Annotated in this window: 95 protein-coding genes (1 of these 95 running past the window's edge); 47 read left to right on the top strand and 48 right to left on the bottom strand. The window is 56.1% G+C overall.

The features are described 5' to 3' along the window. The 8 genes from iolB to GOX45_RS16160 form a co-directional block, all read left to right on the top strand. Positions 1–324, top strand: partial view of a 5-deoxy-glucuronate isomerase gene (gene iolB / locus GOX45_RS16195; protein WP_171102202.1) — the 3' portion only. The gene continues 483 nt to the left of window position 1, outside the view; the window shows 324 of its 807 coding nt (coding positions 484–807); its start codon lies off the left edge, out of view; the stop codon is at positions 322–324. A gap of 126 nt (positions 325–450) precedes the next feature. After that, entirely contained in the window at positions 451–696 is a 246-nt protein-coding gene (locus GOX45_RS16190) for a CcdB family protein (protein ID WP_254446046.1), read from the top strand. Between the two features lie 1,027 nt (positions 697–1,723). Beyond that, positions 1,724–3,013: an MFS transporter gene (locus tag GOX45_RS16185; RefSeq protein ID WP_171102201.1), complete on the top strand. Its 1,290-nt coding sequence runs from the start codon at positions 1,724–1,726 to the stop codon at positions 3,011–3,013. 413 nt (positions 3,014–3,426) lie between these two features. Beyond that, the gene (locus GOX45_RS16180) at positions 3,427–4,365 is read left to right on the top strand and encodes a sugar ABC transporter substrate-binding protein (protein WP_171102200.1); all 939 of its coding nucleotides are present in this window, start codon (positions 3,427–3,429) and stop codon (positions 4,363–4,365) included. Positions 4,366–4,458: 93 nt separating this feature from the next. Next, entirely contained in the window at positions 4,459–5,541 is a 1,083-nt protein-coding gene (locus tag GOX45_RS16175; RefSeq protein WP_171102199.1) for an ABC transporter permease, read from the top strand. A 10-nt stretch (positions 5,542–5,551) separates the two neighbouring features. Further along, positions 5,552–6,325, top strand: a complete 774-nt coding sequence (locus GOX45_RS16170) for an ATP-binding cassette domain-containing protein (protein WP_171102198.1) — start codon at positions 5,552–5,554, stop codon at positions 6,323–6,325. Continuing rightward, positions 6,315–6,551, top strand: coding sequence for a hypothetical protein (locus GOX45_RS16165; RefSeq protein ID WP_171102197.1), 237 nt, complete (start codon positions 6,315–6,317; stop codon positions 6,549–6,551). The genes GOX45_RS16170 and GOX45_RS16165 overlap by 11 nt, the downstream gene beginning before the upstream one ends. Positions 6,552–6,568: 17 nt before the next feature. Continuing rightward, the gene (locus tag GOX45_RS16160) at positions 6,569–7,567 is read left to right on the top strand and encodes a LacI family DNA-binding transcriptional regulator (protein WP_171102196.1); all 999 of its coding nucleotides are present in this window, start codon (positions 6,569–6,571) and stop codon (positions 7,565–7,567) included. 6 nt (positions 7,568–7,573) lie between these two features. On the opposite strand, the gene GOX45_RS16155 is transcribed toward GOX45_RS16160, so the two are convergent. The 3 genes from GOX45_RS16155 to GOX45_RS16145 are packed head-to-tail and all read right to left on the bottom strand — an operon-like array spanning position 7,574 to position 10,737. After that, positions 7,574–8,707: a Gfo/Idh/MocA family protein gene (locus GOX45_RS16155; RefSeq protein ID WP_171102195.1), complete on the bottom strand. Its 1,134-nt coding sequence runs from the start codon at positions 8,705–8,707 to the stop codon at positions 7,574–7,576. Between the two features lie 25 nt (positions 8,708–8,732). Then, complete coding sequence (locus GOX45_RS16150; RefSeq protein WP_171102194.1) at positions 8,733–9,620, bottom strand: sugar phosphate isomerase/epimerase; 888 nt, start codon at positions 9,618–9,620, stop codon at positions 8,733–8,735. Between the two features lie 13 nt (positions 9,621–9,633). Further along, the gene (locus tag GOX45_RS16145) at positions 9,634–10,737 is read right to left on the bottom strand and encodes a Gfo/Idh/MocA family protein (RefSeq protein ID WP_171102193.1); all 1,104 of its coding nucleotides are present in this window, start codon (positions 10,735–10,737) and stop codon (positions 9,634–9,636) included. Positions 10,738–10,860: 123 nt separating this feature from the next. Between GOX45_RS16145 and iolD the strand changes: the two genes are divergently transcribed. Genes iolD through iolG form a run of 5 tightly spaced genes read left to right on the top strand, consistent with a single transcriptional unit; the run spans position 10,861 to position 16,383 of the window. Further along, on the top strand, positions 10,861–12,732 hold the full coding sequence (gene iolD / locus GOX45_RS16140) for a 3D-(3,5/4)-trihydroxycyclohexane-1,2-dione acylhydrolase (decyclizing) (RefSeq protein WP_171102192.1): 1,872 nt from the start codon (positions 10,861–10,863) through the stop codon (positions 12,730–12,732). Continuing rightward, the gene (locus GOX45_RS16135; RefSeq protein WP_171102191.1) at positions 12,732–13,712 is read left to right on the top strand and encodes a PfkB family carbohydrate kinase; all 981 of its coding nucleotides are present in this window, start codon (positions 12,732–12,734) and stop codon (positions 13,710–13,712) included. Before iolD ends, GOX45_RS16135 begins: the two co-directional genes overlap by 1 nt. A gap of 11 nt (positions 13,713–13,723) precedes the next feature. Then, a complete protein-coding gene (locus GOX45_RS16130) occupies positions 13,724–14,566 on the top strand; it encodes a 5-deoxy-glucuronate isomerase (RefSeq protein WP_171102190.1) in 843 nt (280 codons plus the stop codon). Beyond that, positions 14,563–15,390, top strand: coding sequence for a class II fructose-bisphosphate aldolase (locus GOX45_RS16125; RefSeq protein ID WP_171102189.1), 828 nt, complete (start codon positions 14,563–14,565; stop codon positions 15,388–15,390). Before GOX45_RS16130 ends, GOX45_RS16125 begins: the two co-directional genes overlap by 4 nt. A 3-nt stretch (positions 15,391–15,393) precedes the next feature. After that, positions 15,394–16,383, top strand: coding sequence for an inositol 2-dehydrogenase (gene iolG / locus GOX45_RS16120; RefSeq protein WP_171102188.1), 990 nt, complete (start codon positions 15,394–15,396; stop codon positions 16,381–16,383). Here the strand turns inward: iolG and GOX45_RS16115 are convergent. Genes GOX45_RS16115 through GOX45_RS16105 form a run of 3 tightly spaced genes read right to left on the bottom strand, consistent with a single transcriptional unit; the run spans position 16,380 to position 18,238 of the window. Next, positions 16,380–16,718, bottom strand: coding sequence for a carboxymuconolactone decarboxylase family protein (locus tag GOX45_RS16115; RefSeq protein WP_171102187.1), 339 nt, complete (start codon positions 16,716–16,718; stop codon positions 16,380–16,382). The two genes, iolG and GOX45_RS16115, sit on opposite strands and share 4 nt — an antisense overlap. 11 nt (positions 16,719–16,729) lie before the next feature. Beyond that, entirely contained in the window at positions 16,730–17,488 is a 759-nt protein-coding gene (locus tag GOX45_RS16110) for an amino acid ABC transporter permease (protein ID WP_171102186.1), read from the bottom strand. Positions 17,489–17,497: 9 nt separating this feature from the next. Then, positions 17,498–18,238 carry an amino acid ABC transporter ATP-binding protein gene (locus GOX45_RS16105; RefSeq protein ID WP_171102185.1) on the bottom strand — a complete coding sequence of 247 codons (741 nt, stop codon included), beginning with the start codon at positions 18,236–18,238 and terminating at the stop codon, positions 17,498–17,500. Between the two features lie 119 nt (positions 18,239–18,357). On the opposite strand from GOX45_RS16105, the gene GOX45_RS16100 reads away from it, so the two are divergent. Further along, a complete protein-coding gene (locus GOX45_RS16100) occupies positions 18,358–19,128 on the top strand; it encodes a transporter substrate-binding domain-containing protein (RefSeq protein ID WP_171102184.1) in 771 nt (256 codons plus the stop codon). A 721-nt stretch (positions 19,129–19,849) separates the two neighbouring features. On the opposite strand, the gene GOX45_RS16095 is transcribed toward GOX45_RS16100, so the two are convergent. The 4 genes from GOX45_RS16095 to GOX45_RS16080 all read right to left on the bottom strand — a co-directional run bounded on the left by GOX45_RS16095 (position 19,850) and on the right by GOX45_RS16080 (position 24,338). Continuing rightward, on the bottom strand, positions 19,850–20,644 hold the full coding sequence (locus GOX45_RS16095; protein WP_171102183.1) for a sulfotransferase family 2 domain-containing protein: 795 nt from the start codon (positions 20,642–20,644) through the stop codon (positions 19,850–19,852). Positions 20,645–20,786: 142 nt separating this feature from the next. Continuing rightward, positions 20,787–21,857: a hypothetical protein gene (locus GOX45_RS16090; RefSeq protein WP_171102182.1), complete on the bottom strand. Its 1,071-nt coding sequence runs from the start codon at positions 21,855–21,857 to the stop codon at positions 20,787–20,789. Continuing rightward, complete coding sequence (locus tag GOX45_RS16085; RefSeq protein ID WP_171102181.1) at positions 21,829–23,193, bottom strand: MBOAT family protein; 1,365 nt, start codon at positions 23,191–23,193, stop codon at positions 21,829–21,831. The genes GOX45_RS16090 and GOX45_RS16085 overlap by 29 nt, the downstream gene beginning before the upstream one ends. A gap of 182 nt (positions 23,194–23,375) precedes the next feature. Then, positions 23,376–24,338, bottom strand: coding sequence for a UDP-glucuronic acid decarboxylase family protein (locus GOX45_RS16080; protein ID WP_371808503.1), 963 nt, complete (start codon positions 24,336–24,338; stop codon positions 23,376–23,378). A gap of 299 nt (positions 24,339–24,637) precedes the next feature. Between GOX45_RS16080 and GOX45_RS16075 the strand changes: the two genes are divergently transcribed. The 11 genes from GOX45_RS16075 to GOX45_RS16025 are packed head-to-tail and all read left to right on the top strand — an operon-like array spanning position 24,638 to position 36,738. After that, entirely contained in the window at positions 24,638–26,110 is a 1,473-nt protein-coding gene (locus GOX45_RS16075; RefSeq protein WP_171102180.1) for an NAD(P)/FAD-dependent oxidoreductase, read from the top strand. Positions 26,111–26,157: 47 nt separating this feature from the next. Then, positions 26,158–27,645, top strand: coding sequence for a hypothetical protein (locus GOX45_RS16070; protein WP_171102179.1), 1,488 nt, complete (start codon positions 26,158–26,160; stop codon positions 27,643–27,645). Continuing rightward, a complete protein-coding gene (locus tag GOX45_RS16065) occupies positions 27,642–28,649 on the top strand; it encodes a glycosyltransferase family 2 protein (RefSeq protein ID WP_171102178.1) in 1,008 nt (335 codons plus the stop codon). The genes GOX45_RS16070 and GOX45_RS16065 overlap by 4 nt, the downstream gene beginning before the upstream one ends. A 36-nt stretch (positions 28,650–28,685) precedes the next feature. Next, positions 28,686–29,627, top strand: a complete 942-nt coding sequence (locus tag GOX45_RS16060) for an NAD-dependent epimerase/dehydratase family protein (RefSeq protein ID WP_171102177.1) — start codon at positions 28,686–28,688, stop codon at positions 29,625–29,627. A 27-nt stretch (positions 29,628–29,654) separates the two neighbouring features. Then, entirely contained in the window at positions 29,655–30,557 is a 903-nt protein-coding gene (locus tag GOX45_RS16055) for a glycosyltransferase family 2 protein (RefSeq protein ID WP_171102176.1), read from the top strand. A gap of 1 nt (position 30,558) precedes the next feature. Then, positions 30,559–31,533, top strand: a complete 975-nt coding sequence (locus GOX45_RS16050) for a lysylphosphatidylglycerol synthase transmembrane domain-containing protein (RefSeq protein WP_171102175.1) — start codon at positions 30,559–30,561, stop codon at positions 31,531–31,533. Positions 31,534–31,537: 4 nt separating this feature from the next. Then, on the top strand, positions 31,538–32,965 hold the full coding sequence (locus GOX45_RS16045; RefSeq protein ID WP_217350500.1) for an FAD-dependent oxidoreductase: 1,428 nt from the start codon (positions 31,538–31,540) through the stop codon (positions 32,963–32,965). A 16-nt stretch (positions 32,966–32,981) separates the two neighbouring features. Further along, positions 32,982–33,728 carry a polysaccharide deacetylase family protein gene (locus GOX45_RS16040; protein ID WP_171102173.1) on the top strand — a complete coding sequence of 249 codons (747 nt, stop codon included), beginning with the start codon at positions 32,982–32,984 and terminating at the stop codon, positions 33,726–33,728. After that, on the top strand, positions 33,725–34,480 hold the full coding sequence (locus tag GOX45_RS16035; protein ID WP_171102172.1) for a methyltransferase domain-containing protein: 756 nt from the start codon (positions 33,725–33,727) through the stop codon (positions 34,478–34,480). The genes GOX45_RS16040 and GOX45_RS16035 overlap by 4 nt, the downstream gene beginning before the upstream one ends. Then, positions 34,477–36,015, top strand: a complete 1,539-nt coding sequence (locus tag GOX45_RS16030; RefSeq protein ID WP_171102171.1) for a polysaccharide pyruvyl transferase family protein — start codon at positions 34,477–34,479, stop codon at positions 36,013–36,015. The genes GOX45_RS16035 and GOX45_RS16030 overlap by 4 nt, the downstream gene beginning before the upstream one ends. Before the next feature lie 12 nt (positions 36,016–36,027). Next, positions 36,028–36,738 (top strand): methyltransferase domain-containing protein, encoded by a 711-nt coding sequence (locus GOX45_RS16025; protein WP_171102170.1) that lies wholly within the window; start codon positions 36,028–36,030, stop codon positions 36,736–36,738. Between the two features lie 10 nt (positions 36,739–36,748). Here the strand turns inward: GOX45_RS16025 and GOX45_RS16020 are convergent, their stop codons facing one another. From GOX45_RS16020 to GOX45_RS16010, 3 genes are all read right to left on the bottom strand, one after another. Next, positions 36,749–38,260 (bottom strand): PepSY domain-containing protein, encoded by a 1,512-nt coding sequence (locus GOX45_RS16020; protein ID WP_217350499.1) that lies wholly within the window; start codon positions 38,258–38,260, stop codon positions 36,749–36,751. 96 nt (positions 38,261–38,356) lie between these two features. Next, the gene (locus tag GOX45_RS16015; RefSeq protein ID WP_171102168.1) at positions 38,357–39,829 is read right to left on the bottom strand and encodes an oligosaccharide flippase family protein; all 1,473 of its coding nucleotides are present in this window, start codon (positions 39,827–39,829) and stop codon (positions 38,357–38,359) included. Then, positions 39,816–41,309, bottom strand: a complete 1,494-nt coding sequence (locus GOX45_RS16010; protein ID WP_171102167.1) for a glycosyltransferase family 39 protein — start codon at positions 41,307–41,309, stop codon at positions 39,816–39,818. Before GOX45_RS16010 ends, GOX45_RS16015 begins: the two co-directional genes overlap by 14 nt. Before the next feature lie 191 nt (positions 41,310–41,500). On the opposite strand from GOX45_RS16010, the gene GOX45_RS16005 reads away from it, so the two are divergent. Beyond that, positions 41,501–42,925, top strand: coding sequence for a hypothetical protein (locus GOX45_RS16005; protein WP_171102166.1), 1,425 nt, complete (start codon positions 41,501–41,503; stop codon positions 42,923–42,925). A 3-nt stretch (positions 42,926–42,928) separates the two neighbouring features. On the opposite strand, the gene GOX45_RS16000 is transcribed toward GOX45_RS16005, so the two are convergent. Beyond that, positions 42,929–44,773: a DUF6798 domain-containing protein gene (locus tag GOX45_RS16000; protein WP_171102165.1), complete on the bottom strand. Its 1,845-nt coding sequence runs from the start codon at positions 44,771–44,773 to the stop codon at positions 42,929–42,931. A 237-nt stretch (positions 44,774–45,010) separates the two neighbouring features. Here GOX45_RS16000 and GOX45_RS15995 point away from each other — a divergent pair, with 237 nt between their 5' ends. Next, on the top strand, positions 45,011–45,961 hold the full coding sequence (locus GOX45_RS15995) for a glycosyltransferase family 2 protein (protein WP_171102164.1): 951 nt from the start codon (positions 45,011–45,013) through the stop codon (positions 45,959–45,961). Here the strand turns inward: GOX45_RS15995 and GOX45_RS15990 are convergent. The 7 genes from GOX45_RS15990 to GOX45_RS15960 all read right to left on the bottom strand — a co-directional run bounded on the left by GOX45_RS15990 (position 45,958) and on the right by GOX45_RS15960 (position 54,102). Continuing rightward, positions 45,958–46,350 (bottom strand): GtrA family protein, encoded by a 393-nt coding sequence (locus GOX45_RS15990; protein WP_171102163.1) that lies wholly within the window; start codon positions 46,348–46,350, stop codon positions 45,958–45,960. The genes GOX45_RS15995 and GOX45_RS15990 overlap by 4 nt on opposite strands. After that, entirely contained in the window at positions 46,340–47,257 is a 918-nt protein-coding gene (locus GOX45_RS15985) for an NAD(P)-dependent oxidoreductase (RefSeq protein WP_171102162.1), read from the bottom strand. Before GOX45_RS15985 ends, GOX45_RS15990 begins: the two co-directional genes overlap by 11 nt. Next, entirely contained in the window at positions 47,254–48,495 is a 1,242-nt protein-coding gene (locus GOX45_RS15980; protein WP_171102161.1) for a class I SAM-dependent methyltransferase, read from the bottom strand. Before GOX45_RS15980 ends, GOX45_RS15985 begins: the two co-directional genes overlap by 4 nt. Beyond that, the gene (rfbG, locus tag GOX45_RS15975) at positions 48,495–49,586 is read right to left on the bottom strand and encodes a CDP-glucose 4,6-dehydratase (protein ID WP_171102250.1); all 1,092 of its coding nucleotides are present in this window, start codon (positions 49,584–49,586) and stop codon (positions 48,495–48,497) included. Before rfbG ends, GOX45_RS15980 begins: the two co-directional genes overlap by 1 nt. A gap of 2 nt (positions 49,587–49,588) precedes the next feature. Next, complete coding sequence (rfbF, locus tag GOX45_RS15970; protein ID WP_171102160.1) at positions 49,589–50,362, bottom strand: glucose-1-phosphate cytidylyltransferase; 774 nt, start codon at positions 50,360–50,362, stop codon at positions 49,589–49,591. Positions 50,363–50,656: 294 nt separating this feature from the next. Then, positions 50,657–52,708 carry a radical SAM protein gene (locus tag GOX45_RS15965; protein ID WP_171102159.1) on the bottom strand — a complete coding sequence of 684 codons (2,052 nt, stop codon included), beginning with the start codon at positions 52,706–52,708 and terminating at the stop codon, positions 50,657–50,659. Positions 52,709–52,779: 71 nt separating this feature from the next. After that, positions 52,780–54,102, bottom strand: coding sequence for a Rieske 2Fe-2S domain-containing protein (locus tag GOX45_RS15960; RefSeq protein ID WP_171102158.1), 1,323 nt, complete (start codon positions 54,100–54,102; stop codon positions 52,780–52,782). Between the two features lie 324 nt (positions 54,103–54,426). Between GOX45_RS15960 and GOX45_RS15955 the strand changes: the two genes are divergently transcribed. From GOX45_RS15955 to GOX45_RS15910, 10 genes are all read left to right on the top strand, one after another. Continuing rightward, complete coding sequence (locus tag GOX45_RS15955) at positions 54,427–55,470, top strand: hypothetical protein (RefSeq protein ID WP_171102157.1); 1,044 nt, start codon at positions 54,427–54,429, stop codon at positions 55,468–55,470. Then, positions 55,467–56,240: an NAD(P)-dependent oxidoreductase gene (locus GOX45_RS15950; protein WP_171102156.1), complete on the top strand. Its 774-nt coding sequence runs from the start codon at positions 55,467–55,469 to the stop codon at positions 56,238–56,240. Before GOX45_RS15955 ends, GOX45_RS15950 begins: the two co-directional genes overlap by 4 nt. Further along, positions 56,237–57,049 carry a sugar phosphate isomerase/epimerase gene (locus tag GOX45_RS15945; RefSeq protein WP_171102155.1) on the top strand — a complete coding sequence of 271 codons (813 nt, stop codon included), beginning with the start codon at positions 56,237–56,239 and terminating at the stop codon, positions 57,047–57,049. The genes GOX45_RS15950 and GOX45_RS15945 overlap by 4 nt, the downstream gene beginning before the upstream one ends. Then, positions 57,046–58,179 (top strand): FAD-binding oxidoreductase, encoded by a 1,134-nt coding sequence (locus GOX45_RS15940; protein ID WP_171102154.1) that lies wholly within the window; start codon positions 57,046–57,048, stop codon positions 58,177–58,179. Before GOX45_RS15945 ends, GOX45_RS15940 begins: the two co-directional genes overlap by 4 nt. After that, positions 58,176–58,610, top strand: coding sequence for a GtrA family protein (locus GOX45_RS15935; protein WP_171102153.1), 435 nt, complete (start codon positions 58,176–58,178; stop codon positions 58,608–58,610). The genes GOX45_RS15940 and GOX45_RS15935 overlap by 4 nt, the downstream gene beginning before the upstream one ends. After that, complete coding sequence (locus GOX45_RS15930; RefSeq protein ID WP_171102152.1) at positions 58,610–60,469, top strand: hypothetical protein; 1,860 nt, start codon at positions 58,610–58,612, stop codon at positions 60,467–60,469. Before GOX45_RS15935 ends, GOX45_RS15930 begins: the two co-directional genes overlap by 1 nt. Continuing rightward, on the top strand, positions 60,462–61,196 hold the full coding sequence (locus tag GOX45_RS15925; protein WP_171102151.1) for a glycosyltransferase family 2 protein: 735 nt from the start codon (positions 60,462–60,464) through the stop codon (positions 61,194–61,196). The genes GOX45_RS15930 and GOX45_RS15925 overlap by 8 nt, the downstream gene beginning before the upstream one ends. A 5-nt stretch (positions 61,197–61,201) precedes the next feature. Further along, the gene (locus tag GOX45_RS15920; RefSeq protein WP_171102150.1) at positions 61,202–62,407 is read left to right on the top strand and encodes a glycosyltransferase family 4 protein; all 1,206 of its coding nucleotides are present in this window, start codon (positions 61,202–61,204) and stop codon (positions 62,405–62,407) included. Between the two features lie 231 nt (positions 62,408–62,638). Continuing rightward, entirely contained in the window at positions 62,639–67,111 is a 4,473-nt protein-coding gene (locus tag GOX45_RS15915) for a MupA/Atu3671 family FMN-dependent luciferase-like monooxygenase (RefSeq protein WP_171102149.1), read from the top strand. 35 nt (positions 67,112–67,146) lie between these two features. Beyond that, positions 67,147–73,272, top strand: coding sequence for a type I polyketide synthase (locus GOX45_RS15910; RefSeq protein WP_171102148.1), 6,126 nt, complete (start codon positions 67,147–67,149; stop codon positions 73,270–73,272). Between the two features lie 3 nt (positions 73,273–73,275). Here the strand turns inward: GOX45_RS15910 and GOX45_RS15905 are convergent, their stop codons facing one another. From GOX45_RS15905 to GOX45_RS15855, 11 genes are all read right to left on the bottom strand, one after another. Continuing rightward, the gene (locus GOX45_RS15905; RefSeq protein WP_171102147.1) at positions 73,276–74,097 is read right to left on the bottom strand and encodes an alpha/beta hydrolase; all 822 of its coding nucleotides are present in this window, start codon (positions 74,095–74,097) and stop codon (positions 73,276–73,278) included. A gap of 22 nt (positions 74,098–74,119) precedes the next feature. After that, positions 74,120–74,926, bottom strand: coding sequence for a class I SAM-dependent methyltransferase (locus GOX45_RS15900; protein ID WP_171102146.1), 807 nt, complete (start codon positions 74,924–74,926; stop codon positions 74,120–74,122). A 17-nt stretch (positions 74,927–74,943) separates the two neighbouring features. Further along, entirely contained in the window at positions 74,944–75,600 is a 657-nt protein-coding gene (locus tag GOX45_RS15895) for a 4'-phosphopantetheinyl transferase superfamily protein (RefSeq protein ID WP_171102145.1), read from the bottom strand. 2 nt (positions 75,601–75,602) lie between these two features. After that, positions 75,603–78,260 (bottom strand): amino acid adenylation domain-containing protein, encoded by a 2,658-nt coding sequence (locus GOX45_RS15890; RefSeq protein WP_171102144.1) that lies wholly within the window; start codon positions 78,258–78,260, stop codon positions 75,603–75,605. 449 nt (positions 78,261–78,709) lie between these two features. After that, positions 78,710–80,047, bottom strand: a complete 1,338-nt coding sequence (locus GOX45_RS15885) for a nucleotide sugar dehydrogenase (RefSeq protein WP_254446044.1) — start codon at positions 80,045–80,047, stop codon at positions 78,710–78,712. Then, positions 80,037–80,594, bottom strand: a complete 558-nt coding sequence (locus GOX45_RS15880; RefSeq protein ID WP_171102142.1) for a glycosyltransferase — start codon at positions 80,592–80,594, stop codon at positions 80,037–80,039. Before GOX45_RS15880 ends, GOX45_RS15885 begins: the two co-directional genes overlap by 11 nt. Then, complete coding sequence (locus GOX45_RS15875; RefSeq protein WP_217350495.1) at positions 80,591–81,073, bottom strand: UDP-N-acetylglucosamine--LPS N-acetylglucosamine transferase; 483 nt, start codon at positions 81,071–81,073, stop codon at positions 80,591–80,593. The genes GOX45_RS15880 and GOX45_RS15875 overlap by 4 nt, the downstream gene beginning before the upstream one ends. Before the next feature lie 22 nt (positions 81,074–81,095). Next, positions 81,096–81,983, bottom strand: coding sequence for a glycosyltransferase family 2 protein (locus GOX45_RS15870; RefSeq protein ID WP_171102141.1), 888 nt, complete (start codon positions 81,981–81,983; stop codon positions 81,096–81,098). Continuing rightward, positions 81,973–82,800 carry a CpsD/CapB family tyrosine-protein kinase gene (locus GOX45_RS15865; RefSeq protein ID WP_171102140.1) on the bottom strand — a complete coding sequence of 276 codons (828 nt, stop codon included), beginning with the start codon at positions 82,798–82,800 and terminating at the stop codon, positions 81,973–81,975. The genes GOX45_RS15870 and GOX45_RS15865 overlap by 11 nt, the downstream gene beginning before the upstream one ends. Before the next feature lie 38 nt (positions 82,801–82,838). Beyond that, on the bottom strand, positions 82,839–84,332 hold the full coding sequence (locus GOX45_RS15860; RefSeq protein WP_171102139.1) for a hypothetical protein: 1,494 nt from the start codon (positions 84,330–84,332) through the stop codon (positions 82,839–82,841). Between the two features lie 82 nt (positions 84,333–84,414). Next, the gene (locus GOX45_RS15855; RefSeq protein ID WP_171102138.1) at positions 84,415–85,374 is read right to left on the bottom strand and encodes an ExeA family protein; all 960 of its coding nucleotides are present in this window, start codon (positions 85,372–85,374) and stop codon (positions 84,415–84,417) included. A gap of 790 nt (positions 85,375–86,164) precedes the next feature. Between GOX45_RS15855 and GOX45_RS15850 the strand changes: the two genes are divergently transcribed. From GOX45_RS15850 to GOX45_RS15835, 4 genes are all read left to right on the top strand, one after another. Continuing rightward, positions 86,165–86,851, top strand: a complete 687-nt coding sequence (locus tag GOX45_RS15850; RefSeq protein WP_171102137.1) for a sugar transferase — start codon at positions 86,165–86,167, stop codon at positions 86,849–86,851. Between the two features lie 239 nt (positions 86,852–87,090). Further along, a complete protein-coding gene (locus GOX45_RS15845; protein ID WP_171102136.1) occupies positions 87,091–87,633 on the top strand; it encodes a polysaccharide biosynthesis/export family protein in 543 nt (180 codons plus the stop codon). A 239-nt stretch (positions 87,634–87,872) separates the two neighbouring features. Continuing rightward, positions 87,873–89,063, top strand: coding sequence for a hypothetical protein (locus GOX45_RS15840; protein ID WP_171102135.1), 1,191 nt, complete (start codon positions 87,873–87,875; stop codon positions 89,061–89,063). 164 nt (positions 89,064–89,227) lie between these two features. Further along, positions 89,228–90,631: an oligosaccharide flippase family protein gene (locus GOX45_RS15835; protein ID WP_256415711.1), complete on the top strand. Its 1,404-nt coding sequence runs from the start codon at positions 89,228–89,230 to the stop codon at positions 90,629–90,631. Positions 90,632–90,660: 29 nt separating this feature from the next. On the opposite strand, the gene GOX45_RS15830 is transcribed toward GOX45_RS15835, so the two are convergent. The 8 genes from GOX45_RS15830 to rfbC all read right to left on the bottom strand — a co-directional run bounded on the left by GOX45_RS15830 (position 90,661) and on the right by rfbC (position 100,764). Continuing rightward, entirely contained in the window at positions 90,661–92,010 is a 1,350-nt protein-coding gene (locus GOX45_RS15830; protein WP_171102133.1) for an O-antigen ligase, read from the bottom strand. A gap of 25 nt (positions 92,011–92,035) precedes the next feature. Beyond that, a complete protein-coding gene (locus GOX45_RS15825) occupies positions 92,036–92,983 on the bottom strand; it encodes a glycosyltransferase family 2 protein (RefSeq protein ID WP_171102132.1) in 948 nt (315 codons plus the stop codon). 212 nt (positions 92,984–93,195) lie between these two features. Then, positions 93,196–95,169, bottom strand: coding sequence for a right-handed parallel beta-helix repeat-containing protein (locus GOX45_RS15820; RefSeq protein ID WP_171102131.1), 1,974 nt, complete (start codon positions 95,167–95,169; stop codon positions 93,196–93,198). 292 nt (positions 95,170–95,461) lie between these two features. After that, entirely contained in the window at positions 95,462–97,267 is a 1,806-nt protein-coding gene (locus GOX45_RS15815; protein WP_171102130.1) for a type I secretion system permease/ATPase, read from the bottom strand. A gap of 185 nt (positions 97,268–97,452) precedes the next feature. Continuing rightward, the gene (gene rfbA, locus GOX45_RS15810) at positions 97,453–98,325 is read right to left on the bottom strand and encodes a glucose-1-phosphate thymidylyltransferase RfbA (RefSeq protein ID WP_171102129.1); all 873 of its coding nucleotides are present in this window, start codon (positions 98,323–98,325) and stop codon (positions 97,453–97,455) included. Further along, a complete protein-coding gene (rfbD, locus tag GOX45_RS15805) occupies positions 98,322–99,170 on the bottom strand; it encodes a dTDP-4-dehydrorhamnose reductase (RefSeq protein WP_171102128.1) in 849 nt (282 codons plus the stop codon). Before rfbD ends, rfbA begins: the two co-directional genes overlap by 4 nt. After that, the gene (gene rfbB, locus GOX45_RS15800) at positions 99,167–100,207 is read right to left on the bottom strand and encodes a dTDP-glucose 4,6-dehydratase (RefSeq protein WP_171102127.1); all 1,041 of its coding nucleotides are present in this window, start codon (positions 100,205–100,207) and stop codon (positions 99,167–99,169) included. The genes rfbD and rfbB overlap by 4 nt, the downstream gene beginning before the upstream one ends. Beyond that, positions 100,204–100,764, bottom strand: a complete 561-nt coding sequence (gene rfbC, locus GOX45_RS15795) for a dTDP-4-dehydrorhamnose 3,5-epimerase (protein WP_171102126.1) — start codon at positions 100,762–100,764, stop codon at positions 100,204–100,206. Before rfbC ends, rfbB begins: the two co-directional genes overlap by 4 nt. Before the next feature lie 353 nt (positions 100,765–101,117). Between rfbC and GOX45_RS15790 the strand changes: the two genes are divergently transcribed. Then, positions 101,118–101,534, top strand: a complete 417-nt coding sequence (locus GOX45_RS15790; RefSeq protein ID WP_171102125.1) for a VOC family protein — start codon at positions 101,118–101,120, stop codon at positions 101,532–101,534. Between the two features lie 86 nt (positions 101,535–101,620). After that, complete coding sequence (locus GOX45_RS15785) at positions 101,621–103,126, top strand: malonyl-CoA synthase (RefSeq protein ID WP_171102124.1); 1,506 nt, start codon at positions 101,621–101,623, stop codon at positions 103,124–103,126. 36 nt (positions 103,127–103,162) lie between these two features. Here the strand turns inward: GOX45_RS15785 and GOX45_RS15780 are convergent, their stop codons facing one another. After that, positions 103,163–104,242, bottom strand: coding sequence for an SMP-30/gluconolactonase/LRE family protein (locus tag GOX45_RS15780; RefSeq protein WP_171102123.1), 1,080 nt, complete (start codon positions 104,240–104,242; stop codon positions 103,163–103,165). Between the two features lie 107 nt (positions 104,243–104,349). Between GOX45_RS15780 and GOX45_RS15775 the strand changes: the two genes are divergently transcribed. Beyond that, a complete protein-coding gene (locus tag GOX45_RS15775; protein WP_171102122.1) occupies positions 104,350–105,243 on the top strand; it encodes a LysR family transcriptional regulator in 894 nt (297 codons plus the stop codon). Between the two features lie 24 nt (positions 105,244–105,267). Here GOX45_RS15775 and GOX45_RS15770 read toward each other — a convergent pair whose 3' ends face one another. The 3 genes from GOX45_RS15770 to hisD are packed head-to-tail and all read right to left on the bottom strand — an operon-like array spanning position 105,268 to position 108,306. Beyond that, a complete protein-coding gene (locus tag GOX45_RS15770) occupies positions 105,268–106,248 on the bottom strand; it encodes an alcohol dehydrogenase catalytic domain-containing protein (protein WP_171102121.1) in 981 nt (326 codons plus the stop codon). Further along, positions 106,245–107,006: an SDR family NAD(P)-dependent oxidoreductase gene (locus GOX45_RS15765; RefSeq protein ID WP_171102120.1), complete on the bottom strand. Its 762-nt coding sequence runs from the start codon at positions 107,004–107,006 to the stop codon at positions 106,245–106,247. The genes GOX45_RS15770 and GOX45_RS15765 overlap by 4 nt, the downstream gene beginning before the upstream one ends. Next, positions 106,999–108,306, bottom strand: coding sequence for a histidinol dehydrogenase (gene hisD / locus GOX45_RS15760; protein ID WP_171102119.1), 1,308 nt, complete (start codon positions 108,304–108,306; stop codon positions 106,999–107,001). The genes GOX45_RS15765 and hisD overlap by 8 nt, the downstream gene beginning before the upstream one ends. A 157-nt stretch (positions 108,307–108,463) precedes the next feature. Between hisD and GOX45_RS15755 the strand changes: the two genes are divergently transcribed. Next, on the top strand, positions 108,464–109,489 hold the full coding sequence (locus GOX45_RS15755) for a LacI family DNA-binding transcriptional regulator (protein ID WP_171102118.1): 1,026 nt from the start codon (positions 108,464–108,466) through the stop codon (positions 109,487–109,489). A gap of 16 nt (positions 109,490–109,505) precedes the next feature. Here the strand turns inward: GOX45_RS15755 and GOX45_RS15750 are convergent, their stop codons facing one another. The 4 genes from GOX45_RS15750 to GOX45_RS15735 form a co-directional block, all read right to left on the bottom strand. Then, entirely contained in the window at positions 109,506–110,237 is a 732-nt protein-coding gene (locus GOX45_RS15750) for an amino acid ABC transporter ATP-binding protein (RefSeq protein WP_171102117.1), read from the bottom strand. After that, entirely contained in the window at positions 110,237–111,070 is an 834-nt protein-coding gene (locus GOX45_RS15745; protein WP_171102116.1) for an amino acid ABC transporter permease, read from the bottom strand. Before GOX45_RS15745 ends, GOX45_RS15750 begins: the two co-directional genes overlap by 1 nt. A gap of 1 nt (position 111,071) precedes the next feature. Further along, entirely contained in the window at positions 111,072–111,887 is an 816-nt protein-coding gene (locus tag GOX45_RS15740) for an ABC transporter substrate-binding protein (RefSeq protein ID WP_171102115.1), read from the bottom strand. Positions 111,888–112,006: 119 nt separating this feature from the next. Continuing rightward, positions 112,007–113,536 carry a caspase domain-containing protein gene (locus tag GOX45_RS15735; protein ID WP_171102114.1) on the bottom strand — a complete coding sequence of 510 codons (1,530 nt, stop codon included), beginning with the start codon at positions 113,534–113,536 and terminating at the stop codon, positions 112,007–112,009. Positions 113,537–113,645: 109 nt separating this feature from the next. Here GOX45_RS15735 and GOX45_RS15730 point away from each other — a divergent pair, with 109 nt between their 5' ends. Both GOX45_RS15730 and GOX45_RS15725 read left to right on the top strand, forming a co-directional pair. Continuing rightward, on the top strand, positions 113,646–114,701 hold the full coding sequence (locus GOX45_RS15730; protein ID WP_171102113.1) for an OmpA family protein: 1,056 nt from the start codon (positions 113,646–113,648) through the stop codon (positions 114,699–114,701). A 119-nt stretch (positions 114,702–114,820) separates the two neighbouring features. Beyond that, entirely contained in the window at positions 114,821–115,030 is a 210-nt protein-coding gene (locus GOX45_RS15725) for a hypothetical protein (protein WP_171102112.1), read from the top strand. Positions 115,031–115,343: the final 313 nt, after the last annotated feature.

Genomic DNA, 115,343 nt, shown 5'->3' with positions numbered 1-115,343 from the left:
GCGGGCCATTGGTCATCCTATCCCAGCCATCGCCATGATGAGGATGATTTCCCCCGGATCACCTATCTTGAGGAAACCTATTACCATCGTTTGAACCCGGCAGATGGGTTTGGCATTCAGCGCGTCTATACCGATGATCGGCAGCTGGATGAGACCATGGCGGTTTCGGACGGAGATGTTGTGCTGGTTCCGCGCGGGCACCACCCCTGCGGCGCGCCTTACGGGTTTGAGATGTATTACCTGAATGTCATGGCCGGGCCCCTGCGCAAATGGCGCTTTGTTCCGGCCCCCGAGGTCGAGTGGATCATGGAGCGCGACGCCTGACAGCGCACTGTTTTGGGTGGTGACCTTCATAGGTCATGCGCATGTTTGCTAGGTATTGAATTCGGGTAAGGGGCGTGCGCTATAACTTCTCAGTTACGTACATCAACCATTCTTTCGGGTGAAGGGATGCTTTTGGACATCCAGACCGACTTGCTGACTGACCCGAACACACGTGTCGTGGTTCCCTTGCTTTCACCCAAAGTTGCACCCCAACTGGCCATTCGATTGAAACCGGATTTTCTGGTCGACAGGCAAGAGATGGGGGTGGTGACACGGTTCCTTGCGGCTGTTCCGACAGCTATTTTGAAAGAGAAGATTGGTAATTTGCGGGTCAGTACGACCAGATTACAGTCGCCTTCGACATACAGATGAAGGATTTTTGAGCATTTACCATAATCCTCATTACGCGCGACTTCATTTGTACCCGCAAAACAAACATGTCGCCGCCGCTTTCTCGCGCACATGTGCTTGTCAGTTGACCGTCCCTGTCGCAAATGCGGGGCGCATGACACGCCCCGCTGCTGTTTTTAACGCCCCCTTGCCTTGCCAGGGATATCCATTCGTTTGGCCGCGCGCGGTTGGGGCTTTATTCGCAGGTCGCGCGGTGGTTTAGATTTGGCTTTGAATCTTTTGGCGGATTTTGGGGGCTCCTCCCCAGCAGGAAGGGTCCGCCCGAAGGTGGTTTTTGGTGGATTGAATGGCATGTTGCACCTCATGACAAAAAGAAGCTGAAATCGTGCGTATGCACGACCGAAAACACCCACGAGGGGTTAGCGTCGTATGTCCATTGTCAGAGTCCTCCGCAGGAGCGTTACATTGCGCATTCTGACATTCCGGGTCAGTGCGCGGCTGTATCAGAGAGTTTGCTGGTCCATTGTTAGAATCTCCTCTGCGAATGGCAGAAATGTTTCAAAACACGCAGCATATGTCAAACCTGCTAAATCAGCGGGTTCTACGGTTGTCGTGAGATCGGGCACCAATCCAATCTAACGTCTTGAAATGAAGCGCGTTTTCTGGACCCGTGATGGGTTCTTCAAAAGGTATGAGGATGAGCTCGGGCCTGTGATTGATATCCAGACAAGAATATATCGGCCCATACAGTACAAACCCATCAAGCGTCCGAAGCTTTGGAACATGGTCGTCGCATTGCCACATCTAACGGCTGAGATCTGGGCGCTGATTTGTTCTGCGGCCCCGCATCGCCCCCCGCAAATGATTAGCGTCGAATAAATCGTCAAGCTCGAAGAAGTGCACCGCAGAACCTTGAGGTTGCAGCGATTGCGGATCATGATCTGAAGACGTTCGGTCGCGACATTAACGAGACACGCGGGAATTTCGCCTTCTGGCAAACACTTTCTGAGGTCTTGCACAAGTTGCCAGCAAAGCCGAAGGTGCGACCATGGCAACCGAACTTGAGTTTTCCATCGCAGCGCTGAGCGGTCCAGCGAGACGGCATATCCGGGTGTTTCAGGTTCACCAATTTCTCGATCGTTTCGCGATGGGCTTGACGGTAGCGGTTGTTGCACTGGCCTTGACCGATCGCGGCATGGATATCTTCCAGATTTCGCTGCTTTTTGGGGTCTATTCACTCACGACCATGGCGATGGAACTGCCATTTGGCGGATTGGCGGACAATATCGGACGCAAGCCGGTTTTTCTGGCAGCGGTCGTCGCGAGCGTGATCTCGCTCGCACTCTTTCTTTCGACAAGCGATTTCTATGTTCTCGCGCTGTCATTTGCGTTTATCGGGTTTGGGCGGGCGCTAAGGTCGGGCACGCTCGACGCATGGTTCGTTGAAACCTTCAAAGCCGCTGCGCCAAATGTTGATGTTCAGCCCGCCCTCGCAAAAGCACATTGGGCCAATGCGATGGGTCTGGCGATTGGCGCAGTGTTAGGGGGCGTGTTGCCCGATCTTTTGGGTCCAGTGGCGGTTGGGCTGGGCGTCAGTATCTACGATGCGTCTTACGCAGCAAGTTTGGCGGTGATGCTTGGGGTGTTCGTTTATACTCTGTATTTCATCGAGGAAAAACCGCGCCAGTTGAATCCCCAAGCCCTGAAACAAGGGTTCACCACTGTTCCATTGGTGATCAAAGACGCAGGTCTTCTTGCCCTGAAGCATCCGGCATTGTCGCTACTTCTGGCTGCACTGGCGTTCTTCCTGATGGCGACCAACCCCGTCGAGGTGATCTGGCCGATCCATGCAAAGCCCATGCTGCAGGAAGGCTATGCAAACACAATCATTGGTGTCCTGACTGCAACCTACTTCTTTTCAATCGCCTTTGGCGCGTGGTTGTCGCCGCACATCAGTCGGTTTTTCAAACGACAACACGCAATGACTCTTGCTGCAGCTTTTGCTTACATGGCGGTTGTTCAGATCGCATTGGCTCTGCAGGCAAATATCGTCGGGTTTGCTTTGGTCTTCATTGTATATTCTGTTGCCCTTGGTGTTTCTGAAACGCCTGCCAGTAGTGTTTTGCATAAATGTGTGGAAGATCACCAAAGATCCACGATGTTGTCCTTACGGTCGCTGATACAACAGCTTGGTGCAGCTTTGGGCCTGATTTTGGCGGGAGCGATTGCCGAGCTCTACTCTACTCCTACGGCTTGGATCGTCGGTGCGGTGTTTCTTGTTCTTTCCGTGGTCCTGATTGCAATCCTGGCCAAACGGCTTGGCGCAGGGATCAAATAACGGCCATTCAGGCATCATGCAGTATTCGTCCTTGAGGTTTTTTCCCAACGTTTGCGGTGTTTTGCGCCAAAAGTTTGTTTGGCCAATCTAGAACAAGGCTTACGGCCCTTCGAAAAGTGAAGCGCTAGCGAATAAGAGCCATTCGCAAGCTTTTAGACCCTACAACCAAGGCGTTCCTTTTCATGGTCCCCTAAAACGGCCAAGGCAAAAGATATGCAATGTCGCCACAAATAAATATTGCAACCGGTTGCAAAATAGACAACACTGATGCTCGGCGAAGGATGGCCCAGATTCTAAGAATGATCTTGGATCGGGCAGTGCCGGGTGTTCGATACTGGTAGAGTCGAATGTCCGGTGTGGTCTTGGCCAGACGTGACAAAGACGTGCGCTTGCACGAAAACCGGGAGAGAACCATGAAAAAGATCTTTTTGGCCGCTGGCCTGTCCGCGCTTATGATGGGCGGCTCTGCGATGGCGCAGAATATCGGCGCATCCATCGCGCGTTTTGACGACAACGGCCTGACCATCATGCGCAACGGCATGACCGCGCATATCGAAACACTGGATGGTGTGAACCTTCAGATGGAAGATGCGCAAGACGACGTTGCCCGCCAGTTGGACCAGATCAACAACTTCATCGCATCCGGCGTTGACGCAATCATCGTGAATGCTGTGGATACCAATGCAACCGAAGCGATGTCGAATGCGGCCGCTGCTGCGGGTGTCCCTCTGGTTTATGTCAACCGCCAGCCGGTCAACATGGACACATTGCCTGATGGCCAGGCCTTTGTGGCCTCGAACGAGATCGAATCGGGTACACTGGAAGCGTTCCAGATCTGCCGCAACTTGCGCGCAGCAGGCAAATCGGGCGGTGCGCGCGGTTATCTGATGAACGGTCAGCTTTCGAACCAGGCTGCGGTGCAGCGCTCGAAAGACGTGCATGACGTGATCGGCATGGATATGTGCAACTTTATGGAGTTGATCGACGAGCAGACCGCAAACTGGTCGCGTGATGAAGCTCAAGACCTTATGACCAACTGGATGTCTTCGGGCGAGCCGTTTGACTTTGTAATCGCCAACAATGACGAGATGGCGATTGGCGCGATTCAGGCGATGAAGGCCGGTGGCATCGACATGGCAGACGTGCAGGTTGGCGGCGTAGACGCCACCCCGGATGCTCTGGTGGCGATGGCAGCTGGTGACCTTGACGTCACTGTGTTCCAGGATCTGGCCGGTCAGGGCGCGGGTTCGATCGATACGGCGCTGAAACTGGCAGCTGGGGAAGATGTCGACAAGACCGTGTTCATCCCCTTCATTCTGGTGACACCCGAAAACGCCGCTGAATTCCAGTAATCACAGTACGCAAGAACTGAGGGCAGCGCTGCGGTGCTGCACCCTCTCCCGATCCGGGCGAGACACGAGTAGTATAGAGGGAGGGACTGACCGATGGCCGATACGTCGCACGGAATTGGCGGGTTAACCTACGACAAAAAGAAACGATCACTGCCGGGAGAGCTGAACATCTTCCTCGCGATGATCATAATTGTGGTTATCTTCGAGATTCTGGGTCAGGTCCTGCCCTATATGAATGGACAAAGCTTCCTGTTTGATACGCAGGATCGCTTTGACACCATTTTCAATGAGGCGCGGTTGCGCATCATCATCCTACAGGTTTCGATCATCGGGATCATCGCGCTTGGGGTGACGCAGGTGATTATCTCGGGCGGAATCGATCTGTCCTCGGGGCCCTTGGTGGGCGCGACAGCAATGATCGTAATGTCCTTTGCCCAGACCGAGCTGGTCAACGGCAACCCCAACCCCAAAGCGGTATTTGGACCATGGGCCTTTGACCTGCCGGTGATCATACCGGTGTTGGTCGGGCTGACTTTCGGGGCCATCATAGGCTCAATCAATGGGGCGCTGATTGCCTATACCCGCATTCCACCTTTCATCGCTACGCTGGGCATGTTTCTGATCTGCCGTGGCATCGCCCAGGCCTGGACACGCGGTCAGCCGGTTTCGTTCCCGACCGAAAGCTTTGCTGCCTTGGGCAAGGGCATGATGCCGGTCTTCTGGTTCGTTGGGCTTGCCATCCTGATGCATATCGTCATGCGATATACTCTGCACGGCAAACACACCTATGCGATTGGCTCGAACGAGGATGCTGCGCGGATGTCAGGGATCAACGTCAAACGGCACAAGGTGCGCGTTTACATGATCGCCTCGATGCTGGCGGCTTTTGCGGCCATCGTGCTGAGCTCGAAGAACCTGACGGCGCAATCGGGTATGGGTATTTTCTATGAACTGTACGCCATTGCCATGGCTGTTATCGGCGGCGTCAGTCTGACCGGCGGGAGAGGATCGATCCCAGGAACAGTGTTGGGTGCGATGGTCTTTGGCGTGATCCAGTCCGGGTTCACCTATGTGAAACTTGATGCCTTCTATCAGCTGATGGCCATGGGTGGGATCATTATCGCCGCTGTGGTGCTGGATAAGATGCGACAAGAACGTGCGGCAGCGCGCAGTTAAGGAGGCAGACATGAGTGAAATCATTCTTGAAACCAAGGGCCTCACAAAACACTACGGTGGTGTGCATGCCTTGAACGATGCCAATTTTGTTCTGCACAAGGGCGAACACGTGGCAATCATGGGTGATAACGGGGCCGGAAAATCGACCTTCGTGCGTCAGATCACCGGCGTGGAACAACGCACCAGCGGCACAGTGATCTTTGATGGTCAAGAGGTTCATTTCTCGGGTCCTCTTGATGCCCGCGAAGCCGGGATCGAAACCGTGTTCCAAACCCTGGCCCTCGCCGATGCGCTGGACGTGCCCGACAACCTGTTTCTGGGGCGCGAAAAGACCAAATTCGATTGGTTGGGTCCGTTCCGGTTCCTGGATTACAAGGCTATGCGCAACGATACGCTGGCCGCTTTGGAAAAGACCGGCGTTAAGATCCCCAATATTCGCAACACGATCCAGAACATGTCAGGGGGTCAGCGCCAATGTGTTGCCATCGCGCGCACGGCCTCGTTCCATTCGAAGCTGACGATCATGGATGAGCCTACTGCGGCCCTGGGCGTGCAGGAAACAGCTCAGGTCGAAAACATCATCCGCACGCTGAAGGAACAGGGCGAGCCTTTGATCCTGATCAGCCACAACATGCGTCAGGTGATGGATTTGGTCGACCGGATCATCGTTTTCCGTCGCGGGCGCATCGTTGCAAACCTCAAAAAAGAAGAGACCGACGGTCAGGACATCGTGGCCTATATTACAGGTGCCAAAACAGGAGCCGAGTACGAAGGTGCCGCCTAAGAAGCAAGCAAGGTTACTCGATTTCGACATACCTTTCTTTCTACCCGTATGGCGGCGCGTTCTGGTCGTGGTTGTGCCTGTTCTTTGGGCGATATTCGAGTTTTCAACCGGCGCGCTTGCTTGGGGCTTGATCTTCCTGGGGCTCGGTGGCATCGCCGGTTGGAAGCTGTATATCGCGGATTGGGATGCGGTCCGGGCCGCAGCTGAAGCCGAAGATAAGGAATAGGCAAAGGAGCGTTCTTGGTGCCGGTGACATTGAAAGAGGTTGCAGAACGTGCGGGCGTGTCCCGATCTGCAGTCTCGCGCACCTATACCGAAGGCGCCTCTGTCAGCCCAAAGACCCGCGCAAAGGTGGAAAAGGCCGCTGCTGCTTTGGGTTACAGCCCCAACGCTTTGGCCTCATCTCTGACAACCGGGCGCACAAAGCTGATCGGGTTGGTGTCAAACAACTTTCACAACCCCATTTTCCTGCGGGTATTCGACCAATTCACCAAAGGACTACAGCAGCGCGGATTGCGCCCCTTGCTGGTAAACCTGACGGATGAGACCGAGCCCACTGCGTCCTTGCGCATGCTGCAGGCCTATTCCGTGGATGGGGTCATCGTGGCCTCATCAACATTGCCTGCAACCTTTGCCGAGGCGTTCAAGGATGTTGGCATCCCGGTTGTGCATTCCTTTGGCCGCCACTCGCCCAGCCCCAAGGTCAACGTTTTGGGGATCGACAATATCGAGGCTGGTCGGCTGGCCGCCGGTACCCTGATTGCTCGGGGATATACCCGCGTGGCGTTTCTGGGTGGCCCCGAAAGCGCCACCTCGACACAAGACCGATTGAAAGGTTTTGCCGAGGTTTTAGATGCGCATCCATCGATGCAGTGGTCGGTCAGCTTTGCCAGCAATTACTCTTTCGATGCAGGCCGTGCGGAAATGCTGAACCTGCTGCAAAGCGAACCCGCCGAAGCCTATTTCTGCGGGGACGACGTGCTGTCCATCGGGGCTTTGTCCGCCATTCAAACGGCCGGACTGAGCGTACCAGAGGACATCGGGATCATTGGCCTGAACGACATGGAAATGGCCGGCTGGCAGAACATCAACCTTACCACCATCGGCAACCCGATCGGGCAGATAATCAATTCGTCTATCGAGCTGATCGAGGCCTGTTTGAAAGACGAAAACCGGCTGCCTGAGGCGCGGCTTTTTGCTTGTACGATTGTGGAAAGGGGCACATTGCGCCCCCTGCCCTAGCCTGGTTCAGCGAAACATTGGTGGACGCGCATCCAGCCACGCGCCGTCTGCCTTGGCCGAAGCGACAGCCTGATGCACCGCCGCAATCGAGCGCAGCCCATCCGTGGCAGACGGGAACGCACCATGAGCTTCGCCTCGGATCGCTGCGGCCAGATCCACATAGATATTGGCCACTGCCATCGGAAACCCTTCGGGGTGGGCGATGGCAACCCGGCTGAGGCGTGCAGCTTCGTCGGACAGACCCCCCTCACCCTTCTCGATGATCTGGGTGCGACCGCCTAAAGGCGTATACATGATCTGGTTGGGCTGTTCGGCAAACCATTTCATACCACCGGTTTCGCCAAAGACCTGAATCTCGAACCCATGCTGACGGCCAACCGCCACCGATGAGGTCCAAAGCCGCCCGACCGTGCCGTTTTCCATACGGAAATTGACCATCGCGTCGTCTTCCAGCTCTCGACTGCCAATGGTCGAGGCAAAATCTGCCGATAATGAACGCACCTCGTCGCCTGCGATAAAGCTGGCCATATGCATTGCGTGGATGCCGCAATCGGCAAACTGGCCCGAGACCCCGGCCATCTCCGGATCATAACGCCAACGGACGCGCGGATTATCGGCATCCGCTGCGTCGCCGTGGTGTCCGTGGCTGAAATTGGTCACGATCAGGCGTACTTGGCCGATCTCGCCCTTTGCGACCATGTTGCGCATCTCGCGCACCATCGGATAGGCCGAATAGCAGTAGTTGACCGCGCAGATCTGCCCGGTCTTTTCGACGATTTTCACGACCTCTTCGGCTTCTTCCACACTCATGGTCATCGGCTTTTCGCACAGCACGTTAAACCCCGCCTCAAGGAAGGCTTTTGTGATCTCGAAATGGGTCGAGTTCGGCGTGGCCACAGTAACCAGATCGACCCGATCTTCGCGGGATTTCTCGCCTTCCAGCATCTCTTGCCAGTTGCCATAGGCGCGATCTGCCGCGACGCCCAGCCGTTGGGCATAGTCCTTGCCGCGTTCCGCGTCATGATCCAGCGCGCCAGCCGCCAGAACAAAGTTGCCATCCGCCTGCGCACCCATCCGGTGCGCCGGTCCGATCTGGCTGCCTTCACCGCCGCCGATCATGCCCCATTGCAGTCTTTTCATAAGGAGGTCTTTCCCTTTTCTGGCCTTAGAAGCCAATGGATTCCAGATATTTGCGGTTGCTTTCCGCGTCTTCCAGCGGGGTGCCGGGCAGTGACGGATCACAGTCTTGTTCAACGGTGCACCAGCCCTCGAACCCGGCATCCAGCAGAACCTGACGGACGGCGGGGAAGTCCACATCGCCCTGTCCCAGATTGCAGAAAATACCCTGCCCACAGGCCTTGTAGAAATCGGTGCGGTTGGCAACGACATCGGTTTTCACCGCAGGATCGATATCCTTGAAATGCATATAGCTGATGCGGTCGACATTCCGCTTCATGAACGCGACCGGGTCGAATCCCGCATACGAATGATGGCCGGTGTCAAAGCAGATTTTGAGGATGCTTTCGTCTACTTCGGATAGCAGTCGCTCCAACTCGGGCTCGAAATCCATGAAGCCACCCGCATGGGCGTGAATACCAACGGTCAGGCCGTATTCTTCGCTCCCCATTTTTGCGATGGTTTCGATCTTGTCCCGGAACGCGGTCCATTCGGCCTTGTCCATTTGTTCGGCCTCATCCGCCCGTCCGGCTGTGGGCGCGCGGCGGGGTGAGATGCTGTCGATCAACACCAGGTGCTGGGCGCCGTGGGCCACAAGCGCCTTGCAGGTCCGCACCGAGGCATCCATGACCTCATCCCATTTGTCAGGATCATGGAAGGGGCGAAAGACAACGCCGCCGATGATGGACAGGTCATTCTTGTCCAGTTCATCCCGCAGGACGGCCGGATCTTCGGGCATATACCCGATAGGGCCAAGTTCGATCCCCTTATAGCCCGCTTGCGCACATTGGCTGAGCACCGATTGCCAGGTCGGATAGGCCGGGTCGGATGCAAATTCGATACCCCAGGAACAGGGTGCGTTGCCGATCTTGATCATGTCTTTGTACTTTCTAATAGTCGGCCACGTTGACCCAAGCGTTCTTGTCGCTTGAATCAAGCGCTGCCTTGACGACGCGATTGACTTCCAGGCCTTCCGCAAAGGTCGGCCAGATGTTTTTTCCTGTTGCGATGGCTGTCAGGAAATCCTTGGCTTCGATGATGATCTGGTCCTGATAGCCGGTCCCATGCCCGGGCCCAAGGCAGAAGGGCTCGTAGTCGGGATGGGCAGGCCCTGCCAGGATCTTGCGAAAACCGCGCTCGGCCTCGGGGCCTTCCATCGTATAGAGATGCAGGGCGTTCTGATCTTCTTGATCGAACCGGATCTGCCCTTTTGTGCCGTGGATTTCATAGGCATAGCCCATCTTGCGGCCCGTCGCGACGCGGCTGAAGAACAGATGACCCAGCGCGCCGTTTTCGAACCGGCACATGAACTGCGCCTGATCATCATTGGTTACCGCAACACCACCGCGTGTGGCATGGACCGTCTCGACCTGCGCGCAAAGAGATGTGATCGGGCCGATCAGTGCCCGGGCACCGTTGATCATGTGGGGTGAAAGATCCCCCATACATCCGTTGGCCATGCCTTCGGTCCGCCAATTGCCGGGCAGGTCCGCATCGGCCAGAAAATCTTCGGTATGTTCGCCGCGGAAATAGGTGACTTCCCCGATCCGGCCTTCGGCAACCAATTGCCGCGCGTATTGCGATGCGGGCGTTCGGATATAGTTGAACCCGACCATATTGATCTGTCCGCTGGCCGCGGCTGCATCGTTCATCGCAATCGAATCGGCCAGGTTCTCGCCCAGTGGCTTCTCGCAGAACACCGGTTTGCCCTTGGCAAAGGCTGCCAATGCGATCTCGCGATGTGTGCTTTGCGGTGAGGCTATGACGACAGCCTCGACCTTGGGGTCATCAACCAGATCACGCCAGTTGTCGGTGCCCCGTGCAAAGCCATAGGCGTGCCGATAGCGTTCCGCCGAGGCTTTGGAGGTCGCGCACACAACTTCGAGCCGTGGCCGAAGTTCGGTGTCAAACAATGTGGCGACCGCGCTATAGGCGGCAGCATGTGCCTTGCCCATATAGCCGCCACCGATGATGCCTATCCCGATTTCTGACATCCCAGCGCCCTCCCTAAAATTTTCTTGCAACCGGTTGCAAAACGGATATCCTTACTCTACCACCAAGGTCAACATACAATCGTGACCAGCGCAGAATTTGCACTATCAAAAGGGAGGAAATCCATGGGGCACGCGGCGCAGACCGTGACGCTGACCACAGCGCAGGCCATTGTTCGGTATTTGGCCAACCAATGGATCGAAATCGATGGCGTCGAGACACGAATCTGCGGTGGTGGGTTCGGTATTTTCGGGCATGGCAACGTGACCTGTCTGGGTGAGGCGCTGTATGGGCATCAAGACGAACTTCCTTTGTACCGGGGTCAGAATGAACAAGGTATGGGATTTGCCGCAGCGGCCTATGCCAAGGCTTGGCTGCGCCGTCGGTTCATGTTCTGCACCGCATCGGCGGGGCCCGGTACAGCAAACCTGTTGACCTCTGCCGCGCTGGCCCATGCCAACCGGCTGCCGATGCTGATGCTGTGTGGTGATGCCTTCCTGACACGTTTGCCCGACCCGGTCTTGCAACAGCTGGAGCATTTCGGAAACCCCACCTTTGGAACCAATGATGCGTTCAAGGCGGTGAGCCGGTATTGGGACCGCATCACCCATCCCGCACAGGTGATCCAGTCCCTGCCCGCAGCGTTGGCGACAATGCTCGATCCCGCAGATTGTGGCCCGGCCTTTATCGGCTTGCCTCAGGATGTGCAGGGCTGGACCTATGACTATCCCGTCAGTTTCTTTGATAAACGCGTGCACCGGATCCGCCGGCAGGCCCCGGATACGCTTGAAGTGGCCGACGCGGCTGCGCTGTTGAAATCGGCCAAACGCCCGATGATCATCGCGGGCGGCGGTGTGCAATATTCCGGCGCGGTGGCTGAATTGACCGCCTTTGCCGACAGCACAGGTATCCCGGTTGTCGAAACCATCGCGGGACGGGCCAACCTTGTGCATGATCACGGGCTGAACATTGGCCCGATTGGGGTGACCGGCTCGGATTCGGCCAACAATATCGCAGAAGAGGCCGATGTGATTCTGGCAGTCGGAACGCGTTTGCAGGACTTTACCACCGGGTCCTGGACCGCCTTTGCCCATGACGCAAAGATCATTGGCCTGAATGTCGGGCGCCATGATGCGGCCAAGCATATGTCGACCACGGTTGTGGGTGACGCCAAACTGGCCCTGCCCACCTTGGCGGATGCAATCGCAGGCTATGCAGCGCCCGCAGATTGGACCGCCAAAGCCAAGGCCGAGCGGGCCAAGTGGGGCGAATATGTCGCCGAAAACACTCGCGTCGGAAATGGACCGGCCTCTTACGCGCAAGCCATTGGTGAGGTGAACCGCCTGTGCGATGCGCGCGACCGTGTGGTTGCGGCAGCAGGTGGTCTGCCTGCCGAAGTCACCGCAAACTGGAAAACGCTGGATATCGGAACGGTGGATGTTGAGTTTGGCTTTTCCTGCATGGGTTATGAGATCGCAGGCGGCTGGGGCGCGCGGATCGCGCAATCGCAGATGGAGCCCGACCAGGATACGATCGTGTTCACCGGCGACGGCTCATACCTGCTAATGAATTCGGATATCTATTCGTCGGTTCTGACCGACAAAAAGCTTATCATCCTTGTGCTGGACAATGGCGGCTTTGCGGTCATCAACAAATTGCAGAACAACACCGGCAATGAAAGCTTCAACAACCTGATCGCCGATACGCCAACAGCCACCAATCAGGTTGGAGTGGACTTCGAAGCGCATGCCCGCGCCATGGGGGCCGAGGCTGAAACCGTCAGCTCTCCGTCCGAGTTGGAAGAGGCGTTCAGGCGCGCCAAGGCCGCCGACCGGACCTATGTGATCAGCATGAAGGTTGATGCGTACGAAGGTTGGACCACCGAAGGCCATGCCTGGTGGGAGGTGGGCACCCCCCATGTCACCGCATCAGACAAAGTGCGCGCAGCGCATGTGGATTGGGAATCCACGCGTCCCAAGCAAAGAAAGGGCGTTTGATGTCAGCTTTGTTGGACGGCATCAAAAAGAACAACTTTGTTGTGGTTGGCCGCGCGGGGATCGACTTTTTCACCGATCCCGGTGTTGCGGCTGAGGATGCCGAGACGGTCACCGTAGGGCTAGGCGGGTCTTCGGCCAATATCGCGGCAGGTATCTGCAAACTGGGCGGTCAGTCATCGCTGGTCACGCGCGTATCGGATGACAGTGTTGGCAGCTACTGCATTGGGCAGCTGAAACGTTATGGTGTAGGCACAGAGTATGTCACACCGGTGGGCGGCGAATACCGCAACTCGCTGGCGTTTTACGAAAGCCGCGTCGAAGGCCACCGGAATGTGATCTATCGCAACGGGGCTGCGGATTTCCAAATGAATTCCGATGACGTGGCCGCTGTGGATTATGCCAAGTTCGGGGCTTTGATCACCGCCGGTACGGTTTTTGCCGCCGAACCCTCGCGCAGCGCAACGTTTGAGGCATTTGACCGCGCGAAAGCCGCAGGGCTGCCGATTATCTTCGACGTGGATTACCGCCCTTATTCGTGGCCCTCACCACAAGTGGCCGAAGAGGTGCTGAGCCGCGCGGCGGCAGCGTCGGACATGATCGTCGGCAATGATGAAGAGTTTGGCTTTATGGCAGGTGGGATCGACAAGGGTTTGGACAAGGCGCGGGCGCTGGCCGAAAGCACCGCGACCATCGTGATCTATAAGATGGGCGAAAAAGGTGCCGTTACCTTTGCCGACGGTGCCGAAATCCATACCGGGATCTGGCCGGTTGAGGCGCTGAAGCCCACCGGCGCTGGCGACAGCTTTATGGCAGGCCTGGTGACCGGTCTGGCTGAAGGCCAGGACTTGCGTGCCGCGATCCTGCGCGGGTCGGCCTGCGCCTCGGTCACCGTTTCGCGCCCCGGCTGCGCGCCCGCGATGGCCGACACTCCGACACTTACGAAATTCATGGCCGAACACCCCGGCCCGACTGACGCCTGAGAGGACCCCAGATGCATATTCCACCGTTTGACAACCAGAACAAACCCATCGTCGATGTGGATGATCCCTGTGTTCCGCTGAACTATTTTAACATCGTCAAGTTGAAAAAGGGCGAGGCGTTTGAATACGCGGTGCCGGGGTACGAGACTTGCATAGTCCCGGCCACAGGCACCATCGATGTGGATATCGAAGGGTTCAAATCGCAAGGCTTAGGCGAGCGTGTCGAAGACGTTTGGGATGGCGAGCCGGAAGGCGTTTACGTGCCCACCGCCGCCAAGGCCGAGATGGTCTGTATGTCGAATGAGGCCGAGGTATTTGTCTGCGGCGCGCGCTATGACAAGGTTTTGGATGCGTTTGACGTACGCAAGGATGAACTGGATCTGGTCCAATACGGCTCGGACGAGACCAAAACGCACCGGAAGATCAAGCATATCTTGGGCACCAAGTACCACGACAAGGTGGGGCGCTTGCTGGTGTCCGAACTCTTTACCGTCGGTGAAGGCGGCTGGTCGGGTTTCCCGTCGCACAAGCATGATACGGATCGTCTGCCCGACGAAACACGCCATGACGAGACCTATAATTTCCGCTTCAAGCCGAACCATGGTTCTGGTTTGCAGATGTTGCAGCGCGAGGATGGTAAACCTGGCGATGCCTATCACATCGTCGACGGATCGACGATCTGTCTGGACAGCGGCTATCATCCTTGCGCGGTGTTGCCGGGCTATCAGATGTATTACTTCACCATTCTTGGCGGACTGTCGCAGCGCAGCCTGGTTCAGTTCTTCCAGCCGTCCCATGCCTATCAGATCGAGACGATTCCAGGCATCAAGGACATGATCGCGAAGTTCAAATGACCCTTGTCACACTGAAAGACGTCCTACAGCCCGCGTTGCAGCAGGGTTATGCGGTTGGCGGGCTGGTCTGTCTGGGCTGGGAGGATATGCGCGCCTATGTGGCGGCGGCCGAGGCCGAGAATTGCCCGGTGATCCTGCAAGCCGGGCCAAGCTGCCGGGAACATACGCCATTACCAATACTTGGAAAGATGTTCCGGCATTTGGCGGAACATGCCAGCGTGCCCGTGGTTGCCCATCTGGATCACGGATACACCTATGATGAGTGTTCCGAGGCGCTGGATTCTGGTTTTACGTCGCTGATGTTTGACGGCTCGCGCAAGCCGCTGGCCGAGAACATAGCCGAGACGCGCAAGATCGCCGACCTGGCGCATCAGGCGGGGGTTTCATGCGAGGGTGAGATCGGGTTTGTCGGCTATTCCGGCGGTGAGGCCTCGGCCGGGACCGACCCCAGCGAGGCGGCAACGTTTGCAAGCGAAACGGGGATCGATGCAATGGCCATTTCGGTCGGCAATGTGCATCTGCAACAGGAAAAAGAAGGCGGATTGGACGAACCCCGGATCGCCGCAATTCAAGCGCTGACACCGGTGCCTTTGGTCATTCACGGTGGCTCGGGCGTGCCTGTGGCGCAGCGTAAAGCGTTGGCAAAGAACACAAATATCTGCAAGTTCAACATCGGAACCGAGCTGCGGATGGCCTTTGGTCAAGCGCTGCGAACAGCTGTGAACTCAGATCCCGACCGCTTTGATCGCGTGACGATCTTAAAAGAAACACATGATCCGGTTGTCGCGGCTGCGCGGACCGTTCTGCAAACGCTCAAAGGGTGAGAGATGGTAAAGATCGGGATTCTGGGCTGCGGTCGCATCGGTCAGGTGCATGTGCGCAGCATCAAAGCGCTGAACAATGCACAGGTCGTGGCCGTGGCGGATGCCGTCCCAAAGGCGGCAGACACATTGGCAGCGACCGCAAGTGCACGGGTCTCTACCGCAGATGAGATCATCGCAGCGGCGGATGTGGATGCAGTGGTCATCGGCACTCCCACCGACACGCATTTCGACCTGATCCATCAGGCCGCAGCCGCAGGCAAGGCGATTTTCTGCGAAAAGCCGATCGATATGTCGGTGGACAATATCCGCACCTGTATGAAAGCGGTCGAAGAGGCAGGCGTGACCTTTATGACCGGGTTCAACCGGCGGTTTGATCCGAATTTCGGCCATCTGCGCGCCCGCATCGCCGCAGGGGATATCGGCGCGGTTGAACTGGTGAGCATCACCTCTCGCGACCCTGCGCCACCGCCTGTTTCTTATATCGAACGGTCAGGCGGATTGTTCCGGGACATGATGATCCACGATTTCGACATGGCGCGTTTCCTGATGGGGGAAGATTTTGTGCGCCTTCACGCGGCCGGGTCAAATTTAGTGGACCCGGCCATTGGTCAGGCCGGAGATGTGGACACAGCCGCCGTGATCCTGACCACGGCCAGCGGCAAGATATGCCAGATATCAAACTCGCGCCGTGCGGCTTATGGCTATGACCAGCGGATCGAGGTGCATGGTCAGAACGGCATGTTGCGGGCCGAAAACCAGTTGGAGACGACGGTGGAATACGCAACCTCGGACGGGTTCCGCCGTGCACCCGCGCAGCATTTCTTCCTTGAACGCTACGGTCAGGCCTTTGAAGCCGAGATGGCGTCCTTCGTCTCTGCGGTGACCGAAGGAACATCGGTCACTCCCGGTATTCAGGACGGGTTGCAGGCGCAGATACTGGCCGACGCGGCCAGTGCGGCACTTGAAAGCGGTCAGCCGGTCGAGCTTGGTTAATCGACTGAGAACACGTCATACGCCTTGAGCGCCTTGGCGCTATAGGCGTAGGATGGTCCGCCACCCATATAGGTGGCCATGGCCAGTGCCTCGCACAGTTCCTCGCGGGTCGCGCCCAAGCGGATCAGTGATTTGACGTGAAAGCCAATGCAGCTGTCACAGCGCGTGGCGATGGCGATGCCCAGGGCCATGAACTCTTTGGTCTTTTCGCTCAGCGCGCCATTAGTCTTGGCGGCTTTGCCCATGATGCCGAACCCGCGAGCGGTATCCGGCACCTCTTTGGTTAAGCTGCCCAGGTTGGCCTCGGTCTCGGCCATAAACTCTTTCCAGTCCATCAGGTCCCCCCTTATCCACGCTCATCCGCGCCCATGCGGCGTTCCAACCAACGTACTCCGGCGCTGATGATCAGCACTAGGATCAGATATTCGAAAATCAGCAGTGTATAGATCTCGAGCGGGCGGTATTCCGTCACCACCAGCTCATTCGCGCGGCGTGTCAATTCCTGCATACCGATGACACTGGCAAAAGCGCTCATCTTGACGATGTAGATGAACTGATTGGCCAGAGGCGGCAGGATGCGCCGGATCGCCTGCGGCAGGATCACATAGCGCATGGTCTGCACATAATTCAGCCCAACGGTCTGCGCCGCCTCGCGCTGACCGCGCGCGATGGACTGTATGCCAGCGCGATAGATCTCGGCGGTGAAGGCGCTGTCGGAAATGGCCAGCGTGATGATCGCCCCCCAGAACGGATCGATGGGGATGTTCAACCCCATGGACTTGAAAACAATTGGCAGCCCGTAAAACACCCAGAACAGCATAGGCAGCAAGGGGATGGCACGGATAAATTCGACATAGACCCGATTGACCAAGCGCCAGCCGCGTTTTTCGGACAGGCCGGGCAGTGCCACCAGCAAGCCAATCACAATCGACAGGGCCGCCGCGATCAGAGAAATCAGAATGGTTGCGCCCATTCCCGAGATCAGAAACTTGACGTTGGTCCAGCCCGCATCCGTTGTCGGGTTGATCACATACCAGCCCCAGGTTTGGGAGGACGAACACCCTGCCAGGAGAGCGAAAATTGCGAACAGAAGAAAGTTTCTCATCATCGCCCCTTAGTGCTGCAAGATCTGGCTGAGGAATTTGCGACACCGCTCGGACTTGGGATTGGTGAAAAAATGTTCGGGCTTTCCTTCTTCGACAATCTCTCCGGCGTCCATAAAGATCATCTTGTCGGCCACCTTGCGCGCAAATCCCATTTCATGGGTAACGACCACCATGGTCATGCCGTCATTTGCAAGCTCGACCATCACATCCAGAACTTCCGAGATCATCTCGGGATCCAGCGCCGAGGTCGGCTCGTCAAACAGCAGCACGCGCGGCTCCATACATAGCGACCGAGCAATCGCCACGCGCTGTTGTTGCCCACCAGACAGCTGAAGCGGGCGTTTATGGGCCTGATCGGGGATGTGCACACGGTCCAAATAGTGACGCGCCCTCTCTTCCGCGTCATGCCGTGAAAGGCCACGGGCCTTGATCGGGCCAAGCGTCAGGTTTTCCAGAACGGTCAGGTGTGGAAACAGATTGAACTGTTGAAACACCATGCCAACCTCAGAGCTGATCGCAGCGATGGATTTGGCATCATCGGTCAGCTCCACCCCATCCACGCGGATGGTGCCTTTCTGGTGCTTTTCCAGCTGGTTTATGCAGCGCACAACAGTGGACTTGCCCGACCCGGACGGGCCACAGATCACCACCTTTTCGCCGCTCTTGACCGACAGGTTGATGTCTTTGAGCACATGGAACGTGTCAAACCACTTGTTTACGCCCACAAGCTCGATCGCGGCGTCTGGCATATGAGGATCTGCCCCTGCTTTTGCTATTGATAATATTATCTTGAGGTTATCTTTCTCTTTTGGCTTAAATCAATGAACATTAGGGCAGCAAGGCGATCCGCCCCCAACGGGAGAAACAGATGAACACTTTTTTGAAAGCTGCCGCTGCGGCAGCATTTGGCTTGGCCCTGGCCGGTGCCGCACAGGCGCAATCCGCGCTGAACGAGATCCTGGATAGCGGTGTCTTGAAAGTGGGGACAACGGGTGATTGGAACCCCATGACCCTGCGCGATCCGGCGACCAACAGCTATAAGGGCTATGATATCGACATCATGCAAGAGCTGGCCACCGATCTTGGGGTCGAGGTCGAATTTGTGCCCACCGACTGGAAAACCCTTGTGAATGGCGTGGTGGCCGGGAAATATCACCTGACAGGCTCGGCCTCGATCTCGCCGCCGCGGATGAAGGTTGCTGGGTTCTCTGACAGCTATATCTCGGTCGAGCTGTTTCCTTACACCACCAAAGACAAGGCGGACAAGTTTGATGGCTATGCCTCGATCAACAAGCCCGGTGTAACTGTGGCCACGACCTTGGGCACCACCTTTGAAAAGCGCGTGCGCGAATGGTTCCCTGAGGCCGAAATCAAAGTGGTCGAAGCCCCGGCACGTGGATTTCAGGAAGTGATTGCCGGACGGGCGGATGTGTTTATCACATCAAATATCGAAGGTTCGACCCTTGAAGAGAAGTTCCCGGTTGTTCGGGTCAAGAATGCCGGGCCGCGCGCGCCGTCACCCATCGCGATGATCCTACCACAAAGTGATCAGGTCTGGATCAATTATGTGAACAACTGGATCGAGGTCAAAGAAGCGCAAGGGTTCTTTGAACAGAACAAGGAAAAGTGGGGTCTGTAAGTTCATTCTCAAAGCTTCCGAACGCCCGGTCTTTGGATCGGGCGTATTCTTTTTCAAAGTACATCGGTCGCGAAGCGACCGCTCTGCCAACGGTTGCGGCGCTTCGAAAAAGTAATGATGAACAGCCTTATTCACCCGCGACGGACGCGCCGGTGTTTGGAGTCTCAGAAACTTGGTTGGGTTTCGGGCGTTCTTTGAAAGGAGCACTTGGCGTAAAGCGCCAAGCCTCCAATCAGTGTCGCTAGGAAGCCAGAAGCCATGTAGAGGCTGAACGCTATCAGAATGCCATGCCCCATGATCAATGCTGTGATAAAGGTCGTAAGGCCCGTGACTACCCCCAATCCCAACACTACAATCAGCATGTATTCCATCTCCATCCCAAGCTGTGCCAGTGAGTTTTTCAGCGAAACCAGTCGCTGAGTGCACAACCTTTGCGATTATGATTTACAGAGTTTCTGGCTAAAGTGTGGCAGCCAAGTGTTAACAGCTGACTAATTTATTAAGGGAAAGTGGTGAGATTTGACCTTGGCAAGTGGTCTGCCGCGGTTCGCGATCTACCACTTCTCACTAATCTAAGGCTATCACAAACAGAGATTAGACCAGCAATTACAGAAGCTTAAACTATAAATTCCAGCGCCAGAATGCATCTGAGCCCCCGGCACATTTGTGCCCAGAGCTCATTCCGTATCCAAAAAAAGAGTAAGCAGCAAAGCTATGCCGATCAGGACTTTCCGTCGAATTCACGAGCGATTCGAGTGCTGATCATTCGTTTGGTCTGACGCAAATTGCTCATCAGACGATTCTTCGGGCGCGCTTGCTCGGCCAACGCCTGCTCGCGATCCGCCAGGTACTCATCACTAAGCTCTGGCGCGGCGGCCAGTGGTTGCGACAAATCGGGGTCATACCCAAAACGATCGAAATCGATGTGATAAAGCTCGGTAATCAAACGTATCTCGGCCTGTGACGGTTTTACCTTTTCTGTTGAAACCGACCGATAGTCACCGCGCTTGTTCACGTGCGGAAGAACGCGAGGTCCTGACTTTTCTCCGGTTATTCGGTCAAACCATGGGATCAGTGCGTCGAGCCCATGTTCGAGGTGAAAGATTTCAGCCTCAGGAGGTACGATCTCATCCATCGAAAGAAGGTGGTTATCAAATGCATAGCGAGGGTTGTCGGGCAGTGTTTCCAACCAATCGCCAAACGAAATGTCATTGATCTTACGTTCGACTTCTTTCTGGAAGTGAAACGCGCTGACGACACGTGCAACTGGATGGCGTACAATTGCGAATGAACGGTCAAAGAAGTTTTCTGGAAAAAGCCTGTCCAGCGCCGACAGGTTAATATGTTGGGGCGATGTCTTGGACCAACGTTCTTTTTCGTCGATCATGTAATATCGATTGTCTGAGAAGGCGAGCCCACCAAAACGTTTGTTTATATAGTCCGCGACAGTGGAACCGCCGCATTTTGGTACATGCGCATAGTATACGAGCTGAGTCCCGGTTCGGAAAAACGGCATGGGAAACCTTTGACAAGAACACCTTCAAGCTACGAAACAAAACGTTCCGTATTGAAGATGTGTTAGTAAATCCGGGTAGCTCAGTCTACGGCTTACAGAAATTTTTGAACAGGTGCGCGGAAATCAGCTTCAAATCAGTTATTTAGTCATTATTGTTGCCGACTTGGAAATCAAATCTCGTGCTTCCTTCTGTCCGAAGCGTGTCCACTATCGCTTCGACCATGAGTTCCGAAAAAGCATCGCGTTCAGAAGCTGGGACGTGAGAAAAGTCAGGTATATCGATTGTTTCAACGCCTGGAACGTCCTCGAAATGAATACCCTTCGCAGGAATGGCCTCTATCATTTTGTCCCAATATTGAGCTCTTGGAAAAAACTGGCTTTCGGTTTCGTACACGATATCGGCCGATGGCATCCGAACGAGAATGACGCTGCCACCGCGTGCTTGTATTTTACCTATTTTTTCAGACAGATCTGCATAGGCTGCGTCCCAATCGAAATTTTGTGGGACTGAATTTCCCTCGGCGACGACTTTCGCTGCCCAGTCCGTGGCCCGCTGTTGCGCCCGATCTACGTCGATAACAGTAAGGTATTGCTGCCTATCATCACCGGTAATTATTATGTTTGTTCTGTTGTCCGTCCGAAAGGGTCGCCCGGTCTGAGCGATATTCCTAAGCATCGTCGAGAACGAATGGTTGTTGTTCCGCAGCACCATATGGCTTGCGACGGCATTGCCCATTTTGGTCTCAGCGGCACGGGCGAGATTCCAGTGGCTATGATAATATTGAACCATTTCCACCTGATCGTGACGCCCCTGATCAGGCAATAGCCACGTGGAAAGAAATGAGACAATGACGAGACCGCTGAAGTCGGTATTATTTGCAATATCTGCAAGAGCTTCGTATGGCGCCTTTCCAACATAGGCGAGGTTGTAAATGTTTGCGCCAGGCATGGCTTTGCGCAAAACGTCATGTGACAGGCCGCTTTGCGCGCGTGACGCGCCTAACAGTACCACGGCTTGAGACGAGGTATCTTTTTCAACCTGAGATCGAACAAGCGCCCAACGTGCGATCGTATTCTCGACGCTGGGCACTGCACCAAGTGATCGGATCCAATACTCGATAGAAAGAATGAGACCAAAACCAAGGGCAGCAGATAAGATGAGGGTGCCGAGAGGAGTCCAGCGCTTAGAACTGAAAATAGATGAAAGTGTCATACGCTTCCCCTCCCATCAGACCAATCATTGCAACCATGAACGCGCCGACGCATACGCGACACCAGTTCGGTATCGCCCTCACTATATCCTCGAATCGTCGACCACGCATTGTCCAGTGAATGCTGGCCAGGGAAATTGAGCAAATCAGTACGAGGAGCTTTTCAGTTGTCGGTAGATAAAACGCCGTTTCGGGATGCGAGGTGAAAAAGCTCGCATACATGTCCATGACCTGCTGGAAGCTGCGTGACCGAAAGATAATGACCAGCAACATCATGGTCATCAGAGTCATGCCCGAGAACAGGATCGCCGCGAAACGTGTTTTCCAGATTTTCCAGGACCCTATCGATCTTTGCAGCAATATCTCGATCACAATGACAAGGCCATTCAGGAATCCCCAAAGAACAAAGGTAACTCCTGCTCCGTGCCACAGGCCGATCACTGTCATCGTCATGAGTTGGGCGAAAAGCTTGTAACCAAAAGATGAGTTTTTGCCGCGAAGCGGTGCGTAAAGGTAATCTCTGAACCAACTGGACATCGAGATATGCCAGCGTTGCCAGAAATCCTGCATGCCAATTGCTGAAAATGGAGCGCGAAAGTTTTCAGGCAGACTAAAGCCCATCATCATCGCCACACCGATGGCAATAAGCGAATACCCGGCAAAATCACAGAATATCTGAACCCCAAACGCCATAGCTGACAAAAGCACCGTTTCGCTGGGCAGCGTCCCGGACTGTGCAAAGACGCTGTCAACGACAGGAGCCATCAGCCCGTCTGCGATGGCAATCTTCTCGAAGAAGCCGATAAGCACAAGCGTTCCCCCCCAGCCGAAACGCTCGCGCGTGACGACAGGAGGCCTCAGGAGTTGCGGCAGAAAGAAGCGCGCGCGAACAATCGGACCGGCAACCAACTGGGGAAAGAAGGTCACAAACAGCGCAAAATCCAAGAACGATCGAGTCGGCTTGGTTCGGCCGCGATAGATGTCAATCGTATAGCTAAGAGTTTGAAACGTATAGAAAGAGATCCCTACGGGTAGCAAGATATTCCATGGTGCCGGCTCATAGGTGATACCAAAGGCAGCGACAAACTGTACGAACCCTTCCAACAAGAAGCTGCCGTATTTGAAATAGCTGAGTACGCCAAGATTTCCGACAAGGCTGATAATCAGCCAGAACCGCTTTTGTCTTTGGGTAAGTGCTTTTGAAATTCTGTAGCCGCTGACAAAGTCGAGGACGGTCGATAACAAGATCAACAACAGATATGGGGCGTTCCAAGAAGCATAGAACAAATAGCTCATCAGTAGCAGGATCAGCTTCTTGATCCGCCAACCAAGATTCAAAAAATAGATCGAGAACAGTACGACTGCAAAGCAGATGAAAAGGTAACTATTAAAGACCATAGCTGTCAGTGGCCTCAGTCACAACGGGTCCTCTACATTTTTGGTCTTCGCAACGTTTCATAGCTTTCTGTAATGTTTGTTCAAAAACGCAAACTTGCCTAAGCTATGTTGTTTCTAAGCCGTCATAACAGAGAATCAAAATATGAAATCGTGGCTTCCAGCCCGCTTTTCAGGTCGACCTTCGGCTGCCAGCCCAAAACATCGTTCGCGCGCTCAATAACTGGGCGCCGCTGGGTTGGGTCATCAGGGGGCAACGAGAGGTAGGTCAGCTTTGATTTGGAGCCGGTCAGCGACAGGATGGTTTCGGCCAGTTCGGTCATCGAAATCTCGACCGGGTTGCCCAAGTTGATGGGGCCGGTCACATCGTCTCCGGTGGCCATCAGGCGGCTGAGCCCGTCAATCAGGTCGGTTACAAAGCAGAAGCACCTGGTCTGGTTGCCATCGCCATAGATCGTAATCTCTTCGCCTTTGAGGGCTTGCACGATGAAATTCGATACCACACGCCCGTCATCGGGATGCATATGTGGCCCGTAAGTATTGAAAATACGGGCGATTTTTATGCGGACCTGGTGTTGTCGGTGATAGTCGAAAAACAAGGTTTCGGCACAGCGTTTGCCTTCGTCATAACAACCACGCAAGCCGATCGGATTGACATTGCCGCGATAGTCTTCGGGCTGCGGATGAACCAGCGGGTCACCATAGATTTCTGATGTCGACGCCTGCAAAACCTTGGCGTTTGTGCGCTTGGCCAAACCCAGAATATTCATGGCTCCGTTCACGGTCGTTTTGATCGTTTGAACCGGGTCGTTCTGATAGTGGATCGGGCTGGCAGGGCACGCCATGTTATAGATCTCATCCACTTCAAGATAGAGCGGAAAAGACACGTCATGGCGCACGAGTTCAAACGCGGGGTTGTCCATCAGCGGGACAATATGTCGCCTGCGCCCGGTCGAGAAATTGTCGACGCAAATGACCTCGTCGCCACCGTCCAAGATCTTTCGACACAGATGAGACCCCAAAAAGCCCGCGCCGCCGGTCACCAAAACACGTTTTGGAGTGAGTTTTTCCTGAATAATCTGAGTCACGACCTTAAAACTTTGTTCTACCCATTAAACAACTGACAGTCGCAAAAAATCATCTTTGCCCGAGTAAGGCGAGCGATTTTTGCGGTATACTCGATAATACGTCTCATACCTGAGACAAAATCGGTATAGTTTTCAAGATTGTTTCCTGGCTGGTGATCTTTCGGGCGAAAATGGTAAAAAGGGGTGATATTGCCGCAAAAATGAGTGATTTTAGCTGACAAGTGTCGCCACGCCTTGCTGAGTTCGGGCAACGTTCCATGTAAGGGCATGTTTTTTAGTGATCAGGGTTTGAACAAAATATGACGGATTCAAATACAAGAAAGGCCATCATTATTGGCGGTGGCCCCGCCGGGTTGACCAACGCGTATGAGCTTTTGCGCCTTGAGCCCACTTGCAAACCTGTTGTCTTGGAAGGCGACAAGCTGGTTGGTGGAATCGCCCGTACCGAAAGCTACAAAGGTTTTCGCTTTGACATCGGTGGTCACAGATTTTTCACCAAGATCAAAGAGATCGACGACATCTGGCATGAGATCTGCGGCAAGGAATTCATCACCGTCCCGCGGCAGAGCCGGATCTTTTATCAGGGTAAGTTCTACGACTACCCCCTGAAACTGACCAATGCGCTGTATAATCTGGGTATTTTCGAATCCCTGAGTGTCATGGCCAGCTTTGCAAAATGGCGTGTTTTCCCAAGCAAAGAGGAAGATACCTTTGACCAATGGGTGACAAACCGGTTCGGCAAGCGCTTGTTCGACCACTTCTTCCGGTCCTACACGGAAAAGGTTTGGGGCGTGCCCTGTTCCGAGATCCGCGCCGACTGGGCCGCTCAGCGCATTAAGGACCTGTCTCTGACCAAGGTTGTGTGGAACGCCATCTCGGGCGCCAATGATTCGTCCAGCCTGATCGAAGAATTCCAGTATCCGCGCCTTGGCCCCGGCCAGATGTGGGAGCTGATGGCCGAGCATGTGGAAAACAAGGGCGGCGAAGTGCGGATGCAATCCTATGTCAAACGGGTAATCCGGGACGGGATGCGAATCACAGGTGTCGAAGTGGTGGCACAAGACCCCGAGACCGGAGAAACGCGCACTTACATCGAAGAGGGTGATACCTTCTTCAATTCGATGGGCTTGCGCGATTTGATCCATTCGATGGATCCTCCACCCCCGGCCGAAGTGGTCGCAGCAGCAGATCGGCTTAAATACCGCGATTTCATGATCGTGACGCTGGTGCTCGATCATGCCGACCCCTTCCCGGACAACTGGATCTATGTCCACGAACCCGAAGTACGTGTGGGACGGATTCAGAATTTCCGCGCATGGTCTCAGGACATGATGGCCGACAAGACCAAAGCGTCGATCGGGATGGAGTATTTCCTCAACGACGATGAAGAGATGTGGCACACCGACGACAAAGAGCTGGTGGCGATGGCTGCACGCGAGTTGGAGCGTGTCGGTCTTGCACCTGCAAAATCGGTGATCGACGGGGCGATTATTCGCCAGCCAAAAGCTTATCCTGTCTATGACGCCGAGTATATGGAGGCGCTTGAGGTGATCCAGACCTGGCTACAACAGCTGGAAAATTTTGAAACCGCCGGACGCAATGGTTTGCATCGTTACAATAACCAAGACCATTCCATGCTGTCGTCGATTTATGCGGCGCGTAACATGCTGGGTGCCGACTACGACGTGTGGAACGTGAATGTCGAACGTTCCTATCATGAGGAGTTTCAGACAAAACCTTATGAACGGGGTGAGTCGGCCAGCGCGGCCTGACATGGACCTAGTTGGTTGCCCAGTGTTTGGACACCGGGAAAAATGGTATGAGTGACAAGGTATCAGGACCATTCCGATATGGTGGGCTTTGGCTTTTGGCCGCATTGGTCATGAGCCTGTCGGTCTATGTGTTGAACGGCGGTCTGCTGTATTATTTCGATACGGCCGGATACATGATTCAGGGGTTGAATACCCTTGAGATTCTGAACCTGTTGCCTGCGCAAGCTGCGGCGGGTGAAGGCGGTGGCGGCGGTGGAGCTCAGGTCGATACGGGTAACACGGTCAACGGATCGCGGTCACTGTTTTATGGTTTGATCGTGGCCGGTCTTACCAGCTTTGCCCGACTAGAACTGATCATGGTTTTGGGCTTTGCGACGATCTTTGCGTCGGTTTGGTTGTTGCTGCGCGTGGTTCAGCGCGCCGATCAGGTTGCTCTGTCTCCGATCGCGGTTGCCGGGGCGTCGGTCTTCGTGGCCTGTTTTGGTGCCCTGCCCTTTTATCTGGCCTATGTGATGCCCGACATTCTGGCGCCGGTGCTTATTCTGGTTATCGCGCTTTTGGCTGGGTACGCAAATCGCATGAACGTGTGGGAGCTGGCTCTGGCGCTAGTGCTGGGCTTTGCTGCCGTTCTATCGCACCCCTCTCATCTTGCGATTGCGGGCCTTAGTATTCCGGTGGTCGCCGTAATTGCAGCCTTTGTTCAGCGTCGCAGCTTCTGGATTGCTCCGGCTCTGATCGGAGTGTTGGTGCTGGGTGCGGTTGCCGAACGACAGGTTTTCAAATCGCAAGTGACCGAACGCACCGGTTCGGCTGTGGTTTATAACCCCTATATCACCGCGCGGTTGATCCAGGACGGACCTGCCTATGCATATTTGGCCGATCATTGCCCGGATGCCGCCATCGCCACCTGCGCATTGTATGAGGCGTTGCAGAACTCGGACGATCCGATGCGCCTGACGGCGAGCCATATTATTTTTGAGAAAACTGAGCAGCTGGGGTCGCTGCGTCATCTGGATGACCAGGCCCAGAAAGCCATCGGGGATGAGCAATACCGGTTCTTCTTTTCGGTCTTGATGAACCGACCTGTGCATACGATTGGCGCGCTACTGGGTAATACGCTGGAACAAGCCAGCCATTTTGGAGTCTATCAGACGATCCCCAATGACAATGCGCGGCGTAATGTTTTGGAAAGCGCCAAGATCCCGGACGACACCTTTATCGATGGGCGATTAAGGCGTGACCAGGGCTGGAACAATCCGGTCTATGTGTTTCAGACCGCGCTTTATGCGGTGTCTCTAGTGGTTATTCTTGCGCTGTTGATCAAACCTTCGCCCGTCTCCGGGCGGATGAAGGCTGTGGCGGCCATGCTTGTGCTGGGCATTTTGATCAACGCCTTTGTGTGCGGAGGACTTTCGCAACCAGCGGCGCGCTATGGCGCGCGGGTGATCTGGTTGCTACCGCTTATGGCCGTGATTTTGCTTGGCGTCTCGCGGGCGCAGGTGTTGAGATCTGGAACAATGGGGCAACCTCAATGAGCGACGTAAAGATCAGCGTGATCATGCCTGCCTTCAAAGCCGCGCATCTGTTGCCGCGCGTGTTGCCACCGCTGTTGTCGATGCGCGACCGGGGCGAGGTAGCCGAGGTGATCGTGATCGACGATGTCTCACCCGACAACACCGCTGATCTTGCGCGCAAGATGGGTGCGGATGTCTATGTCATGGACAAGAACGGAGGCCCGGGCGCGGCCCGCAATTTCGCTGCGACCAAGGCCACCGGGAATGTATTGTGGTTTGTCGACTCGGACGTGATTGCCAAGGACAACGGGGCCCGGCGCTTGCAGGAGATTTTTGGCAAGGGTGATGTGGCGGCGGCATTTGGGTCTTATGATGAAAGCCCCGAAGGCCCCTGGTTTTCACGCTACAAGAACCTGATGCACCGGTTCTATCATCAGACAGCGCGCCGTCAGGCCCGCACATGGTGGGCGGGGTGCGGTGCGATCTCGGCGGATATGTTCAAGCGTGTCGGTGGGTTTGATGTCGAAACCTATCGCATTCCTTCCATCGAGGATATCGAGCTGGGTTATCGCATATATGCAGCTGGTGGTGACATCGTGGTGGATCCCGAGCTTCAGGGCAAACATCTCAAGATCTGGTCGGTGCGCAATTCGGTCCATACCGATATCTTCTGTCGTGCGCTGCCTTGGTCGCGGCTGATCATCAATCGCGAAGGTCTGACAGATGATCTCAATACCGGGATCATGGAGCGTGTGCGGGCCGGTCTGGCGGGTCTTCTGTTTTTGTCGTTTTTGGCCACGATCGCGCAGCCCTCGCTGTGGCCGGTTCTGATCCTGCTTTTGGTGGCCGTTTTCGCCGTCAACAGCCAGCTTTTCCGTTTTATGTGGCAGGCAGGTGGCCCAACATTTGCCATCAAGGCGCTGCTTTATCATCAGTTTTACTACGTATATTCCGCAAGTGCCTTTGTTTGGTGTCTGTTTGAGTATCATGTTCTTGGCCGAAGGAATCGTTTGCATGTGCCCTGATTTCCGCAGCTTGTTTTGGTGTGAAAGGAATCCGCGATGGCTCGATTCCTGATCACCGGCGGTGCCGGATTTGTCGGCATGCATCTGTCCCACGCCCTGACCGGCGCCGGGCATGAGGTTGATATTCTTGATAATCTCTCGACCGGTCGCCGCGCCAACCTGGCGCCGGGGGTTCGGTTTCATGAAAGCGACATCAACAATACCCAACTGCTGCGCGATGTGCTGCAAGAGATCGACGGAGTGTATCATCTGGCTGCAGTGTCCTCGGTGCAGACCTATCTGAGCGATTGGACGGGCTCGGCACGGGTCAATCTGGGGGGCACGCTTTCGGTTTTCTCGGCTGCGGCGGACGCGAATGTACCGGTTGTCTATGCCAGTTCGGCGGCCATTTACGGTGCTGCAACCGATCTACCGATCCGCGAAGACAGCCAACCCAACCCGATCTCGGGCTATGGGGCGGATAAGCTGTCGGGCGAATACCACGCCCGCGCCATGGCCGAGGCGGCGGGTTTGAATGCGGTGGGGCTGCGGTTCTTCAACATCTATGGCCCCGGCCAATCGCGCCAATCGGCTTATACCGGGGTGATCACCATCTTTCTGGACCGCTGGCTGAGCGGGGATTCGGTGGTGATCTATGGTGACGGCACCCAGACCCGTGACTTCATCTATGTGGGCGATGTGGTGCAGGCGCTGATGCGGGCCATGAGCCATGCTCAGGCCGGACATAGTGATGTGTTCAACATCTGCGCGGGCACTTCGGTTTCCGTGCGTGATCTGGCCGATGGCATCGGCCGCATCACAGGCCGCGCGCTGAGCTATGACTTTGCCCCTGCCCGCCCCGGAGAGATCCACGCCTCATGCGGGTGTCCCGACAAGGCGCGCGAGATATTGGGGTTTGAGGCCCAAACAGAATTTGAAACAGGCTTGGCCCAGCTGATCGACTGGTTCAAGGCACAAGATAATGCAGTTGCCGAATAGCACGCGATGGCAGGAGCAGTTCCGAACATGACCACACAGACCACCCCGACCGAGGCAGAAGGACAGGACGCCGCGCCGCAAACGCTCAGCGTTGTGATCCCCGCCTATAATGAGGAAAATGCCGTCCGCGCGACGGTGGAAGATGTGCGCGAACATCTGGCCCCCTTGGGGATCGACTATGAGATCATCGTTGTGGATGATGGGTCCGAAGACAATACCCGCGCCGAAGCCGAGGCCAGCGGCGCGATTGTCGAATGCAATCAGGTCAATTCTGGCTACGGGGCCTCGCTGAAGCGCGGTGTGCGCCGGTCGAAATACGAATATGTCGCCATTCTGGATGCCGATGGCACCTATCCCGCGCGGTATCTGCCCGAGATGCTGGAGATGTGCCGCCATCAGGATATGGTGGTCGGAGATCGCGGTGCGGCGATGAAAAACGTCCCGCTGTTGCGGCGCCCGGCCAAGAAATTCCTCTTTGCCTTCGCTTCATTCCTGGCCGAGCGCAAGATCAATGATCTGAACTCGGGCCTGCGGGTGTTTCGGCGGTCTGAGCTGATCCCGTTCTTGCCACTGCTGCCACAGAACTTTTCGTTCACCACAACGATCACCCTATGCATGACGTCAAACGGCAAGCGCATGGTCTATACGCCCATCGAATACGGCAAGAGGGTTGGCAAATCGAAGATCAAACCGATTGATTTCATCAATTTCATCATTCTGATTCTGCGCATCTCGACCCTGTTCAATCCGTTGCGTGTGTTCATCCCGCTGGGGCTGGTATTCATGGGACTGGGTCTGATCAAGCTGGTCTATGACATCTTTGTCGGCAACCTGTCCGAGAGTGCGATCTTTGCCTTCCTGGCCGCGATCATGATCTGGTCGCTTGGGTTGATCGCCGACATGATCTCGCGCCTGCATCTGAGGCCGTGACGTGACGCAAGCCCCGCATAGCCCTCGTGTCAGCCGCAAATGGTTGATCCGCGCCGCAGGTTCCGGCCTGTTGCTGGCGGTGCTGTTTTGGCTGTTGCCCTGGGATGCGATCAAGGCCGGGTTTCAGGCCACACCTTTGTGGGTCTTTGCGGCGGTTCTGGCGATCTTCGTCCTGGCTCATCTGGGGGCGGCTTTGAAATGGCGGATGCTTCTTGGCCCGGATATGCCCATCGGTACCACGTTTCGCGCGCATTTTGCCGGGCTGGCCGCAAATCTGTGCTTGCCGGGCGCCGTTGGTGGCGACGCCGTGCGTGCGGCGATGGCACAGGCGCAGCTGCGCGATGGGCCTCGGGTTGTAGCTGTGGCGATGATCGACCGGGTGATCGACATGGTCGCCTTGCTGATGCTGTCGGCACTTGGACTGTTGCTGGCGCGCGGGCATGAGACCGGCTTGGCCATCATCTTGCAAACACTGGTTGTGCTTGCTCTGGTGATCGCCGGGTTTCTGGCCCTGCCCCGGCTCTTGCCGATGATCTGGAGGGTGATCCCCGCTTTGCCCAGGCGCGGCTTTGGCGAACGGCTGGCCGACAGTTTCCGCCTGTTGGCGGCACGTCCAGCCCTGCTGGTCAGCGTGTTTCTCGCCTCAAGCGTCGTGCAGATCGTTTTGGTCTCGATCGCCTGGTGGCTGGCTGTTGCCGCTGGCGCTGGTGTGGCCTTCTGGCCCTGGCTGTTTGCCTGGCCTTTGGCGAAACTGGCGGCCGTTCTGCCGGTGTCACTGAACGGTCTGGGCCTGCGTGAGGCCACGCTGGCCGGCTTTCTTTTGCCCTTCGGGGCCCATGCACCTGCGGTGGTGGCCGCGGGCCTGATGTGGCAAGCGGTGTTGTTTGCCGCCGGCGCCTTGGGCGCAATGATATTGGTTTCGACCGGCCAGGGCCTGAGCTTTGGTCGCAAAGAGGATATTGTCAGCAGTGAATAAACCGGTGGAACAAAAACCCAAATACACCATTCTGGGCGGCGGCCCCGCAGGGCTTGCCACAGCACATCTGCTGGCGCGCGACACCGAGGCCGAGATCGCCTTGATCGACCGCGCGCCGCGGCTGGGTGGCAATGCCGCGTCTTTTGAGATCGAAGGCATTATCACGGACTATGGCTCGCACCGGTTTCATCCGGCGGCGGACCCCCATGTGATGAATGAGGTCAAATCGCTCTTGGGCGATGACCTTTTGCTGCGCCCGCGCCATGGCCGCATCCGGCTGGGGGGACGTTGGATTCACTTTCCGCTCAAACTGGGCAATGCGTTGAAATCGCTGCCCCTGCCTTTCGCCACATCCTTGATCCGTGACATGGTCACCGGCCCGCTGCGCCGCGCGCCCGAGGGTCCGGCGACCTTTTCCAGCGTATTGCTGAAAGGTCTGGGGCCTACGATCTCGGAAAACTTTTACTTCCCTTACGTGCGCAAGCTGTGGGGGCTCGATCCCAGTGCGCTGGCGGTCAAACTGGCCGAACGGCGCGTGTCGGGTTCATCCGTGTCAAAGATCGTAATGAAGATGGTGCGTATGCTGCCCGGATTGCGCGGCGAGACGACAGGGCGGTTCTTCTACCCCCGCAAAGGTTTTGGCCAAATCTGCGAGTCGATGGCCGACAGCGCGCGCAGGAACGGGGCCGAAATCCGTCTGGAGGAAGGCATCGAACGGGTCGAGCGTGATGGCAACACCGTCACCGCCGTGATCACTAAAGACAAGGCCGGGGTTGAGACGCGGCATGAAAGCAGCCAGGTACTGTCAACCATTCCGCTGACCGCGCTTCTGAAAGCCATGCATCCGGCGCCACCGCCCCAGATCGTTGCGGCCGCCGAGGCGATCCGGTTCCGCAGCATGATCCTGATCTACATGGTGCTCGAAACCGGCCAGTTCACGGAATATGACGCACATTATTTCCCCGAGATCTCGATCCCGATCAGTCGGATGTCGGAGACCAAAAACTACAACAACGTGACCGCCCCCGAAGGCCTGACCGTTTTGTGCGCCGAGCTGCCCTGTGATCCAACCGATCCCTGGTGGGAGATGTCTGATGATGAGCTGGGCGCGCATTTCCAGCAATGGCTGGGCAGCGTGGATCTTCCGGTGAATGTGCCAGTGCGCAAAGTGATTACGCGGCGTCTGTCGCATGCCTATCCGGTCTATGATGTGGACTATGCCGATCACTTCGCCGTGGTCGATGACTGGCTGGAATCGCTGGATGGGCTGGTCAACTTTGGCCGTCAGGGCCTATTTGCCCATGACAATACGCACCACGCCTTTGCCATGTCCTTTGGCATCGCCGATTGTCTGGGGGCCGATGGGTCTTTCGATCAGGCGAAGTGGACGCAATATCGCGAAAAATTCTCGCATCACGTGGTGGAGGATTAGACGCTTGGCAAACCCGGTGATCGATATTCTGATGTATCATTCGATTTCCGACGCGGGCGGGCCGACGTCGATTGCGCCGGATATCTTTGCGGCGCAGATGCAGGTTGTGGCCGATTCCGGCGTTGCGCTGATCACGCTGGATGATCTGGCGGATCATGCAAAGCTGCCTGCGCGGTCTTGCATTGTGACTTTCGATGACGGGTTCGAAGATTTCGCCAAAACCGCCTGGCCAACCATGGTCAAGCTGGGCGTTCCTGCCATTGTTTATCTGCCGACCGGATGTATGGGCGGTGCCGAGAACTGGCGCGGCTCCAATACGCCACCCCGCCCATTGATGAGCTGGGAAACGGTGCGTGATCTGGCCAGTGACGGCGTGCAGTTTGGCAGCCATACGGTGGCGCATCCCGATCTGGACGAGTTGGATGGGCCACAGTTGGAACAGGAACTGGTTCGATCCAAAGCGACGCTGGAAGACATGCTTGGCCGCCGAATCCGCCATTTCGCCCCGCCTTACGGGCGGGCACAGGCGCGCGTGCGAGCCCGGATCGCGCAGCATTATGATACCTCGGTCGGCACGAGACTGGGTTGTGCGGCAGCATCCGGCGACCTGCATGATCTGCCCCGGCTTGAGATGTTCTATTACCGCGACCCCAACCGCCTGCGCGCGCATCTGCGTGGACGCGGGCGCAGTTATCTGGGGTTGCGGCGGGGGTTGCGCGCAGTGCGAGACCTGAGTTCCAAACCCTGGGAGCGGACAACATGAGCGCGTTGCAATCCATTGCCCGCAAGGTGCTGCCGGAAAGCACGCGCCGCTGGATCACCGTTCAGCGTCAGAAACACCGCCTGCAATGGCCGCGCGCGGGATCCATCGATTTTGGTGACTTTGATCGGCTGGCCCCGGTGTCCAACATCTTTGGCTTTGATCGAGGTCAGGCCATTGACCGCTATTACATCGAGGCGTTTCTGCGCGAGAACCGCGCCGACATCACGGGCCGCTGCCTGGAGCTGGGTGACCCGGCCTATATCGAGAAATATGGCCAGAATGTCTCGCAAGCGGATGTGTTGCATTATGTCGAAGGCAACCCACAGGCCACCATTGTGGGAGATCTGACCAACGCGCCGCATATTCCCGACAACAGTTTTGACTGCATCATCTTCACGCAAACCATTCAGATGATCTATGAGCCGCGCGCCGCATTTCAGACTCTGTACCGGATTCTGAAACCGGGTGGCGTGGCTTTGATAACCTCAGCCGGAATCGCCAAGATCGGACGCCGCCTTGGGCGCGACGATTGGGGCGAATACTGGCACTTCACCGCTCAATCCCTAAACGCAATGGCCTTAGAATTCTGGGCCGAAGACGGGATCACCATTCACAGTTATGGAAATGTAATGACCGCATGTGCATTCCTTCAGGGCTTGGCCGCTGAGGAGCTTTTGCCCGCTCAACTGGATCACCGAGATGAGGATTTCGAAGTCATCGTAACCGCGCGATTGCAAAAGGAGGGTGCATGACAGAGATTATCCTGACGCCCGAGCAGATGCGCGGTGCACATGACTATCTTGGCGGTGACACAACCGTTCTGGGCCAGCTGTTTGAACAGGTCGCGCCCGGTCAGAACGTCAAGCTGCCCGTTACGCCTGAGACAGTGTTCTACATCGAGGGCATTTGGCGGCTGCTGGTCGACAAAGGGCTGAAGCCGTCCTTGATGCCCTCGGAAGGGTTGAACGCGCGGGAAGAGGAATTTGTCCACGACTTCAAACATTTCTTCCTGAAATCAGCCCCTCCAGGAGAGGCGAACCCGTCTTCGATGCTGTCGGATGCAATGGCTTTGTTGTGCCATGGCTCCATGGCGTTTTTGACGCTGGGCCCCGGCCCGGTGCCCGAGCGGCAGACCATGCCATCGGTGGTTCTGATTGGAGCCTATGGGGGCGAACATGTCGGAGATGCGGCCATTCTGGGCGGCGTTTTGCTGGGCCTGCATCATGACTACGGCACTGTCCACGCTACGATCATGAGCAAACGCCCCGAACACACGCGGCGCTTGGCATCAGCGCTGGATACTCCGGTTGAGGTGACCGTGGTGCCCTATGGGCATCGTGAAATTGGCAAGGAAATCGCGGTCAGCGATGGGCTTGTCTTTGCCGGTGGCCCGCTGATGGATCTGCCGCGCATGTTGGTGATGCATCTGAAAGCTGCTCGCCTTGCAGCAATCCATCAGGTTCCATTTGTGGTGCGCAATGTAGGCGTTGGACCGTTCAAACGCAAACTCTCTCGCTGGATTGCGCGGCAGATTGCCATGCATGCCGCTGTGTTCACAGTACGCACCAGCAAGGCCGCAAAAGCGCCCGAGCTTAAGGGGATCGACGTCAAGATCGGCCATGATCCGGCCTTTGATTATCTCAACAGCCGACCTGCTGACCTGGGCAAGCTGACGGCGCCCGAACAGCAATCGGTGGATCAGCTGCTGGACGGCACCAAAGGGCGGACGCTGATCGGCGTCAATATACGGCCCATTCGGCATGATTGGTCTGACCGTGGTGAGACATTTTCACGCGAGGCCGAAAAGCGGTGCTATGAGGAATGCAGCAAGGCGATGATCCAACTGGCGCAAACCAGCACCCAGCCGGTGACGTTTGTGTTTTTCCCGATGAACCCAATCCAGCTAGGCGCATCGGATCTGGAATCGGCCTTTATCCTGCATCAGATCGTAGAAGATCAGATTGATTTCCGGGTGCTTGAAGCTGACCCGGATGTGGATGGCGTGCTGTATCTGCTCCGCCGACTGGACGCGGCCATCGCAATGCGCTTCCATGGTTGTATCTTCTGCCTGTCGCAACAGATCCCCACTTTTGGGATCGATTACTACCCAGGTCAGGGTGGTAAGGTCGAACAACTGTTCACGGATAATGATCTGAGCGCGCGGGTTCGGATCATGGATCAAGTGCAGGCAGATTGGCTGCAAGACGGCCTGCATGCGGTGGTTCAGCAACTGAACGCATCACCGGAGCACAAGGATATGAAGCAAAGCGCCGAGGGTATTGTTTAGAGGAGACATGTTATGAGCGTTGGACAGAATATTACTGCGGGCAATGCAGATTGGACATTTGGCAACGACGTGCCCGACACGTTTGTGGACCACATCAAGGTTTCGGTCCCGCTTTATGAAAGCGGCCATGATCTGGTCTGTCAGCTATCTGATTATTTCGTGAAAAAGCAGGGTGTCGCCTATGAGATCGGCACCTCGACCGGAGAATTGCTGCGCAAACTGGCCGAACATAACAGCCATAAGCCTGATCTGCGCTGGATCGGTCTGGACGTCGAAGAGGCGATGATTGCAGCCGCGCGCAAACACTGCGCCGATATCCCCCAAATCGAGATCCTGAACGAAGACATCCGTTTGATGGAGCTGGAAAAGGCGGATCTGATTGTCAGCTATTATACGATGCAGTTCATCTCACCGCGCGACCGGCAAGCGGTCTTCGACAAGATCTATGAAACGCTAAATTGGGGCGGCGCCTTTATCATGTTCGAAAAAGTGCGCGGACCGGATGCGCGGTTTCAGGACATCGTCACGCAGCTTTACAACGACTTCAAGCTCAAGAACGGGTTCTCACCGGAAGAGATCATTGAAAAGTCGCGCTCGTTGAAAGGTGTGATGGAGCCGTTTTCCACCCAAGGCAATCTGGACCTGTTGGGCCGCGCCGGGTTCAAGGACATCATGAGCATTCAGAAATATATCTGTTTCGAAGGCTTCCTGGCGATCAAGTAAAGGTGTTCGGTCAAAAGACCGGGCGCCCAAGGGTCCATGTTAGTTTGGTGCCATCAGGCAGTTGCACCGTGACCGGATTGTCGCCGTCGTCTGCGATCATCTGGAACCGGGTCTGCTGCCAGTCGGGAACGGATTCAAGCTGCTTGGTCTCTGCAGCTTGACCGTTCAGCAGAATTTGTACCTCAGCCCCTTCATAATCGGCCAATCGCAACCGCAGATCCAGCGGTTCACCCGCGCGCAGTTTGCCTTTGGCGAACAGTCGGGCCGATCCATCAAGTTGCAGGGGCGCATCATAGGCGGGGACGCGCGCCCAGCGATCTGGTTTGAAGGCAAACCCATAGATACCGGCTCCCAGCCCCAGAACGATGCCCAAGGGCAACAACCATTTCAGGCGGACCATGCCTCGCCACACAAGCGTCGGTGCATTGGGGGTGGGACCATCCAGCGCGGTTGAGATCCGCCGCGCATAGACAAGCATTCCGAAGATGGCCAGCCCGGTCAGCATCACACCAAAAGCAAACCACAAGATGCGCGTTGCCATACCGCCCCATATGCCGAAATGCAGGCTATCTGCTGCTTCTCGCAGGCGGGTCATGGGGCCCAGCTCTTGCGCTGTGAACGCACCGAGTACTGCCATATTCGATGGATCCAATGTCACCTTGTTGGCCCGCCCGCGTACCAACCACGCGTCAGCCTGACCTTGCACAACGATGCTTTGCCCTGGGAATGACGGTAAGATCACCAGCTCAGGTTCCAAGGTTGGGATCTCATCCTGCGCTACGCTGACGGCTCGTAGCACATCAGCCCCATCAAAGCTTGAAGGCAGTGGTTGCTGGCGCTTTTCGATCGTTTCAGCTGCAGGATAATGATATGGTGTCAAGCTGAGCACCGCAGCAAAATAATACAAACTGGTCAGCGCCACGACGACAAGAAAAGGAAGTGACCACAGCGCTGTTAGTCGATGCATACCTCCCCAATAGGATCGCGCATTCATCTCCCGTTTCGGCCAGCGGAAAAAGCCGCGCCAAAACCTGCGGTAGCTTATTAGACCGGTGATAATCAAAATGATCATTATCGGTGCGGCCAATGTAACAACAAGAGTTCCGACCACGTGTCGAGTCAATAGGCTGTCGTGGAACGATCGGAGGATTTCTTTGAAGTCAAGCTTACCCGTAATGCCTTGAATTTCACCGGTTTGCGGGTTGGTCCACACCAGCGCCTTTTCTCCCCAAGGGGTCAGAATTGTGGTGTTATCCGCTACGAAGCCCGAAGCCTCACGCTCAATCCTCTCGATTCTGGCTTGCGGCCACTCGGTTCGGATATTGTCATAAATTGCAGCTACGGGCAGTGGTGCGCGCGGCGCATCCGTGCGGCGTGTACTATCAACCAATGCTTCGATTTCAGGTGCCAGAACCAGAACGGTGCCCGAGAGGAAAATGAGTGTCAGATACAGAACGATATTCAGACCAAACCATGTATGCAGCCAAAACAAAAAAGAACGAAAAGACTTGCGGTTGCTCATAATAGGTCCTGATAAACGCAGCTCGGCGCGCGCTTTAGTATATGCCCAATCCACGTTGAGTCTATGCCGCGACCCTGCGGCATATGTGCTTTGAACTTAGTCTGAGGCGCGCTCGGGTGGCTTGGCATAAGCAACGCGCACGAGGTCGGAAAACAGGGATTTTCTACGTACCAATCCGCACAGAACAAATACCACCAAACCGGCAAATCCGGCCTGAACCCCCGCACCAAGCGCGAACCACACAGTCAGCGCCGCCAGCGCCGCAAGGCCCGGTATTACGCTCGGACGGATCAGGGACATCGCTCCGATCTGACGGTTCACAGCAAACTGCGTAACGCAAGCGCTGGCAAAAACTGCGGCGAAAAAGCTTAGGGCGGCACCGACTGCGCCCAGATGAGGAATGCTTATTAGGGCTACGGTGATCAGGGCCAGCGCGCCTACGATCTCGGCGCGCAGCAGAAGCCTTTGTTTGCTCTTGGCAATCAGGGACCACCGCGCATGGCCGCTAAGCAACCGCAAGGGAAACACCCAGGACAGGCAGATCAAGACGGGGGCGGCCGTGGCGAAGGCCTCGCCAAACACAAGAGTCATGATCGGCGTGGCAAACAGCGTCAGGCTGAGTGCTACAAAAATACCTCCCCAGGCAATCACATGGATTGAGGACTGCATCATCCGTTCCCATCCGGCAAGGTCATTGTGCAGGCTGCGGGTGATCGCCGGGTATAGGTTGAAGTGATAGATAAAGCTGAGCACCAGCAGCGAGATCACCAACCGCTGAGCCGCACCAAGCCAGGCCGATTGTTCGGGCTCGGCCAGAACCGACAGCAGCATCATCGGCGCATAAAGCATGAAGGCCCAAAGCATGTTCGACAGACCAACCGCCGCTCCGGTTTTGAGGAAAGTCAGCGACTCGCGGATCGGCCAACCGGTTCGAAACGGCAGGCCCAGATAATACTGACCGGCAATGTAATAGACCGAAACCAGCAGCAACGTGGCGCATTCGATCCAGCCCACTGTTGCAATCGAGGTGCCCGGATGCACCAACAGAAACACGCCTGCGGCAAAGCCAAGCGAACGGATCGGGCGCGCCAGAGCCGCCAGATTCATATGTTCGAGCCCCTGAAACAGCCATTCCTGTTTCAAGGGCGCAAAAATCAGGCTGGCGATATAGATCCACAAGAGCGTCTGGCCCGTTGGTGTCAGATTGGCAAGCAGTGACAGCAAAAAGGCCGCGGGAATGACGAAAAGGGCCATGATAAACCGCACAACCGGGATCTGGCTGGCCAGAACACCGGCTTCTGCGGGCTTTACAGCCAGCGCCTTGACCCCGATAGGCCCGACACCGCATTCAATGACGATGGCCGCAAAGGCAGCAATCGATATAGCCAGCTCGATCGTTCCGTAATCTTCGGGGCTCAGCTGCCGTGCGAGATAGGCGAACGTGATGAACCCGACGACCATGCTCAGCGCCTGCCCTCCGGCCAACGACAACAGATCGCGCAGAAATTTGGGGCCCGATTGCGAGAAGAACTTGCCCAGCCAACTCGTCGGTTGATCACTCGGGGGCATTTGATTTCAACACGACGATACCGCCGCCCGCCAAGGTGCCGTGGAAATAGTCGGCTTCGGAGAAACTCTCCTCAATGGTGCTCAGGATATCTGCGTGCCTCCGTCGGGTCACAGATGGAAAGGTATAAACGATCCAGGTTTCCTGTTCGGGATCGTAAAGCGACTGAAACTCGGCCAGACTGTCCGCCCCGGCCCAATGCGGCGCAAAATAATCCCGGTATGGCGGCACGGTCAGGCCCAGAGCAATGACCTGAGCATCTGCGGCGCGGTGGGTTTCGACATAATCACGCGCGCCGGTGAAATCCTGTTTGGGATAGAGGTAGTTCTTGGGCAACAGAACCAGTGTCGACACGATACCCAACAGGGCCAGCCACCGCCCCGGATTGGCGATCGAAAGCCTCAGCTTGGTGGCCAACCAATCCCCCAGCCCGGTGGCGCCATGGATAAGGAACAGACAGATCAAACCAAGATCACCCAGAAAATACCTCGGCCAGACCCGGAACGACAAAGCGACCAGCAAAGCAATGGTCAACGCAATGTGCAGGACAAGCACCAGCGGCAAGACGGGCGCGGTTCGGTACAGCCGGACCATGGCAATGCTCATGACCGCAAGAGCCACCGGTAAAGCGGGCCCAAGGATCGGGCCAAGCCCGCGCACGATCTCGGCCAGAGTCCAAAGCGGGTTTTTCCATTGGGCGATGGACTCGGCCCGTACGGCATCTTCAGGCCCGGATTGTACGGCAGTGAATGTGGTGATCATCGAGTCGATCATGGGCAGGTAGATTGCGGCTGTCAGGGCAAGACCGAAAAGCGCACCGACCAAAGGCATCAGGATCGATCCGCGCGGGATCTCTTGCCCGCGCATCCGCATCAGCGCCAAGACCAAAATCCAGGTCAGCCCCAGCGCTGCAAAGTAGAACGCCGCCGACAGGTGGGTATACATGGCGCAGGCGAAGACAAAGCCAAAGCTCAGCCAGATGCGCCAGCTGGGCCTGCGCATCCCTTCCAGCACAAGCATCAAAGCAATGAGCCCTAGAAACAAAAGCCCGGTATAGCCGCGCGCGTTTTGTGAGAACCAGACATGGTGGTAAGACACGGCCATCAATGCTGTGGCCATCAAAGCCTCGGGCACGGGTACAACGCGGCGTGCCAGCAGCCAAAGCGCCCAAAGGCTGGCTACGCCCCACAAAACCGCAGGCAGCCTGAGGGCCCAGGCGCTTTCCCCGAACAGTCCGATTGAAGCTTTGCCTTGTAGTGTGAAGAAGACGTGGTTGTTCAGGCTGTCATATTGCGTGAACAATTGCGCCAGCGGCAGGCGGACGTAATCGACCAGCGTGTTGATCTCATCATACCATAGCGGGGCATCCAACCGCGCCAGACGCAAGGCCAGCCCAACCAACAGGATCCCCCCAAGGATCAGATATTCATTGCGCGAAATCGCAGGGGCCAGAGGCTGATCTGAGGAACGAAACCGGTTCATGGTACCAAAATAACAAACACTATCCTGCATTGGACTAACGGAAATCTTGGTCCAAAGCCAGCATCGTCATTGGACGTGCCCAGCTTGCGGCCAGTATGTCACGCAAGCGTCAATTGTTTCCGACTATTCGAACACGCGAGTGCGGTCTAAGGTGGGTGAGTATTTGGTGACTCAGTGATGTGAGGGCATTCATGTTCGGTTTATTCAAACGCGTTTGTTTATTTGTTTTCTGTGTTGCGGCTACGGGACAAGCGGCCCAGGCGCAGGACGCCACGATCCAGCTGTACCCCGATCAGAAATTCCAGACGATCAACGGCTGGGAGGTTCTGGCCCGTGGGTGGGAATACGACAAGGCCGCGGATCGGTTCGATGGCAGCTGGTATCAGGACAAGGCGCTGCATGATCGCATCATAGACGCGCTGGTGGAACAAGCTGGGATCAACCGCGTCCGGATCGAGATCCGGTCCGGCATGGAAAACCCGATTGACTATTGGGCTTTGTTTGAACGTGGTGAAATTGGCTATAAGAAGGTGAAAAGCCATTTTTATCATAAAGTTAACGACAATGGCGATCCCTTTAAGGCGCGAGCAGATGGGTTCCATTTCTCATATCTCGACTTTCAGATCGAAAACATCATCAAACCGATGCAAGAACGGCTGCAAGCACGGGGAGAAACGCTTTATATCAACCTCTGCGTGGTGGATTTCAAATGGGGTGGCGAAGAGCAGAGCAATTTCAAACTGGCAAGTAACCCGCAGGAATATGCAGAGCTTGTGACACAGGCGATGCTGCATCTGAAGAATACTCATGGGATTGTGCCGGACGCACTTGAGGTCATTCTGGAGCCAGAGAACACCAACGGCTGGCGCGGTTTTCATATCGGACGGGCCGGAGCAGCGGCGTCTGATCGTCTAAACCAGCATCAAATGGCGCCCGAACTGTTGTTGCCCTCGGTCCTTAATGCGCGCAATGCGGTACGCTATTTCGAGGCCGCGATAAGCGTTCCCGGCGTGGCCCCACGCACGGGCGCGATCACCTATCACCGCTATGCCGGGCGTCGGGCTTCGGTTATGGGCGATATCCGCAATGCAGCGGCGCGGCGAGGGATCCGCGTCGAGATGCTGGAATACACCAATGGCACGGTAGAGGATCTGATCCAGGACGTGACAGTTGCGCAAGCCAGCGCCTGGCAGCTTTTTTCGATTATCGCGCGGCATCCGCCCGCATCATCCGAGGTGGCGCGCAGCGTGCTGTTTTACGGCACGCCAGAGGATGGCAAGATCGGACTCTCGCATCAGGGGCGCAGTTTGGCGCAGTATTTCCGCTATGTCCGCCGGGGGGCCGAACGGATTGGTGCTGTCACAGATAACGGGGATTTCCTGGGCCTGGCCTTTGTAAACCCCGATTATGCGCTTTACCCCGGAGCGGTTGTGGTCATTCGCAGCCAGCGTGCGGGTGAGGTAGCTGTAAACGGCCTGCCCTACGGGCGTTATGGTGTCAGCTATTCTGGCGCGGGCGTGGTGACAGGCGAACTCCCACCGCTGACTGTTGAGGGGGCGCAAGCTACGTTATCGGTGCCGGCCAATTCTGTAGTGACGATTTATCCCGCGCCCTGACGCTCAAGACCCGTCCAAAGCGACCGCTTTGAACTGGTCGTTTTCGTATAGGACCGTCCCGTCCCATGGCGTATCTGCGTAAAGAACAGCGAAACTTGCACCCAACTGAGTGGCAGCCGGTATCCAATCGGTGTTTTCCCGATGGGCCCTACGCATTTCCCGCAAGGCACCAAAGCCGCGTTTGGTAAAGGGTCCGTAGAGCGCCTCTAGCCGGTTGCGCCAGTTCATCAGCCCCGCGTCGTCAAAAGGGATTGCGGTAAAGCTGACCAGAACGCCGCGATTGGCCAACAGCCTGAACCGTTCCTGATCAGGTGGCACAACCCAGATCGCGCCCTCGGGGCTGATTGTGCGGGCCTGACGGGCAATATCCGCTTCGGCATCGCGGTGATCGGACCAGCTAAAGGCCGTTTTTGCCAAGGGCCCGCTTGTCGATGATTTGGCCACCATGGCGAGGGCAAGAGGCAGGCCAATGCTGAGGATCACGGCCAGCATCACACTACCCCTAAAAGGTCGCAATAGAACCAGCGCCAAAAGGGCAAACGCCGCAACACCACGCAGTGTTTGCATCGGCACGCCATAGCGCCAGGCCAGCGCCACTGCGATCAGAACGCTGAAGCCCAACCCCAGCCAAATCACGATCTCAGCGCGGGTTTTCAAAAGCTTGCGCACTATCCAGACCGCAAGACAAACCAACAAAACCAGCGTCACCGCATAGGGCTGCGCGTCCGCGCTGGCCAGCAGCAGGATCAGCGCGCAGATCAGCGCCGTTGCTTGTTCTCGGGTATAAAGATCTCCGATCAGGCGGCCTAGCAACAGAAACCCGGCCCATTTCACCACCATGAGCATTCGAAACACTTGCGCCGTGGCCCATAGGCGGCTGTGATGAACATCTGTAAACCACAGGCTTGCCGCACATCCGACCAGCACCATCAGACAGACGAGCGCCAACATCAGGCTTTGCTTGCCCGGCAGGGCTCGGCGCGCGGCGAACCAGAGGAAAATGCAAGCTGTCAGGGTGACGAACAAACCGGCCTCGATCCACGAGCGGCGAAAGAATTCAGTGCCCAGATAGTGATGCGGCGCGCGGAAGCTGATCAGGATGTCAAAGAATTCTGCATCCGTCAGCTTTGCGCTGTCATGCCCACCCCCGGGCAGTGCCCAGAACACCACCATCAGAGCAACAAACACCGCCCCGGCCCCTACAATCGGCGCGACGCTGCGCAGACGGGTTTGGGTTGCAGGCGTCAACAGACCCACGATACCGGCGGCCAGAAAAGCCATCATGGCAATCTCGGTCCCGATCAAAGGATGCATCAGAGCGGCCGGTACAAAGGCGACAACTGAAAGCCAAACCCGTCCTGTGAACAGCAAAACCATCCCACCCAACGCCAGCGCGATGGCGACATTCGCGGGCTGAAAACTGTCAAAGCGCAAAAAGCCGGCCAGCCCCAGTGAGAAGCTGCCATTCGTGATCGCCAAAGCCGCGGACAATAGTGCTCCGGTGCTGCTGGCTCCCACCAGATTGCGCGCTCCTAGATAAGTGACCGCTCCTAGCACAAAGGCGAACAGACACATCAGGCTGTGTACGACGATGGGCAAAGGCATCAGGCTGACCAATGCGGCCATCGCTTTTGCGTAATAGATCCGCGGGCCAAATGCGGTGGCATGATCGGTATAGAAATCCCCGGCCATGGCCGAGGGATCAAGCAGTCGGGCGATGATCGGCAGTTGCTCGACCTGATTTCCGTGACCAAACAACGCGCCCACCAGAGGCAACAGTGATAGCATCGCCAAAAGCGATAGAATCTGGAATGGGCCGGGCTGTGGGGATTTGGGCTGCGCTGACATCTTACCTATAAGAACTTGTTCAAATCGCCGAACATGTTGGCACCCAATTCATACCTCAGCTTGCACGCCCAACCCAGAGCTTCGCGCGCATTGCGTTGATTTTCTGATCAATCCGCGAATGCGTGCCCTATTTGTTTCACCGCCGCGACGAATACCCTCCAAGCTTGGCGCACCTTGCGAAACCTGTTTATGCTGCACGCAGTTTCTGGGCCTGATTTGACGAGTAAGTTCATTGACATGAAGACAATTTCGATAGTCTCACCCGCCTATAACGAAGAAGAGAATGTAGAACGCTGCTACAGCGTAGTGCGTGATCTGTTCGAGGCCGAATTGCCCGGTTATAAGCGCGAGCATATCTTTGTCGACAACGCGTCCGAGGATGAAACGGTTGAAATCCTGCGGGGGCTTGCAGCCAAGGACCCGGCCGTCAAAGTAGTGGTCAATGCGCGAAACTTTGGTGTGTTCCGGTCGGTTTTCAATGGTTTAAAATACGCCAAAGGCGATGCGGTTCTGGTCATGCTGCCGGTTGATCTGCAAGATCCGCCCGAGTTATTGCCCGAATTCGTCAAGCTTTGGGAAAACGGATATGAGGTTGTAGCAGGCGCACGCACGGTGCGCGAAGAAAGCTTTGCCATGCGCTCGGTTCGCAAGGCGTTTTACTGGATCGTCAATCGTTTGTCGGATTTTGAGATCACGCAGAATGTGGGCGAGTTCCAGTTGCTGGATCGCAAGGTGATGGATGCGCTGATGGCGCATGAGGATCAATATCCCTACATTCGTGGCATGATCGCTTCGCTTGGGTTCAAGCGCATCATTGTCCCTTACGTCTGGAAAGAGCGTAAACGCGGCCTGTCCAAACACAATCTGCCGATGCTTGTAGATCAGGCGCTGAACGGCATTTTTTCGTTCACCCGCGCGCCCATGCGGTTTTGCACAATCGTGGGCCTGTTCATCTCGATCTTCTGTATCGCCTTCGCGCTTCTGAACGTGATCTTGTTCCTTCTGAACCCCGAACTTGCCCCCCGCGGGGTAACCACGATCATCACGGCGCTGTTTTTCCTGTCGGGCATACAGATGTTCTTTATCGGGATGCTTGGCGAATATGTGACCTCGATCCACAACCAGGTCCGTCGCGGGCCCATCGTGGTGGAACGCGAGCGGATCAATTTGGATGACGACGTCAGCTAGGCTTTGGTGAACGGGAACCGCCCGGTCAGAACTTTGCCAATCAGCAAAAAGGACAGCACTGCCGCTGCGGGCGCCATAATCGCTTGTGCCAGATAGGGCGACAGGCCGGTGCCCAGTGCAAGCTGCAAGCCAAACGCGTTAAACAGGTAGATCACGCCGTAACAGAGCGCATAGGCGGGGAACTTTTTGAACCCTTGTGCGCTTTCTGAAAAAACCAATTTGGCATGGGTGAAGAAGTTCCACAGTACGCCCAAGAAAAACGCCAGCGCCAGCGCCGGTTGCGGTGGCAGACCCAGAAACACCAAAGCGGCATAGATCAGGTAACCGACCAAAGTGTTAAGCAGTCCGACCAATACGAAATGCAAAAACCTGCGCGAGTCACTGCGCATCTTTGACATCCTTCGGCAGCAGATTTTGACGTTGCAGACAGTCCTTCAGACCGTCGCGCAGAGAATATCGCGGGCTCCACCCGATGCTGTTAAGCTTTGTCGTATCTGCGCAAATCACCTCCGGGTCCAAGACGGGCCGAGACCGTGCGCCGAGCCGGATCAGATCGGGACGGCCAAGCAGCGTAGCGGTTCCCATGATCAGGTCTTTCACTGGCTTAGCAGTGCCCGAGCCGATATTGACCGCACCGCCAAGCTGACTGTCCAGCACTGTGGCCAGAGCTTCGCCAAGATCACTTGCATAGAGAAAATCAAGTCGCTGTAGGCCATCGGTACAGTCAACGGGTTCTGCGTTTACAATACCTTGGGTGATATCGCTCAGCAAGCGGCCAGGGGCCTCATTCGGGCCGTAACAAAAGAAGATCCGTGCCCAGCTGAGGGTGAGGCCAAGGTCTTTTTGCGACGCAGTCAGCAGTTCTCCGGTATGGGCTTTGGCTTTTCCGTAAAGGCTGGCCGGAGCCAATGCGCTATCCTCGCGCAAAACACCCGTGTCGCCCAATGCCTCTGGCGACCAGTCATATTCGGCACAGCTGCCCGCACACAGCACGCGTTGGCCTCCCGATGCTGCGAACTGGCGCACCAGATCAATCGTGGCTGCCGCCCAATCCAGGTTTTCAGGCGCGTGCCAGCGGTCTTTGGGGTCGTCGTGCCAGGCCAGATGCATCAGATACGAGGCCTCTGCCGCGCGGATCGCATCCCGGCGCTGCGCCTCATCCAACAGATCAGCCTGAATATCGTTTCCCGCACCGCGCCCCAGGGTGACAGTCTGAAAGCCGCGCTGCTCCAGAGCCCGATGCGCATGGGGGCCGATCAAACCCCCTGCCCCCGTCATCAGGACGCGGGGTTTCATCGCGAGAAGATTTCCAGTGATGGGATCGGCACCACAAACTGCGTGCCCTGTTCGGCCAGATCACTCAGTTGCACAGCAATTTCATCGCGCAGGTTCCAAGGCAGGATCAGCACGAAATCGGGCCGCTCTTCGCGCAGGCGCTCAACCGGGCTGACCGGGATATGAGAGCCCGGCAGCAGTTTGTTCTGCTTGGCTGGGTTGCGATCGACACAATAGAGGATGTCGTCTGAGGTGATGCCGCAATAGTTCAGCAAGGTGTTGCCCTTGGCGGCTGCGCCATAGGCGGCAATGCTGCGCTTGCCCTGTTTGGCCGCACGCATGAAGGTCAACAGGTTCTGCCGGATCTCGCGGACCTTGTCATCGAACCCGTCATAGCCTTTGGGATTGTCCAGATTGGCCTGACGCTCTTTTTTGCGCATCCCTTCCACGATGGGCCGTTCGGTGCGGTCGGCCTCTTGCTGGCAGATATACAAACGTAGTGATCCGCCATGGGTGGGCAAAGTCTCAAGGTCGAAGACCCGCAGCCCGGCGGCAGCAAAGATTGTCTCAAGCGTAAGCAGGGACAGATATGTGTAGTGCTCGTGATAGATGGTATCGAACTGGACCTTTTCGATCAGGTTCAACAGATGCGGAAATTCAACCGTCCAAACGGCGTTGTCGTCCAGCAAAGTGGCGATACCACCGACAAAATCGTTGATGTCAGGCACATGCGCCAGCACGTTTGCCGAGGCCACCAATGACGGGCGCAACCCTTCGGCCACCAGTTGCTTGGCCAGGGCGCTGTCGAAATATTCGATCCGCGTTGGAACGCCCTTTTCGATGGCGGCGTTAGCGACCCCAGCTGCGGGTTCGATCCCCAGCACGGGAATGCCACGTTCCACAAAATATTGCAGCAAATAGCCATCATTCGACGCGATTTCGATGACCAGATCATCGCTGTCCAGCTTCAGCTGATTGGTGATAGTATCCACGTAATTGTGGCAATGGGCCAGCCAGCTTTCCGAGAAGCTGGAGAAATAGGCATAATCTTCGGAAAAGATATCCCCCGCCGGAACCGCATCTTCGACCTGAACCAGAAAGCACGTGTCACAAACGCGGACATGCAATTCATATTCCGGGCATTTGACCCCTGCATTTTCGGGTTTGACATACGAGTTGGCCAGCGGAGACATCCCCAGATCGACCAGAGTACGGGTCAACGGCGCGTGGCAATGGCGGCAAGTCGGGGACGTTTGCATTATACTTTCGAACCTCTGTTCTGGTAATCGTTAATCTGCGACAGGCAGAGCGCAGTGACGTCATCGCCCCGCGACCAGCCCGCGTACCAATCCGCAACCATGCGTATCGTTTCTTCAAAATTCAATTTGGGCGCCCAGCCGATCTGACGGGCGCGGCTGCTATCCAGCCGGAGCGTGGTGGATTCGTAAGGCGCATCCTCGGGCATATCGATCTCGATCCGCCCTTGCCCCAAGGCACTTGTCAAAGCGTGCGCCACATCGATGACTGGTCGCTCATCCGATTGATCCGGGCCGAAATTCCACCCGCTGTCATGCCCGTCATGCTGGGCATAAAGCCCTTCGGCCAGCATCAGATAACCGCGCAGAGGCTCCAACACGTGCTGCCATGGGCGCACGGCGTTGGGCGAGCGGATCTCGACTCGGCCTTCATCGCCCAGACATCCCCGAATGATGTCGGGGACCAAGCGATCTTCCGACCAATCCCCCCCGCCAATCACGTTACCCGCACGGGCCGAGGCGATCCGACAGGGATGGCCATCTTGCGCGTAGGGAGCAAAGAAACTGTGGCGCATCGCTTGCGTGGCCAATTCGGTACAACCTTTTGACCCTGAATAGGGGTCGAGGCCCCCCATCGGGTCGGTTTCGACAAAACTGCGACCGTCCTCGCGGTTCTCATAACATTTGTCCGAACTTACGATGACGCAGGCCTGCACAGTCTTTGCCGCTGCGATGGCCTCAAGCAAATGCACAGTGCCCATGACATTGGTGGCAAAGGTTCCGGCTGGGTCCTGATAAGACCGACGCACAAGGGACTGAGCGGCCAGATGCAAGACGATATCCGGCTTGGTGCCCTGTACGACATTGATCAAAGCGGATCTGTCTCGGATATCTATCTGGTGGTGCTCAACATCGCTCTGACCGCTCAAGTCCCACAGGTTGGGTGTGCTGTCAGGCAAAAGGCTGACGCCGGTGACCTCAGCCCCCATTTGAGCAAGCCACAGGGTCAGCCATGCGCCTTTGAAACCGGTATGTCCGGTCACCAGCACGCGTTTGCCTGTCCAGAAATTCGGGTTCACGTCGCGGGGTTGCATCGTCAGTCCCAGATCTTCCAGGGTGCCTTGCCGGAATCCCACAGTTCTTCAAGTTCTTCGCGTTCTCGGATCGTATCCATCGGTTGCCAAAACCCGGGATGGGCATAACCACGCAAATGGTCATCTTCGGCCAGTTTTTGCAACGGCCCCTGCTCCCAGATCGTGCGATCCCCTTCGAGATATTCACCCACTTCGGGCGACAGCACGAAGAACCCACCATTGATCAATCCGCCATCGCCAAGCGGTTTTTCCGAGAAATCCATGACTTTGTCACCTTGGGTGATCAATTGTCCAAAGCGGCGCGGTGGCGGAACGGCCGTCACGGTCGCGCGTTTGCCATGGGCTTTGTGAAACGCAATTAGGCTTGAGATGTCTACGTCACCAACACCGTCCCCATAGGTCAAGCAAAAGGCTTCCTCGTCCTTGAGCAAGGGCAGAACACGGCGCAGACGGCCCCCGGTCATGCTATTGGCGCCGGTGTCTATCATTGTGACCCGCCAAGGTTCGGATGCGCTGTGGCTAAGCTCTATCTCACCCGTCGACAGATCGACGGAGACGTCGGACATGTGCAGGACGTAATTGGCGAAATACTCTTTGATCACATAGCCTTTGTAACCAAGGCAAACGATGAAATCAGTGATGCCATGCGCGGCATAGATCTTCATGATGTGCCACAGGATGGGGCGGCCACCGATTTCGACCATGGGTTTGGGAATGCGCACGGTTTCCTCGGCAAGGCGAGTGCCCAGGCCACCGGCTAGAATGACGCATTTCATAAAAACCCTCTCTTACTTTTTAACACTTTAACCGGACCAAACCGTCACGTAATGGCCGCACCTTACCCCAACGTCGGATATGAGGAAATGACGAGCTGACCTGCCGGTGAAATTGGATCAAAATTTTTGACAATAGCTATGCGGATCGGAGTTTGTTGTGCGAAACGCAGGTAGAAAAGGCAAGGAAATCAGCACTTCAGAGCAATACCGAAACGTAGACCGAAGGCTTTGGCAAGCCTTCAGCTCCACTGCCTGCTGATTCTTTACTGGCCGCTGACGCCATCTCGGATCGCGTCAGTGAACCCTGTCGGAAACCCCGCTGCTCGCGGCTTCGGGCGTGATCACCATCCGACGGAAATCCCGCGCGAACATGGTCCGCGTGAACCGCCCCAGACCTGTCGGGTGCTCACCGAATGTTTCAAGGCGTGACAACAGCACCGATTTGATGCGCGGGTCGACCTGGGTGTCAAAGCCCATTTCCTGATCGAACCGGAACGCATCCAGCGGCGTGTCGAAATCACTGTTCTGCCAGGCCTCAATATCGTACCAGGTGGACCAGATCGGTGTATCCTCAAGGCTTTCTGCAAAAGGCACACTCAGCATGGTCGAGCGGTAATAGCTGATAATGCTGTAGAGCTGCGTCAGCGCATCACTATCGTTAGTCGGAAGCAGTTCGGCAATCGCACGATGCAGGAAGTCGAGCGCCTCTTCCACGATGATGAAACGGCCGATCATGGCGTATTTCGACAGAAGGTTACCACCCAGATCGCCCGAGATCAGAGCATCATAGTTCTCTTTGGCCCACTCCACACATTCGTCGCGGGTTTCGAACAGCTCTGACTGATTTTCGGTAAGGTAATCGTCGATCGCTTTCTGGAACCCTTCAGGCGCCTGATCCAAAAGCTCCTGCATTTTGCGGACCACCAGATAGGGGCGAATGCCCTGCGCGCGGCAGAACCGGAACGCCTCTTCGAAATTTCCTTCGTAATAGAAAATCGTCAGAAGCAGGTGGAACACGCGGGTGTCTAGATAATCCTGGAACGAGAAGCTTTCGCTTTCGACAACCATCTCTTCGGTTTCGACCACTGTATTGCCGGTATAACGGCCCAGGCAGCGGGCCACCACGCGGTGCCGGGTTTTGAAGCCAAACTTTTCGCGCGAGTCCGGGTTGGACAGAGGCGCGCCATGCAGCAGCATCAACTGATGCGCCGCAACGCGGCTGACACCGGTTTCTATCAACTGGTCCACCGCATCCATGAAGCTGGCCTTGGTTTCGCCGGGCATACACAGGATCAGTTCTCCATAGGATTGCATCCCTTTTGCATGCAGGTCCTGTTGAATTTCGGCATAAGTTTCCAGCTTGATATTGTCGCGTTTGATGTTCTTCAGCACGGTCGGGTTCAGAGATTGAACCGATGACGTCATCGGCAAGCGCCCACGGGCCTTGTTCATCACCTTGAGGATACGGTCACCGCGGTTTTTCCCTGTCGTGGTGCGGATGTATTTGGGCCAGTCATATTCATCCATCAGACTGCCCAGATAATCGGCAACCTCTTCATCCTGCACATACATTCCGAAATTGTCATCGGCGAAACAAAGCGGGCTGGATCGGTCTATCCGGCTGACCAGATAGTCCAGATCCGCCTTGGTGCGTTCAAACGAATGACGGAACACTTTCGAGTTGGATTTGACGGCCGAATTGCAGAAAGTACAGGTGAACGGGCAGCCACGCGCAAGCTGCATCAGGGCAAAAAGCCCGGTGTCAAAAAACTTGTCCATATAGCCCGCCAAATAGGGCGAGGGGATCTCATCCAGATCACGAATGCGGGGCACTTCGGCACCGCGCACCACTTCTCCGCTTGTACGGTCATACCACAGTGCACCGTCGATGGGTTCTGACTGCGCCGCTTTAAGGTCTTGATCGCAATCGATATAGCGCTGAACGGTATTGAGAAAGGCGCGCTCGCCTTCATATGTGGGGCCACGCACATGGATGTCGATCTGCGGCATGGTGCGGATCCAGTCATCCTGTTCATCATGGGTCAGCGGAAAGTTTGGTCCGCCCATCAGCGTGAGTGTCTCTGGCGCGCGGGCTTTGACGTAATGCGCAAATTCCTCGGCCAGACGGTGGTTCCAGGAATAGCTGGAAAAGCCCACGATATCCGGTATTCCACGATCAAGAGCATCCTTGAACTCCGACGGGTTGCGGAAGATCTCGACCGTTACCGGTGTTCGGCTTTTTGCGTAAGCCGTTACATATGTCGCCAGGTTACCAACCCCCAATGGGTAAGTATCCGAAGTTTCGGTGACCAGGTTATGTCCTAGGTCGGCCAAAAAAATTTTCATCTGCAATCCTCTCAATGAGTGGAAGCAGCAGGCAGCGTCTCGTGCCGTCTTTTTTGTTTTTTTATGCTAAATTATGAGGTGGCTGCCGCCTCCGTAAACTGTTCGATCTCACTATCCTCGTTTGTCTTGATTTCAGATTTTGGGTCAATGATGATGGTGTCGCCGTCGATATGGCAGGCGACGCGTTTCAGCTTTGGCAAAGTTTCGCAGGCGGATTTACCTGTCTTTGCCTTGAAGGGCAGGTTGTGCCAGGGGCACACCACAGTGTCGCCATCGACCCAGCCATTGGCTAGATCACCACCCGCATGGGGGCAGCGCCGTGTCAGCGCAACAACGTTGCCTTCGGACAGATGAGCCACGCAAAGCGCAGCAGATGCGCCACGTACCGTTCCCGGTGGCACCTCGGACAGGGGAACCTCAATACCGCGGTCGGTCTTTGTTCCGATGGCTTCGGCTGGATTTGGCTCGGGGTTTTCGGGCGCCATTGAGGGGATCAACTTGTTGCGCGCCCGCAGCGCAAGGCTGGTGACATAGCTGGATTGCAGCTTTGCCGGCCACTCTGCCAACGGGTTCAGCGCGCCAGAGCCGCTCCAGCCGGAATAGACGTAATTGTGGTGGTGCAGCTGCGGAAAGACCGGACGGTCGACAGACAGGCGGCAGGAAATGGCAAAGCGCGTTTCATTCGTGCGGTTCAGCTCGGATCCATGCACGTGATCGGTGTGGAAAATGACCACATCGCCGGGATGCAGGTCAAAGGTCCAGGTTTTGTGCAGCTTCTCACCATCAGAGATATTGCCGGAGGTTTCGAACTTGTATTCGCCAACGTAGTCATCGGGATAGATCGTCAACCCGTTGCCGGGTCGGATGCGGCCCATTGCAAACCAAAGGTTCATCCCGTTCGATGGACAATCCAGCCAGCTGTCGCGGTGCGGACCATGTGCCGCGATTTTGCCCTGACCATAGGTTTTGGCGAATTTGTTGAACTCGTCCTTATGGCTGCGGGCAATGTCATAAGGAATATGGAACCGCACATTGGGTGCGCGTTCGTAGAAGAAGGTTTCCACATCCGGGAAAGTGCCCTTCATGAAACGATCAAGAAAATCATGGGTCAGCGGCTCGATCTCGGCATAGACCGCGTCGGTCACCTTGGGGATATCAATCGGCGAGACCCATTCATGAATGCGGTGAAACCCGTCGCGTTCGGCGCGGTCTGCGGCTTCTTTGCCGACAGAAGCAGTGATCCCGCGGATCGTCGCTTCGTGCCACATGTCGTAGAGACCAAATGCCTGCAGGGCCTGACGGAAAACGTATACTTCGCCATCCAGGACCTTTTGCTGCATTCCCGACCGGTTCAGGCCTTCGCCCTGATCAAAACGCAGATCGTGGTACCCCATAACACTTTCACCTTTCAATGCACTCGAAATCGAATCAACCAAACGCCGCACCATCTAAATGAACAGCGATGGCATCCTTGTTATCTTAACATGTTTTTGCACGAAAAAACCTATTTCATGCAATTCCCTTCCCCGACTCCGGGCATCTTTTTGGCATTCTTGAGCCTCAAATCCGGCTCAGATACATAATTGTTGCACAACAAGAGACAATTTCGCGGCAGGTTGCTGCGGCATTGGCAAAGCTCTTCGGAAGTTTCTAAGCTTTGTGCATAACCGGATTGCGATTGCAGTTAAGATTTTTGGATTGAGTACGCGGGACAAGACATGACCCAGATTGGCCAAACCGGTCCGGAGACGGCTGCACGAAAACCGGCTTACGAACAGCTTTGCCGAGACAATCTTGTTTCGCTGATCTTGGTGGGTGAAGGCGACACTGCCGTCGACGAACATGGGTTGCGATCGATATCGCGCTTTGCCAATGCGCGCTTCGACTATCATGAGCTGATCATTATCGCCTCGGACCGTGTGCCGGATTGGGACAATCGGTTGCGGCAGATCGGTCAGGAAATCGAACATCTGCGTGTGCTGAGCGTTGACCGTCAAAGCGACTATGAAGACATGGTCATTCACGCCATGCACCACGCCATCGGCGATTACATCCTGTGCATGGCCCCGGACGCTGCTTCCGAGGCCGAGTTGGACCAACTGCTCGACCATATCGCCGGGGGTGAGTTTGATGTGGTCAAAGCTGTCTTTGACCCCGCACAGATCCGGCGGCGCGACCGTGTGACTGCCAGTGTGATGGCAGGCATTATGCGGTTAGTTACCGGCCAACAGATTGAATCCTTTCAAGCCCGCGCTTTTGTGCTGACCCGCACCGCCATGTCGCGGTTGGAACAGATGGGTGATATCCTCAAGTTTTTCCGCATCCTGGATCTGTCTGCGCATTTATCGCAAAAACGGGTCTTTGTCTCGCGCCCGCCCCGCCGCCGTTTTCTGGCAGGGTTCAGCGACAAGGCGCGGCTGAGCGCCGAACTGGTCTCGCTGTCCTCTGAACGGCTGGTACGCAGCTTTGCGCTGGTCTGCCTGTGCCTGTCGCTGCTCAGCATTCTGGCCACGCTCGGGGCGATCATCACGCGCTTGGTTTTGCAAGATGTGGCCCCCGGCTGGGCCTCGCTTGCGGTGCTGTTCTCGGCCTTGTTTGCCGCGAATTTTGGCGTGTTGTCTGCGATCTGCCTTGGACTGCTGCAATTGCTGAGACAGGGCCGACGTCGGCGCGAAACGGATTTGGTTTCGGAAATCAGTGGCGGTGACCTCTATCACGTCAGCGCCGCGTTGAACGTAGAAGGATCGGACGAGAGCAAATGACACATGCTTTGATCGGTCATACCGGTTTTGTCGGCGGCACGCTTTGGGGCACAGGCCGCTATGACGTTGGTTTCAACTCCAAGAATTTCCGAGACATGGAAGGCCAGAGCTTTGACACAGTGACCTGCGCCGGGGTGCAGGCGCAGAAATGGTGGGCCAACCAGAACCCTCAGGCCGATTGGGACGGCATTGCGCCGCTTTTGGACGTGTTGGGAACGGTCAAGACACGCCGTATGATCCTGATCTCTTCGGTGGATGTTTATCAGACACCAGTGGGCATTGACGAAAACAGCCCCACGCCCGTGGACGGGCACCATCCTTACGGGCTGCATCGTTTGCAGGTCGAAGACCGCCTGAACGCCCTGTTCGACGATTGTCGTATTATCCGCCTGCCCGGTCTTTACGGTGCAGGTCTGAAAAAGAACCTGATCTTTGACACGCTGATGGCGCGGGACTTGTCCGGCTTTGACGCAAGATCCGAGTTTCAGTTCTATCACCTGAAACGGCTTCAATCCGATATCGACCGCCTGTGCGAGACGGGTATTCACAAGCTGAATTTGGCGACCGAGCCGGTGTCAGTGAAAGACGTCATTCACAGCATCAACGGGCAATCCCACACGCTGGAGCTGTCGCGCCCGCCAGTGGAATATGACATGCGCACCTGCCACGGGGGTATCTGGGGCCAAGACGGGCTATATCTGGTCTCGGCTAAAGATTGTCTGGCCGATATCGCCGCATTTGCGGATGAGTGGCGGCGCGAACACCCATGAAACTTGCGGTTTCGAACATCGCTTGGACGGCAGAAGAGGATGCCGTGATCGCACAGCGGTTGCGGGATGCGGGGGCGGATGCGCTAGAAGTCGCGCCGTCGCGGGTGTTTGCCGATGTTGCCGCGGCCACTTCTGAGGATGCGCTTGCGGTTAAGGCGGACTGGGCCGCAGAGGGCCTGCCGATCGTGTCCCTGCAGGCACTTTTGTTTGGGCAGCCCGACCTGCGCTTGTTCGGTACCGCCCGGGATCAAGACGCTTTTGTAGATTATCTGGCGCATGTCATGGCACGCGCTGGCGAGTTGGGCTGTGGCCCGCTGGTCTTTGGCTCTCCGGGCAATCGCAAGCGTGGGAGGCTGAGCCTGGATCAAGCCTATGACGCAGCGCTGCCGGTGCTGCGCAGAGTTGCAGAGATCGCCGCTGAAACAGGCACGTATTTCTGTCTTGAAGCCAACGCCACAGGATATGGCTGTGATTTCATGACGCAACTATCAGAGGCCGCCGAGATGGTGCGGCGCGTTGATCATCCCAACATGCGGATGGTTCTGGACACTGGTAATATGCTGATGGCCGGTGAAGACGTAACTGCCATTGAACCGGTCCTGCCGTTGGTTCAGCACGTCCATTTCAGCGCCCCGCAACTGGCCCCGATTGCAGAGCATGCCGCCTTTCTGCGTCAGGTTCTGAGCGGCCTGAAAACTGCAGGTTATTCTGGTTATGTCACGCTTGAGATGCGTAAAACAGACAGCCTGACGCCTTTGCTGGAAAACCTGGCGTTCCTGCGCTGGGAACTGGATGAGGCTATGGCATGACGCAACTGCCTCAGTCGGCGGATGTCATCATCATTGGTGGCGGGTTCTATGGGGCTTGTCTGGCCTTGTTCTATCGCTCCGTCGCTGAAAATGTCGTGGTGCTTGAGGAACGCGGAGGCCTGCTGGAGCGCGCCTCTTACGTCAATCAGGCGCGCATTCACACCGGGTTCCACTATCCCAGAAACTTCAAGACCGCGCGCCGGTCGCTGTCTTTGTATCAGCGGTTCATTGCGGATTTTCCGTCAGCCGTATTTGGCGATTTCACCATGCTCTATGCCGTCGCGCGGCATGGTTCACGCGTGACGCCGCAGCGATTTGAGAAGATGTTTACCGATCTGGGCGCACCGATTGAGCGGGCTAGTCTGACAGAGTCCGCGCTGTTCAATCCCGCTGAGGTCGCGCAGGTCTGGCGCTGTCAGGAATATGCGTTCAACGCAGCGGCCTTGCGCAAGGATCTGGAACACCGTCTGGCACAACAAGGTGTCTCGGTGGCGATCGGGGCCAAGGTTGTCGCGGTCATCCCGGACGGCCCTGTTGCGCCGATCCGCGTTGCTGTGGACGGCCATGGAGAGATCCGCGCGCCAATCGTCATTGATGCCACCTATGGTCATCTGGCAGGCCAAAGCGACAGCGGCAACAGGCTGGGCTTCAAATACGAACTGGCTGAGGTTGCCCTGATCGACCCGCCTGCGGCGCTGAAGGGCGTGGGCGTCACCATGATGGATGGTCCGTTCTTTTCCACCATGCCTTTCCCGGCCGAGGATGCCTATTCGCTGACCCATGTACGCTATACCCCGCATCGCGCCTGGTTGGCCGGGCAGGCGCCTCAAGCGGCGGCGTGCAAAAGCCACTGGATGCATATGTTGCGCGACGCCAGCCGTTACCTGCCCTCTCTGACAGGGGCCACATGGCGCAAGTCTTTGTATGAAACAAAGACGGTTCTGCTGCGTAATGAACGCGATGACGGGCGTCCGATCCTGCTGGACCGAGACCCGCGCCATCCGGGCCTGATGATGGTCATGGGGGGCAAGATCGACAATATCTATGATCTGTTCGAGCGGCTGCAAAGCGATGGCGGATTGGCGCAAAACGCCCATACCCGGTTCATCAAGCGGGGTGGTGTGGCATGATCAAAACCGCGGAAATCGGCCAGATGGCCCGGTTCCTGACCACCGCAGTAGGCGGGTTGGTTCTGGATCTGGCAGTCGCCAGCGCGATGATCCTGATCTGGGCCTTCAGCGACCCTGTCGCCGCCTTTGTTGGCCTTGGCTGCGGCATGGTCTTTAACTATTTCGTTCACCTCAGCTGGACCTTCAAAGATCAGAACAAACGGGCCTCATTCGGTCATTTCCTTCGTTTTGCAGTGGGTGTCGGCGTGGTGCTGGTGTTCCGCATTGGGCTTTTGTGGGCGATGGAGGCCTACGGGATGCAGGCCTATCTGCACCCCACCATCCGATTGGGCATCGCCGCAGGCCTGTCTTTTGTCTTCAGCTATTTGATTTGCAGCCGGCTTATTTTCAGAAACCAGTCCGCAAACCCAGATACCGAGGGGCTTTATTGATGCGCGCTACCATGCAATTGATATTGGCGCTTGGTTCTCTGGCAATCCTGATCGGGATGTTGGCTGTGGGCCCCAGATTGCTCCCCCCGGACCCAACGCTGCCAAATGTTGCTGCGATGCAGGGGTATAATATTGGACTGGCCTGGATATTGATCTTTGTCTGGGCGGTTTTGGTGATCTTGCTAACCAGCCTGCCCGCCCAGACCCATGCGGCTGTGGCCCAAGCCACGCAAAGGCCCGTTTCGCTTGTGCAGGCTTGGGTAGAGCGTCTGGTGGTTACCCTGCCCCTGCTCGTTTTCTATTGGCCTTCGGCGATTGCGCGTTTTGGCCCGCATATCGAAGACAGTTACTTCATCGCCGCGTTGCACCGGATATCCTGCGGGCAACTCCCTTATCAGGATTTCGAGTTCCTCTATGGCCCTTTGATGCTGATCCCTGCAGCAATGCTGATAGGCAACGGTTTCTCACCGCTTGGCTATTACTGGATTTATCTGGGTCTACAGGCGGCGTTGCTGATCATCGTCATGGCGGTGCTTCAGCGGTTGATCCCGCAGACCGGCAAGCGCTGGCTTGCATTTGTCTTGCTGCTGCCCTTCTGGGTCGATGTCTTGCTTGGGCTGAACTGGATCGCGTGGCGTTATCTACCCGCCATTCTGGCCATTGTCCTTGTTGCACATGCGCCCAGAAAACCGTCAATGCTGGCGCTTGTTGCGGTTCTTCTGGGGATCGGTGCCGGGTATTCGCATGAATATGCGATAGCAGGTCTGGTTGCTGCCATTGCCATTCTGGTGCTCGATGGCTGGGACCAGCCGCGCGCTTTGGCTCTGCGGGTATTGGGGCTGACCGCCCTGACAATTGTCATTTGGTTGTTGATTGTGTCCTGGGCGCTTGGCGGCACTCTTGCGCCCTATTTCACCCAAACCTTGCAGGTGATGTCTCGTGCCAGCGCCGAGGGTCTGGGCCAGTTTTCCTTTGGGTGGAGCCTACATAGCCTCGCCTTGTTCGGCCTTCTGGCTGCCGCTTGTGTAGCGGCGGGATCGGGCGTGCGGCGACTGGCGGGCACGCACGCAGCCGAAGGGGATCTGATGTTGATGGGTGCGGGCGTGTTTGCTGTGATCACGCTCAAGATCGCTTTGCAGCGGGCCGATTTTCTACACCTCGCAGTGCCTTTTGTGCCTCTGATGCTGGTTTGGCTTGCGGGCCGACCGACCGCTTTGTTTCGCGTATCCCTGCCGCTCAGACGGTTTGGGGTTGCGATGATTGCATTGGCGGCCTGCGCTCAATTGGCGGGTCATGCGCCTCTGGGCCGCTGGGTTCTGTCCAGCAACCTGCGGGGGCTGTTCCATGAGGTCACAAGCCGCGAAACAGCACGCGCGATTGAGGCGCGCGGGCCATCGACACAGACGTTCCGCACCAAAGCGCAACCAGCGCGTGTTGATCTGGCCGCCCGCCTCGCCGCGCCGGATTTGGCTGGGCGGCCTGTGATCTTCTATGGCAATCTTTGGAAAATGGCGGCCGAAACAGGCACTTGCCCGGCAGGATATTCGTTTTATGACATCCTGTATACCGACCCGTTTAACCCGCTGTCCCAGACCGCCCGGGCAGAGGGCACTATCGTTGTTTCCCGCGCCGATGACCTTGCGGCCTTGACGCCCGCGCCCGAAGAGCCGCCTCAAATGCAGGTAGCCACGATGGGGCTTTTGCCTTGGATTATCGGTGACACCGCTGCACAGTCAAAACTGGAAAACCAAATCGAGTTTCGCATGTGGCAACAGGCTTTGGGGGCGGATCTGGTAGAGGACTTCGAAATGTTCGACCAGTCAGGGCCTTACGTTTTGATGGAGCAAAAAGATGACTGATCAATTGCTCTTTTCCATCATCATGCCTGCCTATAACGAAGAGGACGTGATCGAAGATACGATCCGCGATCTATGTGAGCATCTGAACACGACCGAGTTCCACTATGAGCTGATCGTCGTCGATGATGCCAGTTCGGATGCCACCGCCGAAATTCTGAAGAAACTGGTGTGGGACTATCCGAACCTGCGCAATATCCACAATGCAGGCCCGAACGGGTATGGGTTTGCGATCCGCAAGGGGCTTGAGGTGTATAAGGGCGATGCTGCGGTTGTTGTCACCTCGGACGGGGCCGATGCGCCGCAAGATGTGGCGGCCTATTTCAAATGCATCGCGGATGGGGCCGATTGCGCCTTTGGCGCACGGTTCGGGCCGGATAGCACCGTGGTGGGCTATCCGCCCGTCAAACGCGTGATCAACCGGGTGACAAACACGCTGATCGGCTGGATGGTTGGCGCGCCGTATCGGGATTTCACCAACGGGTTCAAATGCTATCGCCGGACGGTGATCGAGGACATGCAGCCGCTGGTGGCCGGTCAGTTCAACATCACGATCGAAATGTCTCTTAAGGCTGTTCTGGGCGGTTGGAACTATTCGGTTGTCCCCAATGATTGGCGGCAGAGGGGTGGCGGGGAGTCCAGCTTTAGCATTCTCAAGCTGATCCGCCCTTACGGGGCCACTCTGTTGTACTGCCTGCTGCGCAATTACCTTATGTCCGTACGTCGGTAGCTGCCATGAAACCTTTGCGCATTGCCATGGTCACCACGTTTTACCCGCCCTTCAATTTCGGCGGTGACGGGATTTATGTACAGCGTCTGGCCCGGGCACTGACCGCACGAGGCCATCATGTTGAGGTTATTCACGACACTGACGGGTTCCGCCAGTTGTCAGGCCGCACCCCCGATCTGCCACCAGAGGATGGGGTGATCGTGCACCGTCTGGGCTCGCGCTTTCCGATGCTGGGCGCTTTGGCCGTGCAACAAACCGGCCAGCCACTGTCGCATAGACGCGCCTTGCAAGAGCTTTTGACGGACCGGTTTGACGTCATCCACTACCATAACATCTCGCTGATCGGCGGGCCCGGGATCTGGAAGATTGGCACCGGGATCAAGCTGCATACCGCACATGAGCACTGGATGGTGTGCCCCTCGCATATATTGTGGCGCGACAACCGCGAGATCTGTGACGAAAGGCGTTGCCTGCGTTGCGTGCTGCGCCACAAGCGACCGCCGCAGCTGTGGCGCGCGACCGACCTTGTGGCGCGCGAGGCGCGCCATGTGGACGCGTTTTTGATGCTCAGCCAGTCTTGTCTGGACAATCATCGCCGCTTTGGGTTCACAGCGCCTGCGCAAGTGATCCCCTCGTTCCTGCCTGACGCGCCCGAACTGCCCGAGCAACCCTCGATCCATCCGCGCCCGTTTTTCTTTTTCGCCGGTCGATTGGAGGTGATCAAAGGTTTGCAGGACGTCATCCCCGCCTTTGACGACCGATTGAATGCCGATCTGCTGATTGCAGGCGATGGCGAATATGAACCTGAACTGCGCCGTCTGGCCGAAGGGAAATCCAACGTGCATTTCCTGGGTAGACTACCGCCCGAAGATCTGCGGCGATACTATCGCGACGCACTGGCCGCTATTACACCTTCGCGTTGCTATGAGGTCTTCCCGCTGGTTGTGCTTGAGGCGTTTCGCGACGGCACGCCGATCATCGCCCGCGATCTTGGTCCCTATCCGGAGATTGTTCATCACACCGGGGGTGGGGCTCTGTTTCGATCAACCGATGAGCTTGCGAAAATCCTGCGGCAATTTGCGGATGATCCCGCCCTGTCAGCCAAATTGGGGCAGAAAGCGCTTCGGGGATTTGATGAAAACTGGCGAGAAGACGTTGCCCTGACGGCCTATTTTGAAATCATCGAAAATCTGAGAGAACAGCGATCTTGAAGACGCTTTTGGGTTGAACGGCCCCTCTGAGCCCGTATGATCAAAACTTAATATCTTATTTAAACCCTCAGCTATTTTCATTCCAGCGTTGCGAACATATCATTATCCACCTGAAAGGCCCAGTTTGTGGGGGCGACTCCCTATTGTTGACAAATTTGTCCCGCATGTTTCGGGGTATTCCGGTGGGGTGAAGATTCTTCGGTGGTTAGTGAGTTGAAGGGAGAGAGTTCGGTGAAGGCCATTTTCTGTGGCAATGAAGCGCTGCTGTTACAATCTGCGCAGGTTTTTCTGGATCGCGGCGGCGAAATTTCGGGTGTTCTATCGCGGGATCCAAGGGTTGTGTCCTGGGCGGTTGAACGGGATTTGCCGGTCTTTGCAAGCGACCAAGAGGCGGTCCAATCCGCGGCGCAATGTGACTTTCTGTTCAGCATTGCCAATACACAGATACTGTCCGCAGATCTGATTGAATTGCCTCGGCTTGCTGCGATCAACCTGCATGATGGACCCCTGCCTGCCAGAATTGGTGTCAACGTTCCTGTCTGGTCGATCTATGAAGGGCAGACGGCCCACGCAATCACCTGGCATGCGATGCAGCCAGGTTTGGCGCCGACGCGTGCCTATCTGATCCGCGAGTTCGAAATTGCCCCTGAAGATACCGCCTTCAGCCTGAATGCGCGCTGTTATGAAACAGCGCTTGAGACCTTTCCGCAGCTTTTGACTCTGTTAGAGCAGACCCCGGAGCCCGCGATCATTTTAGCAGGTACGGGTCAACGCTATATTCATACGAAGCGCCCGGCCCATGACGGGCAGCTTGATCTGCAACTGCGCGCGTCGGACCTGATGCGCCAGACCCGTGCTCTGGACCATGGGTCTTACAAGAACCCGGTGGCTTTGCCCAAGCTTTGGACCGGACAGCAGGTTTTGATGATCCGTTCTGCCAAGTTGTCCGGTGCAGCGAGTGGTGTTCCGGGTCAGGTGATTGAGGTCACAGGCGACACAATCACCGTGTCCTGCCAGGATAGCGATCTGGTTCTGCACGGCCTGCAAGACGCAAACGGGAACGCGCCCAAAGGGCTTGAGCAGGGGCATATCCTGCCTCCTCCTCTGAATGTTGATATCGGCCTGTCAGAAGGCAGCGCTAAGCAAGAGGCCAACTGGGCCGCGGCCCTACTGTCGGCAAAACCCGCTATTCCGCCCTATCCGCGCAACACGATGCGCAATGATGCGGTACAAGAGCGGATCTTGGTGGACATTCCCGCCAAAGCCGATGCGACGCAGCTTACAGCAGCTTGGCTTGCGTGGAATGCCGGCTTGAATGGCGCGCAAAACGCTTCGATCTCTGTCCTGTTCACGCCGGGTTCGGCGCTGTATGCAGCTGACCGCCCGATGGGACTGGACACCGATCCCGAGCAGCAAGTGGAGCAGTTTCTGACACAGGCCAGCGCCGAATGGGAGCGTGTGACCCAAGCCAGCCCCATGGCGGTCGACCTTCCCTTGCGGATGGGTGCGCAGCGCGATCAGGCGTTGAATGCCCTGTCCGTCGCTGTCGATCTGCGCACCAGTCCAGCGACGTCCACACAGGACTTTGTGCTGATCCCCGCCGAAGGAGATCTACCCGCCAAGCTGAGTGTATCCCCTGCCCTGATGACTGATGCGGTGGTGCAGGCCATCGCGCGTGATTTCGCGGCGTTCTTGCAATCGATGCTGGACAGGCCCGAGGCCGCTCTGGGCGATTTGCCACTGGGCACGCCCACTATCGCTGCGCGCTCGGATGAGACATCAGATGGCGCGGCCAGCGTCCATGCCGCTTTCAGACGTCAGGTTGCGGCCACCCCGGATGCCACCGCCCTTGAGGTCGAAGACCGCCGGTTCACTTATCGCCAGCTTGATGCAGACTCGGATGCTTTGGCTCGCGTCTTGCGAGCGCGCGGGGCGCAGCCGGGGCAGATTGTCGGCCTGTGTCTGGAGCGCAGCGCCGATCTGGTGGTTGCGATGCTGGCCATCCTCAAGACCGGTGCCGCCTATCTGCCGCTGGATCCGTCTTACCCCGAAGACCGTATCACCTATATGATCGAAGACAGCGCGGCTGGGCTGATCGTCTCAAGCCCTTCTGCGGCGGCGCGCCTTGCCCTTCCACCTCAGATCACCATTATAGCGTCGGAACGTGATCAAAGCGGCGCGCCGCTTCTTGATCTGGGAGCCGAAAACGATCTGATGAACCTGATCTATACGTCAGGATCCACAGGTCGGCCCAAAGGGGTGATGATCCCGCACCGCACGGTTCTGAACTTCATGGCCGGTATGGACGACGAAGTACCCCTGCGCGCCGGATCCCGTTTGTTCGGTGTAACCTCGGTATCCTTCGACATCTCTGTGCTCGAGATTTTCTGGATTCTGTCGCGCGGCGCCACGTTGGTGTTGCAGACCGATGGGGCCAGCGAAACCGTCCTTCCCGATTTCTCATTGTTTTACTTCGCGTCCGAGGCATCTGGAACCGGCCATCACGCCTATCGCCTGTTGATCGAAGGGGCCAAGTTTGCTGATCAGAACGGGTTCAAGGCTGTCTGGACACCGGAACGGCATTTCCACGCCTTTGGTGGGCTCTATCCTAACCCGGCTATTGCTGCGGCCACCTTGGCCGGTATCACCAACAATATTGAATTGCGCGCAGGCTCTGCCGTGTTGCCCCTGCACCATCCCGTGCAAGTGGCCGAAGATTGGGCGCTGGTCGATAACCTGTCGAACGGGCGCGCGGGCATTGCTTTGGCGTCGGGCTGGCAGCCCAATGACTTTGTTTTGAACCCATCAGCCTTTGCCAGGCGCAAAGAGGTGATGATCGAAGGCATCGATACGCTGCGCGCCCTCTGGAAAGGCGAAGAGCGCAGCTTTCCGGGACATGATGACAAACCGGTTTCGCTGGAAATTCACCCGCGCCCGGTGCGTGGGGACATACCGCTTTGGCTGACCGCTGCGGGCAATCCCGAAACCTTTGCTGCAGCGGCCCAAGCTGGGTGCGGGGTTCTGACCCACCTTCTGGGGCAAAGCTTTGAAGAGATGGCAGAAAAGATCCGTGCCTACCGGCTCGCCTGGCGCGCTGCCGGACATCCCGGAAACGGAAATGTTGTGTTGATGCTGCACACTTTTGTTTCAGACGACGAAGAGAAAGTGCGCACCCAAGCCCGCGAGCCGATGAAACAATATCTGCGCTCATCCGTGGACCTGCTGAAAAAGGCCGCATGGACCTCGCCCCTGATGGCGGAACGGTCGCGCGAGTCGGGCATGAACCCACAAGAGATGTTCGAAAAGCAGGAACTCAGCGAGGATGAGCTGGACGCGCTGCTGGATCATGCATTCGAGCGGTATTACCACAGCTCGGGCCTGTTCGGCACGCCCGACAGCGCCGGCGACATGGTGCGTCAGCTGGCGCAGGTCGGTGTGGATGAAATCGCCTGCCTGATCGACTTCGGGATCGACACCGATGTGGTCATGGAAAACCTGCCCCATATCAAAGCGTTGATGGACAACCTTACGCAACAGGGCGGCGTCGATCGCAAGGCCACTGTGGCCGAAGAGATCATCGCCAAGGAAATCACCCACCTGCAATGCACGCCACCCATGGCCTCGTTGTTGGCCGCTGATGGTGTCGGACGGCAGGCTTTGGGGCAGCTGGATGTGATGATGGTTGGCGGCGAAGCCTTTCCACCCGATCTGGCGCGCGGCATCCGCGACGCTATGGCTAAGGACGGGCTGTTGCTGAACATGTATGGCCCCACCGAGGCGACGATCTGGTCGTCGGTCGCGCGTCTGGATGACCCGCAAGCGCTGATCCCGCTGGGCGACCCGATCCGCAACACGACACTTTCGATCCGTTCGGACACCGGGCGCGAACTGCCCGATCTGGTCGAGGGCGAGCTGTGGATTGGCGGCGAAGGCGTGGCTGATGGCTATTGGAAGCGCCCCGACCTGACGGCCGAGCGTTTTGTCTCAGCCGCAGGTCAGAAATTCTATCGCACCGGAGATCTGGTGCGGCGGGGTGCGTCCGGTCAGTTGGAATTTCTGGGCCGCAAGGACACTCAGGTAAAAATCCGTGGCTATCGGATGGAGCTGGGTGAGATCGAAGGCGCGCTTGGTGCTGTTGCTGGTGTGCGGCAGGCCGTGGTCAAAGCGGTCGAGTTCGGACCGGGCGATATCCGACTTGTGGGCTATGTCACCGCCAGCGGACCGGCACCTGACCCAGCGGCGTTGGGCACAGCCTTGGCACAGGAGCTGCCCGATTTCATGGTGCCCAGCCAATTCATGGTCATGGCGGATTTCCCGCTGACCCCAAATGGAAAGATCGACCGAAAAGCGTTGCCCAAACCGGTACTGGAAAAGGTTGAGGACGGCGCATCCGCCGCCACCGAATTTGAGGTGGGAATTGCAGAAATCTGGGCCGAAGCACTGGATTTGCCAAGCGTCCCGGTCACGGTGAACTTCTTTGATCTGGGTGGGCACTCGTTGTTGGTGGTGCAATTGCGACGCAGGTTGAAAGACAAATTGGGGCTGGATGTTGCTGTGACCGATATTTTCCGCTTTCCAACTGTACGAGGGCTGGCTGAGCATTTGGGGCAATCTGGGACGGACACAGGCAACCAACCCAGTAAAGCTGCAAGCCGAGGGGCTGCGCGCGCGCGAGCCCGTCTGGCCCACACGAAACGACGCTGAGGCGCAGGCTGGTATACCGTCTGGAGAACGAGCAATTGAGTAACGACGCAACAGGCAGTTTTGACAACCGCATCGCCATCATCGGCCGCGCAGGCCGGTTTTCGGGTGCGCCTGACATTGATGCCTTTTGGAAACTGCTGTCCGAGGGTCGTACAGGTGCGGCGCGTTTGTCTGACGCAGATCTTTTGGCGCGCGGTGTAACACGCAAAGAATTGGCCGACCCGAACTATGTCAAAGTCGCGCATATCCTGCCGGATATGGAAAACTTTGACGCGGGCTTTTTCGGATTTTCCCCGCGTGAGGCCTCCATTCTTGACCCGCAGCACCGCCATTTCCTGCAATGCGGCTGGGAAGTGTTGGAAGACGCGGGCTGGATGCCTGAAAGCTTTGACGGGCGTATCGGTGTGTATGCCGGTTCTGGCATGCAAAGCTATCTGCCCTTCAACCTGCTCAGTAACCCTGATCTGGTCGAAGAGATCGGGATGTTCCTGCTGCGCCATACGGGCAATGATAAGGATTTCCTGACCACTCGGCTGTCTTACCTGTTGAACCTCACCGGTCCTTCTGTTGCGGTGCAAACCGCCTGTTCCACCTCGCTTGTGGCCGTCCATCTGGCCTGCGGGGCACTGATGAACATGGAATGTGACATGGCTCTGGCTGGGGGTGTCACGATCGAGCTTCCGCACCGCGTCGGATATGGCTTTTCCCCGGGTGAGATCCTGTCGCCTGATGGCGTCTGTCGCGCCTTTGACGATGACAGTCAGGGCACTGTCTTCGGGTCGGGCGCTGCCGTTCTGGCCTTACGCCGCTATGAGGATGCGGTTAGGGATGGTGACGACATCAAAGCCGTCATTCTGGGCACAGCGATCAACAATGATGGGGTCGGCAAGGCCAGCTATCTTGCGCCCTCGGTCGACGGACAAGCCGAAGCTGCCGCCGAAGCCCTGGCCCTGGCCGGGCTTGAGCCGGGCGATGTCGATTATGTTGAAGCCCACGGTACGGGTACGCCAATCGGCGACCCGATTGAGCTGACCGCATTGCAAGATGTCTATAGCGGTGTGCAGGCTGGGTCGATTGGTATCGGGTCGGTGAAAACCAATATCGGGCACACAGATACCGCCGCAGGGGCGGCCAGTTTGATCAAGGTGGTCGAAAGCCTGACCCATGAACGCTTGCCTGCGAGCCTGAATTTCAACACACCCAACAGCCGGTTCGATTTCGTCCGCAGCCCGTTCCAGGTTGAGGCGCGCGGGCGCGATTGGCCGCGTGGACAACGGGTCCGCCGCGCCGCTGTGAACTCGTTGGGAGTGGGCGGTACCAACGCGCATGTGGTTGTCGAAGAGGCCCCCGCCCAACAACAGACACAGGAAGACAACCAGTGGCGGTTGTTCCCGTTCTCAGCCCGCAAAGATGGCGCATTGTCCGCGCTGCGCGAGAAATGGGTTGATTACCTGTCCGACCATTCTCCGGCCAGCCCCGACATCGCAACCACGCTGCGCGATGGCCGCCGCGCCTTTGCCGAACGGTTTGTGGTCGCCGCGCGCAATCCGTCTGAGCTGCGGTCGGTCTTGCAAGCCAAGGCGCATCCGCTTGGTGCAAAAGGCAAAAGCACCGAGGGCGATACGACGCCCGAGATCGTGTTCCTCTTCCCCGGTGGAGGCGCGCAATATCCCGGTGCAGGCGCCGAGATGCGCACATCATCGGTTGTGTTTGACGCCGCCGTGCATGAATGCCTGAACGCGTTGCCCGCAGACGCGCCTGCAGACCTCGAAGAAATGATGTTCGCGCGGGATCGCTCGGATGCTGAAGCTTCGGCCAAGCTGTCGCGCTCGGATTATGCGATACCGGCTTTGTTCATTCTTGAATATGCCTATGCGCGGCTGTGGGACAGTTGGGGCGTCAAACCCGACGCGATCTTTGCCCACAGCGTGGGCGAATACGCGGCTGCCGTCATCGCTGGTACGATGCAGTTGGGGGATGCGCTGAAAATTGTCACCCTGCGTGGTCAGGTGATGGAAGCTGCACCCGAAGGTGCGATGACCACCGTGCCCTTCAACGAAGCCGACACTGCTGAATTTATCCAGAGGACCGGGGCCGATCTGGATATCGCCGCGCTCAACCTGCCGGACCGCACAGTGGTATCCGGCCCCTTGCAAGCCATCGAACGGCTTGAGGACGAGCTTGCCAAACAAGATCACGAGGTGCGACGGATCCACATCGCCGTGGCCGCACATTCGCGCCAATTGGACGGTCAGCTGGATCGCTTCCGTGCCGGTTTTGAGGGCGTGACCTTTGCTGAGCCTAAGATCCCGGTGATGTCATCGCTGCGCGGTACGCCCGCGCAAGCAGGTGATCTGGCCTCGGCTGACTATTGGGTGCAACATTTGCGGCACACGGTCCGCTTCACCGATGCCACGAAAGAGGCGCTTTCCGCGCCGGGTCGGATCGTGATCGAAGTGGGCCCTGGTCAGACCTTAGGTCCGTTGGTCGAGGCGATGGAGCTGCCTCACAACCCACGCGCAATGGTCTATTCCGCACCTTCCGTGCGTGAGCCGGGCGACGAGTTTGGGGTAATGCTGACAACATTTGGCGCGCTCTGGGCCAATGGCTGCGAGGTTGAATGGGACAACGCCGTTCCCAGGGGCGGTCGCCGGATCTCGTTGCCAACCTATGCGTTTGACAAGACACGACACTGGATTGAACCGGGCCGTGGCAAAGCTGATGCTGATGATCAGGGCCCGTTGACCCTGCCTCGCATCGCGCAGATGGATGACTGGTTCGAAACCATCGAATGGGCACCCACGCCTGTGGCCTCGTTGGGTGCGACCACAATTGGCGCATCACCATGGTTGGTTTTTGCCGGGTCTGACACCCTGTCGCGTGCGGTGGTCAAAGGCCTGTCGCGCGCCGGTGCAGAAACCACCGTAATCACTGTCGGGTCTGCATTTGCCAAAACCGAGGACGGCTATCAGCTGCGCCCGAACGCGGTTGAAGACTTTGATGCATTGCTGGCTGAAATCGGTCAGGCTTTGCCAGCGCGGATCTTGATGTTGTGGCCTTTGGCCGACAACGGCACCACAGCGTTTGACAGCACGGTTCTGCTCGCGCGCCTGTTGCAACAGGGCGATACTGGCCGAATTCGGGTTGTTGTTGCCGCACGGGGGGCCTCTGGCCCGGATACGCGTGATCCCGAACTGGCGCTTTTGGCGGGCGTCATCCGATCTGCCCCGCGCGAAGTGCCCGAGTTGGAAGCCGTGCTGGTTGATCTGGACGCGCAGGCCTCGGAACCTGCTGCAATCGCTACGGATGCGCGCCGGATATTGGACGAGGCGCTGTCTACAAGCCCTGAAGATCAGGTGGCTTGGCGTGGTGACATCAGGCTGACACGCAAACGCGTTTCCAGCCCCATGCCCACTCAGACGGTGGAGTCCCGCATCCAACCCGGTGGCACCTGGTTGATCACCGGCGGCACCGGTGGCATCGGGCGTCAGTTTGGCCGTTGGCTGGGTGAGACCTATCAGGCCAAGATCGGGCTTCTGTCGCGCTCTGCCCATGAGGATGAGGCGCTGGCTCGCCAGATCCGCGCGGCGGGCGGTGATGTCATGTTCCTGAAAACGGATGTGACGGATAAAGACGCCATGGCTGCCGCAATCGCCTATCTGCAAAGCAGCTTTGGGCCGGTGCGCGGCGTCTTGCATGCAGCGGGTGTGTTGGATGACGGCCCCTTGTCCGTCAAATCGCTGGACGAGCTGCACGCGGTCATTGCTCCGAAAGTCAAAGGCGCGCAGATCCTTGACGAATTGCTGCCCGATGGCAGCCTTGACGCGTTTGCCGTTGTCTCTTCGACCTCGGTCGAAACCGGACCCGCCGGACAGGTGGGCTATGTGGGCGCCAATGCGGCGCTTGAGGCAGTTGCGGCGCGGCGCAGTGACGGGCTGTCTTTGGCCTGGGGTGCCTGGCGCGACAGCGGCATGGCCGCGCGGGTCTTTGGCCATGCTGGTTTTGAAGCGGAAACGGATAGACATCCACTTTTGGGTCATCGCCTCAGCGAAGACAGCGGTGAGGTCATCTTTGAACGGCTGATGCATCCCGAAGAGGATTGGGAGATCGCAGATCATGTGGTAGCGGGCCTGCCCGTCCTGCCCGGTACGGCCTTTATCGAGCTAGGGCAAAGTGCCGCCAAAGAGGTTCTGCAATCGTCACCATTTGAAATCTCCGCCCTGTCTTTCAACCAGCCGATGGTATTTGCTGAGAACCTGCCGCGCCTGATGCGGGTTACACTGACGCCGATCCAAGACGGGTTCGAGCTGAAAATCAGCAGTATGCTCAGCACCTCTGATCCTGCCGAGGACCATGTGCAGATGCAAATCCTGACAAAGCGCAAGGCAGACAAAGCCTTGCCACACGGGTTTGATGCCATCCCGGCGATGTCGCCTATCGCGGATGCGGATCTGGTCAAACAAGATGACGTGATCGGGTTTGGTCCACGTTGGGACACGGTTGGCCCGGCCCGGCGTGCGGGCAATTGGTGTGAGGGTCAGTTCACCCTGCCCGAGGCCTATCTGGCCGATCTGAGCAGCCATCCGCTGCATCCCGGCCTTCTGGATATGGCCGCCACCGTTGGTCTGAACGGGCTGCAACGCGACGCCACAGCCCCGCTATACGCTCCGATGTCGGTGGCCCGCATCCGGGTCTTTGCACCGCTGTCCCAAACGATCACAGCGCAATCGGTGAAAGTGGCAGAAACCAGAGGTCAGTTCGCAGCCTTTGACGTGGTGATCCGCGACAGCGCAGGCGCTGTGCTGATGATCTTTGAACATCTCGCCCTGCGCGCCCTGTCGCAAGAGGCGCTGTCCACGGCCCCGGCCCCAGCGCAATTGGGCAATCAACTGCTGGCGACCGGTATCCGGGACAGTGAGGCTGACGCGCTGTTCACACAGATCTTTAGCCATCCCAGCCGCCATCAGATCATCTCGCCGGTATCGCTGGATCTGGTTAAACTGATGATGGTCGAGGCGCGCCCAAAACCCAAAGCGCGCGCCAAATCAGACAACGCTTCAAAATCCAAACTGGGACCTCACAGCGCCAAGATGGCCGAGATATGGGAGGACATTCTGGGTGCGCCCGATCTGCAGCCCGAAGATGACTTCTTTGACCTCGGCGGCCATTCCCTGAACGCGGTTCGCCTTTTCGCGCGGATCCGGCAGGAATTTGACGTGGGGCTGCCGCTGGCCACGCTTTTTGAAACGCCGACCCTTGGGGCGCTGACAGCTTTGGTGCTGCAAACCGCAGGCTTGAGCGAGGACGAGGATGTGCCCACGCCCAGCCTTCCCACCTCCTGGAGCCCTCTGGTTCAGATCACCAAAGGCGACGAGAAAAGCCGCCCCTTGTTCTGTATTCACGGCGCAGGGGGCAATATCCTGAACTTCCGTCCGTTGGCCGGGTTCCTTGATCCGTCCATCCCGTTCTTTGGTCTGCGGGCCCTCGGCTCGGATGGCGGGGCCGAAGTCGATGCCACGATCGAGGAGATGGCCGCGCGCTATATCACAGCGATCCGCGAACGTTATGGCAAAGGCCCTTACCGTCTGGCTGGATATTCGGGCGGTGGCGTGGTGGCCTTTGAGATGGTCCGGCAATTGCGTGCGGATGGTGAAGACGTCGACAGCCTGACTTTCTTTGACACGATAGCCCCACATATGTCGCAGCGCCCGCTGAGCCTGGGCCAAAAGCTGTGGGCGGCGCGAAAATGGGATCTGGCCTATGCGCTGGATTGGATGAACCGACGTCGTTCGGGCCAGGAGAATCGAGACAAGCTGTCCGAGATCAAAGCCATTCTGGAGTCGGGAAAACCGCTGCCGGATGAGCTGATCGGTCCGCGCATGACCCATTGTTTTGTGCAGGCGCAAAACCTTTACGACACACCCAAACTGGACGTGGATATCCACCTGTTCAAAGCACGTCGCGCCAGCGCGCTGTTCATTGCGGCAGGCGATGATCTGGGTTGGGGCGAATATGTCGACGGACAGATCACCACGCGTGAATTCGACTGTGACCATTTCACCATGATGGCCGAACCTGCCATCGCCCTGATCGGTCATGAGTTAAACCAGCGGTTGCTTGGCCTTGAGCCCGAAGCGGATGAGATGGGCAGCGTGGCCTGACCTTTAGGTGTCGGGCCCGACGATAAATGTTACGATATCTTCGGCCAGCCCCTGCGTCATCAGGTTGGTATGGGTGCCGTCAGGATAGATCATCTGTCGCTTGGGTTCGGGCAACGCGTCATAAAGCCGGTTTGCCCAAACCACCGGAATGTCTCGATCTTTTTGCCCATGCGCCAGCAAGATCGGCGCGCTCAGGTCAGGGGCATGGGCGATGACATCATGGCGCTCGGCCCACATCAGCCGACACATGGGAAAACCGCGCAACCGTTTTTGCTGAAAGCGGCACAGGCTGTCATAGCCTGCTTCGATGATCAAACCACCCACCGGGCGCTGTGCCGCTAAGGCTGTGGCCGGGCTGACGCCAAGGCTGTACCCGTGGACAAAACGTTGTTCGGGTGACGTCGACCGCCCAATCAAAGTGTCCAGATGGTCGTACAGCACCATTGCATCAGCGGCGAAATTTGCCTCGGACGGAATGCCCGGCGCGTCCCCTGAGCCGCGATATTCCAGCATCACCACTCCGATGCCCTGATCGATGATCGGCTGAAGGCGACGGAACGAGGGCATAAGGCCAGTGAAGTTGCCATAAAAGCTGATCAGGACGGGCGCATCCGGCAGGCCGGGCACCGCAAAGGCCCGCAACTCGGTGCCGTCGCTTGCCTGAAACACCACACGTTCGACCCCTTCAAACGCTTCGGCAAGGGCAGTTTCGGCTGAAAACCGGTAGATCTTGTATTTCGACCAATATAGCACCCCTGCCATGACAGCGATTGCCAGTACCACAAACCCCGCAAGGGCGAAAACAAGAAGACGCGCGCCGTCCATCGTACCAAATTTCCTGAAGCTGCTATGCCCTGTTCATGGCAATAATTTCGGTCCAGTTGATGGGCCCGCTGACAGATGTCCTGTTCAAGATCACGTCAAAGCCTGCCTGCTCCAATAAATAGCGATGGTTATGCGAAAAGGAATGCTCCTCTCCATGGCTGAAGCTTTCGGTTGTGCGGTCCATAGCATGCGCCTGGGCCACCGGTTCGACCAAAGCCATGGCGGTCCCGGGTTTCGACGCCAGCAGACCGTAGACATCTCGGAGCTTCTTTTCCGAGAAATATTCCAGAACACCTCCATAGGCCAGTACCAGCAGATCGCGCTTCAAGTTTTGTCTGAGCCATCGCTGAGCACCGAAACAGGTAAACTCCAAACTGCGCTTGTTTGAAAAGGCGCGTTTGTTGCGATCGATGATCGATTTGTTGATATCGATACCGGTGAACGTCATGCCCTGCGGCATGTTCTGGGCACAATAGTCAAGGACGCGCCCGTCACCGCAGCCGATTTCGACCATATTCTCGAAGTGCCGTGCTCGCGAAAACGCCACCAGGTCTTTGAAAAAATCCTTATGTGTGCTGCGGAACCAACTCTGAAAGCGGTCAGAGTAGCGATCATAATATTGCGTATTGATGCCATCCTGCCAGAGGCTTGCAAAGGCCGTTTGCAGTTCCTCTTCGTTGCCACGTCTCGACGCCCGCTCGACCCGGGCCCACGTGATCAATTCCCGCGCTTTGCGACCAAAGGCACCGCCTCTGTCTTCGCTCAATGGCATGGCGTATTCCAGCGTTGTTCCCAGAGCGATGCGCAACTTCTTTCGTAGTCTATTCATAGAATACCCTTTCCGGTCTAGCTGACGATGCAGCAGGTGACCTCAGGTGATATGTCCAAGAAACCTACTTCGCATTTGGGCTGGCTTGGGTGCTTGATCCCGATGGGCCAACCGTCTTCCAGTTCAAGTTCAATTGATTTTGGCGCCAGTGACAGGCCTTCACCGGTCAGTTTCATTCGCGCCTCTTTGGCGGTCCAGAACGCATAGAACCTTTGGTTCCAAGCTACGCCCGAGATGGTGTTCAGGACAGTGCATTCGGCCTCGGTAAAGCAACTTCGCGCAATCCCTTGGCTCGCCAGACGGCGGTCATTGAATTCAAGGTCAATGCCCACCGGTCTATCGGCCGAAACAGCCAGAACAGCACGATCACGACTGTGGCTGAGATTGAAATAGGGGCCTGACACCAGCGCCGGTTTACCGTTACCGATTTCAGTGAAGGCCACATCCTTTGCAGGCCGGTCGAGATACCCGGCCAATACCTGCCGCAAAAACCCCCGACCCCGCACAAAGCGATGGCGGTCTCGGTCATAGACAAACCGGTCAGCCCGACTGCGCTCGACCGGATTGAGCGACCGCAGCGCAATGTCCAGATCGATCGTGGCATCATCATCCAATGAGGCGGACCAAATGTCCAACCCGGTCAGTGTAGTGGATATTTGGTCCACCAACGCCATGGCTAAGTCTCGTTCGGATTTTGAAGATGTGCTTCCATCGTGCCGACCAAGACGCGCGCCTCATCCCCGACAACCATCCCAAGGTGGGACCCGTTGAGGAAGCTCGAACAATACTGCCCATCCAGCAGAAAGCGACTCCATCCCAGTGAGGGTTCGATGTCAAAGGCTTTGCGTTCTTTCAGGCAGACGGGCTCGACAAAGATCAGGCTGGTTTTGCCGCCGAAAATGCCCCCGTCATAGCTTTGCGCAGCCTGAAACCATCCTTGTTCTACTTGCTGAAGCAGCGCCAGTTCGGGGCTATCGGGAAGTAGCCGTTTCAGCAGTTTGTTGCCCAGACCGTGGCGCCAACGCGCATCCAGACGCTCATTGAAATAGCTGAGGCCCCGCGCGCGCATCAGCTCGATCTCGTTCTGAACCCATTCACGCGGCCCAAGATGAACAGGGGATCGGAAATTATCCGCAAACCCCGGCGCATAGGTGTCCAGAATGAACAGTCGACGAACCTTTTCACCCGCGGCTTCGAGTTGGCGGGCCATCTCGAAAGCGGTGATCGCGCCGCCGGAGTATCCGGCCAGTAGATAAGGACCTTTGGGCTGGTGTTGGCGCAGGTATCGGATGTTGTCCTTGGCCATCGCCTCGATGGTGGTGTGCATCCTGTGGCCAAGAATGCCCCGCGTCTGCAGACCGATGACCGCGCGATGGCTTCCCATAATTGCGCCAAAATCCAGAAGATTGTTGACGTTGCCACCGGCGCCGCCGACCACGAACAAAGGTGTACCCCCATCTTCTGGTCCGGGGTGAATGACCGAACTTGGATCCCAATCGGCATCAGGATCAAATTCGCCATCAGCATCCTGAACCCGCAACAGGCGCGCCAGTTCACGCACCGTGGAATGCTGGAACAATGTCGATATCGGCAGTTTTAATCCAAACTCTTCTTGGATCCGAGCAAACAGACGCACGGCGAGAAGAGAGTGTCCGCCCAATTCAAAAAAGTCATCATCGACATTTAGTTGGGTGGTCCCCAGAACCTCGGCCCAGATTGCCAACAGTCGAGTTTCTTCAGGAGATTCAGCGGCAACCGGGTCTTCGGTTTGAACACGTCTGACAGGGGCCGGCAGTCTTTTGCGATCAACCTTACCATTGTGACTCAGGGGCAGGCTGTCCAGTGCTACAAACAGCGTGGGTCGCGAATAGGCTGGCAGCGTGTCGCGCATATGGTCGTCCAACTCGGCGCGGCTCGGGGCCTGATGCTGCGGTACATAATAGGCCACAAGAACCTTTTCGCTTTGACCCTGAGGTATGCGCGCCTCGACCACCGCCTGGCGAATTCCAGGGTGTTTGACGAGCGAGGTTTCTATTTCGCCCAGTTCGATACGGAAACCGCGGATTTTGACCTGAAGGTCGGCGCGACCGTAAAACTGCACCACACCATCGGCCGCGCGGCGCACCAGATCTCCGGTGCGATAGAGCCGCAGGTTTTCATCCCAGGGCGCGGCCACGAACTTGTCAGCGGTCAGGTCCGCGCGGCCCAGATAGCCCAGGGCCAACCCGTCGCCCGATACACAAAGCTCACCCATTTCGCCATCCGGCAATGGGTTGAGATCAACATCCAGCACATGGATCTGAGTGCCGTCGATCGCATGACCAATCGGCAGCGCCTGCCCGCTTTGCGCCTGCGTCAAAGTGATCCTGTGGCAGCAAGTGAACGTGGTGTTTTCGGTCGGGCCATAGCCATTGATCAAGGTCAAATGCGGGCAAGCCGTCAGAACCTGTGCAGCCTTGACCGGAGAAACTACGTCCCCGCCTGTCAAAAGTTGCTGCAAGGGGCGGAAGGCCATGGGCGTCTCATCCGCCATCGCGTGGAACAATCCAGCGGTCAGCCAAAGTGTGGTGATCTTCTCGCGCGCTATGATGTCGCCCAAACCGTCCAGCGACGCGGGCGTCTGTGTATCGCTCAGCACCAGCGCACCACCATTCAACAACGCGCCCCAAATCTCGAAGGTGGCGGCATCAAAGGCGATGGGTGAGTTCTGCAGGATGCGCTGATCGGGCCCGAGATCGGCAAAATCCTGACCTTTGACCAGACGCAAAACACCACGATGTGGAACCATGACACCTTTTGGCGTGCCCGTTGTGCCTGAGGTATACATCACATAGGCGATGCTTTCACCGGTGATCTGCACGTCGGGTCGTACGTCTGTTTCCCCCGGGAAAGCTTCGGTGGCTAGTATGGTTAGGCCCGGATCGTCGAGCGCTGCGCAATGACCCAACAAGACCGAGATGCCGGTGTCCTGGGCGATAAACTTCAGACGCTCAGCAGGCAATGTCACGTCAAAGGGTACGTATCCTGCGCCAGCTTTCAAAACCGCCAGAATTGCGAAGGGCAATGCCAGAGATCTTTGCGACGAGATCCCAACAAGATCACCGGGCCGCACCCCTTGATCGATCAGCCAGAGAGCCAGCGCATCAGAACGGCGATCCAAAGTGGCATAATCTATAGCTTCATTGCCAAACCGCACGGCTGTGCGATTGCTCAGTTCACTTGCAATTTGGCGAAACCTTTGAACAACGTCGCCACGCTCCGACACCGGCAAATCCTCTACTGTCCGAGACAAAGGTTGGTTTTCGGCTACTTCGGGGATGATCTGTCTATTCATGAAACTGAGAACTCAATAAACCTACACTCAAAACACACCTTACTCTGCTTCAGGTTGTATGGGGTCGGGGAACAGGGGGTGCTGACGTCGCGCGACGTCCACAAAAAGAATCCCGCATCAACCTGGACTTAAACTCTAGCCCGCATCAGCCGTGAATCGTAGTGAAATCGCATCCAGCGAGCCAATAGCCGTCGATATTTATGTGTTTCAAACGCTATTTTCAACATTATGAGGTGTTCTTAAGATATTGTTTCCATTTCAGGCATTAACCTGAAAGAGCACCGTGGAATCTTGCGAAAATTTCAGTTCACCGAGCAGGAAATTCTTAATAATTTTTTGGAAAAAACAGGCATTGAGTGGCGAAGTTATCCACAGGATCGGTGCTTTAGTGCCGCTTGGGTTGAACGTTTTCCGGTTAAACTGGGGGGCAATGAGCCCCCCAAAATGCCTTACGCCTTGGTGACGTTCTTTTCTGAAAGCTGTCGCCGCGCAATCGCGTTGCGGGTGTCGATCACCGGAATCCCAAGGTTAACCAACGCTTCATAGTTAACCTCGTCATGGTCGGTCGAAATCAGGATGGCGTCAAAATCCTCGGCGCGAATGTCGTCAAACGGCAGCGATTGCCAGCCCAGAAACTCGGGATATTCGCGCATTTTCGGGATCGCCGGTACATGCGGATCGTGAAAGGCCACTTTTGATCCGGCCTGGTTCAGCAATGACATCAACCGGACCGAAGGGCTTTCGCGCATGTCCGAGACGTTTTTCTTATAGGCTATTCCGATGATCAGAACCCGCGCGCGCGACAGGCCGATGCCTAGTTCGCGATCCAGCGTCTCGCGCAGACGTGCGACAACATAGTTGGGCATGTTCGAATTGATCTCGCCCGCCAGCTCGATAAAGCGCGTCGACAGTTCATATTCGCGCGCTTTCCAAGTCAGATAGAACGGGTCGATCGGGATACAGTGCCCGCCAAGGCCGGGACCGGGATAGAAGGGCATGAACCCGAAAGGTTTGGTACCTGCACCGTCGATTACCTCCCATACGTCGATGCCCATCGCGTCAAAGATCACCTTCAACTCATTGACCAGAGCAATATTCACAGCCCGAAAGATGTTCTCGGTGATCTTGACCGCCTCGGCGGTTTGGGTGGTCGAGACAGGTACCACCGCGTCCACAACATTCTCATAAAACAGCGTGACCAGCTTGCCAGCGGCTTCGCCGTCGCCGGCAACGATTTTGGGAATGGTGGCGGTGCGAAAATGCTTGTTGCCCGGATCCTCGCGTTCTGGTGAGAAGCCAACAAAGATCTCTTCCCCCGGGACATGGCCGGACTTCGCCAGGATTGGTGTCAGAACCTCGGCCGTGGTGCCGGGATAAGTGGTTGATTCCAATACAACCATCGCACCGGCTTTGATGTGCTTGGCGATAACCTCTGTGGTCTCGGTCACGAATGACAAATCGGGGTCACGGTGTTCTGTCAACGGTGTCGGCACGCAGATGACGATGACATCCATGCCTGACAATTGCGAAAAGTCAGCGGTCCAGGCCACGGTTCCCGCATCCAGCAGCGATTTGAGGTCTTCGCTGGCCACAGCTTCGATATAGCTGTCGGATTTGTGCAGAGCGTCAATCTTGGACGGGTCGATATCGAACCCGGTGACAGGCATACCCTTCTTGGCCGCCGTCACCGCAAGCGGCAGCCCGACATAGCCAAGCCCAATTATGCCAACTTGGGCGCTTTTGTTTTTAAGCTTGTCCCAGAGGTCCTGAAAGCGATCATGTTTCAAAAGATTTTTTCCCGTTTTGACCGTGGGCGATCCCATTCGGTGCAAATGTGTTGGTCATGAGATACTCGCGAAGAGCAGCGGTGAATTGCGGGGGGGCGTCCTGAGACACGGGTGCCTGTTTGTGCTGACCCAGCGTTTCAAGGGTGCGGTCCAGCAAAGCGGGCAGTTCGGTTTCATCCTTCGCCACAAAGATGTTGGGCCGATCTCCCAAGTGTTTGGCGGTGGTGAACTGATGGTCGTTGCGGGTTTCGCGCAAGTGACCCCTGCGGGGCATTACAACAATGGGTTTCCCGCGGCTTAACGCTGTCAGGATCGACCCCATACCGGCATGGGAGATGATCAGATCCGACTGCTGGAATTTCAGATTGTAATCCTTTGGCGTCATGCGCGCGACCGCCTCGAAATTCTTCGGGCGGTGATGGGTCATGCCTTCGTCGGTGATCTGACCGAACACTTTGGGGGGGTTGGGCGTCGTCCCGCACCATTCATCGATCGCGCGGATCAGCCGTTCAAACGGCTCGTGCGTCCCAATCGTCAGAAAGATCACAGTACCGCCCCCAAATAGTGGGGGCCCTCGGGCTTGGCCAGATGCTCCCATTGAGTCAGCCACAGATCAACATGTTTGCCGATTTTCTGACCCGAGAGCGAAAGCTCTTCGGCGTTGGCCATGCTGTCAATCCAGATGGTGCGTGCTCCCAGCAATCCGCCCAGGCGAACGGCGAAATAGCCCGGAGCTGCTCCGGTGCTGACAACCACATCCGGGCGATAGCGGATCAAAACCCAGGTGATCTGAAGTAACTGCTTGATCAGGCGAATTTTTTGCCAGCGGTTCGCTTCGGTCACCGTTGCGAAGTTGGGCGCAGCTTCGCCCGCCTCTTGCGCCTGTTGTCTCAGTAGCTCGCCCGAGCCGGGATCGGTGGTTACATAGGTCACTTTCATTCCGTCCCAGGCCTTGCGCAGGCGCATCAACTGCACCCAATGCCCGCCTGTAGATGAAATTGCCATGACATGTGGCATCTTACTCATACTCTTCTCCGCATAGCGGCCTCTAAACTGGTAAACCCAACGCTTGTCTCAACATCCAGAACATCCGTAGAAGCCTGAGTCGAAACAGCGTTGCAACCGTGGCACAATACTCTCTGGCCCCTTGTAGGCGTGGTGATCGCAGGACCTTTGGGATGTGTACGACCGCGCTGAGCGGCATTAAACAGGCCCGCCCGATCCAGCTTGCGCGGCCCAATACACCGGGCCGGTTCTTTTGGAACAATAGATAACTTTCATTGGTGAGGCGCAGCCATTTACGGCGCAGCGCGTCCCAATCCGAACGGCTGGGATGTGACACCGCAAGCGCATCCACATAGATCAGGGAATAGCCTTTGTCACGGGCGCGCCAGCACCAGTCATTGTCCTCGGAAACACCTGCCTTGAACGGGCCGACGGCTTCGAAAACATCTCGGCGTGTGATCAGGTTTGCGGTAACCGAAAATCCCTTTTGCTCTATGTAGGACCGACAGTTAAACGCAAACACCGTCTCAAAACCTTCCGCACCGCTACGAGGAGGAGGAGTTTCGTCGAACACATCGACGCGCCCACCGATCATGTCTGCATCAGTTCGGACCCGCCGCGCTGTTTCAACCCAATCGTCGGCAGCAACACAATCGGCGTCGATGAAATACAGATACGCCCCTGAAGTTTCGGCCACACCGCGATTGCGCGCTGCGGCTGCTCCTTTTTCGCCTTCGGCAACAAAGCGCACGTTCTCATATTTGGCGCGAATTTCGTCCAACGACTGGTCAGATCCGTTGTCTACAACAACAATCTCGACCTCCGATAGGTCGTTGGCCATAAGCGAGGCCAAGCAGCGATCAAGGCGGACCACGTCATTGTAGTGCGGGATAATGATCGAAGCGCTTATTTGAGTGTCATTAATAGCCATAAGCCGTATCGCTGTAGTGACATTTGTTCAAAATGACACCCATCACATTTGTCAGCTCAGCCAAGTGACGTTCTGCGATATCAACTTGTTTGACCGATGTCTTGTCGGCTTCGACCATAAGCAACGCGCAGTCGACATTCTTGAGGAAAGCAAAATTATCGTCGCTGACCAGCAAAGGTGGCATGTCAAATAGCATGATGTCTGGCTTGTACGCTGCTTCAATTGCGTTCAGCACGCGTCTAGTCGATTGCGATTGCAGAACCTCAGCCGAGCTTCCGACCGGTGCATCATTCGCACCAAGTATGACGTTCTCACCGATGCGAATACCGTGTTCGGCAAAGTCGACCTTGCCCTCGAAAACAGATTTCATGTTCGATTTGGGCTGCAATCCGAGCAATCGCGCGAGGTTTGTGCGGCGTAGATCGCAGTCTAAAACCATTGTGCGCAGGTCGGCCTGTCGCTCGAAGCTGAAAACAAGGTTGGATACCGTCGTGGACTTTCCGCATCCGCTGTGCGGCGACACAATCGCTATACGTTTCCAGTCATTCAGCTGCGCCAGCTGCAAGATGCGCGTCCGCAGCATATCGTATGGGGCTGCATGTTCGCCTCCGGAATAGGCGACCATCCGGTTCTTTCGCAAAATTCGCGGGTTCAGCTCCGCCTGTGCCAATGACGCCCAGGCCGAATTTACGGCCTCTTCCGGCGTTTTGACGGGTTCGTTGACCACTTCCGGTTTTTGAACCGGGTGTCCATTGATCGTCTGGGATTCCTGGCGCTGGACCCGCGCTTTTTCAATCGCGGCCTGAAGCTTTTCCATTTCTTAGTCCTTTCGCCCCAATACCAAATACACCATCATCAAGCCGCCCCCAGACTGTCGACAATAGGTGTTACAATTGCATCAAGTGGTTGATAATAAACATGAACCGCATAGAGCAGCGCGGGCACTCCAACCACGATCGCGATCAGCCAGGCGGCGACGCGCATCCGTGCACGGAAACGGTCAGCGGCTGTTTCAATGTAGGGAATCGTCGCCAGTGGCGTTACATTCAGCCGGGAAACCAAGTCTTGCGGGCGATGCACCGATTGGTCCAGCAGCATCAGCAAGATAATCAAAGCAACGCCCGTCATGATGCCGAAGAAACTGCCGCCCACTGCAATGAGCAACCGATTGGGCTTGCTGGGCGCATCAGGGATCGACGGTGGCTCCAAAACGACGACGCGTTGCCCTTGATTGCCTTCGACAATCTCTTTGCTGGCAGCGGCGTCCGCCAGTTTTGCGCGAACATCAGTGTACTGTCGCTGGATATTGTCGCGCTCCAGCGTAAGTTCTTCCAGTTGAATTGCGTTGATTGGTGTCTGGTCGATCGTGGCTTCGATCCTTTCCAGCTGCAGCAACGCGTCTGTTTTTTGTGCTTCGATATCCGCAATGCGCGAATCGATATCGGCCAGTTGGCTATCCAGCAGCGGGTTGCCGGTTGTTCCCGGCTGTGCTTGTGGAGCGGGTTGCAGGCTTACCACCTGTTCCAACTGCCTTACCTTCGCGATCAACACTTTGACCTGAGGGTGTTCTGACGACTTAACCGCCAGTTCGTCATTCAGCTGCGCCTGAAGAACTCTCAACTGTTGTTGTTCCGGCGTCAGGTTTGGTGTCACAGCCGAGCCGCTAACTTGTCCCGTCGACTCGAATATCTGGATCAAACGCACACGCTGATCTTGCAGGACCGAGCGATCACGCTCGTACTGTGCGATCCGGTCCAAAAGAGTGCTTTGCTGACCCAGCCGAGTGTCCAGCGTTTCGGGCAAAGCGTTAATGTTCTCGGTCTTGAATGCCAGGATGCGGGCGTTCTGGTCGGCCAGCTTTTCGCGCAACTCGGTCTCAAGACGTTCGAAGAAACCAAGTTTTTGTGCTGCGTTTTCAACGCCTTCATCAATACTGATCTGATTGATGATTTTCAGGTATTCTTCAAGAACCCACGCCGCATGCTCGGCTTGTTGTGCCTCAAAGCTGATATCCATGAAAGTGGCTTCACCGCGCCGTGCACGCGCCCAAATATAGGTCTTGCTGCGCATCCAACTTTCAATTTCATCTGGGCTTTTATTTGCTTGATCCGGCACCGGCTGTACTAAGTCGGCGATTGCCAGAAGGTTGGCCCGGGTCATCAACTTGCCCTGCGCAATCTGCAGCTGCGCTAGCTCCGGGGCAAGTTGTCCTGACGGGTCATCGATCTTTGGACGTTCAACTGCCAGCTTGGCCGCCGACACGTAAGAAGGGGGCAACGTTTGCGCAACAGTGATCGCGACCGCCGAAATCGCAACGGCGATAATCAGCAGCAGAGGAAACCGCCGCATGAACAATGAGAAATAGTAACGTACGTCCAACACTAGCCTAAGAACCTTTTACCCTAGATGCCCCTACCACCCAATTGTGGCATTATCCTGTCTGACCTTCCGGTATGATGCGGTCGGATGACCGAAGGAAAAGCAACTCGCTATTGTCTTTTTCTTTTTCTGCGGTGCTCTTCTCGTCGTCTTTAATTTCGTCCTCGTCGCTCTCAAGCGCGAAGCCACCGAAGAACACGCCGTCTTTCAACACAGACTTCACCACCCTCAACGACACAACATTTGTCTCGTCGCTCCAGGCGTACATCAACGCAAATTCACACAGTTGGTTTACCAGCCGGGGAACACCCTGTGTGGCTTGAAAAATCGCTTTGCAGGCACCTGAGGTGAACTCTTTGCCGGTACCACCAGCGGTTTCCATGCGGTGTGAGATATATTTGGTGACCGTTTTCTGATCCATCTTGTCAAGGTGGAAACTGGCCGCCACACGCTGTGCAAGTTGGCGCATGCTGGGTGAACGCACCATATCGCGCAGCTCTGGTTGACCAACCAAGATGAGCTGGATCAACTCGTCTTTATTACTGTTGATGTTGGTCAACATCCGAAGTTCTTCCAGCCCTTCCGAAGACAGGTTCTGCGCCTCGTCGATGATCAGGACGACGCGTCGCCCGGCAGCATATTCGCTGATCATGAATTCCTGAAAACGCTGAAACATCGAGACATAGCTTTCGCCTTGCACGAAAGGCACGGAAAGCGCGTTCAGAACCCATTGGAGCAATTCACCGCGCCCACCCTGAGCGTTCGAGATCAGGCCGATCGAGACCTGTCCGTCGTCCACCTTGGACAGCAGCTTTTGAACCAGTGTTGTCTTGCCGGCACCGATTTCACCTGTGACCAGAGTAATCGGAGCGCGGGACATAATGCCGAATTCGAGGACAGAGAACGCGCGTTGGTGTTGGGTCGACCAGTACAAAAAGCTTGGGTCCGGAATAAGCGTGAAGGGGCGCTCATTCAGGCCAAAAAAGCCAGTATACAACTCTCCCGAACTCATCTCGTTTTACCGACTTTCTCCGAAACCACGACGATCTTTACCAACACATAGCACGCATCCACGACAGTCAGGGATACACGAGCCGTAGCACAACATCTTACTCAACTTTCTGAATGATTCATTTGCTGGATGCAAATTGTCCAGCGGCTGATACACGATTACCACTCAATCTCTTCTGGATGCGTCAAATATAATCCTTTCTGGAAACAATACTAGGCCGCTGCCTATGCCAGCATCGCGCCCGAAGCGAGAGATTTTTCTGCGGCACAGCATAACAGTGAATCACCTGCTCGCGGCTCAAGTACCTTGTGGATCAGAATTCTAGACAAAAAGGGTATGCGGTCGGGCGCTGCCGGTAGTACTTGCGATAGCTGGATATCTTATAGGTAGAATCGCCTTTAGCCAATGACGTCGAGTGCCTGGAATACGGTAGGGCAAAGTGGGAAAGATTCTGTCAGAACTGTGCCTTGTACAACAGTTGCGCCGACATATTGTGCATCAATGATATTTCCTAGCCAGTATTGCGTAAGCAACGGAAACAATTCGGCCTTGAAGATGTACAGTGATGCTGATAGTAATGTACAGGTTATCAAAGGCTTAACGCGAAAATTAAAATTTTTTGCCAGAACGAGTAAAAATTATGGCGACAAAGCTGGTCAAAACCTGAGAAAACAGGGTGACAGCATTTGGAAAATTTTCATAAAGATGCGTTGTTCGTCGAGTAGTGAGTAATGCCAGGGCGTGTGTGTTAGCGTCCGGTTTTGGAGTGAAGTTTGTAATGGTAACACAGATGCATAATTTCGATGCCGTGGAAAAAGTTTCCCCGGACGGATCTGTAAGAAGTGCGCGTGCGCTCGGGCGACCGGCCACACAGCTTTATCGTGACTACTTGAAGCGCGCTTTGGATATTTCTTTCATCCTATTGGTTTCGCCGATCGCTCTGCCTCTTGTCGCCATTCTTGCGCTGGTTGCATCCCGCGATGGAGCCTCACCTTTCTATACCCAAGCCAGGGTCGGTCGTAATGGTGTCGTTTTCACCATGTATAAAATCCGCACTATGGTGAGCGACGCAGATGCCCGTCTTGAAAAACATCTGGCCGAAAATCCGGGTGCACGGATCGAATGGGACAGCACGCAAAAGCTTAAAAAAGACCCGCGCATCACTGCAATCGGTACGTTCATGCGCCGTTCTTCTTTGGACGAGTTACCGCAGCTGCTTAACGTTCTTCGTGGCGACATGTCGTTGATTGGGCCGCGACCGATGATGGTGAGCCAGAAGGCCTTGTACCCAGGGCGTACCTATTATGAGTTGCGCCCAGGAATTACAGGCTTGTGGCAAGTTTCGGATCGCAACGAATCGACTTTTGCGGATCGCGCGCGATTCGACACTACATATGGGAAAACCCTCTCTTTCAAAAATGACCTGATGATCTTGTTCAAAACTGTCGGCGCCGTGTTGCGCTGCACAGGCCACTGAGCAGGGAGTTTCACAGCGCCATTGCGCAAGTATTTGGTTTCGCTGTGAAAAAAGAGAGAACTTTTGGAATGCTGAGTTGGTAAAATTTAGAAGAGGCTGAAGCAAATTTGTCTCAGGTTTTTCTCCGGCTCGAAAATAATCTTCGTACGGCCCGACTAAGGGTTAAATTTGACAACAACTTCACAACCGGGGGAGACCAGATGTATAAACTCCTTTGCAGCCTTTTCGCCATTGCTTTGATGGCCACGGGTCTGACTGCAACCAAGGCATCGGCACAAGCTGGATATCGCATTCAACCAGGCGATATCTTGCAAATTGAAGTGCTGGAAGATGCCAGCCTTAACCGCCAAGCACTTGTGCTGCCAGACGGATCTATCAACTTTCCGATCGTTGGCTCTGTTCAGGCAGCGGGTTCATCCGTTGGCCAGCTTCGTGGCACTTTGACAAGTCGTTTGGCACCGAACTTCGCCACGACACCGACCGTCTTTGTTTCAGTTGGTGCACTTGCCGCGCCAACCGTGGCTGCAACGGCTGCAACCGGCAACGATGTGTTCATTACTGGAGAGATCACGATCCCAGGCCGTGTCCCGATCATAAACAACGCCACAATCCTGCAAGTTATCGCGGAAGCTGGTGGTTTGACCCGCTTCGCAGCCGGAAAACGCATCCAACTGCGTCGGGGAAGCAACGTTTACAGCTACAATTACTATGACAACACCGGCAATGTTGCGCTTCAGGCTGGTGACGTTATTGTGATCCCACAGAGGAAGCTATTTGAATAACCATCGCCCAGGAGCAGGGGGCCCAGGTGAAAAACAACAAAAGTTTGACGTTGGCACTCGCGGCAACGACCGCAATATGTTCAGCCAACACAGCTGCAGGCCAAGCAGTACCAAGCGCTCAGTCAGCCCCGGGGGGGCTGACTTACACGTATGGGATCAGTTCTTCACTGCGTATTAACGATAATTTCGGACTTGATGTCGGAAGTTCGCAGGAGACGACAACCATTCTGGACACCACGTTGTCCTATGGGTTGTTGAAAGAAACCCAGATTGACACTTTGCAATTCGATCTGAGCGGCATCGTGCGGCTGGGCGAGGTTCCGGGACAATCCCAGAATGTCGATGTCGACGATCCCAATGCGTTCTTTGCCTATACGCGTGATGGCGCCAATAGTCGTCTGGCGACAGATGCACGGATCCGTCGGGTCGATCTGAATTTCGACGACCCGTTGCGCGTTCAAGACCAGTTGAATTCGAACAGCCTGATCATTGATGATGGAACGCGGACCACCTCGCGGTTGAATTTCGCTTGGGAAAATGGGATCAACGACGCGGTTGGCTACGGGTTCGACCTGCAATACTTAGATGAAAGTTTTGAGGATACAACGGATCCCGGCCTTTTCGATAACGACGAATTGCGCTCTGAGGTATTTGGCACGTTCCGCTTCACATCGACCGCAACCGGGCGCCTCAGCTATTCGCGGATCGATTATGAGGCCGATGACACGCTTCAGGAAGAACGCGAAACACAAGAGTTGTTGTTTGACTTGACCTATGCGGTCAATCCGATCACCGACGTTTCCGTACGGGTTGGCTACGCTGATGTAGAAGAGACGGATATCACGCCATTCACCACTGAAGAAGATGGTCTTACTGGTGGGCTGACCGTTACACGAAGCCTGACCAATGGCTTTGCGGCAATTGGAATTGACACCGGTGTGGCGATCACTGGCCGTCGGACGAATTTCGACGTTACACGATCGTTTTTGTTAAAGGGTGGTTCCTTTGATGCAACGCTGGGTGTCACGCGTGGACCGTCGGGCGATATAGATCCGATTGGACAGATCGGATACAACTATACCTTGGCGAACGGGTCGATCGGTGCTGCATTTGTGCGAGACTTCCGGAACGACGTTCAGGGTAATGACATTCGATCGACACGCGCAACGTTGAGTTACCTAACTGACATCAATCCGGTGTCCAGCCTGGATTTTCGTGTTGGATACGGACAAGTGGACGACGCGGGCAATGGTAGCGTGACCGATACCGACAATACTACTTTCCGCGCAACCTATATCCGCGCCTTGAACGCCGATTGGAACCTGTCTGCAGGTTATGAATACCGGCACCGTTTCGAAGAAGGTGTTGGGTCAGCCAAATCCAACGAAATCTTTTTTTCATTGGACAGGTTTTTCGTCGTTCAACGCTGAACGGATTGATCGTGTAGTAACAGGAAACGATTTCTTTCCAAAAGAAATGGTTTCCTGTTTTTTCTCGCGACTGTTGAGCTGATCATCTATTGTTCTGTTTGCCGGATGGCGTTGATTCATTAGTTTTCTTGTTTGTGTAACCAAGTCTCTGGGAAGGCCGGACAATGTTTCGATCTGCACTGCTGATCCTGTCCGGGAACGCGTTCGGGTCTGCGATGACCTTTCTGCGCAACCTCCTTGTTGCCCGGTTGGTCAGTGTTGAAGATTATGGCATCGCGGCGACTTTCGCCATCAGCATGGCAATCGTCGAGCTCACCTCTAGCTTTGGATTGCAACAACTGATCGTTCAGGACAAAGACGGAAACGACACAAAGCTTCAATCTGGCTTACAAGGCTTTCACGCCGTACGCGCCGTGTTTTCGGCAGCCCTGCTTTTCTTCCTGGCCCATCCGATCGCAAATTTCCTTGGTATACCTGAAGTCGCTTGGGCCTATCAGGTTCTGGCCATTGTCCCGCTCTTGAACGGATTTATCCATTTCGATGTCTATCGCTTGCAACGGCAACAGAAATTCGGCCCGCTGATCCTCAGCACCAGCCTGCCTGCGTTTCTTTCGGTGGTTCTAACCTGGCCTCTGTTTCAGTATTTTGGCGATTACCGTGTGATGCTGTATGCGGTGATTGCGCAAGGTGTCGCGACAGTGGCGCTTTCTCATGTGGTAGCAATCCGTTCCTATTCTCTTCGATTGGACAAGCAGCTAGTGCGACGCGCGTTTTATTTCGGATGGCCGTTGCTGGTTAATAATGTGTTGTTGTTATTTGTCTTAGAAGGCGAAAAAATAATTGTCGGTCGTGAAATGAGTATGGCGAATTTGGCTATTTTTGCCATGGGCTTCACTATGACCTTAACTCCGACGTTGATCGTTGCAAAAAGCACTCAGAGCTTTTTCCTACCGCAGCTCTCAGCAGCCAAAGATGAGCAAGAGAGATTCAGACAGTTGGCATATTCCGTTATGCAGGTAAGTCTACTGAATGGTCTGATATTGACGGCTGGAATAACTATACTCGGTGCGATTTTCGTACAATTTGCCTTGGGTGAAAAATATGCGCCCTTAATTCCATATCTCATTCCTCTTGCAGTTTTGCATGCGTTAAGAGTTTTCAAAACCGGTAGCGCGACTGTTGCTTTGGCCGTCGGGCGAACAAGCAACGCCATGATCGCGAACTTGTTCCGCGTCATCTCCTTGCCATTTTCATGGTACGCAGCTGTCCTGGGAAACGATCTGTTAGTAGTTATTCTCATAGCTTCAACAGGGGAGCTGTTAGGATTTACCGTTTCACTGTTGCTTGTGCGTACGCGCGTGAATCTTCCCCTCAGACCAATGCTTTTACCGATTTTCTTGGGTTTCGTTCTTTTGGGCTCAGTTATGGCAAGGCAGTTCTGGTTTGAGGATCTAAACCTTCTGTGGATTACAGTTATTGCCTTTCTTCTGATTATGAGTGAGGCACTTTCGATGAAAGATCTTCGGGACTATATTCGCAAGGGCGTGTTCACTCGGTTCGCCGAATAAAGCCAAGATTGAGGAAGACGCCACGTCGACTAGAAAGATTCCGTTTGTCGTCCGCGTCGCACAGGAAACCGAGTATAGTTGAATTTGCGTTCGTCTTGCGGGTCTTTGACATCGTCCGAGATGGCGTCAGGCTTGTATGTCAGAAACCAGCCCGCTGCACCCAACAGAAAGCAATATAGAACAAACGGAACCTTCCAGAAATGGACCATCCAGCCCGCCATAAACAGGCCGACCATGGTAACTATCCATCCCATTCGGTACTGGCGCATCTTTGGATCAGTCAGAGGTCGTTTGATTACAGAAATCATCATGCCGAAATACGCAGCCAAGACTAGGAAGCCGGCCGGCAACCCCGCAATCATTGCATAGTAAATCCAGAACATATCGACACTGTCTGTCAACCAAGCTGGACGTATCCAGTCATCAAACCCAATTCCGAAAAGCGGATTAGCCAGGGCATTCTGCATGCCGTAGTCAAAAATCAGAATTCGCCCGTAACCCGTTTGAGCGTTCAGCGCGAAATAGCTGATCATAACTTCAATCGGTGTCCTGTTGGACAGAATATCGATGACTACGTACCATATTGCCACCAGCCCTGCGAGTATCCACCAACGGCTCTTTACGTCACGCAAAATAACGTCCCAAGCGATCAAACCGAACTGAGCTGTCATTGCCGCGAGCGGCCCTGAAGACAAGGAGAAGAACGCTGTAAGTGCAACGAGACCCGTGCGCCATATTCGGCCCCACACACCACGACCATAGCCGTAAACATAACACGCAAGTCCGATTAAAGCGCCGCCATAGACCCCGAAGTGGATCGGGTGTTCAAAAGGACCTTGGACGCGATCAAAGCCGAGCCTCTGCTCGTGGTCGACATCAGGAAATGCACTGCCAACATAGCTCCACAATTGGAGCAGAACGTTTTGTGCGGTTAGAGCTTCGATCAGAGCGAATGGCAACAATAGTGAGAAGCAGACAACAAGCAGTTTGGCAACTTTAAAAAATTGCACTGGCGTCCTAACGAACGCGCGTCCGAGTAAGTAGCAGCCGAGCAATTCGGCGGTATGCACGCCCACAGTTTGCCAGACACCCAATCCATGATTTGCGACCATGGCGATGATGAACCAGGCGCTTAATCCGATCATCGCATAGTCTGCGAAAATTCGAGGCCCGGCTTGCCCTCGACACCATGCGATAAACGCGGGAAAAAACAAAAGCAGAGCGACCGCACGATATGCGAGCAGCTTTATTCCAGCCAGTTCGATCGTGAGAGGCACCAAAAGACTGAACAGAAAAAAGACCACCAGGATATTGAGTTTTGCCCCGGTGTCGCGTGTTTGCGCGCGCGTGTATGTTTCTTCTGGGTGTGTTACAGCCATCTAACCAAAAATCACTTTCCCGGTGTCAATACCCGTCTTGCCATTCCTTGCGCCGATGCCAGATCTCACCCCAGACCGTCGCAGCCTCCTGCCGGCGCAAGAGTTTCAGCCCCACCATACGCGACCAGGGCCACAGCCGAAACATAGATTGTCCGATCCCTCGTTGCCATTTGGGGAAGTGATGCTGGATTAACGTCATCTTTGCCCTTAGCAACCGCACCATTTTGTCCGAGCGTACTTTTTCAGAAGCACCCGCATAGTGGATGATCTGAGCCGTTGGTGTGATGCGCGGACGCGCGCCTTTCGCGCGGGCGCGCAAGCATAGATCTGCTTCTTCTCCATACATGAAAAAGGCTTTGTCAAAACCGTCCAGTTCTTGCCAAAAATCGCGTTTAATCAGGAAGAAACAGCCTGTCACGATATCAACTTCGTACTCGCTGTCACGGTCCCAACCTGGAATGGCTTCTGGGTTGAACAGATCGCTTTTTCGAAACACGCTCGAGAACCCAAGCGCTTGACTGATCACGCCCCACAGGGTCATCTGGTTCCACGCGTTTGTCGGGTTCAGCGACATGTCACCATAGTAGGTCTTGCCACCCCAAATCCGCGCTTGTGGGTTTTTATCCGCAAATTCAATAAGATGATTGATGGCGTGATCCAAGACAACCGTATCGGGGTTTAGCAGCAAAAGGTATTCGCCACGTGCTCTTAGGGCCGCAATGTTATTGGCCAGAGCAAACCCGTGGTTGTCTTTTTCTGCCATCAATTCGATGTCGGGGAATTCGGTCGCAATCGCCTCGGGCGAACCATCGGTCGAAGCATTGTCGACCACGATCAATTCATAAGGAACTTGGGTCTGCTCCTGAACCGAGCGCAGGCACTCTAGCGTCATGTCTTTGGTGTTGTAGCTCACCACGATTATTGACACTCGCGGGGAGGCACTTGGGTCGATTTGGGTCACTGCTTTACTCATTCAAATTTGGAACCAAAAAAGGGGGTAATGGCCCTGCCCCCTCATTACATATTTTAGGAAAATTTGTAAGGATTTCCCGCGTCCTCGCGCGAAGTCGTCAAAAACAGCAAGAATTATCGCCGGATTGGTCTTAATCAGGGAAGTTTGGCCGGTATCGTTTTTGCCAGACCAAACAAGAAAGGAGCGCGAGTTTCCTCGCGCCCCGAATACTATCACCCAAACACAGCCATCGAGTCGTCGATGACATTTGTTGTGTCAAAGAAGTTTGCCTGGTCATCAATGCGGAAATCATAGATTTCGCCATCAAACCCATCGCCCCATTTGGGGCCAAGGCTCCAACCCCACTCTTTGCCACCAGCGCCGACAATGTCGAAGTCATAGCTCTGCTCGTCGAGAACAAGTTCACCATCTACGATAACCTGCAGCCTATCAGTCTCTGCATCAACGATTACAGTCAACTGATGCACATCTGTGTCATTCAGGCCCAAATCCTTAATGACAATGCCATCGTAGAACTTCGTGGATTTGTTTGCCACTTGGATCTCTAGTCCATCGTCCACGAGGCTCACGCCAATCTTTTTATGGTTCCATACAAGCCTTTCTGTCGCGCCATCAGCTGTGTCGCGTGCGAACTCGATCGAAAAAGAAACTTGGTCCGAATCTTCCAAAGGCTTCAAGCGACCGAGATCGACGCTATCCTTTTTCCCATCCAAGTAAATTGCGCTTTCGCCAGATGCGGTGGTGACTATCTCGGCATCCCCCTTCAGCGCTGAAGTCCCAATCAAGGTATCTATATCAAGAACGAAAGCGTCTATTCCGATTGAACTGACGTCATAGCTACCTGTGGATCCGTTAGCGGTATTCACAGGATCAGCGTCGACCGAGCCTGTGCCTGTAGTTGAGTCCGTGGTCTGCACCGGATCAATGGCAGTTGTATTAACCGGGTCAGTAACGACAGGAGTGGTTGTGGTTGGTGTCGAGGTCGTCGGTGTCGAAACTGAAGACTGACTTTCTTCAGGATGTGCGAGGATAGCCCCCGCATTCAGCAGGTCGATAATGCTGCCAGGAATTACATCGTAGTTGTGATAGGGAGTATTGTCGTTCAATGACTGATTGGTAAAGACATCGGCATAGTAGCCCGGCCCAGTCGGATCGGTATTCTGAATGATAGCATTGCTTTGAACTGTCCAATCGGACTGGTTTCCAAAACCTGTGATTTTGGACGTAATGTTTTGGTCAATCGTTACATTTTTCGAATTCGAAGCAATCGATATCTGCGGAGGAGCAAAGGCTCCCCCGACCTTAGCGAAGTTCGGGTCACCGTCTGCTTGCACGAGCGTATTGTTGCTTACAACCAGCCCGTTGGTCTCGCCGACAGTAATCCCGTGCAAATGAGAATTGTAGATAACGTTATTCTCGATGGTAACGTTCTGATAGTAGAGCGCAGTGTTGCCTTTTTCTGCCTCGATATTTCGCATGAAGATAGTCTGCGTCCAACTACCTTGCCCAATATCGAATGTATTGTCCCGGATAACAACATTCGACGTGGCTTCGGTGGTATTGTTGGTCCAGAACTGGATCATGTCACGGTGATCACCCGAAGTGGGTGACGCGTCGAAATCGTGAATATAGTTTCTTTCTATCAAAACACCCTGAACATCGACAAAGTTCAAGCCATCTGAACGCAGAGAGTGCAGTTCGTTGTTCTGAATTATCAGATTTTTGCTGTCCGAGAAGTTCATTCCCTTCCAGAAATCATAAACTTCGTTGCCGGCAATCGTAACACCATTCGACCCATTGACCGTCAGGCCTTTCCCAGCGCCATACCCGTTGTCTTCTGACGTCAATCCGCTCGCGACGTCCCCGTCAAACGTTGAATTCAGAATCGCGACATTGGAACTGTTGTTGATCTGAAAAGGTGCGTCCCAAATCTTGTCTCCACTGCTGAAGGTATAGTCAAACACTACTCCCTCAATGGTAATATTCGACGCGCCATTGATATTCATAGTCGAGAAACTGGCGGGATTGCTTGGATCGTTAGAGACGATGCGGACTTCAGAATTGAACGATTTGCTGATGTTCAAAGCGCCGTAATCGCCCCCAGACAAGCGGATCTCATCCCCACCGCTTGCGCTGGACAACGCAGCCGTGAGCTCTGCTGCGTTGGTTGCGTTATAGATTGTCATCCGTAGTTTTCTCCTGCTCGGATTTCCATTCCCCAATCAACGGTTATGCGGGGTGGAAACAAACTGCATCTATTTTGTTAATTATCCCTTCGATTACGGCAGAAAGGAGCCGATACTATGGATGATCGGTGGCTAGTTGCTGAAAAATGGAGGTAATTAGGGGTAGTTCCGTGAGCAATCGGCGAAGTTTTGCCGCTGAAATAAGGCAAAATCGTGGAATCCACACATTTCGCTTGCTCATCCGAGTCGCATTCGAGAATCAGTATGTTTGCGACTGTATGCCACTCTGTGATCAGCTTTGACGTCTTTTCCCAGCCGAGGTTACTCTGCGCTGTCTGGGGGGCAGAGGTGCGATTTTAATCGTTTGCTTTTCTACCGGCGGCGTTGTGAAAACCTCTTCTCGATCACCTTGCTTCAATACACGCCCCTCGTGCAGGATCATCACTTTGTTTCCGGCTTCAACGATACTTGGACGATGTGCCATGGTTACGACGATACTGCCGCGGTTGCGCAGGTCTTGAATCGCTTTGACCAAGGCGGCGTGACCACTTTTGTCCAGATTTGAGTTTGGTTCGTCCAACACAATCAATCGAGGCTGTTTGAAGATGGCTCTGGCCAAACCCAGCTGCTGAACCTGACCACCTGACAAAGGGTAGCCACCCAGACCGATGCGTGTCCTATACCCATCGGGCATATTCTGGACCATATCGTGGATGCCAGCGATCTGTGCGGTCTGAACAATGTCTTGTTCGACGGTTTGCTCTTCAAAGCCAGATATGTTCTGGGCGATGGTACCGGGCAATAGGTCTACGCGCTGTGGTAAATAGCCGACGGACGGCCTGCTCAAACTATTGCGCTGTGTTATCACCGGGGCGCCACCCAGCAAGACCTGCCCGGTGTCAGGTGTCCAGATGCCCACAAGCAATTTGGCCAGGCTGGACTTGCCGGCCCCGCTGTTGCCTATCACCGACAACCCGTCTCCGGGCTGCAGGGACAGTGTTACCTGGCTCAGGATGTAAGGCCGCGTCATTTGTGCGCCGGTTGGAGCGGACTTACTTATCGCATCGACGCGCAATTGGGTGATCAGGTTTGCGGACGGGTCCACCATTACCGGTTCCGCTGGCACAGCTTGCAACGCCGAAAGCCTGCGATGAGCGGACAACACGCGACCGAAAATGCGCCACTGGGTGATAACGTGATCCAAAGGGGCCAAAACGCGACCGGCAAGAACCGATACCGCAATGATCGCACCCAAAGAGATCTGTTGTTGAATTGCCAGAACAGCGCCGGTTGTTAGCAGTGCTGATTGCAAGAAGAGTCGAAAGCCTTTTGAGAACGCTGCAAAATACTCAGAAGTGTCTGAACCTTTGAAAAAATGCGACATGCTTTGCTGGTGTAAGCGTTCCCAATGCGCGATGACATTATCTTTGATCCCTAATCCGAATATCGTTTCGGCGTCGCGGTGAGCGTGGCGAATAAAACTGCGCTCGTGATTGTCAGCTCGAGTCGCTTGCGAGACGGGCACCTGAGTGAGTTTTCTGTTCAGCAACGCTGCAACGATAACAATTGCAGCACCAGAGATGGTTAAAAAACCCAGCCAGGGGTGGATCCAGAAGACCACCCCTAGAAAAAGTGGTATCCAGGGCAGGTCGAACAACGCCAATACGACGGGGCTGCTTATGAAGTTCCGCATGATCTCGAGATCGCGAAGGGGATCATGCTGCGAGCCTGGCTGTTCGATAGCTTCTACCAGCCATTTTTCGCATACCGTATCGCGTGTTTCGGCATCCAGTTGGAAACTGGCTCGAGACAAGATCCGTGTTCGCCACCACTCGAAGACGCCAAATAGAACAAACAGGATGATCACAAGCAAAAAGAGCTTAACCAGAAGATCCAGCGACCCAGAGGGCAAGACCTGATCGTATACAACGATCATGTAAAGCGGGCCTGTCAGGATCAAAAAGTTGACGATGGCGCTCAGCCCGCCAACTTGCAGGATTTTCGCCCGCAGCTTGTCAATCGCCAGACGGTAGAAATTTTTCTCCGCTGAAGAAGGTCTTTTGATTATTGGTTCAGTTTCTGATGCATCGAGTTTCACTAGTCACCATTACCAAACTGATACAGCCTAAACCGCCTTCAGATCATATCCGTGATCATCGGAACGGGTTCAGAGCTTCGAATAGAACTCAATATTGTCAAGCCACTATGACACAAATCCATAGCTTCGCAACCGCAGCAGCATATGCTGTCTGCGTTGTATTCAGCTTGTCAGTTGGCTTTGTGCTAGTCCAGAAGCCCGGCCAGGTAGGCGCCATAGCCGTTTTTCGAAAACCGTTTGGCTTGCTGTTTCAGGGCGTCGCGGCTGATCCATTGCTGTTGATAGGCAATCTCTTCGGGACAGCCGGTTTGCAACCCTTGCCGCTCTTCGAGCGTGCGCACAAAGTTTCCAGCGTCCAGCAGCGAGGAATGTGTGCCTGTATCCAGCCAGGCATATCCGCGCCCCATGGTTTCGACTTGCAATGCGCCCTCTTCCAGATAGCTTTGCAGAAGCTCAGTGATCTCCAGCTCGCCCCTGTCCGAGGGTTTGACAGCACGCGCCCGTTCGGGCGCGGTGGCATCCAGAAAGTAAAGCCCCGTCACAGCATAGCGTGAGGGCGGAACCTCGGGCTTCTCGATGATTTCACGGGCGCGCCCGGCTTCGTCAAAGGCGACCACGCCATAGCGTTCGGGATCGGCCACGTGATAGCCAAACACGGTGCCACCGGAAGGTTTCTGATCCGCTGCGGCCATCAGAACCGGTAGGCCGTGGCCGAAAAAAATGTTGTCGCCCAGGATCATCGCCGACGGCGCACCGTCCAGAAACGCTTCGGCCAGGATATAGGCTTGCGCCAGACCATCCGGGCTGGGCTGAACCTGATAGCTGAGCGAAATACCCCATTGCGACCCGTCGCCCAGAGTTTGCTGGAACTGATACTGATCCTGCGGGGTGGTGATGATCAATATATCGCGGATACCGGCCAGCATCAGCACGCTAAGCGGATAATAGATCATGGGCTTGTCGTAGATCGGCAGCAGTTGCTTCGACAGCCCCATCGTAATCGGGTAAAGCCGCGTGCCGCTGCCCCCTGCCAGGATGATCCCTTTGCGATCCGTCATCCGGTTTCTCCTAAGTCTTCCAATATCTGTGTCAGCTCTTGACGCCAGTCGGGTCGCGTAAGGCCAAAAACCTTTTCGGTTGCGCTGCAATCCAAGCGCGAATTCAACGGCCGCGTTGCAGGGGTCGGGTAGTCCCGGGTGAGGATATCCGTGACCGAACAGGTGATCTGCGTGCGGCTGAATATCTCGCGCGCGAAATCGGCCCAACTCGTTTCAGGCCTACCCGAAAAGTGATAGATGCCGGATTTGTTCGGATCGGACATCAAGCCCTCGGCCATAATGATACAGGCCGCAGCGATTGCGCGCGCCGAGGTCGGGGCGCCGATTTGGTCGCTTACAACGGTCAGATCATCACGGTCGCGTCCAAGCCGCAGCATGGTCTTGATGAAATTACTGCCATGTGCAGACACCACCCAGGAGGTGCGCAAGATACCATGATAGGCCCCGGCAGCCATGATCGCCTGCTCTCCGGCCAGTTTGGAGCGACCATAGGCACCCAGTGGCGCGGTTGCATCCTGAGGTGTCCAAGGCGCGGTGCCGGACCCGTCAAACACATAATCGGTTGAGATATGAACCAGCGGAATGCCCAGATCGGCACAAGCCCTTGCCATGGCCCCCGGCGCGTCACCATTAATAATGCGCGCAGCCGTTTCTTCGTCTTCCGCCCGGTCAACTGCGGTGTAGGCTGCCGCGTTGATTACCGCCGCGGGTTTGGTATTGCGTATCGCCTGCGCGCAGCTTTCCGGATCAGAAAGGTCTGCAGCGGCTCGATCCAGGCAAGACACGTTGGGATAGGCGGCCAGTTCCTGCGCCACCTGCCCCGTCTTGCCAAACACGAGGATCACGCTTTTACTCCCAAACGCTCGCCCACGCCCTGCCGGTTTTGTAGTGCGCGCCACCACTCCTCGTTATCCAGATACCATTGCACCGTAAGCTCCAACCCCTGTTCAAGCGTGACAGAGGGGCGCCATCCCAGCTCGGTTCTGATCCGGGTTGGGTCAATGGCATACCTAAGGTCATGACCCGGGCGGTCGGCCACAAAGGTGATCTGGTCTGCGTATGACCCGCCAGTGGGGCGTTTTTCATCCAGAATGGCGCAGATCATTCGGACCAGATCGATATTCTTGGCCTCGTTCTCACCGCCCACATTATAAGAGCGACCATTCTGTCCCTTTTGAAGGATGGTCAGCAGAGCGTCGGCATGATCTTCGACATAGAGCCAATCGCGGATATTCTCGCCCTTTCCGTAAACCGGTATCGGTTTGCCCGCCAAAGCATTCAGGATAACCACAGGGATCAGCTTTTCGGGGAAATGATACGGCCCGTAGTTGTTCGAACAATTCGACAGGACAACCGGTAGCCCATAGGTCTCATGCCAGGCGCGCACGAGGTGGTCGCTGGCCGCCTTTGACGCCGAATAAGGCGAGCGGGGATCATAGGCCGTGTCTTCGGTAAACTCACCGGTGTCGCCCAGCGAACCAAAGACCTCATCGGTCGAGATATGGTGAAACCGAAACCCGTCGGGCTGACCTTTGCCGTGCCAATAGGCACGGGCGGCTTCAAGCAGCGTGTAGGTGCCGGTGATATTGGTCTCGATAAAGGTGCCGGGCCCGTCGATTGAGCGGTCGACATGGGATTCGGCGGCCAGATGCATCACCGCATCTGGTTGATGTTCGGCAAAAACCCGGTCCATTGCGGCACGGTCACGAATGTCGGCCTGCACGAAACTGTAGCCGGGGGCTCCTGCCACACTTGCCACATTGTCCAGGCACGCCGCATAGGTCAGCGCGTCCAGATTGACCACGTGATGCCCCTGCCCGATGGCCTGGCGCACGACCGCCGACCCAATGAAGCCGGCGCCTCCGGTCACGATGATCTTCATGCCGCGCCCTCCCATATGAAGGGGCTGTCAAAGCTTTCAAACCTTGCGGCCTGTGTGTCTTTTTCAGAAAGGATCGGGGGCTTGCTCAACCCCCAATCAACCCCGCAGCTGTCCCAGTGAACAACACCGTCACAGTCGGGTGCGTAGAAATCGGTGCATTTATAACAAATCTCGGTGTTAGGCTTCAGCGTAAGAAAGCCGTGCAAAAACCCCTTTGGGACCAGCAATTGGCGACCGTTCTCGGCCGACAGCTCAACCGAGATCCATTTGCCGAAGGTGGGCGAGCCTTTGCGGATATCGATCGCCACATCCAACAGCGCCCCACGACCGCAGCGCACCAGTTTGTCCTGTGCATGCGGTGGGGCTTGAAAATGCAACCCGCGCAACGTACCTGTTTCAATCGACAGAGAGTGATTGTCTTGTACGAAATCAAACTCTATCCCATGGGTGGCCAGCGTGTTTTTGTTCCAGCTTTCGCTGAAAAAACCGCGCTCGTCGGAGAACCGCTTGGGTGTTAGAACGACAACCCCCGGCAGAGCGGTCTCTTCTACTTGCATCAATCAGTACCCTTCTTAAACTACTCGAACTCTTAACAATGGATAAATGCGTTGTCACTAACGCTACACGTTACCCGCCACAGCCCTTGGACGGTGTTGAAAAAAAGTGCAATACAATCATCGCCAAACTCATATCTATAAAGCGAGATTATTTTTTCTTACGGATCTATTTGCGCAACAGTCTACTTGGTATTCGGAAAATTGTTCGCACATATCGCGTTTTTTTGGGGTTGGGTCGTTTTGTGCCCGGAAAGTGTGCCGGGCCCCTACCAAGAACTCCGAAATAGCGCTCACATCGCACCTTTTGTGTTACACCACCGTCGCTAGGTTAGCAGACCAGAGGACCCATCCCGATGATTGCCTATGTTACTGTCGGCGCTGACGATCTTGCCAAAGCAAAACGGTTCTATTCTGCGTTCTTGCTTGCGTTGGGCTATACGTTGGACGAAGGGCCCGAGGGGCTCAGCTTTGCGCTGCCAGTCGCGCCCGGTCAGCGACCTGTTTATCCAGACTTCTATGTGAAACCCCCGTTTGACGGTGCGGCGGCCTCGACCGGTAACGGGGCGATGGTGGCTTTCGAGGCAGGAAACCAGCAGCAAGTGCGCGAGCTTCATGCCGCCGCCCTGGACGCAGGCGGTACAGATGAGGGTCAACCGGGCTTTCGCCCCAACTATGGGCCACAATTCTATGTCAGCTATCTGCGGGATCCGCAGGGCAACAAGATTGCGCTGTTTTCAAGCCACCCAAATGAGCCCGGGCGCGATGGTTAGGCGGGCACCCCGACTGACCAATTGAACTGGGCCTCACATGGATCGTAAACAGCCCCGTGCCTTACCAGACGAAAGTAACATCTCGAATGTCCAACCTTCTTTATGACGCACTCTTCGCACCCCACGCGACCAATCCCTCCTGTTTCATAATCCGCGCGGGCATAACTGATCTCAGCTATGCTGAATTCGTTGCACGCGCCGCCCAATTTGCGCACGCCCTGCAAGCAGCCGGTGTGCATCCGGGGGATCGTGTGGTTGTGCAGGCGCATAAAACGGTCGAGATGGTATTGCTTTACGCAGCCACGCTTCAGGCCGGGGCTGTGTTTCTGCCTTTGAATACCGCCTATAAACGCGATGAGGTCGCCTATTTCGTCTCTGACGCGGCCCCTAAGCTGCTGGTCTGTGACCCGTCATCGTCTGAAGCTTTGGGGGACATCGCCGAGCAAGCTGGTGCCCGGCTTCTAACCCTTGATGCGGATGGGCATGGAAGCCTGAGCGAGGCTGCGGAAGGCCAACCCTCGCAGTTCGAAACGGTGCCCCGAGCGCCCGGCGACTTGGCGGCGCTGCTTTACACGTCAGGCACCACGGGCCGGTCGAAAGGCGCGATGCTGAGTCATGAGAACCTGCTGTCCAACACCCAGGTGCTGACGGATCACTGGCAGATCACCGCCAAAGACCGTCTGATCCATGCTTTGCCGATCTTTCACACCCATGGTCTGTTTGTCGCGCTGAATACCGCGCTTTATGCCGGATCACAGGTCGTGTTCATGCCCGGCTTTGACGTTGATGCGATCCTAAACGCTCTGCCTGATGCAACCATGCTGATGGGTGTTCCCACCTTCTATACAAGGCTTCTAAATGACCCACGCCTGACCAAAGAGGCGGCCGCAAATATGCGCCTTTTTATCTCGGGCAGCGCACCGCTTTTGGCCGAAACCCACGAGGCGTTCACCGCCAGAACCGGGCACCGTATTCTGGAGCGGTATGGGATGACCGAAACCAATATGAACACGTCAAACCCTTATGACGGCGAACGTCGCGCGGGCACCGTTGGCGTGCCCCTGCCCGGCACCGAGGTGATCGTGACCGACCCTGAAACCGGTGCCCCCCTGCCCCAGGGCGAGGTTGGGATGATCGAGGTGCGCGGTGCCAACGTGTTCCAAGGCTATTGGCAGATGCCAGAAAAGACCGCCGAAGAGTTGCGGGACACAGGTTTCTTTATCACCAGTGATCTTGGGCAATACAGTGCAGATGGCTATCTGACGATAGTGGGCCGATCCAAGGATATGATCATAACCGGTGGCTACAATGTTTACCCCAAAGAGGTCGAAGATGTTTTGAATGACATCGATGGGGTGCTGGAATCTGCCGTTTTTGGGGTGCCGGATGCGGATTTTGGCGAAGCGATTGTGGCTGCCCTCGTGGCCGAACCCGGGGTCGCGCTCTCCATCGATCAGATCACTGCGGTTGTGAAAGAAAAACTTGCGCGGTTCAAACATCCCGGTCGGTATGAGGTTCTGACAGAACTGCCCAGAAACACGATGGGGAAAGTGCAGAAAAACCTGCTGCGGCAGGAGTACGGCGCACGCTGAACAAGTTGGACCGCCGGTGACAGCGGTCCAATCATTTTACCGGCCGCTGATTCCTGTACCCAGGGCCGGGAACCGGACGATCTTGTAGGTCCCGATTGACGCGTCTTCGCCGCCGTTCAGCACCGGTGAACGGTGAAGTTCGTTGATCGTGGCATAGACATAGCCATCAACGCCCATCGCAAAACCGTCTGGCCAAGGCAGCCCCTCATCCGACTGATACAGCACTTCATAGGTGCTGTCGGGTTTGGTAACACCCAGAGCATTGTCGGTCATCGCGGTGATATAGACATTGCCATCCGCATCAACAGTTGATCCATCCGAGATGACCTTATCGCCATAGCGTTCGACCTTGGCGGCCAAATCCGCATCGCTGAGGCTTTCATCCAACAGATCGGTGGTGCGGACACGGTACATCGCGCTGGCCGTCATTGGCGCGAAATAGACCCAGGTGTTGGTCGGATCGATGGTGATCGGGTTGATTCCGATCTTGGCGGGATTGCCACCCAATAGGATCTCACGCCCGTCAATGATCATTGGCGTGTCTTCGGGAATGGTGAACTGGCTGCCCTCCAGAACCCGGCGGGCGCGTCCGGTGTCCATGTCGATGACGATGATGGCAGAGTTCTGCCCGTCACCGGTATCCGAGATATAGATCGCGCCGTGTTCGCGGTCGATGGCCAGATCGTTCAGGAACGATGTTGCGCGCGCAGCGGGCTGTCCGACATAAAAAATGGCGTGCAGCCTTTCGGCCTTGGTATCCCAGCCGACAACACGACCGGTTTGCCCTTCGCCCTGCCCGTCGAGCATCCACAAGATGCCCTCACGGTCGGCACGCAGACCCAAAACACCGCGCAAACCGTCGCCGTCCTCGACAGGTGCACGCGCCCATTCCTCGGTCGGATAGGGTTTGGTCGTGCCATCGGGCATCACCTCGACCACCCGCAGCTCGGGGCCATAGAATTCATGCACAGACATGAACATCCGGCCATCTGGCCCAATGGCCAAATTGCCCGGAGGCATCTCTTTTGGAAAATCCAGATAGGTTTCTAAACCCTCGGCATGGCTGATCCCGGTCAGCGCCACGCTCAACCCAGCGGCAAACAACAGTTTCTTCAAGGCAGTCTCCTCCGTTTACTTGGCGAAGGGATAGATCAATTGAATAACTTGGATAAATAGGCTCAATATGGAAACCTGTGTTCGAAATAATCGAATGATCTGACCGAATGTATAGCATCGACGACCTAAAGACGTTTGTAGCCATCGCCGACGCACAGGGCGTCACGGCAGGCGCAAAGCGGGTGGGCATTTCACCGGCCACCGCAAGCCACCGTCTGAACAAGCTGGAAATGGCGCTGGAACTGACGCTGTTCCATCGCAACAGCCGCATGTTGCGGCTGACGGATGAGGGGCAGATTTTCTTTGATCGCACACGGATCATTTTGGCCGACTTGGCGCAAGCCGAACGGGACGCCGGCAGTGGGTCGGCACAGCTGACGGGACATCTGCGGGTCACAATGTCACCTTGGGTTCTGTCGCGTTTCATCTTGCCGGCGCTGCCGAAATTTCAGGCGCAACATCCCAACCTGACCTTCGAATTCCTCGCGGTGGATCGGTTTGTGTCTCTGTCGGCCGAGGGGCAGGACTGCGCCATCCGTGTGGGCAAACTCGCCGACAGCGCCATGGTGGCGCGCAAGCTCAGCGACAATCACCGGGTGATCTGCGCGGCGCCTGAATTTCTGGCCCGTCATAATCTGACACAATCGGCAACCGATCTGTTGCAACACCCTTGGGTCTGCCTGCCGTGGCAGACCCGGCTGTCCCTATGCGATGCCAAAGGCCGCAGACGCGATGCGACAGTGAAATCGAACGTTCTGGTTTCCAATTCCGACATGCTGACCGACGCGGCGGTTCAGGGGCTTGGGCTGGCGATCAAATCCCGCCTCGCCATCCAGACCGAACTGGAAGAGGGCCGCTTGATCGAAGTTGCGCCGGGTTCGTTGTGGGAGGCCGAGGCCCCGATCTGGTTTCTGTTCTCGCCTGAATCGCGGGCGGGCCAGAAGAACAAGATTTTTGGCGAGTTTGTCTCGACCTGTTTTGCCGGACACACACGCAACTGACCCTTGGTCAGAGCGGTTGGATGTCTAGTCCCAGGGTCTCAGGATGATTTTGGGTGCAGGCACCTCGCCTGCCCGCAACGCCCTGAAGGCTGCAGCCCCATCGGAGAGTGGTCGTTCTTCTATCCAGCTCAGCGCGCCCAGCCGACCGTCATAGATTGCCTGCGCCGTGTCGCGAAAATCCTGATCTGTGTAGGTGTAAGTGCCGATGAAGGTAATCTCCTGCAAAGTCATCCGCCTCACATCAAGACCGCCCGCGCCGTCACCCAGACCCACATGCGCGATCACACCTCCGGGTGCCGCCAGCGCTGAGGCGGTCTCGCGCGTTGCGGCATAGCCTACGGCGTCGATGACCAGCGGGTATTCCCCATTGGCCGATTGGGTGGTTTTCAGATCATCAATCTCGTCCAGATAGGCGCGGCGCAGGTCGTTTGGCTCGACAATTGTGACATCGCCAACGTTCATCGCCTTTAGCGCCAAGGCCGCCGCCACCCCAATGGCGCCACCCCCAATCACCAGTGCGCGGCGCTCCATCGCCGGGTGCAAAGCCTCAAGGCCCAGACGCGCCGCGTGCCAACTGACGGCCAATGGCTCAGCCAGAGAGGCTTTGGCCAAAGAAACGTGGTCCGGCACCTCAACCAGATTGCGCGCGGGCATGGCGATGTATTGCGCAAAGGCCCCTTCGCGCGGCGGCATCGAGATGATCTGCCGGGACGGGCACAGGTTTTCGCGGCCCGAGGTGCAATAGGTACAAGCCCGACAAGACACCAGCGGGTTTATCGTAACCCGTGCCCCATCCTGCGGGCCGCCAACGATTACACCTGCGGCCTCATGGCCCAGGATCAAGGGCGCGGGCCGCCGTGCATCATGCCCCAGATAGGCGTGCATGTCAGACCCGCAAATGCCAACGGCGTCAACGCGGATCAGCTGTTCGTCTGGTCCGGGGACCGCATCCGGGACATCCCGAAGCACAACCTGTTCAACGCCTTCATAGACCAAAGCTTTCATTTCGCCGTAAACCCCCCGTCGACCATCAGAACCTGCCCCGTCACATAGTCGGACGCCTGCGAGCAGAGAAACAGGATTGGTCCGTCGATATCGTCCATCCGACCATTGCGCCCGATACAGGTTTGGGCGGCGTTGCGCGCGGATCGCTCGTCGTCATCAAACACGGCCTGGGTCAGTTCGGTTGGGAAAAACCCCGGCCCTATGGCGTTGGCGGTGATACCGAAAGGTGACCAAGCCTCGGCCATCGCGCGGGTCAGCTGGCCGATCCCTGCCTTGCTCGCACCATAGGCGATGCCCCCAGGAAAGGCGCGCCTCGTCTGCAATGAGGCAAAGGTAACGATCCGCCCCCATCCGCGCGTTTTCATGGCGGGCACCAAGGCTTGGCTCAGAAAGAACGGAGCGCTCAGGTTCAGCGCCAGCGTTTGATCCCAGCCATCGGCAGTGACGTCATCCGCCGCTTCGCGCGTGTTGACGCCTGCGGCATGCACCACGATGTCCGGCGCGCCGAACGGGTCGGATATCTGCCGAGCCAAGGCTTGAACCTGATCCCGATCTGCCACATCTGCTGCAATCGCCGCGGCGGAGGGACCTATTTCAGCCTGCAAACCGTTCAACGCTTCGCGACGGCGCGCTACAGCCACCACCCGCGCACCGGCAGCGGCCAGGGTCTGCGCGGCCTGGCGGCCAAGGCCCGAGCTGGCCCCCGTGACGCAAGCGACCCGCCCCGTCAGATCGAACAGGCGGCGCGGATCATCCATCTGCGGTCAGGTCGAACTGCTCATCCGGGAAATACTTGGCCAGGCGGACATCTGCGGCACGGGCGTGCCCTTCCATTCCCTCGAGGCGCGAAATGCGCGCGGTGGCTTCGGCAATCGATTTCGACCCCTCACGCGTTGCCCGCTGCCAGGTGACGATTTTCATATACTTATGCACACTCAGACCACCCGTATAGCTGGCCGCGCCCGAGGTTGGCAGCACGTGGTTTGTGCCGGTGGCCTTGTCGCCATAAGACACGGTAGTTTCCTCACCCAGAAACAGGGATCCGTAACAGGTCAACCGATCCAACCACCAATCCAGATCTGCGGCCTGAACTGTCAGGTGTTCCGGCGCATATTCATCGGAACAGGCCGCCATCTCTTCCCTGTCCGAACACAGGATCACCTCAGCATAGTCGCGCCAGGCCGCAAACGCGTTCTCACGATTCAACTCGGGCAGAGCGTCGATCAGAACGGGCACCTGCTCCATCACCTGTTCAGCAAGCGCGCGATCATCGGTCACCAGCCAAACCGGTGAGTTATAGCCATGTTCCGCCTGACTGACCAAGTCAGTCGCCACCACATGGGCATCGGCCTGACCGTCGGCCAGAACCAAGCTGTCGGTTGGCCCCGCGATCATGTCGATGCCGACCTTGCCATAGAGAATGCGTTTGGCTTCGGCAACGAACTGGTTGCCTGGACCAACCAGAATATTCGCTTTGGGCAAACCGAACAGCCCATAGGTCATCGCTGCCACGCCCTGCACCCCGCCCATGGCCAAAATGCTGTCGGCCCCGCAGATATGCGCGGCATAGACGATTGCTGGCGCGACTCCTTCGCCGGGGCGCGGCGGAGAACAGGCAGTGATATGGCGGCACCCGGCCACCTTGGCGGTGGTCACCGTCATGATCGCACTGGCGATATGGCTGTATCGCCCGCCCGGCACATAACACCCTGCCGCATCCACCGGGATCGCCTTTTGCCCGGCGACAAAGCCTGGCACGATCTCCATCTGCACGTCCGATACGGTGGCTTTCTGTGTCTCGGCAAACCGGCGCACATTGTCATGCGCAAAACGGATGTCAGCTTTCAGCTTCTCCGGCACCTGCGCGATTGCAGCGTCAATATCGGCCTGTGTCAGTAAGACATTGCCATCGAACTTGTCGAACTTGGCTGCATATTCTAGCGCCTTGGCATCTCTTCCGGCCTCGATATCCGCGAGGATAGTTTTGACTGTTTCATGCACTTCGCCTGCATGAGACTGAGAGGTTAGCGTTGCCTTTTTCAGATAGTCACGTGGCATGGTTCAAAGATCCCTCAACAAATGTGCCGCCCTCGCGCAGAGGCTTGGTCGTGCAATGTAAGCGCTTACACGCAAAATGCAAGCGCTTGCATTTGGGCTTTTCCCTAAATTCGAAAACCGCTACCTTCTTTGGTATTGGCAAATCAAGAGTTCAGAAATGTCGAAACTAAATGCGGCTCCGACCCTTGGGGATGTCGCTAAAAAAGCAGGAGTGTCCACAGCCACCGTTTCCCGCTGCCTCAACGATCCCAAACGTGTGGTCGAGGCGACCCGCGAGCGTGTGATGTCGGCAGTCGAGGCTTTGGGCTATACCCCAAATTTCGCCGCTCAAGTGATGGCGGCCAAACGGAGCCTGACCATTGGTGCGATCATTCCAACAATGGAGAACGCCATTTTTGCGCGTGGTTTGCAGGCTTTTCAGGAAGAGTTGCACAATCGTGGCTATACCCTTCTGGTTTCAAGCTCGGCCTATGATCCGAAGATCGAGAAGGAACAGATCAGAACCCTTGTGGCCCGCGGTGCGGACGGGATTCTGTTGATCGGGCATGAACGGGATCCGGCGATACACGACTATCTTGCGCGGCAGAACGTGCCCGCTTTGGTCGCTTGGTCTTATCGTTCTGACGCGCCGCTACCATCAATCGGGTTTGACAATCGCGCGGCCATGTTTGATCTGACCTGCAAGGTGCTGGACCACGGCCATAAGAGTATCGCGATGATCTCGGGTATCAGTTCGGGGAATGATCGGGCGCGTGAACGCATCGAAGGATTTCAAGCGGCGGCAACGGCGAATGGGCTTGATCCGCAAGCCTTGCCGATCATCGAAAGCAGCTATGATATCGAAAGCGGGGCTGCAGCCTTCTCCAAATTGATAACATCGACGCCGCGACCAAGCGCGGTCTTGTGCGGCAATGACGTTCTGGCCGCTGGTGCCATAAAGCGAGCTACCGAAATGGGACTGCACGTGCCAAATGACGTTTCCATCACCGGGTTCGACGATATCGAACTGGCGCGCGTGGTCAGCCCAGCTCTGACAACCGTGCATGTCCCGCATCGAAAGATGGGGCGCAGAGCGGCGGATATGCTGATTGCAATGGTTGAGGGCAGCTTTTCGGGCACGTCGAAACAGCTTGAAACGCACATCATCGAGCGCGCATCGCTGGGGCCGGCGCGCGTGACCTGATCACGCGTATAGTGGGCTATTTCAGTGCCCGCGCCAAAAACGCCTGAGTGGCTGCCTTTTTCGGGTTTCCAAACAGTTCCTCGGGGCTACCCTCTTCCACGATACGACCGTCTTGCAGGAAACAAACCTTGTCGGCGGCCTCGCGCGCAAAGCCCATCTCATGTGTTGCCATGACCATCGTCATCCCCTGCTTTTTCAGCATCAAAAGCACGTCCAGAACTTCACCCACCAATTGCGGATCAAGGGCCGAGGTGATTTCGTCAAACAGCATCACCTCGGGCTGCATGGCCAGGGCGCGGACAATCGCGACGCGCTGTTGCTGACCGCCCGACAGTTGATCGGCATAGTTGTGCATTCGGTCGGCCAGGCCAAATCGTGCAAATAACTCCTCAACCTCGGGCAGCAATTCGGCCCGCGATTTGCCGCGCACGCGACGCGGGGCAAGCATCACGTTTTCAATGGCTGTCATATGCGGAAAGAGGTTGAAGCTTTGAAACACGATTCCGATCCGCGCCCGCACCGATTGCGGATCCAACCCGGGGACGGCAATATCTTCTCCGTCAAAGAAAATCTCACCGTCTTCGATGGGCTCAAGCAGGTTGATGCAGCGCAGAAGCGTGGATTTGCCCGCGCCTGAGGCGCCGATCAGGCAGACCATCTGCCCTTCTTCAACATCCAGATCGATACCGTCGCACACGGTTCTGTCGCCAAACCGTTTGACGACGCCGCGCAGTTCCAGTTTTGCCATTACCGTCTCTCTCGCATCTGGCGTGCCATCAGGTGATCGGCATAGCGCGTGGCCGGAATGGTCACGATCAAAAAGATGATCGCCGCCCCAACATAAGGAGTGAAATTCGCCAGAAGCGACTTAAAAACACCGGCCTGGCGAAAGATCTCAACCGGGCCGATAAAACTGAGCAGCGAGACGTCTTTTTGCAGCGCGATCAGCATGTTCATCTGCGATGGCACCACATTGCGCACCGCCTGAGGCAGCACCACATCGCGCATCACCTGCCGTTCGGACAAACCCAAAGACAGCGCCGCCGCGCGTTGGCTGTGATGTACGCTGTCGATGCCCGACCGGAAAATCTCGGCCACATAGGCGGAATAGGTCAGGATCAGCGCCAGCGAGCCCCAGATATAGGGTGAGTTCCACGGGCGCGGCAGGCCCAGCCCCGGAATGCCGAAACCGATCAGATAAACGGTCAGAATAACCGGTACGCCGCGAAAGATATCTGTGAACGCAGCACCGAATATGCGCAGCGGAAACAGCGCCGGAGATTTCGCATCACGCGCCAAGGCAATAAGCAGGCCCAAAACGGCAATGGCCGGAGCAGACCAGGCAAAGATCATCACGTTGATCCGAAACGCCTCGAGCAGTTTGGGAAAGGTCTTCAGCAAAACCTCACCGTTGAAAAAGCTCAGCTGCACCTTCTGCCAACCAGGAGCGAGCGGCACCAGAAGGACCAGCGCAGCCAAAACAACAACAGTGCTGGTCGCGGCGATGATCAAAGACCTGCGCCGCTGCTGCGCCTCATAGCGTTCGCGGCGGGTCTGCCCCGCCGCCTGTGATTTGGTCATGTTACTTGATCAGCGGAACACCGGTGGTGTCCTGAAGCCATTTTGCCTCAATCTCTGCAAGCTTGCCGCTGCTGGCCAGGGCCGCGATGGCCTCATCCACGCAAGCCTTGAGCGGGTTGCCATCCTCCATCAACATGCCGAACTGATCGGGATTGTCGCTGGCATCGGCGGGGAACTGACCGATCACTTTCGACCCCTCGATCATCACCGCGCTCAGGAACAGAGCGGTCGGCAGGTCGAACAGGGCCGCGTCAATCTGATTGGCCGAGATGGCCGCGTTCACATCCGCATTGTCGCCATAGAGCAGTGGATCGCTGTTTGGTTGGATCACACTTGCCAGTTTCGGCACCGCTGTCGTTGTGCCCACAGCCCCCCATTGCAGCCCTTTCAGAGCTTCAAGGCTTGGTTCGGTTTCAGTGGCGTTGGGGCCTACCAGCACAGCCATCGGCGCGGTGTAGTAGGGTGCCGAGAAATCGACCACTTGATCCCGTTCCGGCGTGATCGAGTATTGCTGCATGTTCACATCAAACTCTTTTGCGCCGGGCTGGATCGCCTCATCAAACGAAGACCGCACCCAGACCACATCTTCGGCGGCGAAGCCCATTTCTTCGGCCACAGCATAGGCCACAGCAGCTTCAAACCCTTGCCCGCTTTCCGGTGCGTCATCCAGAACCCAAGGGTAATAGGCCGGATTACCGGTCGCGATGGTGAATTTGCCGTCGGTCAGCGTTTTGCCCGCAGCACAATGCCCATCTGCAAAGGCGGCAGTAGACAAAAGTGCAAGGCTTGTCGCGGCAAGGGTAAGCGTCTTGGACATGGGCACGATCCTTTTGTTGGTGTCGCGCCAAGGTAAATCCGTGTCCCTTGTCTGTCCAGCAGGTTGGCGGTTGCAATGTCGCATTCAGCTAGTCTGAAACTGGACAATGCTACCTTAAGCTACCCTTGGCATCCATCCAATGCCCAGCGACGCAAATTGACTTTCAGACCGCCACCATAGGGGTGTTGTTTTGCGACATTTCCTGCCGCCGGGCGTTCGACATAGGTTTGCGCCTGATCGCATAAGGCTTCAGCGGTCCACTGATGGCAATTGGAGCAGCTTTGATCTTTCCACAGCTCCTCGGGGAGCCCGTCGATCGGAGGGAATTGAGGCGAGCCCGCCACCAATTGATTGATCGATTGCCCAAGCACATAGGAGTTTCCAAATGTCAGTGGGGAGTCAAGCGTTAGAACGATGTCGGCAGAAATCGCCCCTTTGTTTTCTGCGTCAGGCGCCTCGACATTGGGCTCGGCTTTGCGCGTTACCGTTTCTTCACCCAGTCTTAGCGCTGCCATGCGTTCGACGGCATCATCGGCGAAAACACCGTCCGGGAAGCTGTGAAGATAAACCTCGTATGAATGAATCGTGTCGTCGGTGAGCGCCAACTCATACATCAGTCGATCTGTTTCAGTTGCCTCTGCCTTAAGTTGTTCTGGTTCTGAATCGGTCGCAGCGGGTCTAATTGGTGTGCCGAAAGACTCGGCCATGACAGATTGCAGTAGGTCCGCCGCCTCAGTTGAGTGAACGCTGTTGGGATAGGCTCTCATAAACAGCATGATCTGTACGGGATCGCGAGAGCTATTGGCTGCTTGCCACAGATCCTCTTCACTTTCGTGCTGTGTGATTTGCGTTTGTGTTTCGGTCGAGAAGGTAAAGTCCAAGGTCAGCGATGAAGTATCCCAAGGTGTCTGCAGGCCACGGGTTTCTTCCAAAACATCCACTCGGACCTTCTTAAACAACTGTTCGATCGCCATACCGGGCGTATCGATGTGTTTGGCAAGGCTTAGGGTAAATGGGCTGTTTCCGGTTTCCCCGTCCAGCGCCACCCCGCCTGGGTCGGTTGCGTAGGCCAGGAATGTGCCGGTTGGAGCCTTCATTTCGGCCAGGCCGTTGTCGTCCATGTCCACAAGATCTTCGAACGGATTGTTCCGGCAGGCGTCGAGAATCACAATATTTGTCTTGTTTTTTGCCGAAGCCATCTGATGCAGAACCGAGCGCGCTTCGACCGCCATCAGATCAAGGTCGGCCGGGTCGTTCAGAGACACGTCGATCGGCAGAAGATAGTTCGAGCCGAAAGATTGCACGCCATGCCCAGCATAATAGAACAGCCCGACGGCGTCTTCTCCACCATTGCGCAGATCGCGCCCGAATTGTGCGATGGCGCGTTTCATATCCACTTGGTGGCTGTCGGACAGATGTCGAACCTCGAATCCTAAGTCGGTCAGTTTCTCGGCGATCAGCGCAGCGTCATTCACAGGATTGTCCAGGGCCGAAACAGATCCATATGCCGAATTGCCGATAACCAACGCGATGCGCGGTTCGGCCCAAGCCTGCAGGGCCCAGCAAAGGCTTACCAGCGAAACCAAAATTTTGACTACGTGACGCACGTTCGGTCCCTTGAATCCCTTTTTCCATTCAGCCCGTGACATGGGCGCACCAAGCTGAGTCGGATCTGACTAGCCAGCTTTTTTGGCTTTGTTGTGGCTCGTTCCTGTCTTATTCAATTTGGGGGCAAAAAAGATAGGAAATAGTTCACACATGTCACATTCAGGCTTGGTGCGATTAGTTTTTACCATTTTGACGATTTTTGCGGCCAATTCCACATGGGCACAGAGCATTGATCCTTTTGAATATGGATGGGAACTGGATGCTGGGTCTTCCGAACTGCAGTTTTTGTCGGTCAAAAAGAACTCGATTGCCGAAAATAGCGGTTTTGCAACCCTATCTGGTGTGATCAGCCCAAAGGGCGCAGCAGAGATCCGTGTGCAGATGGATAGCGTGGACACCAAGATTGACCTGCGCAATGTGCGTATGCGGTTCTTGTTCTTTGAAACCTTCAATTTCCCCGAGGCCGTGATCACGGCACAGCTGCCCCCGGAAAAGCTGATCGATCTGCATCAGACGCGGCACAAGATCATCGACTTGCCGTATCAGCTTTCGTTGCACGGTGTGACCAAGGAAAGCACCGCACAGGTTGCGATCACATTGGTCGACAATGACCGGGTCGCAGTGGCCAACACCACCCCGATCGCGATCGCCTTGACGGATTTCAACCTTGAAGAAGGCCGTGCCAAGCTCGAAGAGGCGGCAGGCGTCGACATTCTGCCCTTTGGGTTCATCAGCTTCGGGTTTGTCTTCGACCGAGCCCAACCCGGTACCCCACCGCAGCTAGAGCTGGTTTCGGCCACACCCGGAGCTGCCGCGCTTGAGACCAAAGGAGATCTGGATCGCGAAGCTTGCGAAGGTCGGATGGAGATCCTGTCGCGCACCGGCAATATCTATTTCAACTCAGGCAGTGCGCGGTTGTCGGATGCTTCGATCCCGCTGTTGACCAATCTTCATGATATCGTAAGCCGATGCCCAGATCTGACGATCGAAATCGGGGGCCACACAGACAGCGATGGTTCGGACGCCGCCAATCGCGCGCTCAGCGAACGTCGGGCACAAGCGGTCAATACTTATCTGGTCAATCAAGGTATCGCACCGGAACGCCTTGTAACCGTCGGCTATGGCGAGAGCCGCCCGGTTGTCTCGAATGACACGGTTGAAGGCAAACGCCGCAACCGCCGGATCGAGTTTGTACCGATCAACTGATAGCCGCGATTGCGTCTCTGGAACTCGCTGAAGAAACTTTAACCTTTTGGTGGGGAAGACCTCATCGAAAGCTCTCATGTTCTTTCCTGAACAAGGTCTGAATACGAGAGGAGTCTGAGATGGCTTTTACCGAACACCGAACCCCGGGACATTTCTTCAGCTGGCTTGTCGGGCCTGCCGAAGAACGCAAAGCACAGCAGGCACTGAAAGCTGAGAAAAGGCGCAAGAGACTAAAAGAAAACCTCAAGGTGGCTCGCGACCTGAGCGCTTCTGGCTATTTCGACGAGCTGCCGCCTGAGGGGTACTATTACCGGCACTACTATTTTTGACCTGGCTTACCGCCGTGCTTAGACGTCAGTTAAGGTGAACTCGATCCTTCGGTTTTGCCACCGGCCGCAGCCACGGATCAAAGCCTGGCAATAAAGGTAGATTCCGGTAGGGGGCAAGATTGTAACATGCTCAAATCCGGCGATGGTGGCGAATTGAACCTATTGGATTCTCTTCCTCATAACATTTGATTTTGCTAACATATTAAATCTACCAGAAAACCACTTGTTCAGATTGGAGAGCAAAGGTCTGCTTTGCGGTGCCGATTCAACTGATCGCCGCAACACACTCTTGGAACTTCTCTGCGGGTGAGAA

It is taken from the genome of Ruegeria sp. HKCCD7255 (assembly GCF_013031565.1).
Classification (GTDB): domain Bacteria; phylum Pseudomonadota; class Alphaproteobacteria; order Rhodobacterales; family Rhodobacteraceae; genus Ruegeria.
This window is presented reverse-complemented; position numbering and strand designations above follow the sequence as displayed.

Bases quoted from the DNA above. Each gene is read 5' to 3' on its own strand.
- GOX45_RS16030 (WP_171102171.1), top strand. From the start codon at position 34,477: ATGACAGAGATTATCCTGACGCCCGAGCAGATGCGCGGTGCACATGAC.
- GOX45_RS15755 (WP_171102118.1), top strand. From the start codon at position 108,464: ATGTCGAAACTAAATGCGGCTCCGACCCTTGGGGATGTCGCTAAAAAA.
- GOX45_RS16110 (WP_171102186.1), bottom strand. From the start codon at position 17,488: ATGAGAAACTTTCTTCTGTTCGCAATTTTCGCTCTCCTGGCAGGGTGT.
- GOX45_RS16175 (WP_171102199.1), top strand. From the start codon at position 4,459: ATGGCCGATACGTCGCACGGAATTGGCGGGTTAACCTACGACAAAAAG.
- GOX45_RS16070 (WP_171102179.1), top strand. From the start codon at position 26,158: ATGAGTGACAAGGTATCAGGACCATTCCGATATGGTGGGCTTTGGCTT.
- GOX45_RS15900 (WP_171102146.1), bottom strand. From the start codon at position 74,926: ATGAATAGACTACGAAAGAAGTTGCGCATCGCTCTGGGAACAACGCTG.
- GOX45_RS15725 (WP_171102112.1), top strand. From the start codon at position 114,821: ATGGCTTTTACCGAACACCGAACCCCGGGACATTTCTTCAGCTGGCTT.
- GOX45_RS15785 (WP_171102124.1), top strand. From the start codon at position 101,621: ATGTCCAACCTTCTTTATGACGCACTCTTCGCACCCCACGCGACCAAT.
- GOX45_RS15830 (WP_171102133.1), bottom strand. From the start codon at position 92,010: ATGGCTGTAACACACCCAGAAGAAACATACACGCGCGCGCAAACACGC.
- GOX45_RS15990 (WP_171102163.1), bottom strand. From the start codon at position 46,350: ATGCGCAGTGACTCGCGCAGGTTTTTGCATTTCGTATTGGTCGGACTG.
- rfbG (WP_171102250.1), bottom strand. From the start codon at position 49,586: ATGCAACCCCGCGACGTGAACCCGAATTTCTGGACAGGCAAACGCGTG.
- GOX45_RS15965 (WP_171102159.1), bottom strand. From the start codon at position 52,708: ATGAAAATTTTTTTGGCCGACCTAGGACATAACCTGGTCACCGAAACT.
- GOX45_RS15825 (WP_171102132.1), bottom strand. From the start codon at position 92,983: ATGAGTAAAGCAGTGACCCAAATCGACCCAAGTGCCTCCCCGCGAGTG.
- GOX45_RS16055 (WP_171102176.1), top strand. From the start codon at position 29,655: ATGACCACACAGACCACCCCGACCGAGGCAGAAGGACAGGACGCCGCG.
- GOX45_RS15735 (WP_171102114.1), bottom strand. From the start codon at position 113,536: ATGTCACGGGCTGAATGGAAAAAGGGATTCAAGGGACCGAACGTGCGT.
- GOX45_RS15905 (WP_171102147.1), bottom strand. From the start codon at position 74,097: ATGGACGGCGCGCGTCTTCTTGTTTTCGCCCTTGCGGGGTTTGTGGTA.
- GOX45_RS15790 (WP_171102125.1), top strand. From the start codon at position 101,118: ATGATTGCCTATGTTACTGTCGGCGCTGACGATCTTGCCAAAGCAAAA.
- GOX45_RS15875 (WP_217350495.1), bottom strand. From the start codon at position 81,073: ATGAGTAAGATGCCACATGTCATGGCAATTTCATCTACAGGCGGGCAT.
- GOX45_RS16135 (WP_171102191.1), top strand. From the start codon at position 12,732: ATGTCAGCTTTGTTGGACGGCATCAAAAAGAACAACTTTGTTGTGGTT.
- GOX45_RS15980 (WP_171102161.1), bottom strand. From the start codon at position 48,495: ATGCAAACGTCCCCGACTTGCCGCCATTGCCACGCGCCGTTGACCCGT.
- GOX45_RS15995 (WP_171102164.1), top strand. From the start codon at position 45,011: ATGAAGACAATTTCGATAGTCTCACCCGCCTATAACGAAGAAGAGAAT.
- GOX45_RS15750 (WP_171102117.1), bottom strand. From the start codon at position 110,237: ATGGCAAAACTGGAACTGCGCGGCGTCGTCAAACGGTTTGGCGACAGA.
- GOX45_RS16035 (WP_171102172.1), top strand. From the start codon at position 33,725: ATGAGCGCGTTGCAATCCATTGCCCGCAAGGTGCTGCCGGAAAGCACG.
- hisD (WP_171102119.1), bottom strand. From the start codon at position 108,306: ATGCCACGTGACTATCTGAAAAAGGCAACGCTAACCTCTCAGTCTCAT.
- GOX45_RS16060 (WP_171102177.1), top strand. From the start codon at position 28,686: ATGGCTCGATTCCTGATCACCGGCGGTGCCGGATTTGTCGGCATGCAT.
- rfbC (WP_171102126.1), bottom strand. From the start codon at position 100,764: ATGCAAGTAGAAGAGACCGCTCTGCCGGGGGTTGTCGTTCTAACACCC.
- GOX45_RS15985 (WP_171102162.1), bottom strand. From the start codon at position 47,257: ATGAAACCCCGCGTCCTGATGACGGGGGCAGGGGGTTTGATCGGCCCC.
- GOX45_RS16190 (WP_254446046.1), top strand. From the start codon at position 451: ATGCTTTTGGACATCCAGACCGACTTGCTGACTGACCCGAACACACGT.
- GOX45_RS15775 (WP_171102122.1), top strand. From the start codon at position 104,350: ATGTATAGCATCGACGACCTAAAGACGTTTGTAGCCATCGCCGACGCA.
- GOX45_RS15895 (WP_171102145.1), bottom strand. From the start codon at position 75,600: ATGGCGTTGGTGGACCAAATATCCACTACACTGACCGGGTTGGACATT.
- GOX45_RS16130 (WP_171102190.1), top strand. From the start codon at position 13,724: ATGCATATTCCACCGTTTGACAACCAGAACAAACCCATCGTCGATGTG.
- rfbA (WP_171102129.1), bottom strand. From the start codon at position 98,325: ATGACGGATCGCAAAGGGATCATCCTGGCAGGGGGCAGCGGCACGCGG.
- GOX45_RS16125 (WP_171102189.1), top strand. From the start codon at position 14,563: ATGACCCTTGTCACACTGAAAGACGTCCTACAGCCCGCGTTGCAGCAG.
- GOX45_RS16105 (WP_171102185.1), bottom strand. From the start codon at position 18,238: ATGCCAGACGCCGCGATCGAGCTTGTGGGCGTAAACAAGTGGTTTGAC.
- GOX45_RS16020 (WP_217350499.1), bottom strand. From the start codon at position 38,260: ATGAGCAACCGCAAGTCTTTTCGTTCTTTTTTGTTTTGGCTGCATACA.
- GOX45_RS15820 (WP_171102131.1), bottom strand. From the start codon at position 95,169: ATGACAATCTATAACGCAACCAACGCAGCAGAGCTCACGGCTGCGTTG.
- GOX45_RS15960 (WP_171102158.1), bottom strand. From the start codon at position 54,102: ATGGGGTACCACGATCTGCGTTTTGATCAGGGCGAAGGCCTGAACCGG.
- GOX45_RS15850 (WP_171102137.1), top strand. From the start codon at position 86,165: ATGCATAATTTCGATGCCGTGGAAAAAGTTTCCCCGGACGGATCTGTA.
- GOX45_RS15860 (WP_171102139.1), bottom strand. From the start codon at position 84,332: ATGCGGCGGTTTCCTCTGCTGCTGATTATCGCCGTTGCGATTTCGGCG.
- GOX45_RS16010 (WP_171102167.1), bottom strand. From the start codon at position 41,309: ATGAACCGGTTTCGTTCCTCAGATCAGCCTCTGGCCCCTGCGATTTCG.
- iolD (WP_171102192.1), top strand. From the start codon at position 10,861: ATGGGGCACGCGGCGCAGACCGTGACGCTGACCACAGCGCAGGCCATT.
- GOX45_RS16155 (WP_171102195.1), bottom strand. From the start codon at position 8,707: ATGAAAAGACTGCAATGGGGCATGATCGGCGGCGGTGAAGGCAGCCAG.
- rfbB (WP_171102127.1), bottom strand. From the start codon at position 100,207: ATGAAGATCATCGTGACCGGAGGCGCCGGCTTCATTGGGTCGGCGGTC.
- GOX45_RS15765 (WP_171102120.1), bottom strand. From the start codon at position 107,006: ATGGATGATCCGCGCCGCCTGTTCGATCTGACGGGGCGGGTCGCTTGC.
- GOX45_RS15740 (WP_171102115.1), bottom strand. From the start codon at position 111,887: ATGTCCAAGACGCTTACCCTTGCCGCGACAAGCCTTGCACTTTTGTCT.
- GOX45_RS15955 (WP_171102157.1), top strand. From the start codon at position 54,427: ATGACCCAGATTGGCCAAACCGGTCCGGAGACGGCTGCACGAAAACCG.
- GOX45_RS16180 (WP_171102200.1), top strand. From the start codon at position 3,427: ATGAAAAAGATCTTTTTGGCCGCTGGCCTGTCCGCGCTTATGATGGGC.
- GOX45_RS16005 (WP_171102166.1), top strand. From the start codon at position 41,501: ATGTTCGGTTTATTCAAACGCGTTTGTTTATTTGTTTTCTGTGTTGCG.
- GOX45_RS16095 (WP_171102183.1), bottom strand. From the start codon at position 20,644: ATGCCGTTTTTCCGAACCGGGACTCAGCTCGTATACTATGCGCATGTA.
- GOX45_RS16150 (WP_171102194.1), bottom strand. From the start codon at position 9,620: ATGATCAAGATCGGCAACGCACCCTGTTCCTGGGGTATCGAATTTGCA.
- rfbF (WP_171102160.1), bottom strand. From the start codon at position 50,362: ATGAAATGCGTCATTCTAGCCGGTGGCCTGGGCACTCGCCTTGCCGAG.
- GOX45_RS15890 (WP_171102144.1), bottom strand. From the start codon at position 78,260: ATGAATAGACAGATCATCCCCGAAGTAGCCGAAAACCAACCTTTGTCT.
- GOX45_RS16145 (WP_171102193.1), bottom strand. From the start codon at position 10,737: ATGTCAGAAATCGGGATAGGCATCATCGGTGGCGGCTATATGGGCAAG.
- GOX45_RS15745 (WP_171102116.1), bottom strand. From the start codon at position 111,070: ATGACCAAATCACAGGCGGCGGGGCAGACCCGCCGCGAACGCTATGAG.
- GOX45_RS15930 (WP_171102152.1), top strand. From the start codon at position 58,610: ATGCGCGCTACCATGCAATTGATATTGGCGCTTGGTTCTCTGGCAATC.
- GOX45_RS16075 (WP_171102180.1), top strand. From the start codon at position 24,638: ATGACGGATTCAAATACAAGAAAGGCCATCATTATTGGCGGTGGCCCC.
- GOX45_RS16185 (WP_171102201.1), top strand. From the start codon at position 1,724: ATGGCAACCGAACTTGAGTTTTCCATCGCAGCGCTGAGCGGTCCAGCG.
- GOX45_RS15945 (WP_171102155.1), top strand. From the start codon at position 56,237: ATGAAACTTGCGGTTTCGAACATCGCTTGGACGGCAGAAGAGGATGCC.
- GOX45_RS15835 (WP_256415711.1), top strand. From the start codon at position 89,228: ATGTTTCGATCTGCACTGCTGATCCTGTCCGGGAACGCGTTCGGGTCT.
- GOX45_RS15920 (WP_171102150.1), top strand. From the start codon at position 61,202: ATGAAACCTTTGCGCATTGCCATGGTCACCACGTTTTACCCGCCCTTC.
- GOX45_RS15925 (WP_171102151.1), top strand. From the start codon at position 60,462: ATGACTGATCAATTGCTCTTTTCCATCATCATGCCTGCCTATAACGAA.
- GOX45_RS15730 (WP_171102113.1), top strand. From the start codon at position 113,646: ATGTCACATTCAGGCTTGGTGCGATTAGTTTTTACCATTTTGACGATT.
- GOX45_RS15855 (WP_171102138.1), bottom strand. From the start codon at position 85,374: ATGAGTTCGGGAGAGTTGTATACTGGCTTTTTTGGCCTGAATGAGCGC.
- GOX45_RS15940 (WP_171102154.1), top strand. From the start codon at position 57,046: ATGACGCAACTGCCTCAGTCGGCGGATGTCATCATCATTGGTGGCGGG.
- GOX45_RS15845 (WP_171102136.1), top strand. From the start codon at position 87,091: ATGGCCACGGGTCTGACTGCAACCAAGGCATCGGCACAAGCTGGATAT.
- GOX45_RS16170 (WP_171102198.1), top strand. From the start codon at position 5,552: ATGAGTGAAATCATTCTTGAAACCAAGGGCCTCACAAAACACTACGGT.
- GOX45_RS16025 (WP_171102170.1), top strand. From the start codon at position 36,028: ATGAGCGTTGGACAGAATATTACTGCGGGCAATGCAGATTGGACATTT.
- GOX45_RS15950 (WP_171102156.1), top strand. From the start codon at position 55,467: ATGACACATGCTTTGATCGGTCATACCGGTTTTGTCGGCGGCACGCTT.
- GOX45_RS15870 (WP_171102141.1), bottom strand. From the start codon at position 81,983: ATGGCTATTAATGACACTCAAATAAGCGCTTCGATCATTATCCCGCAC.
- GOX45_RS15865 (WP_171102140.1), bottom strand. From the start codon at position 82,800: ATGGAAAAGCTTCAGGCCGCGATTGAAAAAGCGCGGGTCCAGCGCCAG.
- GOX45_RS16015 (WP_171102168.1), bottom strand. From the start codon at position 39,829: ATGCCCCCGAGTGATCAACCGACGAGTTGGCTGGGCAAGTTCTTCTCG.
- GOX45_RS15770 (WP_171102121.1), bottom strand. From the start codon at position 106,248: ATGAAAGCTTTGGTCTATGAAGGCGTTGAACAGGTTGTGCTTCGGGAT.
- iolG (WP_171102188.1), top strand. From the start codon at position 15,394: ATGGTAAAGATCGGGATTCTGGGCTGCGGTCGCATCGGTCAGGTGCAT.
- GOX45_RS16000 (WP_171102165.1), bottom strand. From the start codon at position 44,773: ATGTCAGCGCAGCCCAAATCCCCACAGCCCGGCCCATTCCAGATTCTA.
- GOX45_RS16115 (WP_171102187.1), bottom strand. From the start codon at position 16,718: ATGGACTGGAAAGAGTTTATGGCCGAGACCGAGGCCAACCTGGGCAGC.
- GOX45_RS16090 (WP_171102182.1), bottom strand. From the start codon at position 21,857: ATGACACTTTCATCTATTTTCAGTTCTAAGCGCTGGACTCCTCTCGGC.
- GOX45_RS16065 (WP_171102178.1), top strand. From the start codon at position 27,642: ATGAGCGACGTAAAGATCAGCGTGATCATGCCTGCCTTCAAAGCCGCG.
- GOX45_RS16100 (WP_171102184.1), top strand. From the start codon at position 18,358: ATGAACACTTTTTTGAAAGCTGCCGCTGCGGCAGCATTTGGCTTGGCC.
- GOX45_RS15935 (WP_171102153.1), top strand. From the start codon at position 58,176: ATGATCAAAACCGCGGAAATCGGCCAGATGGCCCGGTTCCTGACCACC.